Below are 113,364 nucleotides of genomic sequence, written 5' to 3'. Positions count from 1 at the left end.
CACCGTGCCGCCGAGACCGAACGGATTGCCGATCGCCATTACCCAGTCGCCGACACGCATCTTGTTGGAATCGCCAAACTTCACAGCCGTCAGCTTGTGCCCTTTCGGATCGACCTTCAGCACCGCGACGTCGGTCTTGGTGTCGGTGCCGACCAGCGTCGCCTTGAGCGTCACCCCATCGGAGAAATTCACCTCGATGTCGTCGGCATCGGCAATGACGTGGTTGTTGGTCACCACTATGCCCTGCTCGGCGTCGACCACGAAGCCGGAGCCCAGCGACTGCACCTTTTGCCCGCCGCCGCCCTTGTCGCCGCCACGGTTCTTGAAGAAATCGTCGAAGAAGTCCTGGAAGGGCGAGCCTTCCGGCAGCTGTGGCATCGGCACTGCGCCCGGCCCCTCAGTGCCTTTAACAGTCTGCGACGTCGAGATGTTGACCACGGCGCCAAGCAGGCCGGCGGCGAGATCGGCAACCGAGGGCGGCCCATCGGCTGCCATCGTCGGCGCCACGAACGAGGGAACGGCAACAGCGCCGACCAGAAGCGCAGCAGCCCCGGCGATGAACGTCCGCCTCGCTGCACGCAGAAGGGTGGTGGATGTCATCGAAAGGCCTCCGGGTGTTCTGAAAAAACCGCTTCGGCAAAAATGCCGGTCCGCGTCATGTTGGCAAGAAATAAGGCACGTTTGCGGCTATGGCTACGGCCAGAGGATAAATCCTCCGTTACGCCGGCGCCCCTGCACCGGCCCTACTGGCCGGTGCCTGGCTGTGCCGCCGGTGCGGCGGGAGCGGCAGGCGGTGGTGCCGCCGGTGCCGCAGGCGTTTCCTTGCTGTCCGGGTCGCGGAAAAAGCGGAAGAACTCGGAATTCGGCGACAGCACCATTGTCGTTCCGGTGCTGTTCAGCGCAGTGCCATAGGCATTCATCGACCGATAGAAATCGAAGAAGGCCGGATCGCGCTGATAGGCCCCGGCAAACGTGGCGCTGCGCTGGGCTTCACCTTCACCACGCAGGATTTCAGACTCTTTTTGCGCTTCGGCGACGATTTCCACCACTTCGCGGTCGGCGCGAGCCCTGATCCGCTGCGCTGCTTCGTTGCCGCGCGCTCTCAGCCGCTCGGCTTCGGCGAGACGTTCGGCCTTCATGCGGTCGAAGGTCTGCTGCGAAACTTCGGCCGTGAGATCGGTGCGGCGGATGCGGACATCCTCGATCTGCAGGCCAAGCGAGGTGGCATCCGGCCTCAGCTGATCGCGCACCTCGCGCATCATCACGGCGCGCTCTTCCGAGAGCGCCGCCTCGAAGTCTCGCAGGCCATAGACGCGGCGCAAGGCGGCGTCGAGACGCGTCCTCAGCCGGGCCTCGGCCAGTTCGATCTGGCCGGAGACCGCGGCGCGGAACACACGCGGGTCCGAGATACGATAGGCGATAAAGGCATCGACCTCATAGAACTTGCCGCCTGAAACCTGGACGCGGATGTTGTCGAGGTCGAAGCGCAGCACCCTGTTTTCGATCAGCTGCACGGTGTCGGCATCGAAGAAAGAGAATGGCGCCTTGAAATAGATGCCCGGCTGGTTCTTGACGTCGACGATTTCGCCGAACCTGAGCACCAGCGCCTGCTGGCGCGCATTGACGACGAAGACCGACGAATAGAGCAGGAACAGGATGACCGCGGCGATGACCGCAATGACGGGAAGACGGTTGGCCATCACTGGTTTCCTCCGGTGGCCGGTGCCGGCGCCTTCTGCTGCAATGCCGGCAGCGGCAGGTAGGGAACCACCCCTTGCCCGTTGCCCTGCTCGACGATGACCTTGCTCGAATCCTTCAGCACCCTCTCCATCGTCTCCAGGTAGAGCCGCTTGCGCGTCACTTCCGGCGCCTTTGCATATTCGTCATAGACGGAGATGAAGCGCTGCGCCTCGCCTTCGGCCTCCTGCACGACCCGGTTCTTGTAGGCGGCCGCGTCTTCGCGGATCTGTGCGGCCGCACCGCGCGCCTGGCCGAGCTTCTGATTGGAATACTGATTGGCCTGCTCGACGAACTTGTCCTCGTCCTGTTCGGCCCGCTGCACCTCGTCGAACGCGTCTGCCACCTCGCGCGGCGGCGCGGCGTCCTCGATCGAAATTGCGTTGACGTTGAGGCCGGCCTTGTAGCCGTCCAGCGTCGTCTGGATGATCTCACGCACCGATGCCGCAATGCCTTGCCGGTCGTCGCGGAAAATGTCCTGCGCCGGGCGCCGGCCGACCGCTTCGCGCATCGCGCTTTCGGCGACCTGCTGCAGCATGCCGTCCGGGTCGGACACGTCGAACAGATAGGCCTTAGGGTCGGAGACCTGATAGGCCACAGAGAACTGCACATTGACGATGTTCTGGTCGCCGGAAAGCATCAGGCCATTGCCGCTGGAACTGCCGCCGCCGATGCTGACAAGCTGCTCGGCGATGTTGGCGGTCTCGACCGTTTCGATGGGCCACCAATGGAAATGCAGGCCAGGTTGTGAGAGCTCCGCCTTCGGCTTGCCGAACCTGAGCTCGACGGCCACTTCGTCGGGCTGCACGGTGTAGACCGCCTTGAACGCCCATAGCACCACCAGCGCCGCGGCAATCAGCCCGAACACGGCAGGGCTCGCGCCACCGCCGCCCGGCAGCGCGCGCCGCAACCTGTCCTGCCCGCGCCGGATGATGTCCTCGAGATCGGGAGGCGAGCCCTGCGGGCCGCTGGGTCCCTTGGGTCCCTGACCCCAAGGCCCCTGATTGTTGCCGCCGCCCCACGGGCCGCCGCCGCCGCTCTTGTCGTTCCAGGGCATGAATGTCCTTTCGCTTGGAATTCCCTCAAGCGCCGGCTCACCGGCGCAAAATCCAATATTATTCTTCTATAGGGATGCGACGGCACGCTTTCAACGCGATCGGCTGCCGCCACTGTCCGCCTTTTGGGTCCATTTAAACCTGTCGCGACCCTTTGTCGTCTTCAATGCACGTCGCGGCGCCGCTCGTAAACCGAATAGCGTGTCGCATGGCTGTCCTTTTCGCCAGCCGCCACGTCTTGCGAGCGGACGATCCGCCACAGCGCCGGATCGATCCGCGGAAAATGGGCATCGCCGTCGACCGCGGCCAGAACATGGGTCACGTGCAGCCGATCGGCCAACGGCAGCGCCTGAGCGTAGATCTCCCCGCCGCCAATGACGCAGATCTCGTCGGCGCCGGCCATGCAGCGCCCGCGCACCGTCGCCAGCGCGATCGCGTCCTCGATCGAGTGCGCGACTTCGACGCCCTCGGCGCGCCACGCCCTGTCTCGTGTCACCACGATGTTGAGCCTGCCCGGCAATGGCCGGCCGATGCCTTCATAGGTCTTGCGACCCATGATGATGGGCTTGCCCATCGTATCGGCCTTGAACCGCTTGAGATCGGTGGAAAGCCGCCACGGCAACCCACCCTCGCGCCCGATCACGCCGTTCTCGGCGATGGCGACATAAATCGCGAGATCCATCAGCCGCCGTTCCCGCCATCGGATGGCTCCAGCAGCAATATGTTGATGTCGTGCTCGGGGTAGAAGTTCTGCGCCTTCATCTCGAACGTCGTCGGTCCAATCTTCCTGACGTTTTCGCCGCAAAACGAGACCAGGTTCCTCGGATCGCCCTTGTCGACGGTCAGCTTGAATGTACCGATGTTTCCCGAGGCCCAGTTGCCGCCCGTGGTCAGGATATAGGCGATGCGGTTCTCGAAATATTTGGGATAGCCGTCGGGATCGTCCTTGGCTGCCTTGCGCACGGCATTCTCGAAGGCATCGTCCATGCAGTAGCGTGTCTTGTAGGCGGCATACTGGCCCTGAAACTGGCCGTCATAGAAGAAGCTGACCGAGGAGGTGCCGCCGACGCTCGGCTTGTAGCGATGCGAGACATGGACCGCCCTGTTGGCCGGAAAGGTCGAGCGCCACCAATAGGTCGAGCGCAATTGCCAGAACGGCGTATAGACGGTCTTCATGCCCGAACCGTCGTCGGCAGTGTCCTCGATGATGATGCCGCGATTGACCCAGTCGTCGGTGACCGCTTGCGGCAGCTTTGCCAGCGCTGCCTTGGCCGCATCGCCGAACGGATAGAACGGCACGCCCTGCGCCTTCAGGTCAGCGCGGATGTCGATGCCGAGCGCGAACACCTTCTGCTCGAGCTGCGGCTTTGCCGGCACCCCGTCGATCGTCACTTCGAAGCCGAGGAAATTGTCGCTCTGCGCCTCCGGAATTGCCGGTATTTCTTCGGGGTCGCCTTCGATGTCGGGCATCGGAAAGGCGACGATCGCATTGACATCCTTGTCGGTGTTGTTGCGGAAGACGTAGTCGACCGTCACCTTTTCCGGCGAGATGTAGAGATCCTCGCTTTCCATCGCCACCGCATCGCTGCGCGAAAGGATCAGCCCACCAGTGCCGAGCTCGGCGACCGAATCATTGGCGAGCGCAGGCGTAGCCGAGAGCGCCAAGGCTGCGGTCAGGACGTAACGGAACATGGAAACTCCCCCGGCGAGAATGCCAACATGACTCTAGCTGTTCAATGTGGCGTTTCAAAGCCTTTCGGCAAATGCGCCGGCGCCTGCCGGCATGTCGTGTCGGTCTAGACACACCGGTCCCGATCGGGCAGGAGTTCGCCCATGCGCAAGCTTCTCGTCATCGGCATCGGCGCCGGCAATCCGGAGCACATGACGGTTCAGGCCATCAACGGCCTCAATCGGGCCGACGTGCTGTTCATTCCCGACAAGGGCGCCAAGAAGAGCGATCTCGCCGAATTGCGCCGCCAGATCTGCGACCGCTTCGTCATCAATCCGAACTCGCGCCGTGTCGAATTCGAGGTGCCGGTGCGCTCCGAACCGGCGCCTTCCTACCGCTCGACCGTCGACGACTGGCACGAGGCGATCGCCGTGATCTACGAAGGCCTGATCCGCGACGAACTCCCCGAAGATGGCTGCGGCGCCTTCCTGATCTGGGGCGATCCGTCGCTCTACGACAGCGCGCTGCGCATCCTGGATCGCGTGCGCCTCAGAGGCAATATCGCGTTCGCGCTGGAGGTCATTCCTGGCATCACCGCCATCCAGGCACTCGCCGCCAGCCACAAAATGGCATTGAACCGAATCGGCGACGCCATTTTGATCACCACCGGCCGCCGGCTCACCGAGGAAGGTCTGCCCGAAAACGCCGGCAGCACCATCGTCATGCTGGACGGCAGATGCGCCCTCAACACGCTGGACGACAAGGACGTCACCGTCCACTGGGGCGCCTATCTCGGCACTCCCGACGAGATCGTCATCTCGGGCCGGATTGGCGACGTCGGCGACAAGATCGTGAGCACCCGTGAGGAGGCCCGCCGGAAAAAAGGCTGGATCATGGACACCTATCTGCTGCGCAAGCCGGGCGAGCCGGAGGAGTAGCAGGGATCGAGCGCGGCATGAATTCCGCCGAGTTCACGCTGCGTCGATCTCGGCCTGCAGCGCCTCCATATGCGCCGCCGCTGCTGAAGACGCAGCCCGCTCGATGGCGCGGAAGCGGCTGACCACAGCAAGCCCGACCGACGTCAACTGGGCGCCACCGCCTTTTTTGCCGCCCGTCTGTGCCGCAACCAGCGGCTTACCGAACACCCGGTTCATGTCTTCGACCAGATCCCATGCGTGCTTGTAGGACATCTCCATGCCGCGTGCCGCGGCCGAAATCGAGCCGAAGGCGGCGATCTGTTCCAGAAGCTCGATCTTACCCGGCCCGATGCGGCCATCCGGATCGAGATTTATCCGCAAACTCAGCGACGGCATTTGCTCCTCCGCGGTCACGCTATTCTACAAGTTCTGCAGCGATACCGCTATTCCCAAACGATATAGCGAATCATCGGCCGTTCACCCATCCGCCTCGGCCAGCATGCCGGCGCCGGTGTTCGCCCGGTCGAAGCTCACCGTCTTGACCACAGCGAAGACCTGTCGACCAAGCCGAAGCCCCAGCGTCTGCCGCGACTGTTCGGTGATGCGGGCAAGCACGGTTGCGCCATTGCAGTCGAGGCCAATCTCGACCGTAGGCCCTTCGCCCGGCTCTATCGCCACGATCGTGCCCGGCAGTATGTTGAGCGCGCTGAGGCCAACCGGCTGCTCGGTGGCGATCATCACGTCGCGGGCTCGGATGCGGACGCGCACCGGCGCACCGACTGGCGTTGCCAGAAGCGGCACCCGGATCTCGCCCGCCAATGAGCCTAGCACCGTCATGCCAAAGGCTTCGTCGTGGCGCAGAACCGCGGTATCCAGCACGGCACCGCCCTCGCCGCGCTCTTCGGCCGGCAATAGATCCAGACGCTTCATGATCGCTCCGGTCGGACCGGAAGCGGCGACCTTGCCCTGCATCAGCACCACGACGTCGCTCGCCAGCCGCGCCACTTCGGCGATCGAGTGGCTGACATAGACGATCGGAATTTTTGTCTCGTCGCGTAGCCGCTCGATATAAGGCAAGATCTCCGCCTTGCGCGCCTCGTCGAGCGAGGCCAGCGGCTCGTCCATCAGCAGCAATTTCGGACTGGCAAGCAGCGCCCGGCCGATTGCCACGCGCTGCTTCTCGCCACCGGAGAGTTTTGCCGGCCGCCGGTCGAGCAGATGTCCGATGCCGAGCAGTTCGACCACGCCATCGATATCGGCGTAGCGCTCGGCAGCCGGCGTGAACCAACGGCCATAGCGCAGATTGCTCGCCACGCTCATATGCGGAAACAGCCGCGCATCCTGGAACACCATGCCGATCCGCCGTTTGTGTTTCGGCACGAACACGCCGGCGTCGCTATCGACCAGCACGCGACCCTCGGCCGCGACACGGCCTTTGTCGGGGCGGATCAGCCCGGCAATCAAATTGATGAGCGTCGTCTTTCCGGAACCGGAAGGCCCGAACAGCGCAGTCAGCCGCCCGGCGCTCTCGAAGCGGGCATTGACGGCGAAATCGCCAAGCCGGTGGCTGATGTCGACCTGAACCGTCATTCGATGTCCATCCGCCGGCCGACACGCCGCGCCAGCACTTCCGAGGCCACGAGTGCCGCCATCGATATGACGATCGAGATCAGTGTCAGCCTGAGCGCGCCGGCGTCGCCGCCGGGAACCTGCGTGAAAGTGTAGATCGCCGACGGCAGCGTCTGCGTCTCGTTCGGGATGTTGGAGACGAAGGTGATCGTCGCGCCGAATTCGCCCATCGCCTTGGCGAAGGAGAGAATCGCACCGGCGATCAGGCCGGGCAGGATAAGCGGCAGGGTGATCGTGCCGAATACCCATAGCGGATTAGCGCCGAGCGTGCCGGCGGCCGCCTCGATTTTGCGGTCGACGGCCTCGATCGACAGCCGGATCGCCCTCACCATCAGCGGAAAACCCATCACGCCGCAGGCGAGCGCGGCGCCCGTCCAGCGAAAGGAAAAAACGATGCCGAAATGCTCGGCCAGGAAAGCCCCGGCCGGACCGCTCTTGCCGAAAGTCAAAAGCAGCAAATAGCCGGTCACCACCGGCGGCAGGATCAGCGGCAGATGCACCAGACCATTGAGCAGCGTCTTGCCCCAGAACTGGCCGCGGGCGAGCACAAGGGCGATTGCTACGCCCGGCGGCAGGCTGGCGATCATCGCCACGGTCGCCACCTTGATCGACAGCCGGACCGCGTTCCATTCGTCGGGAGTAAGATCCAGCAGCCAGTTCATGCGTCAGCGCGTTGCCCTAATTGCTCGGCGCGAGCACGGTAAAACCTTGCGCCTTAAAGAGTTCGCCAGCCTTGGCGGATTGCAGGCATTTTAGGAATGCCGGGGCATCCTTGCCCTTCGAATCCGCAAGCTGGGCGACTGGATAGATGATCGGCGGATGGGTACCCGCGGGGAACGTGCCGACCACCTTCACGCCAGGCTCCGCATGCGCATCCGTGGCGTAGACGATGCCGAGTGCTGCCTCGCCGGTCGACACCAGTTTTAGAGCGGCGCGGACATTCTCGGCCTGCGCCACCTTGCCTTTGACGGAAGACCAGACACCGAGCGATTCGAGGGCTGCCTTGCCGTATTTGCCGGCAGGCACCGCCTTGACATCGCCCATGGCAAGTTTGCCGTCACCGACGAGCCCGGCAAGAGCGAACCCCTTTTCAATCCTGGTCTCGACCTTGGAATCCCGCGGCGCGACCAGCACAATCTGGTTACCGAGCAGTTTCACTTCGGTTTCGGGCTTGGTCAGCTTCCTGTCGGAAAGATATTTCATCCAGTCGAGATCGGCCGAGATGAACACGTCTGCCGGCGCGCCGCTTTCGATCTGCCTGGCCAGCGCCGAGCTCGCCGCGTAGGAAATGGTTGCCACCTCGCCGACGTCGGCCTCGCAGGCCTTGTTGACGGCGTCGAGCCCTTCCTTGAGGCTCGCCGCGGCAAACACGACCACCTTGTCATCGGCATAGGCCGCCGGCACCACGACCATCAGCATGGCGGCGAGACCGACTTTGGCAATCGTCGTCGAACCCTTGCGCGTCAGCATGAAACTCTCCTCGTCCCGGATCGCCCGAAGCCGTCTATCGATATATCCATGTGAACATAACAAGGAAAGGTTCTTTACCGGCCGCGGTCTTCTGGGCTGAGGTTTTCCTGGCCTGCGATAATCTTCGTCGGATACAGCGGTATCGAGGCCGAAGGAAATATTGCATAAAACAGCGACCAGGGATTGCGTCAGGTCGACGTCGGCGAGCAAGTCGAATGCTGACAACGCCCAAGGGCGTAGCCGCAGTAGGCAATTTCGATATGGACGGTCAGCTATAGTGCTAGACCGCGATCGGCGCCTTGATCGTCGCGTCGGCGAAATAGTTGTCGAGCCGGAAATCCTCGAAGCGGAAAGCAAAGAGATCCTTCACCTCGGGGTTTATCCATAGCGTCGGCAACGCCTTGGGCGTGCGCCGCAATTGCTCGCGCGCCTGCTCGAAATGGTTCGAGTAAAGATGCGCATCGCCGAGCGTGTGGATGAAATCGCCGGGTTTCAATCCGGTCACCTGCGCCACCATCAGCGTCAGCAACGCATAGGAAGCGATGTTGAACGGCACACCGAGAAAAATATCGCCCGAACGCTGGTAGAGCTGGCAGGAAAGCTTGCCTTCCGAAACATAGAACTGGAACAGGCAGTGGCAGGGCGGCAACGCCATGGCCTCCACCTCGGCCGGGTTCCACGCCGAAACGATCAGCCGCCGCGAATTAGGATTTTTGCGTATCTCCTTCAGAAGATTCGCAATCTGGTCGATGGCGCCGCCATGGCCGTCCGGCCACGACCGCCACTGTTTGCCATAGACCGGGCCAAGATCGCCGTTCTCGTCGGCCCACTCATCCCAGATCGAGACGCCGTGATCGTTGAGATATTTGATGTTGGTGTCGCCGGCCAGGAACCACAAAAGCTCGTGGATAATCGACTTCAGGTGCAGCTTCTTGGTGGTGGTGACCGGAAAGCCGCGGGCCAGGTCGAAGCGCATCTGGTAGCCGAATACCGAGCGCGTTCCGGTGCCGGTACGGTCGCCGCGATCAGCGCCGTTTTCCAGCACATGCTTCAGAAGATCGAGATACTGGCGCATCGGCTCCGGTCCGATTCGGGTTGTCAGCCATCATAGCCGAATGACCGTCGGCCGAACACAGCAAAGCGAGACGATTCCAGCAGAAGCCTCACCAGCATCAGCGGCGAGGTTGCTCAGAGCGAGCCGAGCATGCCCAGATCCCTGGCGACAAGGTAATAGAACGTCACCCGGCTCTTGCTGTTGTCGGCCGCCATCGCCTTGCAGGCCTTTTCGATAGCCGCATCTGCCTTGGCGCCGTCGGTGACGCCGAGCTTGCCGGCGACCCAGCTGTTCCTGACGCGCTTCAGTTCCTCCGGGTCGGTGCAGGACACCAGCGAGGAATCGCGGTTCCTGAGCGCGATGCCCAGATGTTTGACGATCTTGGCGACCGCGTCGGCATCCGCCGCCGCATCATATTTCTTTACGTCTGCAAGATAATCGGCCATCGAATTTCCCCTCGTCGGCGCCACGGGATCCGGTTGATGAGGATTGTGGCGCGCTGCCGCAAGTATGCGCTAGGTCTCCTCACCGCCACAAAGCTTCGGTTGAGACCGGCTGCAAGTCAACCCTTCATGATCCACTTTGGCACCGACGAAAGTGGCATTCCGGCCTTTCATTTTCCACCGCCAGTCCCTATATTCGCTTCGTCGGCTCGACCGACTATGGCGATAAACAGGCGATGAAATAAGCCGTTCGGACCCGGGGGCGGTACCCGGCGCCTCCACCAAAAACCGCTGCTCAGGAGCGGCTTTTGCTGGGGGCGAAATAGGATCGACGAAGGTGTAAAGATCGTACTTTTGCCCGGCATTGTACCACCGTTATCGGGCTAAACTTATAGTTGCCAACGACAACTATGCGGAAGCACGTCTCGCCGCGTAAGCGGTGCGATAGCTTCAATTCAAGCCCTAGTGGTTCGCACTTCTAGGCGGGGTTCGGAGGTACCTGGCAACAGAAACCTCCATTTCTCCCTTTTTTGATATGCGCAGCTGCAGGTTGGCCGGCGGCTTTTTTATGCGCCTTGACAGACCCAAGGCGCCGCGGCGTTTATACCAATCCCTGGCTGACCGCATCGATCGCACCGGCGAATGTTTCATCAACGTCTCAGGCTGAGGCGTCTCAGGCTGAGGCGAAAGCCCAAGGGCTTGCCATTATCGGAATCTCCGATGGCAGCATTCGTATCTTCCCGTTTCCCTTCTCTCATGCCTTTGCGGGACAAGGCCTCAGGTTCTCGCCGCGTGTGGTCATGCCCGGCGAGCTACCTGATGGAGACAAGATGAACCAGGAAACCACACCAAAACACGAACGCATCCTGATCGTTGGCGGCAGTTCCGGCATGGGGCTTTCGCTGGCCGAACAGCGGCTTGCCGCCGGCGCTGAGGTTACGATCGTCGGCCGCTCCCAGGACCGGTTGTCGGCCGCACGGCAGCGCTTGCCTCACCCGGAAAGGCTGAGGACGATCGCAGCCGACGTCACAAGCGAGGACGAGGTCCGACGCCTGTTCCAGGATGTCGGTACGCTCGACCACATCGTCTCGACCGCCGCCGACGTCACCGGCGTCTATGTATTGCTTCCCGAGATGGACATCTCGTTGGCGCGGAAAGTGATGGATTCCAAGGTCGTCGGACCGCTTCTTCTTGCCAAACATGGCGCGCCTCGTCTGACGCCCAGGGGATCGATCACGCTGACCTCGGGCATCGCAGCCTATCGTCCGGCGGCGAAAGGTTCGGTGGTGGCAGCCGTTAATGGGGCCCTTGGCTCACTCGCCTACGCGCTTGCCGTCGAACTGGCGCCGATCCGCGTCAACGTCGTCTCGCCGGGCTGGGTCGACACGCCGATTTGGGATGCCGTCGCCGGCAGCGGAAAGACGGCTGCGCTGGACGGCATGGCAAAGCGCCTGCTCGTCGGCCGGATCGGGCAGGCAGCCGACATTGCCCACGCCATCACGTCCCTGATGCATAACGGCTTCATCACCGCAACGGTGCTTCATGTCGATGGTGGCCAGCGGCTGGTCTAGCAATGGCCAAATTTCGCGAACCATTGCGAGGAACAGCCGCAACACCGGCGCTTGAATGCGCCGGTGGCGCCATACCATGGTGACCGGCGTCACCGGGCTGCTTCCGACCCAAGGCAACACGACGATATTGGCATCGGCCGCGGAAGCCACGAGACGAGGAACCAGCGCGCATCCAAGGCCGGCTGCAACAAGGCCCCGTATCGCACCCATGCTGGCGAACTCGCCGACGAGTTTTGGACGGTCAGGCAATGTTGCCGCAAACGTTTCGTCGAACATCCGCCTATAGACGCAACCGGGCTGGGTGACGAGGAAGGCTTCGTCAGCCAGGTCGTCGGACCTTATGGCAGTATATCCGGCCAACCGGTGATTTGCCGGCATTATGACGACGAGCTCTTCCTCGGCTATCTGCTCGCTTCGCAGCTCCGGCGCCGCCGCCGGGACGGCTCCGAAATGGAACGATACGTTCAGCGCCCCGCTTGTCACGCCGGCACGCAACCCACTGCTATCGTTCGCCCTGAGGTCCAGTTCCACATCGGGATGGCGCCGATGGAATTCCCCCAGCAAAGCCGGCAAGCGTGTCGAGCAAAGCGTCTCCAGGCCGCCGACCGTCAGGCGACCGGCAACCGTACCGCTCGCGTCGGCGACAGCGGAACGGGCTTCGTCCGCAAGGTCGAGGAGATCGTTTGCGTAGTCCAGCAGGCGCTGTCCTGCCGCCGTCAGCTTCAAGCCACGCCGTGACCTGTCGAACAGCGACGTGCCCAGATCGGCTTCCAGCGCCTGGATCTGTTCGGTCACGCTCGATTGGGCAAGATGAACCCGCTCGGAGGCGCGCGTGATGTTCAAGGTGGTGGCGACCGCCACGAAGGTCTTGAGATGTCTAAGCTGCATGTCTTGAACCCGTCGTATAGGCATAGGCTGCTTTGAACCGGGACCGCAAACGTGAAAAGGCCGGGAACATCGCCCGGCCTTTTTGTCTCGATAGGTGAAGCTTACTCCGCCGGCGCTTCCGCAACGTCCCGGCTGCGGCCGAGCGTTATCTTGGCCAGTGTGAAGGAGATCGCCGCGCACAGCGTGATGCCCGCCACCATCGGCAGCGGCGTGCCGTCGAAAAACACGCCGGCGACGCCCATGGCGACAGCGCCGATGGCGAAGTGCAGCGTGCCCATCAGCGCCGAAGCGGTGCCGGCGATCTCGCCATGCTCTTCCATGGCCAGCACCGACGTTGTCGGGATGACCAGGCCGAGAAAGCCGTAGCCGATGAACAGCAGCGCCGCCATTACGTCGAGCCGGTCGACACCCGATGCCATCACCGCAAACAGCACCACCATCGTCGTCGCATAGCCCGTCACCGCGACGCGCACCACGCGCTGCAGCCCAAACCGCTCCGATAGCAACCCGGTCAGCTGCGACATGCCGATGAAGGCAACCGCATTGATCGAGAAGAACACGCTGTAAACCGAAGGCGACAGGCCATAATGGTCGATCAGGATGAAGGACGAGCTCGACAGATAGACGAAGAAGCTCGCAATGCCGAAGCCGGCGATGGCTGTCAGGCCAAGGAAGTTGCGGTCGCCCATCAGGAAGCGGTAGCCGGAAAGTGCCGTCCCGAAGGACGAACCGGCGCGCTCTTCCACCGGCCGCGTCTCCTTGAGAGAGGTCGCCAGCAGGATGGTGGCGAGCACGGCCGCGCCCGTCACCGTCCAGAACACGGCGCGCCAGCCGAAATTCTCGATGATCTGGCTACCGGTCAGCGGCGCCAGGATCGGCGACACCGAAAACACCAGCATCAGCAGCGACATCAACTTGGCGGCCTCGGTGCCGGTATGCAGGTCGCGCACGATCGCGCGCGGCACGGCCATGCCGGCGCTGGCGCCGAGCCCTTGCAGGAAACGGAAGGCGATCAGCCATTCGATCGAGGGAGCCAGCGCCGAGCCGACGCCGCCGACCATGAACAGCGCCAGGCCGCCGTAGAGCGGCAGCTTGCGGCCGACCATGTCGGAGATCGGTCCGACGACGATCTGGCCGAAGCCCATGGAAAGAAAGAAGATCAGCAGGCTCATCTGCACCGCGGCAGTGCCGGCATGCAGATCCTCGCCTATTGACGGCAGGGCCGGAAGATACATGTCGATGGCAAACGGGCCGATCGCGGACAATAGGCCGAGCACGACCGCAATGCGGAGGAATTTGGCGTTCATGATAGCAGGCTCTTTCGAATTCTGGTTGCCGCCGAGGACCGGCGCGTAACCCTAGGACGTTCCATCCCGTGGAGTTCCGACTCTTCTGCGGAACGAAACTCCCTTCGTGCAGTCCACAAATTTAGACAGGCTTGTCTAATTCGTCAACCACCTCTATATAGTTTTGCATGAAGGCCAACGTTTCTCCTGACATTTTCCAGCCACGGGGCCATGAGGCCAAGCGGATGTCGATTGTCGACGCCGCCACCTCGGTCTTCTGCCGCGAAAGCTTCGCCGGTGCCAATATCGACATGATTGCCGCCGAGGCCGGCGTCTCCCGCCAGACCATCTACAACCATCACGGCGACAAGGAAAAACTCTTCGTTGCCATCGTCCGCGACCTCACCGAACGTTGCAACGCCGGCATCTTTGCCACGATTTCCACTTTTCCCGATCAGCCGAAGGATCTCGAGGCCGACCTCATCGCCTTTGCTGTGCGGATGACCCACAACTGCATTTGCAACCGCGACGGCAAATTCCTGCGCAAGCTGATCCAGACCGAGGGCGGGCGCTATCCCGAGTTGTTCGCCGAATGGCGCGAAGAAGGACCGGGCAGGACATGGCCGGCGATCGCCGCCCGCTTCGCCCGCCTCGCTCATGCCGGCTTCCTTGATATCGACGATCCCGACGTCGCAGCGCGCCAGTTCATGGCGCTTGCCAATGCCGAGTTGCAGACGACGTTCATGCTCGGCGGCACACCGACCGAGGACGAGGTGGTGCAGTCGGCGACAAATGGCGTGCGCACCTTCCTGCGCGCCTTCGGCAAGCGGCAGCCTGTGGCTGGTAAACACGGCGCGCTCGCCAGCGCTTGACGATCAAAGCCGTTTGACGATCAAATCGTCGCCGATGGGCTTCGCTTCCGCACGCAGGCGATCTATATCCGGTTTACGCCGCGCTCAAGCTTGATTACAGCTATCAGGACGATTCAACGGAACCCGACAGCCACATGGCCGACGACCACATCCGCTACGACATTCTGGCCCAGGAGGCGTTGCGCGGCGTCATGCGCAAAGTCCTGGCCGAGGTCGCGCGCACCGGTCTCCCGGGCAACCATCACTTCTTCATCACCTTTCTCACCGGCGCGCCGGGTGTGCGCGTATCGTCGCGGCTGCGCGAGCGCTATCCCGAACAGATGACCATCGTCATCCAGTTCCAGTATTGGGACCTGAAGGTGAGCGACACCGGCTTCGAAGTCGGGTTGTCGTTTTCCGACGTGCCGGAGAAACTGGAAATCCCGTTCTCGGCAGTGCGCGGCTTTTACGATCCATCCGTCAACTTCGAGCTCGAATTCGACGTCAAGACCGATACCCCGGCGGAACAGGAGACAAAGGCCAAGCCTGCTCCCGAGCCGCTGGCCATCGTCGCCGAGAAAAAGCCTGAGACGAAGAAGAAAAACGCTGAGGTGGAAAAGAAGCCTGCCGCGGCCGACGCCGGTGCCAAGGGCGCCGACGTGGTGTCGCTCGACGCCTTCCGCAAGAAATGAGCCGACGGGCGGCGTGACATGGCCGAGATCGTCAATCTCCGTCAGGCACGCAAGCAGAAGGCGCGAACCGAGAAGGAGCGCCTGGCCGAGCAGAACCGGGCGCTGCATGGCCGTTCCAAAACCAGCCGGGATCGCGACCGCCTGATCGCCGGCAAGGCCGATAAATTCGTCGCCGGCCATCGCCGCGAAAAATCGGGCGATTCGGACAAATCCGATGCTTGAAGGTGAATAGGATCGTTGCGTGAGCCCGGTCGAAAAGCGCTCGGTCACGATTCGCGGCCACCGCACCAGCTATTCGCTCGAAAAGCCTTTTTACGACGACCTGATCGCTATTGCGGCCGTGCGAAAACTGACGCTCGCCGCGCTTGTCGCCGAAATCGACGAGAGCCGCCCGCGCGATGCGAACCTCTCCTCGGCGCTCAGGCTCTATGTGCTGGATTGGGCCAAGCGCGGCAAGTTTTAGCCTTCAGGCAACGCTATCCTGTTTCCTGCGCCGGATACGGAAGCCCAGCAAAGCCGAGCGGTCGCGTTCTTCGGCCTGTTTCTTCGATCTGACGCGCATCAGGTCCTTCCAGCCGACATAGCCCACCAGCCGGGCATTTTCTCGTGTGACGACCGGCAAATGGGACACGTTCGCCATCAGCAGCTTGTCGGAGAGACCCTCGAGATACTCATCCGGATAGGCCAGCGTGACCTTGCTGCCGGCCAGCAGTTCGCCAAGCGTCGTCGTGCGGTGCTTGCCGGTGCGTCTCCAGCGCAGGATCGCCGGCGGGTCGATGACGCCAAGCACGTGGCGCTCTTCATCGACGACCGGAAAGCTCGGATGTCGTGTCTCCGGGGCCGTCAGGAACGCTGCCGCGCCGTGCAGCGTCATTGTCGCCGGCACACTCTCGACGTCGCTGGTCATCACCTCGCGCACCCTGGTCAGGGCGAACGGATCGACACGGTATTCGCGAACCATGTGATGCCCTCGCCGTGCGATTTTTTCGGTGAGGATCGAACGCTTCATCAACAGCACGGTCACCGCGTGCGCAGTGGCAGTTGCCGCGATCAGCGGCACCAGGACATGGGTGTTGCCGGTCAGTTCGACCGCAAAGAAGGTGGCGGTCAGCGGCGCACGCATGGTGCCGCCCATCGTCGCCGCCATCGCCAGCAGCGCCCAGAAGCCCGGATCGGCGGCCGGTAGGAAGCCGGCGAGGACCGCGCCCATCGCCCCGCCCATGATCAGCAGCGGCGCCAGCACACCTCCCGACGTTCCCGAGCCGAGTGCGACCGACCAGATGATCGCCTTCACCACCAACAGGGTGAGCGCAGCGGTCGCTATGGTGCGGCCATCCAGCATGTCGGCGATATTGTCATAGCCGACGCCGAGCGCCTGCGGCTCGATCAGCCCGCCAATGCCGACCACCAGGCCGCCGAGCATCGGCCACCACATCCAGTGGATGGGCAGCTTCTGGAAACCGTCCTCGCAGGCATAGACCATCTGGGTCAGCAACCCCGATAGCAGCCCGGCTGCCATGCCGACCAGCACCCAGCCGGCAAGGGCTGGAAATGAAACCTCCATGCCGCCCTGAAACGGGAAGATCGGCCCCGGCAGGTGCAGCATGGTGCGCTCGACCTCGGCAATAACCGCGGCGACCGCTACGGGAATGAAGCTGCGCGGCGTCCATTCGAAGAGCAGCAATTCCACCGCAAGCATGATGGCAGCGATCGGTGTTCCGAACACGGTGGTCATGCCGGCCGCCGCACCCGCCACCAGCAGCGTCTTGCGTTCATTGTCGCTGACCGGCAGCATCTGCGCGATTAGCGAGCCGATGGCGCCGCCGGTCATGATGATAGGCCCTTCCGCGCCGAATGGCCCACCGGTGCCGATCGAGACTGCCGACGACAACGGCTTCAGGATTGCCACCTTGGCGTCGAGCCGCGAGCGTCCGAGCAGGATCGCCTCGATGGCTTCGGGAATGCCATGGCCGCGAATCTTGTCGCTTCCGAAGCGAGCCATCACACCGATGATCAATGCCCCGATGACCGGAACAAATACCGAGGCATAGCCAAACGGCGTATCCTGCAGTTTCAGGTCGGCGAGCGTGAACTGGCCAAAATAGGCGATGTTCGTGGCAAGCCGGATCAGCTTCAAAAGGGCAATGCCGGCAAACAGCCCCACCGTCGCCACCACCACCGCTATGCCGGCAATGAGCAGCACCCGGGCATCGGTGGTAAAATCCCGCAGATGGCCCGGGTTGGCGTGATCGGACTTCATTTGCAAACCTTGCTTTCTGACGGCGTGCCGACTTGCGGATGGGTCGCCGGCCGTGCCACCGATGATGGCGGGCACGAGCCATGTTGGTGCGTTCTGTATCGTAACACGATATAAATGTTCAAGGCCCGTTTGCGGCTTTGTCGGAAAGGATTCGATGGCAGACACTTCGAAGCCACAAAAGCGCGGCGCAACGATCGGGCCGGCCGATTACCAGAGGCTGTCCGAATTTCGTTACCTGATCCGCCGCTTTCTCGAATTCAGCCAAATCCAGGCGCAGGAAGCCGGCCTGACACCACGCCAGCATCAGGCCCTGCTTGCGATCAAAGGGTTTCCCGGCGGAGGGCCGGTGACCATTGGCGACCTCGCGGAGCGCCTGCGCATCCGCCATCACAGCGCAGTGGAATTGGTCAACCGTCTTTGCGAAGCCGGGCTCGTCGCGAGGGAGCACGACGAGGAGGACCACCGCCGCGTGCTGCTGCGGCTGACCGAGCGCGCCGACGACAGTCTCGCCGATCTGTCAGCCGCTCATCTCGACGAACTCGGGCGGATCGAGCCGATGCTGAAGCGCTTGCTTGCTGGACCCGATATATAAAGGATACGCCGTCACCCGCCATTCAGCGATTTTAGCAGATCGTCGATCGACGAGGGATCGAACTTGAGCTTTGGCGGGGGCTGCACTGGCGGTGGCACGTTATTTGTGGCCGGTGGCGCCCGTTCCGCTCGCTCCGCCGCGGCCTTGCGTTCGGCGTCGAGCCTTGCCTTCTCTTCCGAGGCGATCCGCAACGCCTCTTCCGCCCTTTGGCGTTGCTGTTCTTCGGCCTGCGCGGCTTCCTCGGCAGCCTGTTGCGCCGCCTTGGCTTTGGCTTCAGCATCCGCTTTGGCCTTTGCAGCCGCCTCGGCTTTCGCCCTCGCCTCGGCTTCGGCCTTCGCTGCTGCATCCGCCTTCGCCTTGGCTTCGGCCTGCGCCCTGGCCTCCGCTTCGGCTTGGGCCTGCGCCTCGGCTTCGGCCTTTGCCCTGGCGTCCGCTTCAGCCTTCGCCTTGGCTTCAGCCTGCGCCCTCGCCTCCGCTTCGGCTTGGGCCTGAGCCTCGGCTTCGGCCTTTGCCCTGGCGTCGGCCTCAGCCTTCAGCCGCGCCGCTTCCTCCTCCTGCTTGCGCCGTTCCGCCGCCGCTCTTTCACGCTCGGTTTGCAAGGCAGCGTAGTAGCGCACCTCACGCCGCAGCCTTTGTTTCTCGAGCAGTGCGGCTTGCATGGCTTCGACTCGCTGCTGCTCCTTTTCCAGCGCACGCTGGGTCAGGAACTGGGCCAGCGGCTCGCTGTCGAACTGCCGTTTGGTGGCGCCGAACGGACCGTCGACGCTGAAATTCAAAATCGGTTCGGAGCCGACCAGCGCCTCATCGCCGGGTCGATAGGCGATCTCGCCCTTGGCATCGACGGTGCTGGTGTTCAGATCGGCGGTGATGTCGGCGGACAGCGTCGCGCCCGGGCTTTCCAATTTGACCGGCGGTGCTCTCAGCGTGCCGCCGGCGATGGTGAAGGCAATATCGGTGTCCTGCGCCGGAAAACTGCCCGCCGCGGCGATCTGCGGCACAAAACCGGCAGTCTTCGATGCGTCGATATCGCGCCCGATCGGGTCGGCCTTGGCAATAAGTGCGCCAAAGGCATCGGGATTAAAGCCGGCAATAGTCATACCCTTCAGCGTCGCCGTGCCGGAACCGGACAGCGCCGCGACCATCGCGTCGACCGATTTGCCGCTGGTCGAAAGCGCCGTCGAGAAATCGCCGCTTCCGCTGATGCCGGCCTCCGGCAGCACAGCTGTCAAATCGGAGCCGGCGAGTTTCATCTGACCGGAGAAAAGCCCGGTGCCGTCATTGTTCTTGAGCTCGAACAGGCCACTCAACTCGCCCCCGAGGAATTTTGCCTTGAGGTCGGAAACACGGATGCCCTCCTGGTCGAGCTGCAGCGAAAGCGCAGCGTCATAGGCGGTGGCAAGCGGGCCGGCGGCAAGCGACGCCGCCGTCAGATCGAGATCGGCGGTAAATGGCAGACTGGATTTCTGGCTGAACGGTGCCGTCGGCCAGGTCCTGTCATTGACAAGGAAAGCCTGGTCGCCGAACAGCATCACCGCCATCGGATCGAGGTCCAGTTCGTCCAGCGACAGCGCGCCGGCAAGATGCGGCAGCCCCTCTTTGATGTCGATATTTACGTCACCGGAAACCGCCGCTTCGTTGACGGCGCCGCTGAGTCCGCTCAGCACCAGGAGACCATTGCCGTAGTCGGCATCGGCAGCAAGCGACGTCGACATGCCGGTCTCCATGCCGGGCAGGCCGACGCCGGTCGTCATCAGCCATGGCGAGATGTCGGCCGTTTCAAGGCTGACCTTGCCCTTGGCGGCCGCGCCCTGAGGCGTGTCGGCAATTGTCCCGTCGAAACCAGCTTTGAAGTCATTGCCGGCCAGGCTGAATCGTGTCGCCAGGCCGCCGCCAAGCGTGCCTTTGGCCGAGACGTCGGTGGTCGCCTCGCCGAGCATGCCGAGCGGCAGTGCCGGCAGACCGTAAAGCGCCAGAAGCGCGGTGGCGTCGGCGTTCCTTGCGTTGAAGGTCAGCGTCACCGGCGCTTCGAGAGGCCGGTCGAGCGCCCCTTTGCCGGACAACGACGCCGAAAAGGCCGAGCCACCGGCCTTGCCCTGTGCGCTCATGGCCAGTCCGGTCGTACCATCGCCATTGTCTGCGGCACTCGTGACCGCGTCGATACGCGCATCCTGGAACAGCTCGGGATAGGCAGCAGCGCGCTCCGCCAGCCACTTCAGCACCGCATTGTCTGGATAATGCTGGACGGCGACGTCGATCAGCGGCTTGAGGTCGACGGCGACCACCGAGGCGTCGAGCTTGCCGGTCGGGCTCGCCGGGAAATCCTTGATCCGGCCGGTGGCGCTGATCGAGGCGCCGGCAAGTCCGCCGACCGACAGGCGGTCGATCTCAAGCAGCCCCTCACGCAATCTAAGTGAAGTATCGACGCTATCGGCGGTCAAGCCGCCGGCGCTGACCGGCCCGGCCTTGATTTGGAAATCGAGGTCGCGATCGGAAAAGCGGTTGGCGCCCTTGTCGCTGACGAAGATCGAGGCGAAGGCAGCGAGCCCATCGACGTCGAGTTCGCCACCTTCGAGTTGCATCAGCACCGATGGACGGGTTTCGTCGGGCTGGTTGGAATCGATGCGGCCGGAGAACTTCGCCTTGCCGAGGATGAGTTCGAGATCGCTGAAGGCCTGGTGTTTTTCGCTCAAATCCACCTTGGCCTTGAAGCCGGCGGCCGGCAAACGGCGGATCGCCTCGTCGACGTCCTTCGACAGCCAGGCGGCAAAGCCGGAGGGCTGCGCCACCGCCAGAAGCAGCGATCCGGTGAAACCGAAATGGTCCTCGACGCTGACCATGCCATTGGCTTCCAGCTTGGCGCGACCGGGCAGCGTGGCGGCCAGCGATTTTACCGCCCAGCCGCCTTCGGCCGGCTCGGCGGACAGATGCACGTCGCGAACCGTGGTGTCGCCTGCGACCACCGCCGGCAGTTTCACCTCGACCGTGCCCGGTATGGTCGGCTTCGGCAGATCGAGCAGCGCCTCCTCGAGCGCCGCCACCCGTTCGGACAGCGTCAATCCGGCCCCGGCCGCCGCCCCGACGGCCTCGTCGAACTGCACCTGCGCGCCATTGGCCTCGATAGAGAAATGCGGCTTCAGCCCAAGGTCGACCGCAGCCTTGCCGTCGGCGGTGTAGGGATTGTCGAGCGGCCCGGTCTCGAAGCGGAATTCGTCGACGCCGAGCTTCTGGTGGTCGAGCGAAAACTTGCCGTTCAGCCTGAAGCCCGGGTCCGGTTTGCCGGCGCTGACCTTCAGCGCCTCGCCGCCGGTGCCGCGCGGCCGCGCCGCGGTTCGGTCTGCGCCCGATATCTTGAACTGGCCCGAATAGACGGCGGCGCCCTCAACGAGGCCCACATTGCCGTCGGTCTCGATGACCAGCGGATAGGCATCCGGATCGGCCTTGAGCCTGAGCCGCATTTGCCCGTCCGGTTCGGCCTTGCCGGTGGAAGCGGCGATCGTGGTCCGCAACCCGTCCAGCAACAGTGAGCCGTCCAGCCTCCAGGGGCCGGCCAGCGACTTGGCCGAGATCGTTGAGTTGATCTCGGAAATAAGATGGCTGCGCCCGCCGGCGGCGTGGCTGAGCGCGATCTGTCCTTCCGTCACCGTCAGCTTCTCGATGGAAATCTGACCGGGATCGAAGGGCGAGGATGGCCGTATAGTCCAGTCGACCGTGCCGTCGGCGGCGATGTCGATCGTCGCCTTCGGCCGCACCAGCCGCATGTCGAAGATTAGCACTTCACCGCGCAGGAATGGCGCGAGTTCTGCATCCATCGAAAAGGTTTCGACGGTCATCGCCGGCTGGCCGTTGGGGCCACCGGCAACGGCGACATTCGAGAACGTCACCGAGGGGAACGGCAGCAGCCTCGCCGTCGCATCGCCTTGCACGGTCACCTTGCGACCGAGGACGGCACTGGCCTCGCGCTCGAAATCGGCACGGTAACCCGTCCAGTCGACAAAGTACGGCACCACCAGCGCCGCACACAGCACCAGCACAAGAAGCCCACCGAAGATCACGAACAGGCGTGCGAGCATCAGCTCCTGGATAGTTTTGGTTGAAAGTCAGTGGCACTCTACCCGCATCAGCGTGTCGATAAAGAGGCAAATGGGGGCACGGCAGCGGCCTGAAGGTCAGTCCTTTCCAGGCAATATCTTGCCGGGGTTCATTATATTCAGCGGGTCGAGCGCCTTCTTGATCGTGCGCATGATGTCGACGCCATGGCCAAGCTCGTGCCGCAGGAAGCCGATCTTGCCTTGCCCTATGCCATGCTCGCCGGTGCAGGTGCCGTCCATGGCGATGGCGCGCATGTTGAGCCGCGCCACGAATTTTTCCGCCAGCGCGATCTCCTTCGGATCGTTCACGTCCATCAGCACCAGCACATGGAAATTGCCGTCGCCGGCATGGCCGACGATCGGCGCGATCAGGCCCATCTCGGCGATATCCACCTCGGTCTCGGTGACACATTCGGCAAAGCGCGAGATCGGCACGCAGACATCGGTCGACAGGCCCTTGGCACCCGGCCGCAGCGTCAGCGACGACCAGTAGGCATCGTGCCTGGCCTTCCACAATTTCGTCCGCTCTTCGGCGACGCTGGTCCACAGGAACGGACCGCCGCCATTTTCCTCGGCGATCACGCCGAAGGTTTCGGCCTGCTCGGCGACGCCGGCATCGCTGCCGTGGAACTCGACGAACAGGCACGGGCTCTCCGGATAATCAAGCTTCGAATAGGTCTTCATCGCCCGCATCTGCAGCGCGTTGACCAATTCGATGCGCGCCACCGGAATGCCCATCTGGATGGTCGCGATCACCGCATTGCACGCCGCCTCGACACTGGCGAACGGGCAGACGCCGCCCGAAATCGCCTGCGGAATGCCCTGCAGCTTCAACGTCAGCTGGGTGATGATGCCGAGCGTGCCTTCCGAGCCGATCAGCAGCCGTGTCAGATCGTAGCCGGCCGAGCTTTTCTTGGCGCGCTTGCCGGTCGTCACTGCTTCACCGTCGGCCATCACCGCGGTCAGCGACAGGACGTTTTCGCGCATCGTGCCGTAGCGCACGGCGTTGGTGCCCGAGGCCCGCGTCGCCGCCATGCCGCCGAGCGAGGCGTTGGCGCCCGGATCGATCGGAAAGAACAGGCCGGTGTCGCGCAGGTGCCGGTTGAGGTCCTCGCGCGTCACGCCGGGCTCGACGGTGCAATCGAGGTCCTGGGGATTGACTGCAATGATGCGGCTCATGCGTGACGTATCGAGCGAGATGCCGCCGCCCGGCGCGTTGGTGTGACCTTCCAGCGAAGAGCCGACGCCGAAGGCGATCACCGGCACGCGATGCGCCGCGCATGCGCGCACGATCTCCTGCACCTCCTGCGTGGTCTCGGCAAAGGCGACGCCGTCCGGCGCCTGCGTCGGAATATAGGTCGTGGTGTGCGCGTGCTGGGCGCGGATCGCCTGGCCGGTCTGGAATCGCTCGCCGAGCCGCTGCTTGAGGATGCCGAGCACGGCGGCAATGCCTTCTTCGTTGCGCTCGACCGGATTGAGGTCGCTTAGAGCCATCGATTCCTCCGCGAATGGACCAGCGTCCACCCTTGTTCTGCTTCTACGGATGCGTAGTCTCACCAAGCACGCTCTGTCCAGTCCACGCTCACCCCGGCATGACGAGAAGGAAGTTTCCGATGCCCATCCCCGCCCCTTTCGTCTCTCGCGCCATGGACATCGAGGAGGCCTGGATCGACTACAACGGCCATCTCAACATGGCCTATTACAACGTGCTGTTCGATCGTTGCTCCGACGAAGCATTCGAGATGATGGGGATGGGGCCGGATTATGTGAAAGAACGACGGCTGACCATCTACACCGCGGAAGTGCATGTCTGCTACGTCCAGGAGTTGCATCTCGACCACAAGGTCACGGTCTCGTTCCAACTCCTCGACCATGACGAGAAGCGGCTGAGGGCCTATCAGGAAATCCGGCATCGCGACGGCTGGCTTGCCGCCACATCCGAAACGCTGTCGCTGCATGTCGACATGGCTGGCCCGAAGGTAGCGCCCTTCCCCGCCGACGTCCTGGCCAGGGTGGAAGCGATGCGCGCCGCCCATGCCGCCCTGCCGATGCCGGAGCGCGCCGGCCGCTCGATCGGTATTCGTCGTAAGCCGGCTTGAACCAAGAGAGCGCTTGAACCACCGGCCAACCGCCGTTAACCTTACCGAGGTTTTAACGTGAACAAGCCGAATTGAGACGTTGAACGACTCAGCGCGGCGTTGGAAAACCATCCGCATCGAATTGCGATACGGGCGGCGGAGCAGCAGCGGTTCGGGGAACGTGCATGAAAACCGATATCAAGGTCGAAGCGGACAGGCTGGCGGCTGACCCACGCATCACCGACTATGATTTCTGGCGCTCGCTGAAGAACCTCAACAACGAGATCTTCCACATCGCCAACAACAACGAGCCGATCCCCTTCGCCATGATCCGCTGGCGCGCCATCCTGAAGCAGGCGCGGATGAAACGCGGCCACGCCTGAACGGTGCGGGAAGAAACAGACCGGTCGTCCGGTTTGCATTTCTGATGATGTGCTGACGAACGATCCCAAGCGTCAAGGCTGGCGCTTCACGCCCCCAGCGGCGATCGCGGCACCACCGGCGACGACTGGATGATCGCCGTGTTGGTCATCGCAAATGGGATGATGCGGTCGATCACCCGTTCGAGCTCGGCCACCGAGCCGACATGCGCCAAAGCGATGAAACAGTCCTCGCCGGTCACCCTGTCGCATTGGGCGATTTCCGGCAGCTCGCGGATGATCTCGGCCACGACGGCCAATTGGCCCGGCACCGGCCTGATGCGCAGCCATGCCGACAGCTTCATGCCGAGCGCGGCCGGATTGATACGCACCGTATAGGCCTCGATCACACCGCTTTCCTGCAGCCGCTTGATGCGCTCGGCAACGCTCGGCGCCGACAGGCCGACCGACCGCGCCAGTTCGGCGGTGCTGGTGCGCGCGTCCTTTTCCAGCAGGCGCAGGATTTTCAGGTCCGCCGGATCCAGATCGCTATTTTCATTTCGAAGGCGTTTCAGCGGAATACTCCTTGATTTCGGAAAGCAAATAGCCGCAATGACCGGCCATCATCCATATCAATGGCAAAAATCGCCTGCGATACTGATCCCATGCAAGATCGGACGCAAGCCCCAGCAGCAAGTCCGGCACTCGCCGGCCCCGCCTTTACCTTGGCAAACGCGGTCCCGCCGCATCTCTGGTTCGGCGTCAGCGCCGTGTTCCACTATCTCGGACCGGCCTTCGCGGTGCTGCTGTTCCCGCATGTCGGCGTGCTCGGCATGGCTTGGCTGCGCATCGCCACCGCGGCACTCGTCTTTGCCCCGTTGACCCGGCCATGGGCGGTCTTCGCCCGCGCCGATCGCTCGACGCGGTTGTTGCTTCTGGCCTTCGGCGTCTGCCTTGGGGTGATGAATTGCTCGTTTTACCTGGCGCTCGACCGGCTGCCGATCTCGCTGGTGGCGGCGATCGAATTCGTCGGCACCATCGCCGTTGCGCTTGTTGGCCTCAGAAGCCCGCGCAATCTCGCCGCCCTCGCGATCGCTGTCGCCGGCACCCTGTTGCTGATAGACGTCAAATGGTCGAGCGATCCCGTCGGCCTGTTCTGGGCCTTCCTCAACGGCATGCTGTTCGTTGGCTACATCGTGCTCGGCCACCGCGTCGCGCGCGGCGGCGCCGGCGATGGCATCGTCGGGCTGGGTGCCGCCATGGCGGTCGCCCTTCTCGTCGTTCTGCCGATCGGTTTCGCCGATGCTCTGCCGGCTTTCTCGGCGCCGCCGCTGCTGCTTGCGGCGGTCGGCGTCGGCATCTGCTCGTCGGTCATTCCCTATATATGCGACCAGCTTGCCATGTCGCGGCTGCCGCGCTCCAGCTTCGCGCTGATGCTGTCTTTGCTGCCGGTCACCGCGACGTTGATCGGCGTCATCGTGCTGCGGCAGGTGCCGAGCCTCACCGACTGCGTTGGCATCGCGCTGGTGGTGGCCGGCGTCGCCCTTCACAAACCGGCGCCGGCGCCCACCTGATCAGTTCAGCTTCTCCTTGAGGAAAGCGATCGTCCGGCCCCAGGCGAGGTCAGCCGCCTTCTTGTCGTAGCGGGCCGCCGACGTATCGTTGTTGAAGGCATGGTTGGCGCCTTCATAGACATAGACCGAGTATTCGACATGAGCCGCGTCGAGTGACTTCTTGAAGGCATCGATGCCGGCATTGGTGCGGGTGTCGAGGCCGGCATAATGCAGCATGAGCGCGGCCTTGATCTTCGGCACGTCCTCGGCCTTTGGCTGCATGCCGTAATAGGCGACGGCGGCGGCGAGGTCCGGCGCGTTGACGGCCAGCATGTTCACCGTGCCGCCGCCCCAGCAGAAGCCGACGGCGCCGACCTTGCCGTTGCCGTCCTTGTAGCCTTTGAGGTAGGCGACCGTTGCGACGGCATTGGCGGCGACCTGTGCTGGATCGAGCTGGGAAAACAGGTCACGTGCCCTGTTTTCATCGTCCGGCGTGCCGCCGAGCGGTGTCATGAAGTCCGGCGCGAGCGCCACGAACCCTTCCAGCGCAACGCGCCGCGCCACGTCGCGAATATGCGGGTTGAGACCCCTGTTCTCATGCACCACGATGACGGTACCAAGCTTGCCGGTCTGGTCCGCCGGCCTGACCAGATAGCCCTTCATCTCGCCGCCGCTGCCGGGATAGCTGATGTCCTCGCCTTTCACACGCGGATCGTCTTCCGCCACGATTGCCGCCTGGGCCGAGTTCGCCGCCAGCAGCGGCGCGATCGCGGCAGCTGCCGCACCCGATCCGGCAAGTCTGGTCAATTGCTCCATGAAGCGCCGCCGGTCGAGCGTCAGATGCGTGTATTCGTCATAGGCATCGATCATCGCCTGGGTAATGACAGGCTTGGCGGCAGTGGGTCCGGCAGGTGTTGTCATGGCGCGCTCCTCGTGGGCCCCCGCGGCAACATAGAGCCGAAGCTTGCCTGGTCCAGTCACGGCGGAGTGAGGCTGCCAAAAGTCCCTGCACGACGACCGTGATGCCCGGCGCCGCACTGTCGTTAAATTTTGGTCCTTTGTGGCAATGCTAAATGCACGCGCCACGATGTAAAAAGAAGTTACCGGGCTATGCCTCATTCGGGCCATCTGGCGAACTAGAATGGCCATTTGGCGGGAAAAGAATGCCTGATTGACGACGAAGGAATATGCCATGACCTTTCCCTCCCCGCTTCTGGCAAGTGGGTTCGCCCTCGCCGCTGTGGCTTTGCTGGCGCTGCGGTTCACTGCCTTCACCGCATTCAAACGATCGTTGATCCAAATCCGCGCCAACCGGCACCCGCCCGCAAACACCAAAGCGTGAGGAAAGGTCATGGACGTTCAGGACATCATCAACACCGTCTCCCAGAAATCCGGTCTCAACCAGGCTTTGACGGAAAAGATCGCCGGCACGATTTTCTCGGTGCTCGAACACGAGGCGGAAGGCACGACTCTGTCCAGCTTCTTCGCCAAGATCCCGGGAGCCGACGCCCTGGCCAAGCAATATGATGTCATGGCTCCCGGCGCGGCTTCCGGTGGTGGCCTCCTGTCCTCGCTGGAGGGCGCGCTCGGCGGCGCTCTCGGCGAAAAGACCGGCGCGCTGATCAACGGCGTCGCCATACTCAAGGCATCAGGCCTTACGCTGGCACAGATCAGCCAGGCCGGCACGATGCTGGTCCAGCAGGCCGAGGCAGCCGCCGGCCCGCAGCTGACCAGTGAGGTACTTGCATCGGTACCCGACCTGAAAGGGCATCTCGGGCTCTGAAGGAACTTCTCTATTTCGGCAGCGTATAGGCCATCACATAGTCGCCCGGCTTGGTACCGACCGAGCCGTGGCCGCCGGCAACGATGACGACCAACTGGCGCCCGTCGGCTACCGTGTAGGTCATCGGTGTCGACTGCCCGCCCGCCGGCAGCCGCGCCTGCCAGAGCTGTTTGCCGGTCGTCAGGTCATAGGCGCGCACATAGTCGTCGACCGCCGCACCGAGGAAGGCGACGCCGCCGGCAGTGATCATCGGCCCGCCAATGCCGGGCACGCCGACCTTGAATGGCAGCGGCAATGGCGTCATGTCGTAGACGGTGCCGTTGCGATGCTTGTAGACGATCTTTCCGGTCCGAAGGTCGGCACCCGCCACATAGCCCCAGGGCGGCGCCTGGCAGGGAATGCCGAGCGGCGACAGGAACGGCTTCAATATTACTGCGTAAGGTGCACCGTCATTGCGGTTCAGGCCCTGTTCGCTGCCCTTGGTGTCGCCGGGCGGCGGCACGTCGGCGCGCGGCACCAGCTTGGAGATGAACGCCAGGTATGTCGGCATGCCGAACATCACCTGCCGGACCGGATCGACTGCCACGCCGCCCCAGTTGAAGGTGCCGAAATTGCCGGGGTAGATCAGCGAGCCCTGCAGCGACGGCGGCGTGTAGCGGCCCTCATAGCGCAACTTCCGGAGCTCGATCCGGCAGGCCAGCTGGTCGAACATGGTGATGCCCCACATATCCGCGCCGGTCAGCGGTTTCGGACTGAAGCTGAGATCCGAGACCGGCTGCGTCGGCGAGGTATGGTCGCCTTCGATCGCGCCGCCCGGCGCCGGCACTTCCTTGACCGGAACGATCGGCTCGCCGCTGCGCCGGTCGAGCACATAGAGGTCGCCCTGCTTGGTCGGCCCGACCAGCGCCGGCACCACGCCACTTTCCGTGGTGATGTCGACCAGCGTCGGCTGCGCCGGCACGTCCATGTCCCAGAGATCGTGGTGCACGGTCTGCCGCACCCAGCGCAATTGTCCGCTGTTGAGATCGAGCGCGGTGATCGACGAGGAGAATTTCTCGTCATTGGCGCTGCGCCCGGCGCCGAGCTGGTCCGGCGTCTTGTTGCCGAGCGGCACATAAAGCAGGCCGAGCTTTTCGTCGGCGCTTGCCGTCGACCACATGTTGGGCGAGTTGTTGGTGTAGGTCTGGCCCGGCGGCAGCGGCGTCGTCTGGTCCGGATTGCCGGAATCCCAATTCCACAACAGCGCGCCGGTGTCGGCATCGTAGGCACGGATGACCCCGGACGGCTCCTGCGTCGAATAATTGTCGTTGACCGCGCCGCCGACGATGATCTTGTTGGCGACGATCAGCGGCGCCGAGGTCGAATAATAATAGCCCGGCTTCGGATATGGCATGTTGGCGAGCAGGTTCAGCGTGCCGCCTTCGGCAAATGTAGGACAGACCTGGCCATTCGCCGCGTCGAGCGCGATCAGCCGGGCGTCGGATGTAGGCAGGTAGATGCGCGTGGCGCAGGGCTGGCCGGCAGCGATCTTGGCGTCGGCATAATAGGACACGCCGCGGCAGGTCTGGTGCTGGCGGTCCTTGTTGAGCTTGACCTGCGGATCGAAGCGCCACTTCTCCTTACCGCTCGCGGCGTCGATGGCGATGGCGAAATTATGCGGCGTGCAGATGTAGAGCGTGTCGGCGATTTTCAGCGGCGTCACCTGATAGGTCGTCTCGCCGATGTCGTCGGGCCCTTTCACGTCGCCGGTGCGATAGGTCCAGGCCGGCTGCAGATTGGCGACGTTTTCGGGGGTGATCTGGTCGAGCGGCGAATAGCGCTGGCCATAGGGCGTACGGCCGTAATAGTGCCATTCGCCGGGCGGCACGTTGCCGCCGAGATCGGCCGTCGGCGTCACCTTGTCGGTGTTGAGTTCACCCGTAATATCCTTTGGATCGACCGTCATCGAATAACCGGCGACGGCAAGCGATGCCAGCACGGCGAGGATAAGTGGTGCGCGTCCGTCGGGACCGGTAAGCCCGCGCCGCGCCCATGGCGTCAACAGCCATAGCGCGACAAGCACGATGATGCCGCCGCGCGGACCGAGTTCCCACCAGTCGAAGCCGATCTCCCAGACCGCCCAGGCGAGCGTGCCGAGCACGATCGCCGCGTAGAGCCACAGCGCCGTGGTTCTGCGCCTGTAGAGCAGCCAGGCCGCGACAAGGAAAGCTAGACCGACGATGACGTAGTACCAGCTGCCGCCCAGCGTCACGAGCCAGATGCCGCCGCCGCCAACCGCCAGGCCGATGAGGAAAAGGATCAGGGAGGTAATGACCACAGCCAAGACGGTGCTCCTTCGACTGGTGCGCTCCGCGACACGTCCATGGGCAACCCCGCATTGCGTTCCTGCCCCCACGCAACTTTCTCCGGCCCGCTTCCCCTGTCAAGCAAGCTCGGCGTTTTACGGTGCCGACCCTCAGCAAGCCCGGCGTTTTGGTTAGCGGACCCATTCAGATTGTGAGTCTACCGACTGGACAGAGAACAAAACGGAGACACTTCTGGCCTTTCGCTGCCGAATCACTACATTCGGGGAGAGATGTCCGGCTTTTCGGAAGACATGCCCTTTTTTGACGAACCGAACGCGCGGCCCGTGGCCCCGTCGGGCATTGCCGCGCGCGCCATGGCTGCCCGCAGCAACCAGAACAACGCGCCCGATTATCTCAACGGCCTCAACCCCGAGCAGCGGCTGGCGGTGGAAACCACCGAAGGCCCGGTGCTGGTGCTGGCCGGCGCCGGCACCGGCAAGACGCGGGTGCTCACCACCCGCATCGCCCACATCCTTGCCACCGGCAAAGCCTTCCCTTCGCAGATCCTCGCCGTCACCTTCACCAACAAGGCGGCGCGCGAGATGAAGCAGCGCATCGGCCTGTTGATCGGCGAAGGCAATGTCGAGGGCATGCCGTGGCTCGGCACCTTCCATTCGATCGGCGTCAAACTGCTGCGCCGGCACGCCGAGCTGGCCGGGCTCAAATCCGACTTCACCATTCTCGACACCGACGACGTGGTGCGCCTGATCAAGCAGCTGATCCAGGCCGAAGGGCTGGACGACAAGCGCTGGCCGGCCAAGCAGTTCGCCCAGATGATCGACGGCTGGAAGAACAAGGGCCTCGGTCCCGCCGACATCCCCGAGGGCGATGCCCGTGCCTTCGCCAACGGCAAGGGCCGGGAGCTCTACAAGGCCTATCAGGAGCGGCTGAAAACGCTGAACGCTTGCGACTTCGGCGATCTCCTGTGCCATCCGATCCGCATCTTCCGCGCCAATCCGGACGTGCTGAAGGAATACCACAAGCGCTTCCGCTACATCCTCGTCGACGAATATCAGGACACCAACACCGCCCAGTACATGTGGCTGCGGCTCTTGGCGCAGCGGCCGCAATCCTCCCCCCTTGAGGGGGAGGTGCCCGCGAAGCGGGCGGAGGGGGTTGCCGCAGAAGGCACCGCTAGAGCGTCGAGCACTGCCGCCGGTAGGTCGAGCACTGCCGCACGGACCCCACCCGACCGGGCTTCGCCCGGCCACCCTCCCCTCAAGGGGGAGGGAAGCCCGCGCCTGTCCACCGTAAATATCTGCTGCGTCGGCGACGACGACCAGTCGATCTATGGCTGGCGCGGCGCCGAGGTCGACAATATCCTGCGCTTCGACAAGGATTTTCCTGGCGCCACCATCATCAGGCTGGAGCGCAACTACCGCTCGACCGCGCACATCCTCGGCACCGCCTCCCACCTCATCGCCCACAATGAGGGCCGTTTCGGCAAGACGCTGTTCACCGAAAAGATCGCCGAGGACGACGAGAAGGTGCATGTCCACGCCGCCTGGGATTCCGAGGAGGAGGCCCGCGCCGTCGGCGAGACGATCGAGGCCTACCAGCGCCAGAAGCACAATTTGAACGATATGGCGATTCTCGTCCGCGCCTCCTTCCAGATGCGCGAATTCGAGGACCGCTTCGTCACGCTCGGCCTCAACTACCGCGTCATCGGCGGCCCGCGCTTTTATGAGCGGCTCGAGATACGCGATGCGCTGGCCTTCTTCCGCGTCGTCGCGCAAGGCGCCGACGACCTCGCTTTCGAGCGCATCGTCAACGTGCCGAAACGCGGCTTGGGCGAGGCCACCATCCGCCAGATCCACGACACCGCACGGGCGCTGCGCATCCCGATGCTGGAGGCGGCGGCAAAACTTGCCGAGAGCGACGAGCTGAAGCCGAAGCCGCGCGCGGCACTGCGCGAGGTGTCGGCCAATTTCGAGCGCTGGCAGAAGGCGCTGGAAACCACGCCGCACACCGAGCTCGCCGAGACCATACTGGAGGAGAGCGGCTACACCGACATGTGGAAGAACGACCGCTCGGTTGAAGCGCCCGGTCGGCTCGAGAACTTAAAAGAACTGATCCGCTCCATGGAGGAGTATGAATCGCTGCGCTCTTTCCTCGAACATGTCGCGCTGGTGATGGACGCCGAGCAGAACGCCGAGCTCGACGCCGTCAACATCATGACGCTGCATTCGGCCAAGGGCCTCGAATTCGAAACCGTCTTCCTGCCCGGCTGGGAAGAAGGCCTGTTCCCGCACCAACGTTCCCTCGACGAGGGCGGCCGCTCAGGGCTGGAGGAGGAACGCCGCCTCGCCTATGTCGGCCTGACCCGCGCCAAGAAGAACCTGCACATCTGGTTCGTCTCCAACCGCCGCATCCACGGCCTCTGGCAATCGACCATCCCGTCGCGCTTCCTTGACGAGCTGCCGGAAGCCCATGTCGAAGTTTCCGAGAGCGGCAACTCCTATGGCGGCTACGGCAATGCCTATGGTGGCGGCTCGTTCGCCTCCGGTCGTGGCGGCCAAGGTGCAGGCAGGCAGAACCCTTATGGGGCATCGCGCTTCGACAACATCGGCGGCAATAACGGCGCCGAAAAATCCGGCGCTTTCTCCAGCACCTATGCGACGCCGGGCTGGCAGCGCGCTCAAGCCAACCGCACCGAAGCCACCGACCGCAATTGGGGCACGCGCTCCGGCCATCAAGTCGAGCGCATCGGCTATGGCGAAACCGACTCCGGCTACGGCGCCGGCCGCACCTCGGTCAAGGGCCGCACCATCGACGGCGAGCTGGTCGCCAAATCCGTCGCCGACACGCCGTCCCCCTTCAGCGTCGGCGACCGCGTCTTCCACCAGAAATTCGGCAACGGCAACATCTCGGCCATCGAAGGCAACAAGCTGACCATCGACTTCGACAAAGCCGGCCAGAAACGCGTACTGGACGGATTTGTCACGGGAGTGTGAGGCCGCCGGTCACCGATACCGCGCCTGGTTCCACTTATGGCCGAGCAGCGACAGGATGATGATCAGCCCGTTGAAGAACTGGACGTAGAAGCCGCTCAGTCCAGCCGCGACGACGCCGGTCTGGATGAAAGAGACCGTGACCGCGCCGATCGCGCCGCCGACGACCGTGCCGATGCCACCCCAGGTCGGCGTGCCGCCGACGAACACCGATGCCAGCACCGGCAGCAGGTATCCGTCCCCCGCCGTCGGCCACCAGGTGAAGTTGATCATCACCGAAAACGTGCCGGCGATCGCAGCGCCGATGCCGACGAAGACGAACACTTTTACGCGCACGCGCTTGACGTCGATACCCATCTGCTGGGCGCTGTCTGGATTGTCGCCGACCACCTTGACCTGCGCGCCGAAGCGGTGGCGGTTGTAGAGCAGCGCCGACAGCACGACGAAGCCGACGGCCCAGAAGATCTGCACCGGAATGCCATAAAGCTGGCTGGAGAAGATCTTGTAGGCCCAGCTGTCGGCAAGGCCGGTCAGTGCCGTCGACCTGCCCTCGTTGATGATCTGGATCAGGCCGCGCAGCAGGAAATTCATGCCGAGCGTGGCGATCAGCGACGACAACCCGCCATAGACGACCAGGGAGCCGACCAGGAAGCCGAGCAGCATGCCGGTGACCATTGCGGCGGCGATGCCGAGGAACGGGTCGTAGCCGGCCTGCACGACCAGCGCAAACACCCAGGAGGCAAAGCCCATTGTCGCCGGAAACGACAGGTCGATCTCACCACAGGTGACGACGAAGACCAGCGGCACAACTACGAACAGCGCCACCGGCAGCGTGGTCAGCACGGAACTGTAGAGATACCAGGTGGTGAACACGATCGGGTTGGCGATCATGAACACCGCCATCATGACGATGAACACGGCAAGCGTGCCGAGCGAGGCGCGGTTGTCGAGGATGAACCCGCGCAGCCAGTTGTCGGACGGGTGTCTCCACTCTTTCCCGGCGGTTTCGCCATGCGTGCCGCCGAGGGGGCTCTGCAGATCGGGTTCCATGGTCTTGCTCATCGTGCCGCCCTCCCCGCATCGCCCGCGTCGTGCAACCCCGGCAATCCGCTGGGGTGGGCGACGTCTTCCATGAAATTGATCAGGTCTTCGGCCGATTTGACCTCGCTGCGGTCGGCGGTGAGCGCGACCTTGCCGCGATCCAGCACCACGAAGCGATCGGCGATATCGAAGACGTGGTGGATATTGTGGCCGATGAACAGGATCGAGCGCCCGCTCGCCCGCACCTGGCGCACGAAGTGGAAGACCTTGGCGGTCTCGGTCAGCGATAGCGCGGTCGTCGGTTCGTCGAGGACTATCAGCTCCGCCTTCTTATAGATGGCCCGCGCGATCGCCACGCCCTGGCGTTCGCCGCCCGAGAGCTGGCCGACGATCGACTGTGGCGTGAACACTTTCGAGGTGAAGCCGATCTCGCGCATCAGCCGGCTCGCCTCCGCGATCTCCTTGTTGACCTTCAGCCAGCCAAGCCAGCCGGTGAGTTCGCGGCCCATGAAGATGTTGCGCACGATTGTCTGCTGCACGGCGAGCGCCCGGTCCTGGAACACCGTCTCGATGCCGGCGTCGCGCGAGCGCGCAGGGCTCCATCCGGTCACCGGTTTGCCGCGGACGAGAATCTCGCCGCTGGTCGGTTTGACCACGCCGGACAGGATCTTGATCAGCGTCGACTTGCCGGCGCCGTTGTCGCCGATCAGGCCGACCACCTCGCCGCGATCGACGCTGAGATTGACCCCACCCAGCGCATAGACCTGGCCGTAGGACTTGCTGATGTCGCGCAGTTCGATGATGCGTTCGGCCATGGCGATCCTCGCTTGATTGTCGCGTGCCGGCCTTTTCGCCGGCGGTCCCGCCGGCCGGGCTCGATCCCGGCCGACGGCTTGGGAGGTTAGCGCAGCGCCTGCTTGGCGAGCTCGGCGACGATCTCGTAATTCTGCGGCGTGACGAAGCCGGCGCCGGTGTCGACATTCATCGGCGCAAGGCCGAGCACCACCTGCTGGCAGAGGCTGAGGATCGGCAGATAGCCTTGCAGGAACGGCTGCTGGTCGGCCGTCAGTTGCACCCAGCCGCCCTTGAAGCCCTCGACGATCTGCGGGCTGGTGTCGAAGCCGAAGTTGAAGATATCGCCGGGCTTCCTGCCCGCCGCCTGCATGTAAGTCGGGACGTTGCCCAGCATCTGTCCGCCGGGATAGCCAACCGCCTTGACATCGGGATTGTTGAGCAGTGCCGCGGTGATCACCGGAATGGCCAGATTGGGGTCGGAAGCCCATTCGCCGCTTGGCGGCGAGGAGAGCTGTATGACCTCGACGCCCGCTTCCTTGAGGGCAGCGACCGTGCCGCGCTCGCGCGCCCCGCGGCTCTCGTTCTCGAACGGGCCGATCATGATCGTCTTGTCGCCGGCCTTGAGCCCGGCCAGCTTGACCGCCTCGGCGCCGAGCGCGCGGCCCTGCTGCTCCTGCTGGGCGCCGACATAGCCGCCGCCGAACGCCGCCGTGACCTTCGGCACCGGCACGTTCTGGTACATCATCTTGATGCCGTCCTTGTGCGCCTGTTCGGCCAGCGGCATGATCGAAGCGTCGCCCGGGTGGCCCATCATGGCGATGCCGCCGGGCTTGACCGCGACAGCCTCGCGCAATTGCTGCACCATCTTCTCGACATCCCACTGGGAAAAGATGTAGTCGACCTTCGGTCCGAGATCGGCTGCCGCCTGCTTGGCGCCATTGTAGACGATGGTCCCGAAGGCATCGCCCTCGGCGCCCCCGACGAAGAAGCGGATATGGACATCCTTGCACCACTGGGCATCGAGCGCCTGCGCCGGCAAGGTCGAGAGTGCGGCGGCGAGCGCCATCGCGGCCGCCGCGACGGTCGAGCGCAGAACTGTCCTTCTCATCGTAATGCTCATGCACTTATCCTCCCTTTGTTCCCTCGCTAGCCGAGGGGTTTTGACGATCGCTTCGGCATTGCGCCGCAATCTTTCGCTGGCCGGCACCTCCCGCCGGCTTGTCCTGTTTTTATGCATGTCGTTATCGCAAAACCGCTGGGCACTTTTGCGCGACATGCATTAGCCTCACACCGGGTTCGGCAGGTAGCTCGCGCCTCCCCGGCATTGTTGGAGATAATCCAGTGCCCGCGCCTGGCCGGTGATCTCAAGATCGCCGCGGTAGACCGGGTCGTGCCAGCCCTCGATGTCGATGGCGCCCTTGTAGCCGGCCAGCCGCAGCTCGCTGATCACCCGCGTCCAGTCGCTATCGCCGAAGCCAGGGGTGCGCATCTGCACGAACGGCAGGCGACCGAACACGCCATGTTCGCGGATCACGTCCCAGCGCACCGTCGCGTCCTTGCCGTGGACGTGGAAGATACGCGGCGCCCATTTGCGGATCTGCGGGATCGGATCGATCAGATAGACCAGCTGGTGGCAGGGCTCCCACTCCAGGCCGAGATTGTCGTCCGGCAATTCGTTGAACATCAGCTCCCAGGCGTCCGGATTGTGGGCGATGTTCCAGTCGCCGCTGGCCCAGTTGCCGTCCATGGCGCAGTTCTCGAAGGCGATGCGCACGCCCTTGTCGGCGGCCCGCTTTGCCAGCTTCCCCCAGACCTCGCGGAAGCGCGGCAGGCTGTCGGGCAGCGGCTTGCCGCGGATGCGGCCGGTAAAGCCGCTGACCACATTGGTGTCGAACAGATGCGCGTTGTCGATGATCGTTTCCCACGCCTGGAGCACGCCGCGATCGACTTCACCGCTCTCCAGCGGGTTGCCGAACACCCCGATTGACGAGACGACGACATCGGCATCGCCGATCGCCTCGCGGATCTCGCCTGCCAGCCGTGGAATGTCCTTGCCGCCCAGCGTCTGCCAGAAGAACGGCTGGATGCTCTCGAAGCCGAGCGGCAGAATCTGCCTGACATAGGCGGCCGGGTCGTCCAGATTGGCCCGCACCATTGTGCCGATCCTGATGTCGAGCAGCGGGTTTGGCATCATGATCCTTTCTGTGCAGCGATGGCGACCCGGCGCCCGGTTTCGGCGCTCTCGATCGCAGCGAAAACCATGGCCAGGCTTTTGATGTTGTCGGCGCCGCGCGTCTCCGGCGCGGTGCCGGTCTCGACGGCGCGGACGAAATCCTGGATGATGCCGAGATGGCCGCCGACGCGATCTGCCGGGTCGAGCGGCGGCACGGCTATCGATTCGGTGCGGTCGAACAGGCCTTCACGGACCGGCCGCACGACTTCCGCCTTCAACCCGTCCGCGCCGTCCCAGACAATGCTGCCGCGCTCGGCGACGATCCGCCATGTACTGTCCCAGCTGGTACGGAAGCCGGCCGCGCACCAGCTGCCGGCATAGGTGAACAGCTTGCCGCCGCCGAGGTCGAAGCTTGCGGTTGCCGACGACCCTTGCCGATACCAGGAATTGGCCGGCTCCCACTCCTGGCAATAGACGCCGGCCGGTTCGCCGGCCACCATGTAGCGGGCCGCATCGAATGTGTGGATCGCCATGTCGAGCAGCAGCACATGGCGCATCTCTTCGCGAAAACCGCCGAAATGCGGCGCAACGAAGAAATCGGCGTGGATGCTGGTCGCAGCACCAATAACGCCGGAATCGAGAAAGCGCCGGATGCGCCTGACGTTGGCGACATAGCGGCGGTTCTGCACGACGGCATGGATGCGGCCGGCGCTGCGGGCCGCCTCGACAATGGCACGCGCATTGTCCGGGCTGTCGGCCAGCGGCTTTTCGGTCAAGAGATGGCAATGGTGGGCAAAGGCGGAAAGCGCGACCTCGCGGCGGGCGGCGGGAACCACGACGTCGAATACCGCGTCGGGCCTGGTCTGGTCGAGCAGGGCGTCGAGCTCGGTTCCGATGACGGCGCCGGAAAGCTCGTATTCGCGCGCCCTTGCCCGCGCCCTTTCGGCGTCGAGATCAACCAGGCCGACAATGGCGAGCCCGTCGATCTGCTTGGCCGCATCGAGCCAGGCCTTGCTCATCGCGCCGCAGCCGACCAGGACGACATTGATCATCCAGCACTCCTCCCTCTCGGCCCCTCCAGACCGATCGTCACGGCGTTCACGGCAGGGCCGCAAACGTTGTTCCGTAAACGTTTACGAGAACACACCCGATGGCGTAGAATGTCAATTGGCCGATAGCGAAAAACGTGATGCCGGCTTGGCCTGAAGAGCGGCCGGTGCTAGCCAAGCAAGGGGAGAACTGTCCTTTGGCGTCCAGTATTCACGACCTTGCGCGTCACCTGAATATTTCCATCGGCACGGTGTCGCGCGCGCTCAACGGCCGCGCCGACGTCAATGCCGACACACGCCAGCGCGTGCTCGATGCGGCCAAGAAGCTGAATTATTCGCCGAACCAGTCCGGCCGCAGCCTGCGGCGCGGCGCTACCCATTCGATCGCCTTCATGCTGCAGCCGCATCCGGGCGACCAGGAATATGGCGAGCCGTTCTTCATTCCGTTCCTGACCGGGTTGCAGGCCAAGCTCGCCGAAAGCGGCCTCGACCTGATCGTAGTGATGGGCGCGCCGGGCGACTATCAGCAGGAGCGCCTGCGCCGTGTCGTCGAGACGCGGCGGGCCGATGCGGTGGTGCTGGCCTGGACGCGGCGCGAGGACGAGCGCATCGACTATCTGACCCAGGCCGGTTTCCCGTTCGCAACGCTCGGCCGCAGCCGCTCCGGCGGCGATTCCTATCCCTCGCTCGACCTCGATTTCGAAAAAGCCGGGGCTGACGCGGTCGATCGTCTCGTCGCGCGCGGTCACCGCCGCATCGCCGCCATCCGCCCGTCGCTCGACCTCAATTTCGGCTATCTGTTCCTCGCCGGCTATCGCAAGGCGTTGCGGCGGCACGGCATCGAGTTCGACCCCGAACTGATCGCCGACGGCTTCATCAACGAGGCCGGCGGCTACGCCGTGACGCCGAAGGTCATGCGCTCCAAGGACCCGCCGACGGCCATCATCTTCAACAACGACGCGATGGCGCTTGGCGGCTGCAAGGCTTTGGCCGAGGCGGGCATCAGGCCCGGCCACGACGTCGCGGTGATCGTCATCGTCGACACGCCGCTTTGCCGCTATTTTTCGCCGGCGCTGACCGGCTTCCGACCGGCGCTGGAGCCGATGGGCGAGCGGTTGGCCGAAATGCTGCTGGCATCGATTCCGGCTTACGCCGGCGCCGAAGGCGCACGCATCATCCGTGAAGTCTGGCCGCTGGAACTGATCGCGCGCGACAGCGATTGAATCGCGGCACTTCCCTTCTCCCCTTGGGGAGAAGGTGGCCGAGCCCACGGGTCTTGCCTTCGGCAAGCCAGAGGACAGGCTCAGCTCGGTCGGATGAGGGTGCTCCAGCTCGGCACCGAGGCACTCCGTCCAGCACCCCTCTTCCGTCTCGGCGCTGCGCGCCGATCCACCTGCTCCCACAAGGGACGAAGGAACAAGCGCCCTCTGTCACGCAAGTATCATGTTCGCGTCCTAGACCTTTTTCGGAAAGCGCTGGCGGCATGTCGATGCGACGCCCGCTTCGGCTGTTTTGTCACAAAGAGGATTTCCATGAAAAACCTGCACCGAAACGCGTCCCTCGCGGTCGCGCTGGCGATGTTCACCGCCTTGACTCCGGCCTTGGCTGAAAACGCAGCGACCGTCGGCGGCGTCAGCTTCGTCAACAAGGGCCTGGTCGGTGTCGGTCGCATCCCGGCCAGCCAAAGGGACAAGTTCGGCGAGACGTTTGGCTCCGGCTCGGGCATGGCGATCGACGCTGCCGGCTGGACGCATGGCGCCGATGGCTATAAGGGCTCGCTGTGGCTGCTGCCGGATCGTGGCTACAATGTCGTCGGCACCACCGATTACCGTCCGCGCATCAACACGATTGCCATCGAATTCGCCCAGATCGCACCGGGTGCGGCACCAGCCGCCGGCCAGGAACAGTCGGGCCTCAAGGCAACCCTTGCCGACACCATGCTTTTGACCGACGACAAGGGCGCCGACGCAACCGGCCTCGATCCGCTCAACGGCGTGCGCGCCGCGACCGACGACATGCCGATCCTGCCCGAAGCCAACGGCAAGCTCGCGCTCGATAACGAGGCGATCGTGCGGCTGCCCGACGGCACCATGTTCATCTCGGACGAATATGGTCCGAACATCTACCACTTCTCCGCCGATGGGCGTCTGATGTCGGCAACGCAGTCGCCGGCGGCGCTTGTCCCGATGCGTCATGGAACGCCGAACTTCGCGTCCAACAATCCGGGACCGGGCGCGGCAGACCCAGATCCGACGGATCCCGAAACCGGCCGTCAGAACAACCAGGGCCTCGAAGGCATGGCACTGACGCCGGACGGGAAGTTCCTGATCGCTGTGCTGCAATCGGCCCCCAGACAGGATGGCGGCGATTCCGCTTCGACGCGCCAGAACACGCGCGCGCTGGTCTACGATGCCTCGGATCCGGCCCAACTCAAGCTTGCGCATGAATATGTTGTGCCGCTGCCGGTGTTCACCGATGCCAAGGGCAAGACCAAGATTGCCGCGCAGAGCGAAATCGTGGCTCTGTCGGACAAGACCTTCCTGATGCTGGCGCGCGACAGCGGCAACGGCCAGGGGGTGAAGGGCGACACCTCGCTCTATCGCGAGATCAGCGTCGTCGATGTGTCGGCGGCAACCGACATCGCCGGCACCGAGTTCGACAAGGACAAGCCGGTTGCGCCCAAAGGTGAGCTCGATCCCTCGGTGACGCCGGCCAAGCTGACGCCGTTCATCGACATCAACGACAAGACCGAGCTCGGCCACTTCGGGCTGCACAATGGCGCGCCCAATGACCGCAACAACCTTTCGGAGAAGTGGGAGGCGATGTCGGTGGTGAGCGTCCTCGATCCAACACGGCCCGACGACTATTTCCTGTTCGTCGCCAACGACAATGACTTTCTCACCCAGGACGGCTTCCAGGTCGGCGCGGCCTACAAGGCCGAAGATGGCGCCGATGTCGACACGATGTTCCTGGTCTATCAGGTCACGCTTCCAGGCCTAGCCGGGAAGTAGCGACACCCCCAGGCAGGCGGACGCGCCGAACGCGTCCGCCTGCCTGGCACGATCGAACGGTCGGGCCCTTCAGTTGCGGCTCGCCGGCACAAGGATTGTGTTCTAGTGGGTTTGCAAAACCTAAGACTGATGATCCGTCGAAGGCACTTACCTCAACATCTCCGCGTCCTTTGGCACGCCCGCATCGATCGGCTCGGCCGTCCTGTCCGACACGGCGGCGATCTTCCCGGCGGCCGACAGGTTCGGGCGCACGAAGACCGGCGCGACGCCGTCGACGCGGCTGTAGAGGTCGATAATGTCCTGATTCATGAAGCGCACACAGCCGGAGGAAGCGTTCTTCCCGATGGAATCCCACTCCGGCGTGCCGTGCAGCCGGTACATCGTGTCCTTGCCGTCGCGGAAGAGATATAGCGCGCGTGCGCCCAGCGGGCTGTGCGGGCCGGGCGGCATGCCGTCCTTGTATTTCGCAAGTTCCGGCCGGCGCTGGATCATCTCCGGCGGCGGCGTCCAGACCGGCCACTTCTTCCTCGCCTGAACCACGGCGCTGCCGGTCCGAAACCGGCCTTGCCGAGGCTGACGCCATAGCGAATTGCCTTGCCGCCGTCGCGCACCAGATAGAGGAAGTGCTCGGAGGTATCGACGACGATCGTGCCGGGTTTTTCTCCGGTCGGATCGGACACGATTTGGCGCACGAATTTCGGATCGACCTTGGCTACCGGGATTGCCGGCAGTTGATAGCCCTCGTCGACGCGCGCCGCATACATACTTGCGGCATCGCCGAAAGCCGGATCGCTTGGCGCCGCGGTCACTGGCGGCGCCGCTACGTCCGTCGTGGTGCACGCCGAAAGAGCCACGGAGGCCGCGCCCAAAGCGGATGCACCAAGAAACGCACGCCGGTTCAGGCGCTCAAAAAACAGCGGAATATCGGACATGAACCCCCGGCTTGCCCATGAGATCTAGGAAAGATGCGGCCCCACGCGTGCAGGATCAATATACGATTCCGGAAGCTTTGAGAACATGATTGGATCAAGGCACGCCAGGCGGAATTCGCAACGCTGCGTCGACCTGTCTCGTTAAATCGGCAATCATTGCGGACCGGACTCAAGATAGCCTTCGCCGAGTTGCCTGCCATGGACGACAAGATGCCCGCACGCCGGCGGACCAGCGACCTCACCAGTGGACCTATCCCGCGTACATTGCTGCTGTTCGCCCTGCCGGTGCTCGGCTCCAATGTTCTGCAGTCGCTCAACGGCTCAATCAATGCCGTCTGGGTCGGTCGTTTCCTCGGCGAAGCGGCGCTGACCGCCACGTCCAATGCCAACCTCGTGCTGTTTCTCATCCTCGGCACCGTCTTCGGCATCGGCATGGCGGCGACCATCCTGGTCGCGCAATCCGTCGGCGCTCGTGACCTGCCCGAAGCCCGGCGCATCGTCGGCACCAGCGCCACCTTCTTCTTCCTCGTCTCGGTGGTGTTCGCGGTCTGCGGCTGGACCTGGGTCGATGCGATCCTCGATGCACTCGGCACGCCAGCCGATGCGTTGCCGCTGGCGCGCTCCTATCTGCGCATCATCTTCCTCGCCGTGCCGATGATGAACCTGCTCTCCTTCGTCATGACGGTGCTGCGCGGCGCCGGCGACTCGCGCACGCCCTTCCTTTTTATGGCGCTGGCCGTCGTGCTCGACGTCATTTTGAACCCGTTGCTCATCCTCGGCATCGGCCCGTTCCCCGAACTCGGCATCGCCGGCTCGGCCGCCTCGACGCTGATCGGCCAGACGGTAAGCGTGGTTGCCATCCTGATCGTGCTTTATGCGCGCAAGCACCCGCTGCGGCTGGCCGGCGCCAATCTCGCTCTGCTGCGGCCGGACCCGGCGCTGCTGCGCATTGTCGTCTTCAAGGGCGTGCCGATGGGCCTGCAGATGATCGTCGTTTCGGCCGCGGCGCTGACGGTGATGGGCATGGTCAACTCGTACGGCTCGCAGGTCGCGGCTGCCTACGGCATAGCCGCACAGCTCTGGACCTATATCCAGATGCCGGCGCTCGCCATCGGCGCCGCGGTCTCGTCCATGGCGGCGCAAAATGTCGGCGCCGGGCGCTGGGACCGGATTGGCCGCATCGCCACCTCCGGCGTCGGCTTCAACCTTGTGCTCACCGGCATGCTCGTCGCGCTGCTGTTCGTATTCGATCGCGCGGTGCTCAGCCTCTTCCTTGGCAGCGACAGTGCAGCAATCGACATCGCCACTCACATCAACAAGATCGCGTCGTGGTCCTTCATCCTGTTCGGCATCACCATCGTGCTCTTCGCCACCGTGCGTGCCACCGGCGCGGTGATGCCCCCGCTGATCATCCTGGTGATCTCGGTGCTGCTGGTGCGCACCAGCTTCGCCTATTTCTTCCGAAGCGTGATCGGCGAGGAAGCTCTGTGGTGGAGCTTTCCGGCTGGCTCTATAACCTCGCTCGTGCTGGCCGCGGCCTATTATCGCTTCGGCCGCTGGCGCAGCCTGCACATGATCGAGAGCCGGCCGGCTGCCGGCGAACCGCCGGATACCGGCCTCGGCGTACCGCGCCAGCGCGCGCACCTTTCGCCCGAGACACCGAACGGCTGAAAGGTCGGCTCAGCGCGCGTATTTCGCGCCAAACCCGAGGGCGACCAGGGAAAAGACGACAATCATGCCGGCAAAGGCCAGGCTTGCCACGGTCGCGCTTGTCATGGTCGACAGAACGCCGATGCCGATGACCGGCAGCGCGTTGCCGCAAAAACAGCAGATGAAGAATGCCGAGACCACTTCGGCGCGCCGGTCCGCCGGCGCGATCTCGTTCACCACTTGCAAGCCGCCGCGATAGCCGAGCGCTGCCGCCACGCCGCACAAGGCGGTCCCGGCAATCATTATGGCCATCGAGGCGAAGACCTGCGCCGCAACAATCAGCGCGACGGTTGGGATCATCAGCGCAAGCGCCGCGAACATCGCGGCTCGGCTCGAAAGACGTGCCGTCACTACAATGGTGGCGGCCGTCACGATTGCCAATTCAAAGAACAGAGCGCCGGCTTCGGCATGGTTGGTTACCTGCAGCTGCTGCGCCAAAATGCTCGGTGCGAGTGCTGCATAAAAGCCGACCAGCGCCATTGCGCCAAAGCCGGTCACCGCCGGCGCAACGAAACTTGCGCGGATGTCATCGGGCACGGAAAGCCGCGGCCGCATCGAAACGTCAGCCAGTTTCCCCGGCCGCGAAACGGTTTCCCGCGTGCGCCAGACCAGCAGGGTTACAGTCGCGAGCATCGCCAGGTAGACGACGAATGTCAGCCTGAGCGGCCAAGGCGCGTATTCGGCGAGCAACCCGGCCCCCAGCGCACCGAGGCCGAGGCCGAGAAAATTGGTGCTGGTGGCAATCGTCGCCGCCTGTGACTTGTCGTCGGTCGGGAGCAATTCGGCGAGCCAGGCGGTGCCGGTGCCCGCGCCGACGCCGATTCCCAGTCCGCTCAGAATTCGGGCGATGTCGAGCCATGCGACATTTTCGGCGAACAGGAAAACCACCGCGCTGACCACGGCCACCGCCATCCCGGCCAATGCCATTGGACGACGCCCGATGACATCGGACACACGCCCCAACATCAGCAGCGCCGCCAGATTGCCGATGACATAGACGGCGTAGACCAGCGTCAAAGTGATCTGTGAGAAGCCGAAGACCTGCTTGTAGATGATGTAAAGCGGCGTCAGCGCCGTGCTGCCGGCGAAAAGAGCCGCGATCATAGCGGCCACGGCCGCTGCAGCGCGGCCGCCGAGTTCGTAATCGCGCGTCATGACTTGAGCGTGAGCGGTCATTTTTTCGACCTTTTGCTGTTCGGGATCTGACATCCTAACGCCTTTTTCGCGTCAGCCGTTCCCCCTCCCCGGCTTGCTCCTGACAAGTTTGGCAGCTTTGCCGATGGCGCTGAGCGAGATCCTCTTTTAACTTCGGCGGATTGTCAGGGGAGATTCATGGGCAAGGGACGAGTCGAGGCATTCACCGATGGCGTGGTCGCTATCATCATCACCATCATGGTGCTGGAATTGAAGGTGCCGCATGGCGAGGATTTTTCCGCGCTGGCACCACTCTGGCCGATATTCCTCAGCTATGTGTTGTCCTTCATCAATGTCGGCATCTACTGGAATAATTTGCACAACATGTTCCATACCGTGCAGCGGGTCGACGGCCGCGTGCTGTGGGCGAACCTCAACCTGCTGTTCTGGCTATCGCTGATGCCGGCGACGACAGCCTTCATGGGTGAGAACCATTTCGCGCCGGTGCCGGTTGCTGTCTATGGCGTCGACCTGGCGCTCTGCGCCATCGGCTTCAACATCCTCACCATGGCCCTGCATCGACTGCACGGCAACGAGACTCTCTTCGCCAGGGCGTTGGGCAATGACCTCAAGGGAAAGATCTCGCTGGTCCTCTATCTTTCCGCCATCGCGCTGACCTTCGTCAATCACTGGATCGGTGTCTCGATCTATGTCCTGGTGGCGATGATCTGGTTCGTGCCGGACAGACGCTTCGAGCGGCTGATCGAGAAATAGGCCCCGTCTAGCCTCGCATTGCTTTCAGCTTTTCCGCTACCGAAGCGGCAAGGTCGGCGTAGCGCTCCTCCAGCCGCTCGGCCGCCTTGATCACTGAAAAATCATGGCCGAATTTTTCCAGCGCCATGCGCAGCTTTTCGACGAATTCGGCCTGTTTTTCGAGCGCCGAAAACAGCGTCATAACTTGCGCTTCGCTGATGTCGGGATTGGCAAGCATTTGCGGCACTTCGCGGCTCATCTGGTCGCCGGTGGCGGTCTGTTCTTTCAGGATCTCGATCCAGTCGGTCAATCGTCAGTCTCCTTTTTCGATATCAGCATGCGCAGCGCCCGCCGATGCGGTCAACCCGAAGATGCCGGGACCGGCTTGCGCGAGCCTTTTTCCGCGCTAAGTTCGCCGCGGCCAGAACAGGAGAAAATCATGACCACCGACGCCGAGATCCAGACCGCCCTGCCTGCACTTGCCTCCGGCAATGTCGCCGTCATTACCGGCGCGGCCAGCGGCATCGGCCTTGCCGCCGCCAAACGGCTGGCGGCGATGGGCATGAAGATCGTGCTGGCCGATATCGGCGGCGAACGCCTTGATGAGGCTGCCCGCGCCGTCGCTGCTATTGGCGGGCAGAGCGCCGTACTTGCCGTCGCCACCGATGTCTCGAAGGCCGAAGACCTCGACCGGCTGGCCGAACGGACATCCGGCACTTTCGGCGACGTGTCGCTGCTGATGAACAATGCCGGCGTCGGCAATAACCCCGGCAAGCCCTGGGAGAACCGTGACGCCTGGAAGCGGCTGCTGGACATCAATTTCTGGGGTGTCGTCCATGGCGTAGAGGCGTTCGCGCCACGCATGCTGGCGGCGGGAAAGCCCGGCCTGATCGTCAACACCGGCTCCAAGCAAGGTATCACCACGCCGCCCGGCAACCTCGCCTACAACGTCTCCAAGGCTGGCGTGAAGACCTATACCGAGGGCCTTGCACACGCGCTGCGCAATGAGCCCGGCGCAAACGTCGCGGCGCATCTGCTCATTCCGGGGTTCACTTTTACCGGCCTGACCGAAGGCGCCACCGAAAAGCCGGCCGGCGCCTGGACCGGCGAGCAGGTCATCGACTTCATGCTGGCCTCGCTGCTGCGTGGCGACTTCTACATCCTGTGTCCCGATAACGAGGCGACCCGGTCGATGGACGAAAAACGCATGGCGTGGGCGATTGGCGACATCATCGAGAATCGTCCTGCTCTGTCGCGCTGGCACCCGGACTACAAGGAAGCCTTTGCAGCATTCATGGAATGATCCCGCGACCGTTCGGGCAGGAACCCGGACAACAAGCTCGCTCACGCCGCCGCGTGCTTCTTCGCGTTGCGCTTTTTAGCCACCGCCTTGGATGCGGCCATGTCGGCGATCTGTTCGTCGTGCCGCTTCGCCGCGCGTTCACATTTGGCGCGGATTTCCTCGAGCTCGGATTCGGTCAGGTGCTCGATGCCGATAAAGGTATTTTTGGCTTTGCTGACGCGGATCAGCTCGTCAAGCTTGGCCTGGATCGCCGCGCTGTCGCGGTTCTGGGTGTTCTGGATGAGAAACACCATCAGGAAGGTGACGATCGTGGTGCCGGTATTGATGACGAGTTGCCAGGTATCGGAAAAGCCGAAGACCGGACCGCTTACCGCCCAGACCACAATGATCAGGAAACAGACGGCAAACGTCGGCGGCAGACCGGCAAGATGGGCGATATAGTTGGCGATCCTGGTGAACAGCTTTTCGATCATGGCAGGGAGAAACAATCGGCAACTGCTTCGAGTTCCCTGCGAGGAGGAATTCACTGTCAAACCGTGCACGCGCCGCGCTCGCAACGATCAGGTAGCGTCGTTTTCCCAGCGGTCGAGGAAAGCCTCGATGGGCAAGGCCTGCATGTCGGGGACTGCCCTGGCCAGTTTCTCGACCGGCCAGTCCCACCAGCCAAGACGTTCGATCCGGGCCGCAGTTCCCGCGCTGAAGCGCTGCCGCAATGGCCTGGCCGGAACGCCGGCGACGATTGCATAGGCCGGCACGTCTCGCGTCACAACCGCATTGGCACCGACGATCGCGCCGTTGCCGATCACCATGCCAGGCATGATCACGGCGCCATGGCCAATCCAGACATCATGGCCGATGCTGACGGGTCTCGCCCGCCGCCGGTCGCGGAATGCCTGATCGACACCCAGCCAGCGGAAGTACTCGTTGGGCCGATAGCTGACTTTGTGCTGCGTCAGCCGCTCGACCGGATGCTCCAGCGCATTGATGCGGCTGTTGGCGGCAATCGAGCAGAATTTGCCGATCGTCGTATAGATCGCCTCGGCATGCCGCTCGAAGTAGGAAAAGTCGCCGACCATCACCTCGCGCAGGATGACCCGCTCGCCGATCGATGCGTAGCGTCCAAGCTTGCAGGCCTTCAGTTCCGCCGTCGGATGGATGCGCGGCTCGGGATCTTTCAGGACAAGGTGTTCGGGACGGTCCATGCGGGCGCTTTACGCCCGCGCGCATAGTCTCGCAAGCCGAGTGCAGCGCCGCGCATCCGTTTGGACGCGCCAAGGACCCCGGAGCACCTTCAGTCTCTATTTCGGCTTGCCGCTGGTCCACACCACATTCTGGCCGTAGAGCGGCACGGTGGTGACCGACATTTTTGCCGAGCCATCCTGCACCTGGCGCGAATGCGAGAGGTAGATCAGCGTCTCGTTGGCCTTGTCGTAGATGCGGTTCACCACCTGCTTTTTCCAGATCAGGCTGATGCCTTGCTTGAACACCTCCTCGCCGGCCTCGCTCATGTCGATGTCCCCAATGGTGATCGGCCCGGTCTGGCGGCAGGAGATCGAGGAATCGGACGGGTCCTCGAACCAGTTGCCTTTCTGCAGGCGGTCGATCATGCCACGGTCGAAATAGGAGACGTGGCAGGTTACCCCCTCGACCTTCGGATCCTTGATCGCCTCGACGATGATGTCGTTGCCGAGCCAATCGACGCCGACCTTGCCGACTTCCTCGGCGGCGGCGGCGCCAGCGCCAATGACAAGGCATGCGGCCAACGCGCCGCCAATCAGTTTTCGCAAAGAGGCCTCCTGCGGTTCGAATTTTGCCGACCTCAGGTGGGACGAACGGCCGCGCTTTGCAAGCAGATCTCCTCCCACAGCATTGCCGGTTGCGGCAACGCGACATCTTTGCGTCGGCGCGACCGAACCGCTAAGAGTGTTCGCCAAGCCAGGGCTTCATGGCGCCAATCCGGCGCCCGATGGAAATGACGACGGACTTCACTGATGATGCGTTCAATTCTGGTCGGTATTCTCGTCCTGATGGCCGCTGGCATCGGCTGGCTAACGTTCGACTGGTACCGCGGACATTATGGCGGCGAGCCGTTCGGCGCGCCGTTCACGCTGGTCGACCAGAAGGGCGCACCGGTCACCGAAGCCGCCTTTCGTGGCCACCCCAGTGTCGTCTTTTTTGGCTTCACGCATTGCCCGGAAGTCTGCCCGACCACGCTTTTCGAGTTGGCCGGCTGGCTGAAGACGATGGGCGACGACGGCAAGAACCTGCATGCATATTTCGTTACGGTCGACCCGGAGCGCGATACGCCCGAAATCATGAACACCTATGTCAGCAATTTCTCCGATCGCATCCTCGGCATCACCGGCGATCCCGATAAGGTCCACGCCATGGCCAAGTCCTTCGGCATCTACTGGAAGAAAGTCGACACGAACGACGGCGACTACACGATGGACCACACCGCTTCGGTGCTGCTGCTCAACGGCAAGGGCGATTTCGCCGGCACCATTGCCTATGGCGAAAGCCCGGACGCCGCCATCGCCAAGCTCAAGCGGCTGGCGGCGGAAGGTTGACGTATCCGGGAATGACGCAGACGCGTTTGTATTTCACCGCGGGCAAGATCGAGGCTGATCGCATCTTCGCGGCGCTCGGTGCGGCGTTCGACGAAGAGGGCCTGCCGGTTGCGGTGCTCGAGGTCGACGAGGACCGCGATATCCACGAAGTATCGCTCTATGCCGACGACGACGTCGATGCGGTCGAGGCGCGGCTTAGGGACATCCTGGCCGGACTGTCGCTGTCGAAACCGATAGAGCGAGAAGCGCTGCCCGACATCGACTGGGTGGCGCGCTCGCTGGAGGGATTGAAGCCGGTACGGGCCGGGCGCTTCTTCGTCCACGGCGCGCATGACCGCAGGAAGCGCCACAGCGGCGAACTCGCCATCGAGATCGAGGCCGGCCTTGCCTTCGGCACCGGCCATCACGGCACCACCGCCGGCTGCCTCGAAATGCTGGAGCAGGTCATACAGCGCGAGCATCCGCGCAACGCGCTCGACCTTGGCACTGGCAGCGCGGTGCTCGCCATCGCGGTGGCCAAGCTCGCGCATGTTCCGGTGCTGGCAACGGACATCGACCCGGTCGCCGTCAAGGTGGCCGCTGCCAATGCGCGGCTGAACCACGTCAAGGGGCTCATTGAAGCGGTAGCGGCGCCCGGTTTTCATCATCCGATCTTTGCCGCGCGTGCGCCCTTCGACCTGATTGTCGCCAACATATTGGCGCGGCCGCTGATGCGTCTGGCGCCGCAAATGGCTGGGCGTATCGCGCTCGGTGGCTCGATTGTTTTGTCGGGCATCCTCGAGCGCCAGCGCGATGCGGTAATCGCGGCCTATGTCGGCCAGAAATTCCGGCACGTCCGCACCTTGCACCGCGAGGGCTGGGTGACGATTCACCTCAAGCGCTGAGGCGCGACGCTTTCAACGCAAGCCGGAACCTGCTCGGACCTAGCGCGAGTTCGCCGCTTTCTTCAGCTGTTCGCGATCGTAGCCGTGAGCTTTCAGCGTTTCGTCATCAAAGCCAAGCAGAACGCCGCTCACATACCGGCTCGCTTCGCGCTGGCGAGCTTCGATCAGCGCTTTCACAGCGTTTCTGAAAAATCCACGTCTGGCTGAAATCGAGGACATGACGGTCTCCTTTGCAGGGCAACAGGACTTTTCCTCCACGTTAAGAAGGTAAGCTCTGCTGACGCTTTTTGAAATCGCCGATTCTGCATGGCCTCCATGCACAAAAAGACACTGTGGCGACCAGGGATGATCGTTCCGAAAATCGATTCCGATTTTCGAAGTCATGCGCTACGGTCGCGCCAGCATTCGAGGAGAGCCGACATGTTCCAGACCTTCGATTCCGCCGGCGATCCGGCCGTTGGCAAGCCGCGCGTGGCAATGCTGCGCCAATGGTTGGCGACGAACGGGCTGGATGGCTTCATCGTGCCCCGCGCCGACGAGCACCAGGGCGAATATGTCGCCGACCGCTCGGCACGGCTGAAATGGCTGACCGGTTTCAGCGGCTCGGCCGGTGTCGCCATTGTGCTTGCCGAGCGCGCCGTCATGTTTGTCGACGGGCGCTACACGCTGCAGGTACGCCAAGAGGTCGATCTCGACATCTTTTCGATCGAGAGCCTTGTCGACAACCCGCCGGCCAACTGGATCAAGGACAATCTCGGCAAGGGCGTGCGATTGGGCTTCGATCCGTGGCTGCATACGATCAGCGACGTCAAGGCGCTGAAAGCCTCGGCCGAGAAATCCGGCGCGATACTGGTGCCGCTCGAAGAGAATCCGATCGACGCGATCTGGCAGGACCAGCCCGGGCCGCCACTGGCGCCGGTCGAGATCCACCCGATCGGCTTTGCCGGCGAACTGGCTAAGGACAAGCTGGTGCGGCTGGCAGCGGCCATCGAGAAGGACGGCGCCACCCATGCCGTGCTGACCGATCCCTCCTCCATTGCCTGGGCGTTCGACATCCGTGGCGGCGACGTACCGCACACACCGCTGGCGCTCGGCTTTGCCGTGCTGGCCGCCGACGGCTCGCATCTGCTTTTCATGGACCAGCGCAAGTTTTCGCGCACCGTTGCGGCCTACCTGACGCAGCTCGCCGAATTGCACGAACCAGGTGAATTCGAATCGGCAATCGTCACCCGGGCCAAGGGCGGCGCAAAAATCGCGCTGGACCCGGTTCTCGCGGCGGACAAGCTCAGAATGCTGGTCGAGGATAATGGCGGCACCGTCATTGCCACGGCCGATCCGGCCCGCATTCCACGCGCAACAAAGAACAAAGCTGAGATCGCCGGCGCCCGCGCCGCACATCGCCGCGACGGCGCCGCGGTCGCCAAGCTGCTGTGCTGGCTCGACCGCCAGAAGCCCGGCACGCTCGACGAAATCGCCGTTGTCACCAGGCTTGAGGAGACGCGCCGTCAGACCGGCGAAGAAACGCAGATGCCGCTGCGCGACGTATCGTTCGACACCATCTCCGGCGCCGGCCCTAACGGCGCCATCATGCACTACCGCGTCTCCCGCGCCACCAATCGCAAGCTGGGGGATGGCGAGCTGTTCCTGCTCGATTCCGGCGGGCAGTACCAGGACGGCACCACCGACATCACCCGCACCGTGCCGATCGGCGCGCCGACCGAAGAGATGCGCGAACGCTTCACGCTGGTGCTGAAAGGCATGATCGGCATCTCCATGCTGCGCTTTCCCCAGGGCACGCGCGGCTCCGAAATCGATGCGGTGGCGCGCCTGGCGCTATGGAGACACGGCTGCGATTTCGCCCATGGTACCGGGCACGGTGTCGGGTCCTATCTTGCCGTGCATGAGGGCCCGCAACGTATCGCCAAGACCGGCACCGAAAAGCTGCTAGCCGGCATGATCCTCTCCAACGAGCCCGGCTATTACAAGGAAGGTTCCTTCGGCATCCGCATCGAGAACTTGATTCTGGTGACACCGGCCGAGGCAATCGAGGGCGGCGACATCGCCATGCACGGCTTCGAGACACTGACGCTGGCGCCGATCGACAAGCGGCTGGTCCGATCGGACCTTTTAACCCGCGACGAGTTGCATTGGCTTGACGAATACCATGCGCGCGTACTGGCCGAGATTGGACCGATGCTCGACGGCGAAACGCTGGCCTGGCTGGAAAAAGCAACCGCCCCTCTGCCGCACGACTTCAAGCAATAGCCGCGGCCGCAACGCCGAGTGACAGACTTTGCTCCGCAAGCAGTCCCTGCAAAGCCGTGACGTTGGGAGAATCGGCTCCCTTGCGCCAAAACAACACCGTGACGGCGTTGTCTTCGTCAGCGGGCAGTTCGTGCAGCTTTAGCCAGTGGCTCTCTGGGAAACCCGAAAGCACACTTTTCGGCATCAGCGCTATGCCCATGCCAGCCACCACGCAACCAAGGATGGCATGGTATGAACCAAGCTCGATGGTTTTCTCGGCCATGAACCCTCTTCGCGCATACCATTGTTCCAGCCGCCGGCGGTGCGGGCAGCCGTGCTCGAAGGCTATCATTGTTTTGGGCATGTCCAGGCGGTCGTCGATCGAAACGCGCGATGCCGCCGAGACAATGACCAGCTGCTCGTGAAATGCGGGCAGCTTTTCGAACGGAGCGTCGGCGATCGGCTCGGCGGCGAACGCTGCATCGAGGTCGCCGGCAAGCATGGCCGTCGCGAGAACCTGCGGATTGCCGGTGCGCAACTGGATTTCCACGTCGGGATGACGTGCGTGATATTCGGCGAGCAGACTTGGAAGCCGTGCCGCGGCGGTGCTCTCCATGGCACCTAGGCGAAGCGTGCCGCGCGGGCGTGGATCAAGCATCGCCGTTCGCGCCTCCTCTGCAAGCGCCAGTAACCGATCCGCATACCCGACCAATTTGTGACCGGCGGGCGATACGTGCAGGCGCTTGCCCTCCCGGATAAACAGCTGCACGCCGAGATCCTCTTCGAGCTGCCGGATGCGTGTGGTCACGTTCGATTGCACGCGAAACAGTTTTTCCGCCGCCCTGGTGATTCCGCCCTCGCGCACCACCGTGCGGAAGATGCGCAGATCGGCCAAGTCCATACATCTCTCCTGGAGAACATAACGATCTTAATTATTCATTTTAGCTGATTATGCCTTTCCCGTAAATCGCCGGTGTAGCTGCCGATGAACACGGCAAACCTGGGGAGATGGAAATGTCGCGTGAGCCCTTCGGCATCCAGCCGACCGATCTAAGCGCATTGACGCCGAAGCAGCGCGAAGCGCTCTATAGCGACGCCGTCCGTCGCGCCCACCAGAAGAGATCGGAGGCGATCCGGCTGAGCCTGTCGCGGGTCAGCGCCGCAATAGTCGCTGCGGTAAAGCGCATGTGTGCTCTCGCCGCCAAGGCAAAAGTCGATCAGCCGACGACCTGCCGCGCGAGGATCAGCACGGCAGCACCCGCCAGGAACATCGCCATAAGGCCGCCGCGCAGCGAGACCAGGCCGGCGACGACCAAGGCCCCCCATTCCGCCGGTCCGGCGCTCAGCGCTGCCGGCGCCACCAGCGTGGTCAGCACCGCCGCCGGCACGGCGTTCAGCCCGGCCTCAACACGCGGATGGATATGGTCGAAGCGTGAGATCACCAGATGACCGCCAATGCGTGTCAAATAGGTCGCGATCGAAGCGGCGACGATGATCCACAACGTCGTGCTCATGGCCGTACCTCCACGCCGCTGTGGCGGGGCGGCAGGATGACGGCGAGCAGCACGCCGGCCAGCGCGCCGATGGAGACATGCCAGGGCGAGCCGACCGTCTTGTAGGCAATGATGGAGGCGGCAGCGCTTGCGACGACCACCGGCAGCCACAGCGGCCGCTTGCGGAAGCTCATGACCAGGCCGAGAAAATAGATCGGCAGCAGGAAGTCGATGCCCAGCGCGTGGGTGTCGGGAATAAGTTTGCCGAACACCGCCCCGAGCGCGCTTTCGATGACCCAGAACACATAGACCGGCAGCCCGAGCCCCATATACCAGGCAAAGCCGACGGTCTCGCCGGCCTCCGCCTTGCGCTCGGCCACCGCGAACTGCGGATCGGTCAGCACGAAGTAGCCTATCGCCTGCTGCACCAGCGGCCAATGCGCGATTCGCCGGCCTATACCGGCCGAATAGAGCACATGGCGAAAATTCACGGCGAAGATCGACAGCACGATCAGCCACGGCGCGACATGCTGGCCGAACAGCTCGATGCCGACCATCTGGCTGGCGCCGCCGAACACCGTTGCGCTCATCAAGAACGCCTCGAGCACGGAGAACCCGTTGTCGACGGCGAGCGCCCCGAACAGCAACGCAAACGGCGCCGACGCCACCACGACGGGCATGCTCAGCCGCACGCCGTCCCAGAAATCGCCTCTCGCACCGTTTTCGGAGATTGCTTCCGCCAACATCGACCGCTCCTTGGGAAGGGCCGTATGTAGAGAGGGCGGTCCGGCTTGTCACACCAATTCGCTTGAGGCAAGCGATCAGCGGAAATGATAGCTGAAGCATCGCGGCAAGCTCGCTTCCGTGCTTAGCGCTGCGAAGCCTTGCCTTCGATCGCCCTGCCCCAGTCGAGCAGCGGTTTTGCCCGCATGACGAAGTCGACGAGTTCGTCGACCAATCCAGCTCCGTAGATATCCGCCGGCTCGATTGCGTGCCGGACGGCGAAATGACGGTTGCGGATGGCGGCCACGAGATCGGGCTCGATAACGTGCTCGAAGCCGCGCGGCGTGCGCTTCATACAGCCGTCCGGGTCGAGCTCGAGACCATTCTTCTTCAGCGCCGCGACGAGCGTGCGGAACTCAGCGGGCCGCTTTGCGATGGCGTTGCGCAGCGCCAGCAATAGCTCCGGTCCGGGCTGCCACCAGGCAACAGCGGCAAAGCAGCGCTCGAGCCCGATGTGAATGTAAAACACGCCCTGTTCCATCTTGGTGCCGTCGGGCGAAAGGATCGCCGACAGATGCCGGTTGTAAGGCCGTTTGTCCTTGGCGAAACGCACGTCGCGATTAATCCGGAACAGCGACTTCTTGCGGTCGCCGCGCAGGCCGAGCCCCAATGCCGTGAAGCGCTCGGAGAGCGCCTCGACCAGATCGCCGAAGGGATCGCGCAGGTCCCGCTCGAAAAGATCGCGGTTTTCCAAAAACCACTCCCGGCTCTGATGAAAATCCAGTGCCTTGAGGAAGGGAATGGCCTTGTCACCAAAACCATTGAATTCAGCCGGCATCACGCGCCCTTGCCGATCCGCTCAAGCCAGGCATCCTCATCGATGACTTCGATACCGTGTTCGGCAGCCAGCTTGAGCTTGGAGCCAGCACCGGGCCCGGCGACGACGAGGTCGGTCTTCGCGGAAACTGACCCAGCGACCTTCGCGCCGAGACGTTCAGCCATCGCCTTGGCCTCGGGGCGCGTCATCTTTTCGAGCGTGCCTGTAAACACGATCGTCTTGCCGGCGACCGCACTATCGGCTGAGACGTTCACGATGTACGGCTTCGGGTGGACCTGTGTGAGCAGCGCTTCAAGCACGGCGTCGTTGCGTTCATTGCCGAAGAAATCGCGAAGAGCGCCTATCACCGTATCGCCGATGCCGTTGATCGAAGGAAAAACGGTGTGTGGATCGGCTGCCGCTGCTGTCTCCTTGCCAATGCGGATCAACTCCTCGATCGTCGAGAAGGTTCGGGCGAGCACAGCGGCCGTCGTTTCGCCGATATGACGGATGCCCAGCGCAAAGATGAAGCGATCAAGTTCCGGTTCGCGGCGAGCGTCGATGGCAGCGAAGAGCTTGTCGAGACCTTCATAGTTGCGTTCCTCGACACCGCGTACATTCTTCCGCGTTTTGCCCGATGCGGCCTCACGCTGTCTGGCCTGCTCCTCCCGCCGCTCCGCCAATGCCTTGATGACGGCGGGACGGCGATCCCGGAGAGTGAAGATATCGGCTGCTGTCTTGACCAACCCGGCATTGAAGAACAGGTCAATGTTTTCAGCGCCCAGGCCTTCGATATCCATGGCGCCGCGTGACACGAAGTGACGCAATCCTTCCACGGCCTGGGCGGGGCAGATCAGCTCGCCGGTGCAACGTCGGCGGGAATCTTCCTTGCCGGTCTTCTCGTTGATCTCGCGCGTTGCCGGCGAGCCGCAGATCGGACATTTGTGCGGGAATTCGTAGGGCACGGCATCTGGCGGACGCTTGTCGACCACAACGCTGACGATCTGCGGAATGACGTCCCCCGCCCGCTGGATGACCACCGTGTCGCCGATACGTACGTCGTTGCCGTCGCGGATCGGCTGGCCGTTGCTGTCCAGACCCTTGATGTAGTCTTCGTTGTGAAGCGTAACGTTTTCGACCACGACGCCGCCGACCGTGACGGGCGCAAGCCGGGCAACGGGCGCCAGCGTACCGGTACGGCCGACCTGAATGTCGATCCTGCGCACGGTCGTCATCGCCTGTTCGGCCGGAAATTTGTGAGCGATGGCCCAGCGTGGTTCGCCGGTGACGAAGCCCCATCTGCGCTGCAGCTCCAATTGATCGACCTTGTAGACCACGCCGTCGATGTCGTAGCCAAGCGATGAGCGCTGGGCCTCGATGAGGTGATAATGCGCGATCAGTTCGTCGACCGACTTTGCCCGGACCATCAGCGGACTGACCTTGAACCCCCACTCCGCGAATTTTTGCACGGAATCGTATTGGGTCGGAGCTGGATCCTTCGAAGTATAGCCCCAGGCGTAGGCAAAGAATTTGAGGTTGCGGCTGGCGGTAACGGACGGGTCCTTCTGACGGAGCGACCCGGCCGCCGTATTTCGCGGATTGACGTAATCCTGGCCGCCGATCGCCGCCGAGCGTTGCTTCAGCGCCTCGAATTCCGCGTAGGTCATATAGACCTCACCGCGTATTTCGATGACCTCGGGCCAGCCCGATCCCTTCAAGGTCTTGGGAATGTCGGCGATGGTCTTGAGATTGGCGGTGATGTCCTCGCCGACGACGCCGTCGCCGCGCGTTGCCCCCTGCACGAACACACCGCCTTCATACCGCAGGGAAGCCGATAGCCCGTCGATCTTCGGCTCAGCCGTGAAGGCGATGTCCAGATCCTTGTCGCGGTCAAAGAATCGCCGGCCCCGTTCTATGAAGTCCGCGACGTCCTGGTCGGTATAGGCCTTGGCCAGGCTGAGCATCGGCACCGCGTGGCGCACCTTGGCAAAACCTTCCGCCGGCGGCGCGCCGACCCTGCGCGAGGGCGAATCCTCGCGTACAAGATGCGGGAACCGCTGTTCGATGGCGAGGTTGCGCCGGGTCAGCGCGTCATATTCCGCATCCGTGATTATCGGCGCGTCCTCGCCATGGTAGCGCCGGTCGTGCTCGGCGATCTCCTGCGCCAACCGCTTCAACTCGCTTGCCGCCTCGCTGTCGCTGAGCGAATCGACTGGTTTTTCGTCCATGCACTGCTCCCTCCACGGTGGCGCGACACAATAGAACAGGATTCTCTCATCAGGGAGAGACCAGACGCCGAAAATCATTCCTGAACAGCAGGATGGCGCCATCCCCTGACTCAGGTCGCGAGCGCCGGAAACGAACTCGTCTGGAGCAATTCCAGGAAAACTGTGAAACGGTTTTCCGTCCGGAATTGCGCAAAACAAAGAGGTAGAGCGGTTCGGCGTTTCCGTGAAGGATGAACCGCTCTAGGCTGCCGCGGTGTTCTCCCGCAGCAGCCGCTCGGCCGCCGCGCGCGCCTCGTCTGTAATGGTGGCGCCGGCGAGCATGCGTGCGATCTCTTCCTGCCGTGCCGCCCGGTCCATCTCGGCGATGCCGGTCGAGACGCGGTCGGCACCGCCTGATTTGGAGATCAGGAAATGCGTCGCCGCGCGCGCCGCCACTTGCGGTGCATGCGTGACCGAAAGCACCTGCACGCGTTTTGCCAGCCGCGCCAGCCGCTGGCCGATGGCGTCGGCAACCGCGCCGCCGACGCCGGTGTCAATCTCATCAAAGACCAAAGTCGGCGCCGACCCGCGATCGGCCAGCGCGACTTTCAACGCCAGCAGGAAGCGCGAAAGCTCGCCGCCGGAAGCGACCTTCATCATTGGGCCGGGCCTGGTGCCGGGATTGGTGCGCACCCAGAACTCGACCTGGTCGATGCCTTCTTCCATCCGGCTCTCGGCATCGCTTGCGATCTCGACGATGAACTCGGCCCGTTCGAGCTTCAGCGCCGGCAGTTCGGCCATTACCGCCTTGGTCAGCCCGACGGCCGCCGCATGGCGAAGCGACGACAGCTGGGCCGCCGTAATGTCGTAGGCCTGGCGCGCCGCTGCAGCCTGTTTCTCCAGCGCATGCAGGCGCTCCTCGCCGGCGTCGAGATCGGCAAGGTCGGCAGCCATGCTGTCACGCAATTGCGCCAGGTCATCCACGGCGACGCTGTGCTTGCGCGAGGCGGCACGCAGCGAAAACAGCCGCTCCTCAGCCTTCTCCAGCCGCTGCGGATCATATTCGGTCGCGCGAAGTGCTGCTTCGACGCCCGACTGCGCCGCGTCGAGCGACAGCATCGCTTCGTCGAGCGATTTGACGACGTCCTCGAGCAGCCCCGGCGCTTCGGTCGCCTTTCGCTGCAGCCGCCTGAGCAGGCTGGCCAGTTGCGGCAAGGGCGAGGACGGGCCCGAGAGCACATCCTGCGCATCGTGGATTTCCGAGGCGATCTTTTCGGCACGCATCATCGAGGCGCGCAGTTCGGCCAGTTCGGTCTCTTCGCCCGGTTGCGGATCGAGCCTGGTCAATTCGGCGACCGCAGCACGCAGATAATCGGCCTCACGGGCAGCTGCCTCGACTTTGGCCCGGTGCCGTGAAAATTCCTGCTCGCAGGTACGCCAATGCCGCCACGCCTCGCCGGTTGCCCGAGCAGCGCCGAGATGGCCGCCGAAACTGTCGAGCAACTCGCGATGGGCGCCGGGATCGACCAAAGCGCGCTCGTCATGCTGGCCGTGGATCTCGACCAGCGCACGGCCGATGTCGCGCATCAGCGTCACGCTGGACGGCTGGTCATTGACGAACACGCGCGTGCGGCCGTCAGCCGTCTGGACGCGGCGCAGGATGATGTCGCCGTCGTCCTCGATGGCATTCTCGGCAAGCAGCATGCGAGCCGCGTGGTTGCGCGGTACGTCGAACACGGCGATGATCTGGCCTTGTGCCGCGCCATGCCGCACCAGCGAAGCGTCGCCGCGGGCGCCAAGCGCCAGCGACAAAGCGTCGAGCAGGATAGATTTTCCGGCGCCGGTTTCGCCGGTAAGGACCGAAAGGCCGGACGAGAAGTCGATGTCCAGCTTTTCGATCAGAACGATATCGCGGATCGACAGTCTGGAGAGCATGGTGACGCGCCGCTCAGGCGCCGGTGATCAGCTTCCCGGCCTTGGAGATCCACGATCCGGCATTCTCGCGCGGCTCGAGCCCACCACTCTGCAGGAGCTTGTAGGAGTCCTTGTACCACTGGCTGTCGGGATAGTTGGTGCCGAGCACGGCCGCAGCGGTCTGTGCTTCCGACGTCAGCCCCATCGCATAGTAGCTCTCGGTAAGACGCGCCAGCGCTTCCTCGACATGGCGTGTGTTGGAATAGTTCTCCACGACGTTGCGGAACCGTTTGACGGCCGCGATGTATTCGCGGCGCTCGAGATAGTAGCGGCCGATCTGCATCTCCTTGCCTGCGAGCTGATCGTTGGCGAAGCGGATCTTCTCCTTGGCATCATCGACATATTCGGAAGTCGGCCAGCGCGTCACCAGGTCCTGCATCGTCTGCGCGGTAAGACGCGCTTCCTTCTGGTCCTGGGTGACGTCCTTGATCTGGCGGTAGTAGCTCAGCCCGATAATATATTGGGCATAGGCTGCATCGTCGGTCGACGGGTAGAGGGTCAGGTAGCGCTTGGCCGAACCGATCGCCTCATCGTAATTGCCCTGACGGTAGTCGGCAAAGGCACCCATCACCATCGATTTGCGGGCGAATTCGGAATATGGATGCTGGCGGTCGACGGCATCGAACTTGCGGCTTGCCTCCTGCAGTCGCCCGGCATTCAGATTGGCGAGACCCTGATTGTAGAGCACGTCGGCCGGCTCGGTCTGATCGACATAGGTCGACAGGTCGACGTCCTTCTCGGACGACATGCAGGCCGACAGAAACAGCGATGGAACGACCACCGAAAGCGCCAGGAAAACAGCCCGCCGCAGCGCCTTCGATTGACCAACTCGCTTGAAAAACATGTTTGGATTCCGCCCTTTCGGCGTCATTTCAGTCGACGGCAGCAGCCATAAACCATAATTGCCTTGCCCGGCAACGCTATCCCCGGCCAATCGCACATTTTTGTGGCGGTTTGGCGCCACCTGGAAAGCCGTGTAATTTGGCCGGCCAGTGATGCATCCATGCAACACAGCTTGACCGCAACGTGGGCCGTAAGACCTTAAGAATCAGATCATCCAGGGCGCATAGAGGGGTGCGTTGACGGCGCTCATCTCCGCGGTACGCCCGCGCTCGCGGCGCGTCGTCTCGACGATCTCGAAAGCCGAACGGTCCGACAATAGACGGCGCAGCGCAGCGGCGTTCAGCCTGTGGCCACCACGATAGGAGCGGAAGCAGCCGATGAACCGGGCGCCGGCGAGCGCCAGATCGCCCATCGCATCCATGGTCTTGTGGCGCGCGAACTCGTTCGGATAGCGCAGGCCTCCGATGTTGATCACGCGGTTGTCGTCGCCGATCACCAGGGAGTTTTCCAACGAGGAGCCGAGCGCATAGCCGGCCGCCCACAGCCGCTCGACGTCCTTCATGAAACCGAAAGTGCGGGCCCGCGCGACGTCACGCCGGAAAATGTCGGCGTTCATGTCGGATGCAAAAAGCTGGCGCCCGATCGCCGGGCTTTCGAAATCGATCTCGATCTCGAAGCGCGTGCCGTCATAGGGCCGGAACTCCGCCCAGCAGGCGCCGTTCTCGATACGAACCGGCTTGACCACCCTGATGTAGCGACGCTTGACCGGCAGCGTTTCGATGCCTGCCTGGTCAATGGCCTCGACGAACATCACTGCGCTGCCGTCGAGGATAGGCACCTCATGGCCATCGATTTCGATGACGAGATTGTCGATCCCAAGCCCGAAAAGCGTCGCCATCAGGTGCTCGACGGTGGCGATGTGCTCGCCTTGCGGATCGCCGAGCATGGTGCAGAGGTCGGTGGCACCGACCTCGGAAACGAGCGCGCGAAATTCGTGGCTTCCGTTTGCATTCGAAAGCTGGAAGACGACACCCGTATCGGCGTCTGCCGGCAGGAAATGGACAGTGACCGGATTGCCACTGTGAACGCCGATGCCGGTCAGCGTCGCACGCGATTTAAGTGTCGTCTGATAGTCGTGCAAAACAATCCCCATAGCCCGTACTGCCTAGGTCCGCTTCATCTGCCCTGAGGGCGCGGCTCTTAATTGATCGGCAGGCAGGGCCACTTCCCCGAGACTCCCAGCAAACCGACTTTGGTCGGTGGCGAAGATAATGGTCCCGCGGGGAGACTCCAAATCACGGTTTCTTACTCGTTGTAACCGCGGCCCAGCGCGGGATTGCCGCATAAGTCTTTGTTTTAAAAGTATTTTTAATATTAACAGGCGAACAGTTTCCTGCTCGCCTGTTAACAACTGTTACGAACCGTTAACAGATCAATTGGCCTGTCGGCGCAGGAAGGCGGGAATCTCCAACTGATCGTCTTCCTGGACAGCCCGGCTCTGCGGCGTCAGGCGGCCCTGCTCATCCAGCTGGCCGCGACGCGGTGCGTAAAGCTGCGGATCCTGGCTGGCTAGGCGGCGCACTTCCGCCGGCGCCTGGCGCAGTTTCGGTTCGCGAGGCTGCGCCGGCTGCAGTCTTGCAGGTTCCTCTTCGCGGCGGGTCAAGCCGTTGGTCAGGCGCTTGAGCAAGCCCATCGGGCCGCTGTTCTCGTGGTCGGCCGGGCGGGCCTTGGCTTCCACTTCGGCCTTCACCTGCGGCGGGAAATCCTCGACCCGCGGCATGCGCTGGGGTGCCGCGGCAACCGGCTGCGGCATTTCACGATGCGGAGCGGGCTGCATCGCTTGCTGAACCGCCGGCTGCATCATTGGCTGCGGCTGAGCGGGAGGCGCCTGGAAGATCTTGCTCTGCGGACGGAAGTCTTCCGCATGGGCGACCGGTGCCGGGCGGGCCTGCGCCATCGCTGCCGCATTCGCCTCGGCGAGCTGAATGGCCTCGGCGACCGGATCGGCAGCACGTGGTTCATAGATCGGTTGCTGGACAGGCGCCGGGCGCATTTCCGTGACCTGGGCCGCCGGGCGGCTGACCGGCTTCGGCGGAGCCGCGCGGATGGCGATCGGCGCGGCAGCGATTTCGGCCGCCGATTTGTCGATGCCGGTGGCGACCACCGACACGCGGATAACGCCTTCGAGTTCCTCGTCGAAGGTGGCACCCAGAATGATGTTGGCGTCCTGGTCGACCTCTTCGCGAATGCGGGTTGCGGCCTCATCGACTTCGAACAGGGTCAGGTCGCGGCCGCCGGTGATCGAGATCAGCAGGCCCTTGGCGCCCTTCATCGAGGTCTCGTCGAGCAGCGGGTTGGCGATGGCGGCTTCAGCCGCGGCCATTGCGCGGCCCTCGCCCGAAGCCTCGCCGGTTCCCATCATCGCCTTGCCCATTTCGCGCATGACCGAGCGGACGTCGGCGAAGTCGAGATTGATCAGGCCTTCCTTGACCATCAGGTCGGTAATGCAGGCAACGCCCGAATAGAGCACCTGGTCGGCCATGGCGAAGGCATCGGCGAAGGTGGTCTTGTCATTGGCCAGCCGGAACAGGTTCTGGTTGGGAATGACGATCAGGGTGTCGACGCATTTCTGTAGTTCCTCGATACCCATGTCGGCCGTCTTCATGCGGCGCTGGCCTTCGAAGTGGAACGGCTTGGTGACGACGCCGACGGTAAGGATACCCTTTTCGCGGGCAGCGCGGGCAACGACGGGAGCCGCCCCGGTGCCGGTGCCGCCGCCCATGCCGGCAGTGACGAAGCACATATGCGTGTTGGAGAGATGATCGATGATCTCATCGATGCACTCTTCCGCCGCCGCGCGCCCGACTTCAGGCTGCGATCCGGCGCCGAGACCCTCGGTGACATGCGCGCCGAGCTGGATCAGCCGCTCGGCCTTCGACATCGTCAGTGCCTGTGCGTCGGTGTTGGCCACCACGAATTCGACGCCGCGCAAGCCGGCGGTGATCATGTTGTTGACGGCATTGCCGCCGCCGCCGCCGACACCGAACACGGTGATGCGCGGCTTGAGCTCGGTGATGTCCGGCTTCTGCAGATTGATGGTCATTGTCTTCGTCCTTTGCCTTTCCCGCCGCTTCGCCGCCGCGGCCGCCTATGGGGCTGTCCCCGTCAAATTAAAAACTGTCTCTCAACCACTGACTCATTCGATGCAGTTTTCCGCCTGTTCCGGTCATCCGAAGACCGGAAATTCCCTTCGCCGGGCGGCTCTCGAAGCTCGCCATCTGCGGGTAGATCAGAAGCCCGACGGGCGTCGAAAAAGCCGGCCCCTTGGCCGCCTCGGGCAGGCCTGCCACGCCAAGCGGGCGTCCGATGCGCACATTGCGGCCGAGAATGCGGCGTGCTGCTTCGGGCAGGCCGGCAAGCTGGCTGGCGCCGCCGGTCAGCACCACACGCTTGCCGACGGCATTGCCGTAGCCGGACTTGTTCAGGCGGTCGCGCAGCAATTCCAGCGTCTCGTCGATGCGGGCGCGGATGATGCGTGTCATCACCGAGCGCGGGATCTGCAACGGCACCTCGCCGTCCTCGCCGATCGGATGGATGGAAACCAGGTCGCGGTCGTCGGCACTGCCAGGCAGCGCCGAGCCATGCATCACTTTCAGCCTTTCGGCGGCATCGAGCGAGGTCGACAGGCCCTTGGCCATATCCAGCGTGACGTGGTTGCCGCCGATCGCGATGGCGTCGCCGTGGACGAACTTGCCTTCCGAAAATACCGAGATCGTCGTCGTGCCGCCGCCCATGTCGATGCAGGCCGCGCCCATTTCGAGCTCGTCGTCGACCAGCGCGGCAAGCCCGCTGGCATAAGGCGTCGCCACCATGCGCTCGACCGACAGATGCGAGCGGTTGATGCAGAGCTCAAGATTGCGCAAAGGCGCCGCGTCGCCCGTCAGCACGTGCATGTCGACGCCAAGCTGGTCGCCAACCATGCCGCGCGGATCGCGCACACCGCGCTCGGCATCCAGAGAAAAGGCTACGGGAAGCGAATGGATCACCTCGCGCTCGGCCCGCAGAGCCTGCTTGGCGCCGGCGGCAAGCACGCGCTTGATGTCGGCCTCGTCGGCCTCATGGCCGCCGAGATTGATGGTGGCCGAAAAAGCCTCGCTCTTCAACCGGCCGGCAGTCATGTTGACGATCAGCGAATCGACCGTCAGTCCCGCCATGCGTTCGGCGGCGTCGACGGCAAGACGGATGGCGTGCTCGGCGCGGTCGAGATCGATGACGACGCCCGATTTCACGCCTTGCGATTTCTGGTGGCCGATGCCGATCACCTGGACGCGATGCGAGCGTCCGCGCAGCAGCTTGCCATCCTCGCGCGGCTTGAGCTTGGCCACCACGCAGCAGACCTTGCTGGAGCCGACATCCAGCACCGTCAAGATGCCGGACCGGCGCGCCGAAGCATCGCTATTGCCGCCAAGCCAGCTCATATTTTCGTCTCCGGCTTGCGCTTCAGCATCTTGGGCTTTTCGTTGAGCGCGGCCTCGCGCTGTGTCGCCGCCTCCGGCGTCAGCTGGACGACCAGACGATCGGAAAGGCGCATGTCGACGGCAGCGATGTCGCGCGTCAAAAGCCCGTTCTCGTGGTCCATCCTGACCAGGTCGGCAATCGCCTGATCCTCGCCGTCTTCGGGAAGTTTGATCGTGATGCCGTTTTCAAGCTTGAGATCCCAGCGCCGTTCGCCGATGCGGATATAGCCCTTGATCCGCGCGGCGAGCTCCGGATAATTCTTGATCTTCGCTAGGAAATCCGGCGCTTTGGCCGGTGCGCCGGTGCCGATGATCAGCGGCAGCAATATCTGCTTGCCGCCGGAGAACGGCGCAATGACGGCGCCGGATTTCTCGATGACCGAAAGCGCGCTGCCTTGCTGCCACAGCGCGAACGGCTCGCGCTCCTCGACGCGCACTTCCAGCGTATGCGGGTAGACCTTGCGCACTGCCGCGGCTTCGACCCAGGGTAGCGTGGTGATGCGTTCGCGCGCGGTTTCGGCGTCGAAGCCGATCAGCGAGGTCCAGCCGTCGAGTTCCAGCCTGTCGAGAATATCGATCTCGGATGTTTCGCGGTTGCCGACGACCTTGACCTGATCGACGGCAAAGCCGGTTCGGGCGGTGACACTCTGGACGATGGCGTCGGCATGTCCGCCGAGATAGGCGCCATAGGCACTGCTCGAAATAAGCAACGCCGCCGACAGCATGGCAGCGCAATAGGGCGGCGCTTCGAAGTCGCCCTCGCCGAGGCGCGCCAGCACGCGCACCGGCCGGCGGAGCAGGCGCGGCAGCACGAAATGGTCGAACGACAACGGCATGCCGAACAGCGCCGGCCCGGCCGCGCCCTTCCCCCTGCCCTGTCCCCACTTCAACGCAGACACGAAGCGTCCTCCACCATCCAACTCAACAAATCGCCGAACGAGTGTCCCGCTTGCGCGGCGATTTCCGGCACCAAAGACGTCGGCGTCATGCCCGGCTGGGTGTTGACCTCGAGCCAGACAATTTCGCCGTTTTCGGAGTGACGATCGTCATAACGGAAGTCCGATCGGGAAACGCCCCGACAGCCGATAGCTTGATGAGCCTTGAGTGCCAGTGTCTGTATTTTTTGGTAAATATTCGGTGAAAGTTTTGCCGGGCATTCGTGTTTTGATCCTCCCGCGACGTATTTTGAATCATAGTCGTAGAAGGAATGGCCGGTCGGGATGATCTCGCAGACACCGAGCGCCACATCGCCCATCACCGCGCAGGTCAATTCCCGCCCGTGCACATAACGCTCGACCATGACCGTATCGCCGTATCTCCACTCGGACGAGCCGATGATCTGCGGCGGATGCGACTGGCCTTCATGCACGATGACGACACCGAAGCTCGACCCTTCGTTGACCGGCTTGACCACATAGGGCGGCTTCATCGGGTGCTTGTTCTGGATGGCGAAGCGATTGGCCACCTTCGATTCCGCCACCGGAATGCCGGCCGCCTTGGCGACCTTCTTGGCCTGTTCCTTGTTCATCGCGAGCGCCGAGGCAAGCACGCCCGAATGCGTGTACGGAATGGCGAGGTACTCGAGGATGCCCTGGATGGTGCCGTCCTCGCCGAAAGGGCCGTGCAGTGCGTTGAAGACGACGTCAGGCTTGAGCGCGCTGAGCACCGAGCCGATGTCGCGCGAGACGTCGACGCGGGTGACCTGGTAGCCCTCTCCCTCGAGCGCATCGGCGCAGGCTTTGCCCGACGACAGGGACACGGGCCGCTCGGACGAGAATCCTCCCAGAAGGACGGCCACGTGCTTGCTTGTCATTCCCCGTCATTTCCTCTCGCAGCAGGCCTGCACTATCGTGCATGACCCGAAAAGCATCGCGCACACTCATACGCGCCGAGCAACTTCGCTCCGTGTTTCCGCAACATTGAGTCCGAGTCTCCCGGCAGGTTGCCCCCCAGACGGAAACGCGAGCAACGCGTCGAAACGACTCAAATCAGGAAACGCTTCAGGGCAGAGAATCAGAGAGTTGATTCGCTGGCAAGTGCTTACGATTCCGATGGATTCACTTTCCGCAAAAACGGCAGCAAAATGTGAATTCATGAGTCCGAAAAGCAACGGCGGTCGACTTGCCTAAAGCAACTGCCCGAGAAATTCCTGGACCGCATGGCCCGGCCGAAAATTACCGATGCGCTTGATCTCCCACTGCAGCCGGATGCCCGATTTTTCGAGCACGCGCGCACGCACCGTCTCACCGAGATATTCAAGCTCGTAGCCGGTGGCGGTTCCGGTGTTGATCATGAAGTTGCAATGCATCGGCGACATCTGCGCCCCGCCGACCATCAGGCCGCGGCAGCCGGCCTTGTCGATTTCCTTCCAGGCCGAGGTGCCCTCGGGATTCTTGAAGGTCGAGCCCCCGGTTTTTTCGCGGATCGGCTGCACGGTCTCGCGATGGTTCTGGACAGCATCCATCGCGGCCTTGATCGCCGCCTTGTCCTCGGGAACGCCTTCGAGCAGCGCCGATGTGAAGATCAGCCCCGACGGCGCCGCTGAATGGCGATAGGCATAGCCCATGTCGGCATTGCTCAGCGTATGAACATTGCCCTTGCGGTCGAGTGCCCGCACCTCGACCACACGCTCGCGTGTCTCGACGCCATTGGCGCCGGCGTTCATCCTCAGCGCTCCGCCAATGGCGCCGGGAATGCCGTGGTAGAAGTGAAAGCCACCAATGCCGGCCTCGTAGGCAACGGCCGCAAGACGCTTGTCGGGCGTTGCGGCGCCCGCCTTGATCATGGTCGGCGCAATTACTTCGGTCTCGCCAAAGCCTTTGGCCGAAAGCCGGATGACGAAGCCCGCAATGCCGCCGTCACGGACAAGCAGGTTCGAGCCGACGCCGACGATGGTCAGTGGTATTTCCTCGGGCACCGCCTTCAGGAACGCGGCAAGATCGTCCTCGTCGGCCGGCTGGAACAATGCGTCCGCGAGCCCGCCGGCTCGAAACCAGGTGATCTTGTCCATCTCGGCATTGGGCGTGATGCGGCCGCGCAGTCCGGCAAGCCGGTCGCCAAGCTTCTCGATCAACGCCTGGCCGCGCATCATGAGATGGTCCCGCCGAGTTCCTTGGGCAGCGCATAGGCCCATTGAGTGATGTTGCCGGCGCCGAGGAAAACGACGAAATCGCCCGGCTTCGCCACCTCGCGAACGATCGGCCCGATCGCCGCCGGACCTTCGATGTAGCGTGCGTCGCGATGGCCGCCGGAGCGGATGCGCGACACCAGTGCGTCGGACGTAACGCCGTCGATCGGTTCCTCGCCGGCCGCATAGACGGGCGCCACCATTACCGTATCGGCGTCGTTGAAGCAGACGGAAAACTCGTCAAACAGATCGCGCAGCCGGGTGAAGCGGTGCGGTTGGGTAACGGCGATGATGCGGCCCTTGGTGGCGCTGCGCGCAGCCTTCAGTACCGCCGTGATCTCGACCGGATGATGACCGTAATCGTCGAACACATCGACACCGTTCCACGAACCGGTATGGGTGAAGCGCCGCTTGACGCCGGCGAAGGACGACAGGCCCTTCTTAATTGCCTCAGCCGGAAGGCCGAGCTCATGCGCGACGGCAATCGCCGCCGTCGCATTGGAGACATTGTGACGTCCGGGCATGGGTAGCCGCAGACCTGATATCGTTATCTGGCCGTGCGTCTTGCGATCGCGGATCACCACGTCGAATTCCGAGGTCGGGCCGTCCATGCGGTGATTGGTGAAGCGCACGTCGGCCTGCGCATTTTCGCCATAGGTGATGACGCGCCGGTCCTCGATGCGGGCGACCAGCGCCTGCACCTCGGGATGGTCGGTGCACATCACGCCGAAGCCGTAGAACGGCACATTCTCGACGAACTGACGAAACGCCTCGCGCACTTTGTCGAAGGAGCCGTAATGATCGAGATGCTCGGGGTCGATATTGGTGACGACGGCAATCTCGGCCGGCAGCCTGAGGAAGGTGCCGTCGCTCTCGTCGGCCTCGACCACCATCCATTCGCCGTCGCCCATGCGGGCATTGGTGCCATAGGCATTGATGATGCCGCCATTGATCACCGTCGGGTCGAGCCCGCCGGCTTCGAGTAGCGTCGCCACCATCGAAGTCGTCGTCGTCTTGCCATGCGTGCCGCCGATCGCGACCGCTTGGCGGAACCGCATCAACTCGGCTAGCATTTCGGCGCGCCGCACGATCGGCAGCAACTTCTCTCTCGCCGCCTTCAGTTCCGGATTGGATTTCTTGATTGCGGTGGAGACGACGACCACCTCGGCCTCGCCGAGGTTTTCGGCCTGGTGGCCGACGAAGCATTCGATGCCCTTGTCGCGCAGCCGCTGCACATTGGCGCTGTCGGCCTGGTCGGACCCTTGCACCTTGTAGCCGAGATTGTGCAGCACCTCGGCGATGCCGCTCATGCCGATGCCGCCAATGCCGATGAAATGCACGAGGCCGATCGTCTGTGGCATCTTCATTCGTGCGTCTCCTTCCTGAATTCCGAAACGGATTTCCTGGACGCAATAGCCTCTGTCAGATCGGCGAGCAACCGCGCGGCATCCGGTTTTCCGGATGATTTCGCCGCCGCGGCCATTGTCGCCGCCCTGCCCGGATCATCCATCAAGGCCCCGATCAACGCAGCAATGTGCTCGGGCGAAAGCGTGGATTGCGGATGCACCTCGGCGCCGCCCGCTGCCGCAAGGGCCGCCGCATTCGCCGCCTGGTCGTGGTCGAGCGCGTGCGGATAGGGCACCAGCAGCGCCGGCCGGCCGATCACCGCGATTTCCGATACGGTCGATGCGCCGGAGCGCGACATCACCAGATGCGCCGCCGCCAGCCGCTTTGCCATGTCGGTGAAGAACGGCGACACCTCGGCCCCAATGCCAAGTGCGGCATAGGCGGCTTTCACCCGCGTCACATCGTCGGCGCGCGCCTGCTGTGTGATCGCCAGCCGCCTGCGCTGTGCGTCGGAAAGCCGGGCGATTGCCGCCGGCACCGCGTCGGAAAAGAACTGCGCGCCTTGGCTGCCGCCAAACACCAGCAATCGGAACGGCTCTTCGCCGGCCGATGCGGCATAAGGTGTCTTCGCCGCCTCCAGCACTTGCGGTCTGACCGGATTGCCGGTGGTCACCGTCTTGGCGCCTGCGGCACTGCTGTCTTCAGGCAGGAACCCACCGGCAATGGCGTCGACGCGGCCGGCAAGCGCGCGGTTGGCGCGGCCCATCACCGCATTCTGCTCGTGGATCAGCGTCGGCACCTTGCGCCGGGTCGCCGCGTAAAGCGGCGGCAGTGTCGGATAACCGCCGAAGCCGACCACGATGGCGGGCTTGATGCTGGCGATGACGGCCGATGCCTGCCGCACGCCGCGCCAGATTTTCCAAAACGCGGCGAGCACGGCAAAAGGATTTTTCGACCCCATCGTCGCCGACTGGATCGGATGGATGGCGGCTGCCGGGAACTGTCCGGTAAAGCGCTCGGCGCGCTCGTCCGTCGCCAGATGCACCGTCCAGCCGCGCCTGGTCAGTTCGTGCGCCAACGCCTCGGCCGGGAACAGGTGTCCGCCCGTGCCGCCTGCCGCCAGCAGGATGACCCCCTTCGCCATCTCACTCCGCCGGCATCGCACGCGGCGACGGCATGAAGCCCAGCTGCTTGCGCTTTTCCGGGCGCTTGCGCGTCAGCGCCAGCACCATGCCCATCGAGATGGCGATCGCGATCTGCGAAGAGCCGCCGTAGGAGATGAACGGCAGTGTCATGCCCTTGGCCGGCATCAGCTGCAGATTGACGGCCATGTTGATGACCGACTGCAGGCCGAAGACCGTGACCAGGCCGCCAACCGCATAGCGGGTGAAATCGTCCTGCTCCTTGAGCGCCGTGTTGAGACCGCGCAGCACGATGAAGCCGAAGATGGACATGATGAAGAAACACATGATCAACCCGAATTCCTCGCCGGCGACGGAGAAGACGAAGTCGGCGTGGCTGTCGGGGATGACCCGCTTGACGGTACCCTCGCCCGGCCCGACGCCGAACCAGCCGCCATTGATCAGCGCCTCGCGGCCCATGTCGACCTGGAACGTGTCGCCCTCGCCGGTCATGAAGCGGTCGATGCGGCCGGCAACGTGCGGGAACACCGCATAGGCGGCGAACACGCCGCCGACGCCGGCAGCACCCAGCGCGACGATCCACAGCCACGGCAACCCGGCCATGAAGAACATCACCCCCCAGGTGCCGAGCACCAGCATGGTCTGCCCCAGGTCAGGCTGCGCCACCAGCAGCGAGATAACCAGTGCAAGCAGCAACATGGCGAACAGATTGCCGGGAATGTCGGGCTGCCGCTTGTGCTCGGCGAACAGCCAGGCGCAGATGATGACGAAGGCCGGTTTCAGGAACTCGGATGGCTGGATCGACAGACCGGCAAGCGACACCCAGCGCCGCGCGCCCTTCACCTCGACGCCGATGTAGAGCACTGCCACCATCAGAAACAGCATGATGCACAGCATGACCAGCGCCATGCGCCGGATCTGCCTGGATTCAAGGAACGAGACAGCCAGCATCACCCCAAGTGCCGGAATGGTGAAGATAATCTGGCGCGTCGCGAAGTGGAAACTGTCGAGCCCGATGCGCTCGGCCACCGCCGGGCTTGCGGCGAAGGACAAAACGATGCCGAGCCCCATCAGCGACAGGAACGCCGCCAGGAACCAGCGATCGATCGTCCACCACCAGGTCGCAACCGGGCTTTTGTCGAGACGGCTTTGCATTATCGTGTCCCTCCGATGGGCATCACGCCATCAATGGCGGTTACGGCCTGCCTGAACGCCTCGCCGCGCACTTCGAAATTCTTGAACTGGTCGAAACTGGCGCAGGCCGGCGACAGCAGCACCACCGCCTCGCCGCTACTATCCCTGGCCGCATCACGGGCGGCGTGTTCGACTGCCGCGGCCAACGTGCCTGAGATCTCGTAAGGCACCGCCTCGCCCAGCGTCGCCGAAAAGGCCGGTGCAGCTTCGCCGATCAGATAGGCCTTGGCGATGCGCGGGAAGAAGCCGCGCAACTGCTCGATGCCGCCCTCCTTCGGCAGGCCGCCGGCAATCCAATGGATACGCGCAAAGCTCGACAGCGCCGGTGCAGCGGCATCGGCATTGGTCGCCTTGGAATCGTTGACGAACAGCACATGCCCTTTGCGGCCGACCTGCTCCATGCGGTGCGCCAGCCCGGGGAAACTCTCCAGTCCGGATTGGATCTCGCCGAGTTCGAGCCCGACCTTGAGGCAGGCGGCGGCGGCGGCCAGTGCATTCTGCGCATTGTGCTGGCCGCGCAAGGAGCCGATGCCTTCGAGGAAGGCGACCCGGCTGTAGCGGCCGTGCACGGCTTCCATTAAATTCGTGCCGTCGGCGAAATAACCGTCGGTCAGGGGCAGGCGCTTGGAAATCCGAATGACCTGCCGGCCTGCCCGCTCCAGCCGGTCGGCGATCTGGGCGCACCAGGAATCGTCGACGCCGATGATTGCCGTCTCGCTGCCGGCCACCAGCCGCTCCTTGATCGAGGCGTAGTGTTGCATCGTGCCATGGCGGTCGAGATGGTCCGGCGTCAGATTGAGCAGGACGCCGGCCGTCGGATTGATCGAGGGGGCAAGGTCGATCTGGTAGGAAGAGCACTCAACCACATAGTGCCGCTCGGGCTGCGGCGGATCGAGCGTCATCACCGCACGGCCGATATTGCCGCCCATCTGCGTGTCGCGCCCGGCCGACTTGAGTATGTGCGCCGTCAATGCCGTGGTCGTCGACTTGCCGTTGGTGCCGGTGATCGCAATGAAAGGTGCTTCCGGCGCCCGCGCCGTCCGCTCGCGGCAGAAAAGCTCGATATCGCCTATGATCTCGACGCCGGAGCCCCGCGCGAGCTCGACAGTCCAGTGCGGCTTCGGGTGCGTCAGCGGCACGCCGGGCGACAGCACGAAGGCGGAAAACCTCGCCCAGTCCGCGCCGCGCAGGTCCGCGGTTGCAATACCGACCGCGCCAGCCTTGGCGACGCTGTCGGGATTGTCGTCCCAGGCCAGCACATCTGCGCCGCCTTCGATCAGCGCGCGCGCCGTGGCGATCCCCGAGCCGCCGAGCCCGAAGAGCGAAACGCGCTTGCCTGAAAAGGATGCGGCGGGGATCAAGCGGCCTCCTATCTGAGCTTCAGGGTCGACAGGCCGACCAGCGCCAGGATGACGGCGATGATCCAGAAGCGGATCACCACCTGGCTTTCGGTCCAGCCGAGCTTTTCGAAATGATGGTGGATCGGCGCCATCAGGAAGACGCGCTTGCCGGTCATCTTGAAATAGCCGACCTGGATGATGACCGAGAATATCTCGACAACGAACAGGCCTCCGACGATGACCAGCACGATCTCGTGCTTGGTCGCCACCGCGACCGTGCCGATCAGCCCGCCCAGCGCCAGCGAGCCGGTATCGCCCATGAAGATGGCCGCCGGCGGCGCATTGAACCACAGGAAGCCGAGCCCGGCGCCGATCACCGCTCCAAGGACCACCGCCAGTTCGCCGGTACCGGGCACGAAATGGATCTGAAGATATTCGGCGAATACCGCGTTGCCGGAGAGATAGGCGATGACGCCGAAGGACGCCGCCGCGATCATGATCGGCACAATCGCCAGTCCGTCGAGGCCGTCGGTCAGGTTCACCGCATTGCCGGCGCCGACGATGACGAAGCACGAGAACGGGATGAAGAACCAGCCGAGATTGACGAGAAACTCCTTGGCGAAAGGGAATGTCAACGATGACGAGAACGGCGCCTGGCCGTTATGCATGATCACCCAGGCGGCGATGCCTGCGATGGCAAATTCGAGCCCCAGCCGCGCTTTGCCGGAAAAGCCGAGATGCGATTGCTTCGTCACCTTGAGGTAATCGTCGTAAAAGCCGATCGAGCCGAACCCCAGCGTCACCAGCATCACCACCCAGACGTAGATGCTCGACAGGTTCGCCCACAGCAGTGACGAACCGATGATGCCGGACAGGATCATCAGCCCGCCCATGGTCGGCGTTCCCGCCTTTTTGAAATGCGTCTGTGGCCCATCGGCGCGGATCGGCTGTCCCTTGCCTTGCCGCAGCCTCAGCGAATTGATGATGGTCGGTCCGAAGATGAACACGATCAGCGCCGCTGTGATCAGCGCCCCGCCGGTGCGGAAAGTTATGTAGCGGAAGACGTTGAAGACCGAGATCTTGTCCGCAAATTCGACGAGCAGTGTTAACATGCGCTTGCGTCCCCCGGACCGATCCTAGGTCTGTCTGCTGGTTGTGGCTTCCGCCGGAAACTTGCCGAGCAATGCCTCGACCAGCTTTGAGAAGCCTATGCCTTTCGACGATTTGATCATAACCACGTCGCCCGGCCTCAACTCCGACAGAAGCACCGGTTTCAGATCTTCCGCGCCGGCGCGGTACTCCGTCCTGATCTCGCCGGGCAAAACGTCGGCCAGCGCCCGCATTTCCGGGCCGCCGAGAAAAACCGTGCGCGTGTCGGTGCCGACGATCAGGTCGGCAAGGGCGGCATGCAATTTCGCCGAATGGCCGCCGAGCTCGAGCATATCGCCGAGCACGGCAATGCGCCTGCCCTCACCCGACACCGGCGTCGTGTTGAGCAGCGCCATTGCAGCGCTCATCGACGCCGGATTGGCGTTGTAGCTCTCGTCGATCAGCGTGATCGGCCCTTTGGGGTGGCGCAACATATAGCGTTTGCCGCGTCCGCGTTCGGGCGAAAGATCGGCCAGCGCCTGCGCAACCCTGGTGACGTCGGCTCCGACCAGATGCGCTGCACCCAGCACCGCCAGCACATTCTGCACCATATGGCGGCCCGGCGCGCCGATCCTGGCGACGATCTCATGCCCGCCAATCTTGGCGGTTATCACGGAATGATCGGCATCGAGTTCGCATTTGATCAGTTTGAAGGTCGCCCGGGCATTCTCGCCGAATCCGTAAACATGCTCGACGCCGGCCTCTTTCGCCATCTTCTCCAGCAGCTTCCAGCGCGCATCGTCGCGGTTGAGAAGGGCGGCACCGCCGGGTTCCAGTCCCTCGAAAACCTCTGCCTTGGCCTTGGCGATCTCGTCCAGGTTGCGGAAGAAGCCGAGGTGAGCGGCCGCGATCAGCGTAATGATGGCGACATGCGGCCGGACCATCTTGACCAGAGGCCGGATCTCGTCCGGATGGTTCATGCCGATCTCGAAGACGGCAAAATCGCAATCCTGCGGCATGCGCGCCAGCGTCAGCGGCACACCCCAGTGATTGTTAAACGACTGGGCCGATGCATGCACGGTACCGACCGCGGAGAGAGCGTGGCGCAGGGCTTCCTTGGTGGTGGTCTTGCCCGCCGATCCGGTCACGGCAATCACCCTCGCCTTTGAGCGTGCGCGCGCCGCAACGCCGAGCTTTTCCAGCGCGACGAGCACATCCTCCACGACGATCATCGGTGCCGTCAGCCGCCCCAGCGACGGCAGCTTGCCCTCGGCGACGACCAGCACGCCGGCGCCCGCCTTGATGGCGGCGGTGACGAAATCATGGCCGTCCATGGCCTCGCCCTTGACGGCGAAGAAGGCGTCTCCCGGCTGCAGGCTGCGGCTGTCGATGGAAATGCCGGCGATGCCTTCAGGCATCGGACCGAGCGGCCGGCCATCCATGGCGGCAACCAGCGCCTCGGAGGTCCACAGATAGCTCACGCCGCTTGCTCCCTGAGCGCCGAGCGAACTTCCTCGTGATCGGAAAAATGCAGCGTCTCGGCACCGATGGTCTGGCCTTCCTCATGGCCCTTGCCGGCCACGATCAGCGTATCGCCGGCGTGAAGCATCCCGACTGCCTGGTGGATGGCCTTGCGCCGGTCGCCGATCTCGATCGCCCCCGGTGCAGCCGCCAGGATCGCGGCGCGGATCGTCTCGGGGACTTCCGAGCGGGGATTGTCGTCGGTGACGATGACGACATCGGCCAGCCTCGTGGCGATCTCGCCCATGATCGGCCGCTTGCCCCGGTCGCGGTCGCCGCCGCAACCGAATACGACGATGACGCGGCCGGTGGTAAAGGGGCGCACCGAAGCCAGCACGTTTTCCAGTGCATCCGGCTTATGAGCATAGTCGACATAGACGGGCGCCCCGTTGGCGGCCGTCCCGACAAGGTCGAGCCGTCCCGGCGCGCCCTTCAATTTCTCCAGCGCCATCAAGGCTTTGGCAACAGATGTTCCAGTCGAAATGGCGAGGCCGGCCGACACCAGCGCATTTGCAATCTGGAAGTCGCCAGCCAGCGGCAAGTCGACTTCATGGAGAACGCCGTCCGCTTCAACCTCGGCGCGCTGGCGGTGGCGCTCGTGCTCGACCCGCTTCAGCCGCAGGAAATCGCCGTGGCGTCCGACCGTCAGCACGTTCAGTCCCGCTGCATGCGCCGCTTTGATCGTCGGCTCCGACCACGGGTCGTCGGCAAAGATGACGGCCGGCGCGCCCTTCGGCAGCAGCGCGTCGAACAGACGCAATTTGGCGCGATGATAGTCCTCGACCGTCGGATGATAGTCCATATGGTCGCGGCCGAGATTGGTGAAGCCGCCGGCCGTAAGCTTGACGCCGTCGAGCCGGCACTGGTCGAGGCCATGGCTGGACGCTTCCATTGAGGCGTGGGTGACGCCGGCCTCCGCCAGTTCCTTGAGCAGCCTGTGCAATGCCACCGGATCCGGCGTGGTCAGCGAGCCATATTCGTTGCGGCCCGGCGCCACCACGCCGGTCGTGCCGATCGAGGCGGCGGCGAAACCCGCCTGCTCCCATATCTGCCGGGTGAATGCGGCGACCGAGGTCTTGCCGCTGGTTCCGGTCACCGCGACCATGGTTTGCGGTTGCTTGCCGAAATAACGGGCCGCACTCTGCGCCAGCGCAAGGCGCGGATCGTCTACGACAAGAACCGGCACTGGCAGCCCGGCGACCGCACTGCCCTTGCCGACCACGATCGCTGTAGCGCCGCGGCTTGCGGCGTCGGCTGCATAGGCTGCACCATCCGCCTTGGAGCCGGTGAGCGCGAAAAAGACGACGCCCTCTGTTACCTGGCGGGAATCCGACGAAATCCCTGTAACCTCCATGTCGAAGGGAGCTGTCCCATCGACAGGCAGGATACCGGCTAGATTTTTCAGCTTCATCGAACCCCGTTCATCGCAACAAAATAGCGCGCAGTTGCCGGCGCGCCCGAAGAATCACTGATAGGAAACCAGCGTTGCACCATTTTCATGGCTGAAATCTGGCTTCACGCCAAGCATGGAAGCCGCACGTCGGATGATGTTTGCAGCCATGATGCCCGCGTTCGAGGCGGCCGTAGCACCCATGCCGGGCTTTTCCGGCTTCGGTTCGTCGGCGATCGTAAGCACTATGTATTGCGGATCGTCCATCGGGAAAGCTGCAACGAAGGCGTTGAAATTCTTTTCCTTCGAGTAGCGGCCGTTGACGACCTTCTCCGCCGTTCCCGTCTTGCCGCCCACCCGGTATCCTGGCACCCGTGCATTGCGACCGGATCCCTTTTCGGCATTGAGTGCATAGAGATAGCGCATGCCCTCGACCGTCTTGTCGCTGACCACTTTCTTGGCCACCGCCATCGCCTGCTCCTGCGTGCGAGGCAGGAAGGTTGGGTCCATCAGATAGCCGCCATTCATCAGCGCGGCGCAGCCGACCGCTGTCTGTAGCGGAGTCGTCGACACGCCGTGGCCGAAGGCGATGGTGATCGAATTGACCTGCTTCCAGACCTTGGGCTCGGTCGGCCGAGCGACTTCCGGCAGTTCGGTCTGCATCTTCTCGAGGATTCCCAGGCGATGCAGGAATTCGCGGTGTCCGTCGATGCCAACCGCTTCGGCTTCCTTGGCAGAACCGATATTGGACGAGTAGATGAACACTTCCGGAACTGACAGTATCCGGCCCTTGGCATGGAAATCATGGATGGTTTGATGGCCGATCCTGATCGGGCGCGACGCGTCGAAGCGGCTTTGCAGCGTTATTTTGCCGGAATCGAGCGCCATGGCGGTGGTGAAGCTCTTGAAGGTCGACCCCATTTCGTAGAGGCCTGCGGACATTCGGTTGAGCCGGTCCTTGTCCTGCGCATTATAGGGGTTGTTCGGATCGAAATCCGGAACGGAGGCCATCGCCAGCACCTCGCCGGTCTTGACGTTGAGCACGACGGCGCCCGCCGCGATCGCGTGGTACTTTTCCATGCCGGTGGCGACCTCGTCGCGCACGATATGCTGGACGCGCAGGTCGATCGAGAGCTGCACCGGTTTCAAGTCCTTGGCCACCGCCAGGCCCGACGCCTGAAGGTCGCTCAAGCCTTGTTCGTCTATGTATTTCTCCATGCCGGAGATGCCCTGATTGTCGATGTTGGTGAGGCCGACAATGTAGGACGAGGTTTCGCCGGCCGGATAGAACCGGCGCTTTTCGGTGCGGAAGCCGAAGCCGGGGATGCCGAGCTGCATGATGTCGGCCTGCTGCTTCGGCGTCAGTTGCCGCTGCAGCCAGACGAAGCCGGCGCCGCTCTTCAGCTTGTTGTATGTCTGCTCGTAGTCGATCTCGGGAAGCACCGTCGACAGTTTTTCGATCGCCTCGTCGGCATCGACGATGCGGCGCGGCTCAGCAAACAGCGACGCCGTCTTGATGTCGGTCGCCAGCACTTCGCCGTTACGGTCGACGATGTCGGGTCGCGATGCCGTCACCCGGCTCTGCGGGCCGCCCGACAGGTCGGGATTCTGGAAACCCAGATAGACCAACCGCCCGGCAATGGTAGAATAGATGCCGAAGAACACCGCCATCGTCATGACGATGCGGGTCCTGCCCTTGCCACCGGTCGCCTTGCGGGCTCCTTCGACGACGATCGATCCGCCCGCACCGGGCTTCGAACCGCGCTTCAGCAGCCTCCCAACCTTTGGAAATCTGGCGGCGATTGGAAATCCGCTGATCATTGGATGATGCCTCCGGTCACCACGGGATCCTTGCCGCCGACATCGGCCATGCCGCCCAGCCGCTGCGATGAAAGGTCCTCGATGTTGACGGGCTTCGCCGGCAGATCGTCCAGCCCGACGATCTGCCGCGCATTGACCGGCTCGAGTCCGAGTTGCGATTTGTAGATTTCGGTGAGCTTTTGCAGTCGCGACGGCTGGGTAAGCAGGCTCCAGTCCGCCTTGAGCAGGTCGATCGTGTCCTCTTCATAACGGATCTGCGCCTGGATCTTGTGCACTGCCGCCAGTTGCTCCTCGGCCTCGCGCTTGGTCTTGTAGGTCAGGGCAGCCGCCGAGACCATGACGGCGATCAGGACTATGTCGCTGGTACGAAACACGTGCTCACCTCTCTCCCGGACGATCGGCGCCGGGAAGCTTTGGGCCAGGCAGTTTTGGCAGGCCGAAAATCGAAAAATCGCCGGCACGCGCCGGCGCCTCTGTACGGATCGCAGCGCGCAGCCTTGCCGAGCGCGCCCGCGGATTTGCCGATATCTCGGCATCGCCAGGCGTCACGCCGCCGCCGTTCTTGGTGAAGGTGGCGGTGCGCGCCTGGACCTCGGGCAGATGCCGCGATCCGGTCGCTGAATCGGCTCTGTCGGCGATGAAGCGCTTGACAATGCGGTCCTCCAGGGAATGGAAGGTCACCACGGCAAGCCGCCCGCCCGGTTTCAGCACGCGCTCGGCGGCAAACAGTGCCTTGGCCAGTTCGCCGAGCTCGTCATTGACGAAGATGCGCAGCGCCTGGAAAACGCGGGTGGCCGGATGGATCTTGTCTTTCGGCACGCGACCGATATGCGTCTCGATGGCATCGGCAAGGTCGAGCGTGCGCTCGAAGGGGCGTTTTTCGCGACGGCTCTCGATCATGCGGGCGATGCGCCCGGCATGGCGTTCCTCGCCAAGAAAACCGAAGATGCGGGCAAGATCGCCCACCTTGAAGGTGTTGACGACGTCGGCGGCGCTCAGGCCCGCCTGCGCCATGCGCATGTCGAGCGGTCCATCGGCCCGGAACGAAAAGCCGCGCTCCGGCTGGTCGATCTGCATGGAGGAGATGCCGATGTCGAGCACGACGCCATCGGCACTTTCAACCTGCTCATCGAGCGTCGAGAACGGTGCCTGGACAAGCCTGAGCTTGCCGCCGGACTGCTGTTCAAGGGCCCGCCCCGCCGCAATCGCATCCGGATCGCGGTCGATGGCGACGACCGAGGCTCCGCTTGCTAGGATGGCCTTGGTGTAGCCGCCGGCACCGAACGTGCCGTCGACGATCACCTCGCCTTTCGTCGGGGCCAGCGCCTCCAGAACTTCGGCAAGGAGGACCGGAATGTGGCGGGCTGGTCCGCCAGCGGCATGAACTTCATCGCCGTCGCCGGCCATCATTCCGGCCGCTCCCCGGGCTTCGTCCCCTGCCGAAGCTGCAAAAGCCGGGCGCGTGCTTCCGTCCCATAGGCGCTGAGCCGTCCGGGCTCCCAGATTTGAAAGAAATTGCCGCGGCCAACGAAGGCCACTTCCGCTGAAATGCCGGTATGCTCGCGAATGAAATCGCTCATCGTGATACGGCCGTCCTGGTCGAGCTTCAGAAACGTTCCATCGCCATGGCAGAAGAACGACATGTCGTCCGCCGTCTGCAGGAACGGGTCCTCCTGGGCGATGCGCTGCTCGTAGCGATCGAGCAGGTCGAGCCCACCGACATCCATCGCCGGGCGATCCAGGCAGCGTAGCGCATAAAGTTCCGAATAGCCGCGTTTCTGCACAACGGCACGGAAATGCGCCGGCACGGACACCCGTCCCTTCGCATCGATCCTGTTCACCGCGTTCGACAGAAACCGGTCCATTGCGCGTTACGGCCGCTTGCGCCGCCGCACCCCTCTGCATCTTCCTGTCCGCGCCGCCCCAGCCCGGTCGGCGTCCAAAACCCACTTCGTTATGACGGGCGAACGCAGGCAAACGCGCAGCCGCCGCGGCTGCCCGATTGGCGTACGCTTCACCCTGACACGGAACGAAGGCTTGAGTATCGGAATGGGATATCATGGGGTGCTATGGGCGTCAACGGGAACAGTCTTCAAAACGCGCCTGCCATAACTGGGGAGAGCAGCTTTGACGGCACTCCCGTCTTTATCCTCTATTAAGCCTAACGAAGCGTTTAGAGCCGTGTGGCCCAACCGGAGCCGACTTGCCGCGGATCGCTGCCGCGCATAGCCTCGGCATCTCCTTTTCCGGTCAGTAACGAGGTTGAAATCATGTCCGAAACAGCCAAGTCACGCGCCGCAGCACTTCCCCATCTGCGCCGCGGCGGGTTGGCCAAGGGCGACCCGATCCCCTTACCCCTAACCATGGCCGCCATCTTTCATGCGCCGGGCGACGCCACCGGCTTCGATCAATATGGCCGCTTCAGCAATCCGACCTGGGATGCGGTCGAGCACATGCTGGCGCATTTGGAGGACGCCCCATGCGTCGCCTTTCCCTCGGGAATGGCTGCCATCTCGGCGGTATTTTTCGGCCTGCTCAAAGCCGGCGACCGTATCCTGCTGCCGTCCGACGGTTATCATACGACGCGAGCGCTGGCAGACCGTTTCCTGAAAGCCTTCGGCGTTGCCTACGATGTCCGGCCAACGTCGAGCTTTCTCGACGGCGGCTTCGACGGCTATCGGCTTGCCTTCGTCGAAACACCCGCCAACCCAGGACTGGACATATGCGACATCGCAGCCGTCGCCGAAGCCGTGCATAGAGCGGGTGCGGTGCTTGTGGTCGACAACACGACGATGACACCTTTCGGCCAGCGCCCGCTCGATCTTGGCGCCGATATCGTCATTGCTGCCGACACCAAGGCGCCAAACGGCCATTCCGATGTGCTGTTCGGCCATGTCGCCAGCCGCGACGCGGACATTATCTCGAGGGTGACCGACTGGCGCGAGACGTCGGGCGCCATCCCCGGGCCCTTCGAGGCATGGCTGGTGCATCGCGGCCTCGAAACGCTGGACGTGCGCTTCGACCGCATGTGCACTTCCGCCGAAATGATAGCGCGACGGCTGAAAAACCATCGCGCGATCAGCGGCTTGCGCTTTCCGGGACTGGAGAGCGACCCATCGCACAATCTTGCCCGCGCCCAGATGGAGCGCTTCGGCTTTCTCATCTCGTTCGTGCTCGCCTCGGAGAACAAGGCCGAGGATTTCATCAACAATTGCGCCTTGATGCAGGCCGCGACATCGTTCGGCGGCGTGCACACGTCGGCCGAACGGCGATCAAAAAGGGGAGATGCCGTTCCGCCCGGCTTCGTTCGCCTGTCGGTCGGCTGCGAGCCGGTGGAAGAGCTTTGGCAGGCGATCGAGGCGTCGCTGGACGCAATCGGTGGCTGAGCCGGCGTCGATCTTGCGCCGGCCGTGGAGGACGCGAACGATTTCGGTCGCCTCTTCGACGACACGATACAGGAGGTATTCGCCGACGATCAGGTGACGGATGCCGGGCGCGATGTCTTCGCGCGCGCAGCTGAGAAGGGATAAGTGGCCACTTGCTGCCAGCGGGCTTCGATCCGATCGAGCAATCGATCGGCCGCAGCCTCGCTGTCTTGCGCGACATGGGTAGAAAACTGCCAGCTGGCCTGTAAGCCGGGTTCTGTATGGCCCTCGCCCCTTGCGGGGCGAGAACGCGGCGGCCATTCATCTTGGGCGCATGTTGCCATGCGCCTCACGCAACCTACCCGGACGGTGAGCCGGAAACAGCCCCCGAGGGTTTCCCCTCGCACCGTCCCTATTCGGTCTTGCTCCCGGTGGGGTTTACCGTGCCGCTCCTGTTGCCAGTCGCGCGGTGGGCTCTTACCCCACCCTTTCACCCTTGCCACGATTGGATCGTGGCGGTTTGCTTTCTGTGGCACTTTCCCTGGGGTCGCCCCCGCCGGCCATTAACCGGCACCGTGTCTCCATGGAGCCCGGACTTTCCTCACCCGCAGCCTTTCGGCTTCGCGGCTGCGGCCGCCCGGCCAGCTGGCAAGGCGTATAAAGGGGTTCGGGCCCGAAAACGCAAACGAAAAAACAAGTTATCCCTTGTCAGGCGGGCGCTCCAAGCGCTGCCAGCTGCACCTTGACCTTGCCGCAATAGGCTGCGGACACCGGGTTCATCCGTGTGGCGGCGTGGCCGGCATTGTATTTCAGGATCGTGCCGCAGGTCGTGCCGCCGCCGAGATCCCGCGCCATGGCAAGGTACTTCATGCCGTATTTGATGTTGGTATCGGGATCGTAGAGACCCTGAACCGAACCGCTATAGCCCATCATTCTTGCCGTCGCCGGCTTGATCTGCATCAGGCCGATCTCGCCGGCGCTGCCGACCTGGTTCGGCTGGTAGTTGCTTTCGATCTTGATGACAGCATTGGCGAGCGACACCGGCACGCCATAGCTGGCGGCATAACGCGCAATGATCGCCGAATACTGTCCGCTGCCGCCGACAACCGCCGCCTGGGGCGCTGGCCTGCTCTTCGGAGCGACTGACGCCGTTGCCATGCGGTCGATGCGTTTGCGGTTACGCTTCACATGCTGTTTGGCGATTGTCTTTCTCGCAGCGGTTGGCCTTTTCGCGGAGACTGGCTTTTTCGTCCTTACCGGGGCCGCTTTTTCCACTTTCGCGATGGCGGTCTTCTCTACTTTTGCACCACCCTTCGGCATGGCGGTTTTGCCGGCTGCGGCACTGAAGCCCTGATCGGCCCGCTGACTCAGCGGTGCGCTGTTTGCCGCACTGAAGGCAAAAGTCATTACGCCGGCAGCAATGGCTGCCGTTAAAACGGTCAATTTCTGCATGTGATCCTGTTCTGTTTGATCCGCACAAAGAACTTCGCGCAGATACCCTCAATCAACATCGGAACATCTGGGGGGATAGACGTCCGACAATCTGTACGGATCGCCTTTGACAATGGAATTGGCGCCAAACAAGGCGACGCAAGTCACTTTGAGTAACAGATTGTAACTTTTAATCTGGCAAAAGGTTATTTGAGAGAGGCTATCCTTACGGAAGCGAGCAGCCTTTCCAGCGTGCGGATCGTCGATCCGTCAGCCACGCCGTCGACCAGGCGCTGCCGGAAATGCCGTTGAAATGCCTCGACCACGATTTCGGTCTGCCGGTCGAAAGCGCCGGTGATCTCGACGCCATAACCATAAAGCGCCAGCATCGACTGCAGTGCCTCAATATCGGCGCCGGTATCGCCTGGCCTCAGCACGGCGCCGCGCCGGATCGGTGCTGCCGGCACAACATGGCCGATGCCGGCGGCAAACAAGGTCTTCCATGGAAATTTCTCGCCCGGATCGACCTTGCGCCCGGGTGCCACGTCGGAATGGGCGAGCACCCGCTGGGCCGGAATGGAATGGCGCTCGACGATGCCGGCACACAGGCCGATCACCGCGTCGATCTGCGGTTTTGGAAAGTTGCGATAGCCGAGCGTATGCCCCGGATTGACGATCTCGATGCCGATCGAGCAGGAGTTGATGTCGCTCTGTCCGAACCACGAGCTCTTGCCGGCATGCCAGGCGCGGTCGCTTTCCCTCACCATCTGAACAATGCGGCCGTCCTCATGGACCAGATAGTGCGACGACACCTCGCTGGCCGGATCGCACAGCCATGCCTCGGCAGCGGCCCCGGTTGCCATGCCGGTGTAGTGCAGCACGATCATATCGGGTCCGGGCATCCCGCGTCTTGGTCCGAAATTCGGCGATACCCTGACCTCGGCGCTCGGCTCGTCGGGCGGAAAGCCGCTCATGCGTGCCGCAGGCCTCGCTCGATCATTTCATAGGCCGCGTTGATCGCCGCCAGCCTGGTCGTCGCGATCTTGATGAATTCCTGCGGCAGGCCGCGTGCGATCAGCCGGTCCGGATGATTGTCGGAAACCAGCTTGCGGTAGCGCCTGCGGACCTCCTCGAACGGCTTCCCACGCTCGATGCCGAGCACGACATAGGGGTCGGCGGCACCCAGATTGACATGCCGCGCCAGGATGCTCTGGTAATGCGCCTCATCGATGCGGAAGATCTCGGCGATCCGGTGCAGGAATTGGCCCTCGCGCTCATGCACCAGCCCGTCGGCCTTGGCGATGTGGAACAGCCCGTCGAGTATATCCTCCAGCATCAGGCAGTTGGTATGGCCCGAACCGCAAAGCTGCGCCATCCGCTCGGCATAGGTTTCGAAACCGGCAATGTCGCGTTTGGCCAAATCGTAGAGCCGCGCCACATTGCGCCTCTGTTCCTTCGGCACCTCGAATATTTCCTGGAAGGCGCGCACCTCGTCTTGCGTGACGATGCCGTCGGCCTTGGCCATCTTGGCCGAAAGCGCGATCATCGCCACCGAGAAGGCGACACGCCGGCGCAAATCGGCATCGCCGGAGAAAACCGTACGCACGGCTTCGACCACTTCGGCGACGCCTGACGACGCTGAAGATGAAACGCGTGTGACGAAGTCGCCGAGGCGGTCCCAAATCGACATGGGGGCTTCATAGGACCAACCACCCATCGCTATCAAGCCAAGACAGTGCCGCAGGGCTGGCCCAATCGATTTGGCGGAATGCCTGAGACGGCTAGCGCTAGTGCTTGCCCATGGAAATCGGCAGACGGAAACCGCTGCACGCAAACCCGCGTCGTCGCACTCGGCCACAATGCGCGGGTATCGTAAGCAGCAGAAAGGCCGGCGTGTGAGGCCGGCCTTTCTTGGTTGTCACGTTGACTACTGCGCCGGGGCAGCCGGCGCAGGTGCCGGAGCCGGAGCCGGCTCGGCAGGCTTGTTGGCGTCAGGAGCAGCCGGCTTCATCGTCTGGTCGGATGCCGGCGGGTTGGTGCTCTGCGTCGTGGTGTTATCGGTGCCGCTGTCGCTGCAGGCCGCAACGCCAAGCAAGGCAAGCGCCGAGACCGACGCAAGAATGAGTTTCTTCATGATTATCTCTCCTCTAATCACGCCACCGTTGCCGGCGACGATCGAGGGCACAATGCATCAGCGCATGATGAGTTTCGTAACGTTGCGTTTCCGCGTGTAACATCAAGCGCTTGGCAGTACAAAGCGTTGAGCACTAACAGGATGCCTAAATGAAAATGCCCGGAGGCGCTGCCATGACCGCAAAATGGGATTTCTGGATCGACCGCGGCGGTACCTTCACCGACGTCATCGGCCGGGACCCGCAAGGCGGGCTGCATCCAAGGAAACTCCTTTCGGAAAATCCCGAAGCCTATGCCGATGCAGCCATCCAGGGCATTCGCGAACTGCTCGGCGTCCAGCCCGGCGCCCCGATCCCCTCCGCGCTGATCGGCGATGTCAAGATGGGCACCACGGTCGCCACCAATGCGCTTCTCGAGCGCAAAGGCGACCGCGTGCTGCTGCTCATCACCAAAGGCTTCCGCGATGCGCTGAGGATCGCCTATCAGGCCAGGCCCGATATCTTTGCCAAGCAGATCATCCTTCCCGAACAGCTCTATGAGCGTGTCGTCGAAATCGACGAACGGGTTCGCGCCGACGGCAGTATCGAGCGCCTGCTCGACATTGCTTCCGTACGCCCGGCTATTGAGCAAGCCAAGGCGGACGGCATCGATGCGGTCGCGATCGTCTTCATGCATGCCTGGAAACACCCCGAGCACGAAAAGGCCGTCGCCAAAGTCTGTCGAAAGCTCGGATTCTCCCAGGTCTCGGTCAGCCACGAGGTCTCGCCGCTGATCAAGCTGGTCGGCCGCGGCGACACCACGGTGGTCGACGCCTACCTGTCGCCCATTCTGTCAAGATATGTGCAGAAGGTGGCGAAGGAGCTCGGCGTCCTCTCCCCCCTCGAGGGGGAGATGGCCGCGCAGCGGCCAGAGGGGGTCATCTCAGAAGGCACCGCCAGAACGTTGAGCACTGCCGCAACGACCCCACCCGGCGGCTTCGCCGCCACCCTCCCCTCGGGGGGAGGGAAAGCCCTCGCCTCATGTTCATGATGTCGTCGGGCGGCCTCACCGCCGCCGACATGTTCCAAGGCAAGGACGCGCTGTTATCCGGCCCGGCCGGCGGCGTCGTCGGCATGGTCGAGACGGCAAAACTCGCCGGTTTCGGCAAGGTCATCGGCTTCGACATGGGCGGCACCTCCACCGATGTCGCCCACTATGATGGCGACTACGAGCGCGCCTTCGACACCGAGGTCGCCGGCGTGCGCATCCGTGCGCCGATGATGCGCATCCACACCGTCGCCGCCGGCGGCGGCTCGATCCTGCATTACGAGGCCGGCCGCTTTCGCGCCGGGCCGGATTCGGCCGGCGCCAACCCCGGCCCGGCCGCCTATAGGCGCGGGGGCCCGTTGGCCGTCACTGACGCCAATGTCATGCTGGGCAAGCTGCAGCCCGAGTTCTTCCCGGCTATTTTTGGACCAGGGCAGGACGAACCGCTCGACGTGCAGACGGTTCGCGAAAAATTCACCGCGCTTGCCGCCGAGATCGGCGACGGCCGCTCGCCGGAAGCCGTCGCGGAGGGGTTCGTCACCGTCGCCGTCGAAAACATGGCCAACGCCATCAAGAAGATTTCCGTGCAGCGCGGCTACGACGTCACCGAATACCTCCTGAACTGTTTCGGCGGCGCCGGCGGCCAGCACGCTTGCCTGGTTGCCGATGCGCTGGGCATGGAGGCGGTGCTGATCCATCCGTTCTCCGGCCTGCTATCGGCATACGGCATCGGCCTGTCCTCTGTATTTGCGTCACGCCAGCAGGCGCTGCTGAAGCCGCTGGTGGAGGACTCCGGGGCGGCGATCGATGAACTCATCGCAACGCTGCGCAAAGCCGTCATCGACGAACTCGCCGCACAAGGCATCGCCGAAGACGCGGTCGCCTCGAAGCCGGTGCTGCAGGTCCGCTATGACGGCACCGATACCGCGCTGCCTGTGAACTTTGGTCACGGCTCGATCGCGCAAGCCAAGACGGACTTCGAATCGGCGCACAAGGCGCAGTTCGGCTTTGTCTACGACGACAAGCCGATGATCGTCGAATCGATCGGCGTCGAAGGTACCGATACCGGCGGCACCGGCCGCGATGAAAGCGATTCAGTTGTTGCAGATATGGCCGCAAGTCCTTCCGGGAACCGGAAAATCTTTGTCGACGGCGTCTGGCGCGACGCTGGCATCTTCCCTCGCGAAACGCTGAAGCCTGGTAACAAGATCGCCGGCCCTGCTTTGATCATCGAGCCGAACCAGACCATTGTCGTCGAGCCGGGCTGGCAGGCCGAGATCACCGCCAAGGACCACGTATTGATGCGGCGCGTCGAGAAGAAGCGCCGGCACGCCGCACTCGGCACCGAAGCCGATCCAGTGATGCTGGAGGTCTTCAACAACCTGTTCATGTCGATCGCCGAACAGATGGGCGTAACGCTGCAAAACACTGCCTATTCCGTCAACATCAAGGAGCGGCTTGATTTCTCCTGCGCCGTCTTCGACCGGAACGGCGCGCTGGTCGCCAATGCACCGCACATGCCGGTGCATCTCGGTTCCATGGATCGCTCGGTGGAGACCATCATCCGGCTCAATGCCGGCGACATTCACCCCGGCGACGTCTTTGCGCTGAACGCGCCTTACAATGGCGGCACGCATCTGCCTGATATCACCGTGGTGACGCCTGTTTTTTCCCTCCCGCTTGAGGGGAGGATGGCCGCGGAGCGGCCCGGTGGGGTCATCTCAGGAGGCACCACAAGAGTGTCGAGCACTGCCGCGGCGACCTCCTCCGCCGCCTTCGGCGGCACCTCCCCCTCAAAGGGGGAGGAACCCCTCATCCTCTTCTACGTCGCCTCGCGTGGCCACCACGCCGACATCGGGGGCACCGCGCCCGGGTCGATGACGCCGCTTGCCACCACCGTCGACGAGGAAGGCGTGCTGTTTGACAATTTCCGCATCGTCGATCGCGGCCGGTTCCGCGAGAAGGACCTGGAGACGCTGCTCACCGACCACCCCTACCCGGCGCGCAATCCGCACCAGAACATCGCCGACCTCAAGGCGCAGATCGCCGCGAACGAAAAGGGCGTCGCCGAGCTGCGCAAGATGGTCGCGCATTTCGGCCTCGATGTGGTCGAAGCCTACATGGGCCATGTTCAGGACAATGCCGCCGAAAGCGTGCGCCGCGTGCTGGAGCGGCTGCCCGACAGTTCCGAATACGAATATCCGACCGACACCGGGCAAAAGATCACAGTGAAGATCACTATCGACCGGCGGAAGCGCGAAGCCACCGTCGACTTCACCGGCACGTCGCCGGTCATGAAGAACAATTTCAATGCGCCAGAGCCGGTCGCCCGAGCCGCGGTGCTTTATGCCTTCCGCGTCATGGTCGAAGACAACATCCCGATGAATGCCGGATGTCTGCGGCCGATCAACATCATCATTCCCGACGGCTCGATGCTTAGGCCCACCTATCCCGCGGCAGTCGTGGCCGGTAATGTCGAGACCTCGCAACATGTCACCAACGCGCTGTTCGGCGCCATGAAGGCGATGGCCAATGCGCAAGGCACGATGAACAATCTCACCTTCGGCAACAAGCAGTACCAGTATTACGAGACGATCTGCTCGGGCTCGCCGGCCGGCCGGATGAACGACGGCCGCGGCTTTGCCGGCACCTCCGGCGTCCACACCCATATGACCAATTCGCGCCTGACCGATCCGGAAGTGCTGGAACTGCGTTTCCCGGTATTGCTCGAGGATTTCCATATCCGCGAAGGCTCCGGCGGCAAAGGCAAATGGAATGCCGGCGACGGCACCAAGCGCATCATCCGCTTCCTCGAAAAGATGGAATGCGCGATCCTGTCCTCGCATCGCAGCCACCCGCCGCGGGGGCTGGACGGCGGCGGTGATGGCGAGACCGGTTCGACCAAGGTCCGCCGCAAGACCGGCGCGATCGAGACGCTGAAAGCCTGCGATCAAACAGTGCTCGACGCCGGCGAGGCAGTCATTGTGACGACACCCACCGCAGGCGGATTTGGCGAGGCCTGAACTCGCTTCAACAGGTTGTCACCGGCCTGTCATCCACCTGCGTTACCCGCTTGCGGCAAAGCAAACGGGGAATCGCGTTGCCATGACGGACATTTCTGGGGAACTGGTTTTTCGCCGCGGCAAGGAGGTCGGCAAGGCCGTCTACCAGAACCGCCCGCTGTCGAAAGCTGGCATCTCCGAGCGCTTGTTCGCCTTCCTGTTCTCCGGCCTTGTCTACCCGCAGATCTGGGAAGACCCCGAAATCGACATGGACGCGATGCAACTCGGCAAGGGCCACCGCATCGTCACCATTGCCTCCGGCGGCTGTAACATCCTCTCCTATCTCACCCGGTCGCCAGAAAGGATCGATGCCGTCGACCTCAACGCCGCGCATATTGCGCTGAACCGCATGAAGCTCGCAGCGGTGCGTCACCTGCCGTCGCAGGGCGACCTGTTCCGTTTCTTCGGTGCGGCTGGGACCGGGCACAATTCGCAGGCCTATGATCGCTTCATCGCACCGCATCTCGACCCCGTCAGCCGCCATTATTGGGAGCGCCGCAACTGGCGCGGTCGTCGCCGCATCGCTGTCTTCGACCGCAATTTCTACCAGACCGGCCTGCTTGGCCTGTTCATCGCCATGGGCCACCGCACCGCAAAATTCTTCGGCGTCGACCCGGCCGGCATCATGGACGCCAAGAGCATCGCCGATCAGCGCCGCTTCTTCGACGAAGAGCTGGCGCCGGTCTTCGAAAAACCGCTGCTGAAATGGGCGACCTCGCGAAAAGCCTCGCTGTTCGGCCTCGGCATTCCGCCGGCCCAGTACGATTCGCTGATCACCTCGGGTGACGGCACCATGGCCAGCGTGCTGAAGGCACGACTGGAAAAGCTCGCCTGCGATTTTCCGCTGAAGACCAATTATTTCGCCTGGCAGGCTTTCGCCCGCCGCTACCCTAATCCGGGCGAAGCCGCCCTGCCCACCTACCTCGAAAAGCGCAACTACAAGACGATCCGCAACAATGTCGATCGCGTTGCCATCCACCACGCCAATCTGATCGAGTTCCTTGCCGGCAAGGATGCCGGCTCGGTCGACCGCTTCGTGCTGCTCGATGCACAGGACTGGATGACCGACGGCCAGCTCAACGGGTTGTGGGCCGAGATCACCCGAACCGCCTCGACAGGCGCCCGCGTCATCTTCCGCACCGCAGCGGAACCCAGCCTGCTGCCCGGCCGCGTCTCGAATTCGCTGCTCGACCAGTGGCGCTACGAGAACGACGCCTCGCGCGAGTTTTCGGCCTGCGATCGCTCGGCCATCTATGGCGGCTTCCATCTCTATGTGAAGCGGTCCGCATGAGCACGACCGAATTGCCGGCCAGCCATGCCGAACTGATGGACGGTGTCTACCGCTGGCAGCGTCATATCTACGACCTGACCCGCAAATATTATCTGCTTGGCCGCGACCGGCTTATCGCCGGACTGGATGTGCCGGCCGGCAGCACGGTGCTCGAGCTTGGCTGCGGCACCGGCCGCAACATTGTCCTCGCTGCCCGCCGCTATCCCGGCGCGCGCTTCTTCGGCCTCGATATTTCGGCCGAGATGCTGGAGACGGCCACCGCCGCCCTCGCGCGCGAAGGCCTCTCCGGCCGCGTCACCCTGGCGCGCGGCGACGCCACTGATTTCGACGCAAAGGCGCTGTTCGGCGTCAAAAGTTTCGACCGCGTCTTTGTCTCGTATTCGCTGTCGATGATCCCCGGCTGGGAGAAGACGGTGTCTGCGGCACTTGCTGCCCTGTCACCGGGCGGCTCGCTGCACGTCGTCGATTTTGGCCAGCAGGAAGCCTTGCCCAGCTGGTTCCGCACGCTGTTGCGCGGCTGGCTGAAAAAATTCCACGTCGAGCCGCGTGAATCGTTGCACGCGGTTCTGGATTCGGAATCTGCAAGAACCGGCGCAAGCTTCCGTTTCCAAACGCTTTGTCGCGGCTATGCGTGGCTCGCCGTGATCGGCCCAGTTCGATAGCCAGGACGTGTTGAGATTCAGGTCAGGCCGAGTCGAAAACGGGGGGTTCCGAGAACCGAGCGGAGCGTCCTTTAGGGTACGTGAGCACCGGCCTACGCCGGCCGTAGCCTTAACTGCCACGACCGCTCATGAGTGCTTTGGCCCGGCGAAGGCCGGAGCGCAGGAAACCGCCGTTTGCAGGCCGGCATCACCTTAGTATCGATACAGCCTAATGCAGCGCCTTGATCAGCGCCGCCACCATCGCCTGGGGCCGGTAGCCGAGCCTGGCCGGCGTCAGGCCGAGCCGCACCACAACCAGCTGCTCCGAGGGGACGATGGCGACCGTTTGCCCGTCATGCCCCTCCATCCAATAGGTGTCCTTGGGCAGGCCGGCGGCAAGGCCGGCACCCGGGTTTTCTTCGTCGCCCGGTCCTTCGATCCATAATTGCCCCTTGCCGTAGACCTTCGAGGCAGTTGCCGGTTCCCGCATCCAGTCGACGAAGCCAGCGGGCAGTATCTCTTTGCCGTTCCAGACGCCGCCCTGCAGCAGGAACTGGCCGAAGCGCGCCCAATCGCGTGCCGTGGCATAGAGATAGGACGAGCCGACGAAGGTGCCGTGCTCGTCGGCTTCAAGCACCGCGCTGTGCATGCCGAGCGGATCGAACAGCGCGGTCCTCGGCCAGGCCAGCGCCTTGTCCTTGTCGCCGATCGCATCCTGCCATAATCGGGACAGCATCACCGCCGTGCCGCTCGAATAGGAAAACACCTTGCCGACCTCGCCGGTCAGCGCCTTGGATCCGGCAAAGCCCGCCATGTCCGGTTCGAGATAGAGCATGCGCGTCACATCGGCGACGTCGCCATAATCCTCGTTGAATTCCAGCCCGCTCGACATCGCCATCATGTCGGCGAGGCTGATCACGGCGCGGCCATCTCCCTTCCAGGGACCGAACAGGCCCTGGTTGGTCATCGCCAGCTTGCCGTCCTTCACCAGCGTGCCGACGATCGCCGCATTCACCGTCTTGGTCATCGACCAGCCCAATAGTGGCGTCTTTTCGGAAAAGCCGTCGCCATAGCGCTCAGCGACGATGCGGCCGCTCTTGACCACCACCACCGCCCGCATGCCGGCGCCGGTCATTGCTGGATCGTCGAGGACCTTCACGACCTCGGAATCCTGCGAGGCACCGACATCGTCGCCTTCCGGCCACATCGCATCGGGCAGCGGCGCCGGCGTCGGTGGAGCGCCGGCGATAGCCTTGGCGGCGGCAATATCCCCATCGGGAACCGAGGCGCAGCCGAGCCCCTCGCGAGCGACCGCGACACTTTTGCCGAGCGCGCCGAACAGGCCCGCCGAAACCGTTCCCTTCTCCTTGTCCACCGACACTCTCATCAGCTTCAGCAGCGGATGACCCGGCGCCTGCACATCGACGGCGAGCACGTCGTTGGCGTCGCGCTCGGCGATGAAGACGTTCGAGCAGACGATCTTGGCCGCATAGCCGGAACCGACGCGGATCAGTTCCGGCGGCGCGAAATACAGCCAGCCGGCGAGTATCGCGGCGGCCAGCACAGCCAGGCCGAGCAGCCATTTGACGAACTTCAAAAGGATCTGCATTTTGAGTTCCCCCGGCGCGCTCGATCTATGTCATCGATTTGCCGCCATTGTTTCGGCAAAATCGCGGCTCTTGTCGAGCGCCGTCAACCGAATATCAACCATGATCGGCGATCACAGGTGCATGTCGCCCAAAAGCGCGCAGCGGTTTTGGGACCACGACATGCACAGACAAAAGAGCCAAGCGCGTCGAAGCGACGCGCTTGGACAGACCGGGCGATCCTGTGGGGTGACCGTCCGGCGGGGCTTGAATGCATGCGTCCCAAAACTGCGCAACGGTTTGGGAAATGCATGAAACGAAGATCCAGGCGCGTCGCGTAAGTCGGTTTCAGACACGCTGCGCCCGGTCGAGGGGCCACCCGCGGAAAGACCCATCAGCGGCCGGCTGAAACCGGCTCGGGAAGTAGCGATGCGCCGTTTCGCGGTCCTCATCACGCTGATGCTGCTTGGTGCCTGCTCGACGGTCGAGGATCTGACGCCATCGTCGTCCAGTGCCGCGACGGTTGTGGTACGCGCGCCGCGTTTTGCCGATTCCGACCCGCATGAATGGGACAGCGGCGCACCGTGGAGCTATGCCGTCCACGGCACCGACGTCTCCAAATACCAGACCTCGATCGACTGGCCGGCGGCCAGGGCCAGCGGCATCTCTTTCGCTTTCATCAAGGCAACCGAAGGCGGAGACCGGTTCGATGAAGCTTTCAACGAGCATTGGAGCCGCACCAAGGCCTCGGGCATCCCCCGCGCCGCCTATCACTTCTTCTACTTTTGCACGCCGGCCGCGACCCAGGCGCGCTGGTTCATCCAGAACGTGCCCAAAGACAGCTCGGCGATGCCGCCAGTTCTCGACATGGAATGGAACCCGAAATCGCCGACGTGCAAGCTGCGGCCCGATCCCGCCACGGTACGCAGCGAGATGAGCACGTTCCTCGAAATCGTCGAAAAACACTACGGCAAGAAGCCGATCATCTACACGTCGGTCGACTTCTTCGAAGATAATGGTTTGTCGGGTTTCCGCAGCTACCCCTATTGGCTGCGCTCCGTCGCCGGGCATCCGCGCCAGAAATACGGCAGCCATCCCTTCACCTTCTGGCAGTATACCGGAACGGGCGTCGTGCCGGGCATGGCCGGAAACGCCGACATCAACGTCTTCAACGGCTCCGAAGCCGCGTGGAAGAAGTGGTTGCGGCAGAACACCCGTTGACACCGGGCCTGCCGCCTGCTTTTCGACACAGCCAATAACGAATGCCTGCAACCGCTGGTAATCTTTTCGGAAGGATGGCGATGCGATTGCGCTTTGGACTTCTCGCGGCGCTGCTCCTGAGCGCCGTGCCGGCCGCGGCACAGCAATGCGGCGGCGATTTCGAGGCATGGAAGCAGGGCGTGGCGGTGGAGGCCAGGGCGGCCGGCGTCGGCGCTGCCGGTCTTGACGCGCTGGAAAACGCCACCCTCGATGAGAAGGCGTTGGCACGCGACCGCGCCCAGGGCGTCTTCACCCAGACCTTCATCGAATTCTCGAACCGCATGATCTCGTCCCATCGGCTGAAGCAAGGTGCGGCCAATCTGCAAAAATATGCCGAGGTCTTTGCCCGCGCGGATCGCGAATACGGCGTCCAGGCGCCGGTCATTGCCGCCTTCTGGGCCCTGGAAACCGATTTTGGCGCCGTGCAAGGCGATTTTCACACACTGAACGCGCTGGTGAGCCTCTCGTATGACTGCCGCCGCCCGCAGTTGTTCCGGCCGCAGATCGTGCCGCTGCTGATCTTGATCGATCGCGGCGTGGTGCCGGCCGACGTGACCGGTGCCTGGGCCGGCGAGATCGGCCAGACGCAGATGTTGCCTTCCGACTATCTCGGCCACGGCGTCGACGGCGACGGCGATGGCCGGGTCGACCTGCGCGGCAGCGCGCCGGACGTGATCATGAGCACGGCCAGCAAGATCCAGTCGCGCGGCTGGAAGCGCGACCAGCCCTGGATCGAGGAAGTCCGTGTGCCCGACAACTTGCCGTGGGAGCAGACGGGACGCACCAACAAGCTGCCGTTGACGCAATGGAGCCAGTGGGGCGTTACCAGGCCCGACGGCACGCCGCTTCTCGACAACGGCCTGAAGGCCGGCCTGGCGCTGCCCATGGGTCGCAAGGGGCCAGCCTTCCTGACCTACGACAATTTCGACGTCTATCTCGAGTGGAACCAGTCCTTTACCTATGCCCTGACAGCGGCAAATCTTGCCGCCCGGCTGGGGGGCGCTCCGCGATTCGATCCGCGCAACCCCGACCCGGGCCTCGACGGCGACCAGATGAAGGCGCTACAGACCAAGCTCGAGGCCAGAGGCTATGACGTCGGCACCGTCGACGGCATCCTCGGCACCAACACCCGCGAAGCGATCCGCAAGGAGCAGATGCGGCTGGGCTTGCCGGTCGACGGCTGGCCGACGCCGGAACTGCTGGCCAGGCTGTGAGGGTGGTGAATGGTAAAAGAATAGTACCGGAGCCGCACTTGAGCACCAGTTCACTATTCACTATTCACTATTCATTGCCTCGCCAGCAGGAAATCGATAAACGCTCGTAGCGGCGCGGGAACCTGGCGGGAACTCGCGTGATATAGATAAAAACCCGGAAATCTCGGCGACCAGGCTTCGAGAAAGCGGATGAGCTTTCCCGCTTCGATCCACGGCCGGACCTGGTATTCCAGCATGTACGCCACGCCGACCCCATCCAGAACCGCACCGATCATCAGGTCCGTATCGTTTACCGTCAGGCCGCCGCTGACGGCCACTTCCAGGGCACGTTGGCCCTGGGCGAACTCCCAGCGGTAGAGATTGCCGCCGCTCGGCCACTGGAAATTGATGCACTGGTGCTGATGCAGGTCCGCGGGATGGCGGGGTATCGGGCGATGCTCCAGATAGCTCGGCGCCGCCACTGCGGCCATCTCGAGTTCCTCGCTGAGCTTCACCGCCACCATGTCCTTGTGCAGCCGCTCACCCAGTCTGATTCCGGCATCGAAGCGGCCCTCGACGATGTCGGTGAGCATGTCGTCGACGATGATGGTGAGGGCGATATCGGGATAGGCGCGGCGGAAGTCGCCGAGGATCGGCGCGATGAAACGCGTGGCGGCAATGCGCGGAACATTGATGCGCAGCGAGCCTGCCGGCCGGCCGCGTGATGCATGCGCATCGGCGACGGCCCCTTCCAGTTCGCTGAACGCCGGCGCGATGCGGGCAAACAGCTTCTCGCCCTCAGCGGTCGGCGACATGCTGCGCGTGGTGCGGTTGAGCAGGCGGACACCGAGACGCTCTTCCAGCCCGCGTATCGTCTGGCTGAGTGCTGGAGGCGAAATCCTGAGCTTGGCCGCGGCGCGGACAAAGCTGCCCTCTTCGATGATTGTTGCAAATGCCGTGAGTTCGGAAAACTCGGTTCCGCGCATTATGTACCCCAGGCTTAACAAGTCAGTTAGATAATAGGCTATTCTCTGAGCAATAGCATGCCCCTAGCTATCGCTGGAACGCCGCTCGATCGGGGCGGCCGTATCCAGACGGAAGGAACAGCCATGCATCGTCCACTCGAAGGCAAAACCGCACTTGTGACCGGCAGTTCGCGCGGCATCGGACGCGCCATCGCGGAGGGGCTCGCAACCAAGGGTGCTGCCGTGGTCGTCAACTATGTCGGCAACGAGAAAGCCGCCAGGGAAGTCGTTGCCGCCATTGAAGGGAATGGCGGAAAAGCCGTCGCCATCCAGGCGGACGTCTCCAGCATCCCCGACATTCGCAGGCTGTTCGACGAAACCGAAATGCAGATGGGGCCGATTGACATCGTCGTCGCCAATGTTGGCGTCGCCGTCATAAAGCCGCTCGTCGAGGCTACCGAAGCGGACTTCGACCATGTGTTCGGCACCAATGCCAAAGGCACCTTCTTCACGCTTCAGGAGGCCGCGCGCCGCGTTCGCGACGGTGGCCGCATCATTGCCGTCTCCACCGGTGGAACCAAGATGTTTTTCACGCAGACGGCGCTCTATCTCGGCAGCAAGGGAGCCGTCGAGCAGTTCGTCCGCGTCCTCTCGCGCGAACTCGGCCCGCGCGCCGTTACCGTGAATGCGCTGTCGCCAGGCTTCACCGACACCGACCTGCTTCCGGAGCGGGACCGGGCCGTGGCCGCAGGCATGTCGCCCTTCGACCGGATCGGAGCACCGCGCGACGTCGCCGATGTCGCGGTTTTCCTGGCTTCGGACGAAGCTCGCTGGCTGACCGGCGAGAACATCCAGGCCGGCGGCGGAGTAGCCTGACTACCGGGGGGTGAAGGGTGAAGGGTGAAGGGTGAAGGGGGACGATTCACCGAAGCGGACGGAACGCAAGAACTGCTTCCATTCACCATTAACTAATCCGCCATCGTCTCCAGGCTGGCAAACCCCTGCGGTGCATCGCCTTCGTCGAATGGCGTCGCCACCTCGACGAAAGTATCGGGATAGAAGCCGTTGAACCGTGTCCGGAGCGACAGCGAATAGGCGCCGATATGGCCGATCTCGATCCAGTCACCGGTATCGACGGTTTCGGGCAGCCAGAACGGCCGCGACAGTATATCGACGGAATCGCAGGTCGCGCCACAGACCTTGAACGGCACGATGGTCTTGTCCTCGCCATTGCGCGAGCGGATCGCCGGATCGGGGATGAAGCGTGCCGGCAGCGTGATCTTGCCGGTCCATGAATCCGACAGCGACGCCCAGATGCCGTCATTGATGTAGAGCCTTTTGCCCTTGCGCAGCAGCACGCGCACGATCAGCGACAGGCAGCGCGCCACGATCACCCGGCCGGGCTCGGCCACCAGCTGCATCTGGTCGAATTGGTACTCCTGGAGGTCGCCCGACAGCCGCGACATGATCTGGCCGAGCGACGGCATTTCCGGCTTGCGGCTGTTCGGATCATGACCGTATTCGGCGGGAAAGCCGCCGCCGACATCGAGCCCGGCAATGTCGAAGCCGACGCGGTTGCGCACCCAGTCGGCGGAGGCCAGCGCCCGCTCGTAGGTGTCGGGATCCTCGATCTGGCTGCCGACGTGAAAGCACAGCCCGACCTTGTAGCCGGTTCGGTTCAGCCGTTCGGCCAGTTCGACCGCATTGGCCGGTCCGGCGCCGAACTTCTTCGACAGTTCGTAGGCCGCCGAGCCTTTCGTCTGGATGCGCACGAACACGGTGATGGCGCCCGGATCGATGTCGAGAGCCCGCACCACCCTGGTCAGCTTGGTGATCTCGTCCTCATGGTCGAGCGAAATGACGCGAATGGCGTATTTTTCCAGCGCCAGCCTGATGTCCGACTGCGCCTTCACCGGGTGCATGTAGAGCATCTCGGCGTCCGGCGAGACGGCGCGCACGGCGGCGAATTCGCCGGGCGAGGCCACATCAAAGGCGCTGACGCCGGCCTCGACCAGCGCGTTGAGCACGATCTGCTCGCCATTGGTCTTGACCGCATAGGCGGTCTTGCCGGGAAACATGCCCATGAACTGTTTGGCGTCCGCCTTCAGCACCTGCGGGCGGAAGCAATAGATCGGATCGTCCGGGCGAAGCGCCAGCGCTGCCTCGCGGGCATTTTCGAATCGCTGCATGGACGAATCCCTTGACTGAGGCTGCGCACAATTAATCCAAGCTAGCGGCTAATGAAAACAATTCTATGTCTCGCCGCCCTGGCTTCGCGGCGCTACGCCGTTCTGTGCGCCGGTTATGAGCGAGCTAGGCCATCACTCAGGTTTCGGGTGGCCCTTGCCGCCGGACCGGTAGAGCGTGAACAGATGCCTGAAGAGAGCAAGGCATCTCGTCTGGGAGGACGACCAATGGCGATAGCTGCCACCACCACGATGCGCGGGCCGATGGTGCTCAAGGACTGGGCCCAGCTTCTGCTGCTCGGCGCCATCTGGGGCGGTTCGTTCTTCTTTGCCCGCATTGCGGTGTCGGAACTCCCTCCGCTGGTGCTGGTGCTGTTTCGCGTCGCCATCGCGGCGACCGCGTTGCAGCTCTACCTTGCGGTTCGCGGTCCGTCGTTTCGCCTCGCCTTGCCGCATGCCGGACTGTTTTTCCTGCTGGCGCTCGCCAACAATGTCATCCCTTTCTCGCTGATCTTTGCCGGCCAGACCGAGCTCGGCGCCGGTGTCGCCTCGGTGCTTAATTCGACCACGCCGTTCTGGACGCTGATCCTCGCCAACGCCCTGACCAGCGACGAAAAACTGTCGTGGAACAAGCTTGCCGGCATCGCCCTCGGTATCGCGGGGACGGCGGTGATGATCGGTCCTGGCCTTGTCGCCGGGCTCGGCGGGCCGGTCTGGGCGAAATTCGCGCTCATCGGTGCCTCGGTCTCCTATGCGGTTGCGCTGATGATCGCCCGCCGCTTCAAGGGTGTGCCGTCACCGGTCATTGCCGCCGGACAATTGACCTGCTCGACCATCATCATGATCCCGGTCGTTCTGTTCACCTATGACGCTGCCACTCTGTTTTCGGCCTCGCCGCCGGTATGGGCGGCGGTGCTGGCGCTGGCGCTGCTGTCGACCGCCTTCGCCTACATCCTCTATTTCAACCTCGTCGCCTCGGCCGGCGCCACCAACGCCTCGCTGGTCACGCTCATCGTGCCGGCCAGTGCCATCCTGCTCGGCTTGCTGTTCCTGGGCGAGCGGCTCGAACTGTTCGAATTGGCGGGCATGGCGCTGATTGCGCTCGGCCTCGTCACCATCGACGGTCGCTTGTTCGGGCGGCGTTAGAGCATGTTCCCCAACTCTCAGCTCGAAATCGATTCCGATTTCCGCCGCGGTAGCGCTGCCATTCTCGTTGCTGCCCCGGCTTCGCCACAAATTATTCACAGGTCCAACGCCGGCTTTTGACCAAGAGTTTCAATACCTAACGGCAAACGGCAGGTCGCAAATTCCACAATCTCGTCGCATTGCAGCAAAGTTTCTGCTTGCCTGTGGCACAAATGACCCTAGACTCTCGCCATAGCTCTTAAGAGGAGGCTATGACATGGGACTGACGAGGCCGATCAACGCATTGATGATTTGTGCTGCGTTTGCATTCATCGGCGCCCTCATTATGGGCGTCCTTCCATAAGGCCGCTGAGCGGGGGAAGACCAGCACCGAATATTACAAACCATTGAAAAGGCCGGGCATTTTGCCCGGCCTTTTGCATTCCCCCGATCTTTGACATTTCAAAAAGGAGCTTGCCTCCTTACGCCGCGGCGGATCCCGCCGCCTCGACTTCGTGCGACCTGATGCCGATCATGTGGCAGATGGCGAAGACCAGATCGGCCCGGTTCATCGTGTAGAAGTGGAAATCGCCGACGCCGCGCTCGACAAGGTCCAGCACCTGCTCGGCGGCCACGGCAGATGCCACCAGCGCATGCGTTTGCGGATCGTTCTGCAGCCCATCGAAACGCTCGGCCAGCCATGCCGGCACCAAGGCGCCGCACCGCGCCGAGAAGTTGGCGACCTGGGTGAAATTGTGCACCGGCAATATGCCCGGCACGATCGGTATGTAGATGCCGGCCCGCCGTGCCCGCTCGACATAGCGCTCATAGAGATCGTTGTCGAAGAAGAACTGGGTGATCGCCCGCGTCGCCCCGTTGTCGGCCTTGCGCTTCAGCATGTCGAAATCGGTGGCGAAATCCGGACTCTCCGGATGTTTTTCCGGATAGGCCGAGACCGATATGTCGAAATCGCCGGCGCCCTTCAGCGCATCGACCAGTTCGGCGCCATTGGCATAGCCTTCCGGATGCGGCCGGTAAGCCGCGCCGACGCCCTCGGCCGGATCGCCGCGCAGGGCGACGAAACGCTTGACCCCCATATCGGCGAACTCCCGGATCACCGCATCGACCTCGTGGCGCGCCGCGTCGACACAGGTCATGTGCGCCGCCGGCGTCAGCGACGTTTCGTTGAGGATGCGCTTGACGGTGCGGGCCGTGCGCTCGCGGGTCGAACCACCGGCGCCATAGGTGACCGAGACGAATTTCGGCTTGAGCGGCTCCAGCCGGGTGACCGTGTCCCACAGCCTTGCTTCCATCTCGTCGTTTTTCGGCGGAAAGAACTCGAACGACACCCTGACCTTGTCGCCGATGTCGGGACGGCGGGAGAAGCGGAACTGGTTCATCAGGCGGTTTCCCCTATCGGATACGCATTGGCCGGTTGTCTGTCGTTGGAAGGCTCGGCAATCAGCATGCGCCGATCGCGGCCGAGCCAGAGTTTGACGGTGAGCTTGGCCTCGTTGCCACCGCGCGGTTCGAATTCCTGGCTGTCCTCAAGATCGAGGCCGGCCTCGGAAAACCAGTCGGCGATTTGCCGGTCGGAAAAGCCGAGGCGCATATGCGCGTGCTCCTCGCGCAAGAACTCCAGCGTGTGCGGCGCGAAATCGACGATCACCAGCCGGCCGGCCGGGCGCAACAGACGCGCCGCCTCTCGGATGGCGCGGGCAGGATCGTCGAGATAGTGCAGCACCTGATGGATGGTAACGAGATCGAAGGCGTCGCGTTCGACCGGCGGCGCGAAAATGTCGCCCTGCCGCACCTGCGCATTCGAAACGCCGGCCTTGTCGAGATTGGCGCGCGCCACGGTCAGCATTTCGCGCGACATGTCGATGCCGATACCGCGCCGATAGAGCGGCGAAAAGATCTCGAGCAGTCGTCCGGTGCCGGTGCCGAGATCGAGCATCGAGTGGAACGGCCGCTTGCCGACGAGCTTGATGAGAGCTGCTTCGACGGCGCGGTCCGGCACATGCAGCGAGCGGATATGGTCCCAGCTTGCGGCGTTGACCGAGAAATATTCGGCAGCCCGGTCCTGCCGTTTGCGCTTGACCGCGGCCAGCCGTTCGAGATCACGCTCGACCTGCGGATCGGCGCCGCGGATGCCGGAGACCAGCCTGAGCACAAAATCGCGCGAGGTGTCGGAATCCGAAAGCCGGAAGAAAGCCCACGAGCCCTCCTGGTAGCGGCCGATCAGCCCTGCCTCCAGCAGCAATTTCAAATGCCGCGAGACGCGCGGCTGCGACTGGCCGAGGATTTCGGTGAGATCTGAAACGGTCAGATCGCCGCGCGACAGCAGCGCCAATATACGCAGCCGGCTGGATTCGGCAGCCGCCTTCAATGTATCTACCATCGTGTCGAGAGCGACATGCATGCGAGCATTCTCTTTGAAAAGATATAAACATATGTTTATGTCGGTTTTGATAGGCTTGCAAGCGCTATGTCGCTTCCGGACAAGAAAATGACGCATGCGCAGCGGATCGCGCAAAGCCGGATGCATCGAGGCGAGGCCCATGTTCGAAACGCGCAGCGGCGAAAAGCTCCTGGAAACCGACCCGGCAACGATGCCGCCGGATGGCCATGTCGTCTTCATCGGCCGCATCGCTTCGCCTTGGATCACGCGGGAGACTTGCCCCAAAAACATGAAGGCCGCGCGGGAGACGGGACAGCCGGCGCACTTGGTCATCGACCCGCTTTATCGTGAGGGCCTGCTTGGGCTGGAACGCGCCAGCCACGTGATCGTCCTGTCCTGGCTGCACCATGCGCCGCGGCAACTGATTATCCAGAAACCCCGCCATGCCATGGAGCCGAAAGGCGTCTTTTCGCTGCGCTCCCCTGCCCGGCCGAACCCAATTGGGCTGCATGTCGCCAGGCTGGTTGCCGTCGATATCGATACCGGCCGCATCGATCTCGATGCCATCGACGTGCTCGACGGCACGCCGGTCATCGACATCAAGCCCTACTTCGCCTCGACCGATGCCTTCGCCGCGGCGACCATGGCCGGGCGGGACCAGTTGTCCAGATCGGACGGGCAGTGAGCGCCCCGACCGGCCGCCGCCGCGCCATCGCCAAGGCACTGACAGCGCTCGTGCCGCTGGCGCCCTATGCCGACATGGAAAAGATCCGTGCCGATGCCGGCGCCGTGCACATGAAGACCTTGCCACCGAGCATTGCGGTGTGGCTGGCGACGATAGCGCATATTCGCCATGCCCATACCGACTACGAAAAGCTGCTGGCCGAAGGCTATGACCGCGATTCCGCGCGCTTCTTCGTCATCGAGCAAACCAACATCGTGCTCACCCGCTGGCGTGCCACCCGTCTGCTCGATGATGAGGACGAGGAATAGAGCGATGGCAGACACACGCGTCGAGTTCTACGGCGCCCCCCTCTGTCCTGCCGGACATCTCCCCCTCAAGGAGGGAGATTGGCCGTCATCGTCGCTTTCGCCAATTTTCGAAGGGATGCAGGAAAAGTGCGATCCCCGAAGCTGCCAATCTCCCCACTTGAGGGGGAGATGTCCGGCAGGACAGAGGGGGGGCGCTGTCCCGCCGACGTGAGGCCGGCAACATCGGAACTTCAAAGCCAGAAACAAAAAACCGCCTCGGGGGCGGGTCGTCGGCGCCAATTAGCACCATACCGAACCTAGTAGCATAGCTGCCGGCACAAAGCAAGAACAAAATACGCAGCGCGCGGCTTTGACTGGCTTTGCCGCCTTGCCTGGCAAACAATCAGTCCCGGTAAATCCACTGCTCCGGCACGCGCACCGAAATCTCCTCGCCGGCAGTGATCGTGCCGGACTTCTCGACCCAGGCGACGAGCCCGCGCAACCGCTTCGCCGCTTTCGGGAACAGCAGCGCGCCGGCTTCGACGTCGGCCATCCCGGCATGCTCGGCGACCGACCTGCCCGCGATCCGGCAAGGCCCGTTCTGCGCGTCGACCTTGACGGTTGCGCCGCCTTTGAAGAACAGCAGCGTGCCGGACGGCAGCATCGAGAGGTGCGGCAGGCCTTCGATCAGGAGGTTGGCGCCGATCCATTCCGGCTTGATCGCGGCGATGCCCATCCGTTCGGCGACGATTGCCAGTTCGTCCGCTGCCACGATCGACAATTGCCGTTCGTTGCGCATCTCGGTGCCGCGCGGATACCAGGGTTCCCGCCCGCCGGAGCGCCGCGTCGTGCCGGCGTGGAAATCGCCGTCGATGCCGTCGAAGCCGAGTTGCAACTTATCCATTGCCCGTGTCTCGAAATGATCGAACGGTGCGAGGTAAAGCTCTGCCACCCTGGCGGCGAGTTTTCGCGCGGGCACGATCTCGACCGGAGTTTCGGCTTCGGGAAAAAGATCCAGCATGGGTTCGTGCCTCACGTGATACGCGCAATTAGCCGCGGTCAGCTTATCAGGTCCAGTCGAAAGCGCTGATGCTCCGATCAAGCGGACTGATGCGATTTGCCAGGCGCGCTCCGATGCCGGTGCCGTCCGCGCCGAAATAGTCAGAGCATGCGCAACAGCGCGCCGCCGATCGAGTAGCCGGCGCCGAACGCGCAGAGCAGGCCGTAGTCGCCGGCCTTCATGTCGGCATGGTTCTCCGACAGGGCGATGATGGCGCCGGCGGCGGCGGTGTTGCCGAGGCGCTCCAGCACCATCGGCGCGCGGTCATGGTCGACCTCATGACCGAAGGATAATTTCAGGATCATGGCGTTCATCCGCGCATTGGCCTGATGCAGCCAGAAGCGCCGGATCGCTTGCGGCGTCAGCCCGTGCTCGGCCAGGAACTCGACGATGAATTTGTGGCCGGCAACGGTGACTTCCTTGAACACCTTGTTGCCGATCTGCTTGATCAGATTGCCTTCCAGATCGATCATGTACGGATCGTCCTGGGTGGCGCGGGTATAATAACCGAGATTGGTGCGGATGCTGTTCGACATCTGCGTCCAGGTACGCGTATCCAGCACCTCGAATCGGCCCGGCCGCTTCTCGCCCTGGGCGAGCCCTTCGAGGACCATCGACACGGAAGCGTCGCCAAAGATGAAATGCGTCTGCCGGTCGCGAAAATTGAGATGGCCGGTGATGATCTCCGGCGTTGACACCAGCACGCGTTTGTGCGCCCCTGCCCGCACCAGGTTGACGGCGATGTGCAACGCGGCCGCCGCCGACGAGCAGCCAAGCCCCATGTCGAAACCGGCGCCTTTCGTGCCCAGTGCCTGCTGCATTTCGATGGCAATCGCCGGATAGGGCCGCTGATGGTGCGAGGCCGAGCAGATCACCAGGTCGATATCCCCTGGCTTCAGCCCGGCATGATCGAGCGCCTTGCTGGCCGAGGCGATGCCGAACTCGGCCTCCAGCGACAGCGCATCGTCGGGCCGCGCCGGGAAGCGCGGCGCCATACGGGTCGGGTCGAGGATGCCCTCCCGTTCGATGACATGGCGGGTCTGGACGCCCGAGGCATGGACGATGAAGGCACTGTCCGATTTCTGCAGCAGCGGCTCGCCGGACACCTCGCGGCGGACGTTCTCCATGTCCACCCAGCTGTTGAAGCTGGCGACGAGTTCCTCATTGGTGATCGAAGCCTCGGGGATTTCAACGCCGATGCCGCTGATGATGACGCGATGCATTTTCAGTTCGTCCCGTGCGCAGGCGTTGCGGCTCATGTCGGCGCCGCAAAAAGCTCGGCGCAACCTCTTTTGCACCTAGCCAGTTTATGCCGGCTTAAATCAAGTCCCTGGAAACGGTCTAAAAGTTCCTAAGCAGCGCGCCCCGCCACGATGAAGAGACGAGGAAAGCGCAGCAACACCTTGCCGCTTGCCGTTTTCGGATAGGCTTCGTTGATCCTGGCCGTGTAGCGCTTCAGGAAAAGCTGCCGCTCGTTTTCGTCGAGAGGATCGAGGAACGGCTTCAGCCCCGTCGACTTCACCCACTCGACGATCGCCTCGGCGTCGGCCAGCGGATGGTTGTAAATCGTGTGCCAGATATCGAGCCGGTCCGAGAACGGCGACAGAAGATCGTAATAGAACGAGACGGGCGGCAGCGGCGCGCGAGCCGCGCGCTCGAGCTTTTCGGAGAACGGCATCTCGGCCGCCGTCTCGCGCATCAGCCGGTGCGAGGGCTCAGCCATGTTGTCCGGCATCTGCACGGCAAGCGCGCCGCCGGGCGCCAAAAATCCCATCAGCCGCTGGAAGACTGCCGGATGCTCCGGCAGCCACTGGAACACCGCATTGGCAAAGATCACGTCGACGGGTTCGGTCGGCTGCCACGCCGCCGCATCCGCCAGCGCAAAGCTGACGCCGGGCAGACGCACTTTGGCCTTCTCGATCATGTCGGGCGAGGTATCGAAGCCGCTGATTTGCGCCTGCGGCCAGCGCGCGACCAGCAATTCGGTCGAATTGCCCGGTCCGCAGCCAATGTCGACCACCCGGCGCGGTTCTGGCACCGGCACCTGCGCAACGAGATCGCGCGCCGGCCGCGTGCGCTCATCCTCGAATTTCAGGTAGAGGGCGGCGGACCAGTCTTTTCCTGTTTTGAAAGTTAACTTTCCGCCCCGTGAATCTTTCTGTGCCGTCATAACGACTCGCCGCCATGCGTTGATTGACGTTCACGCATATTGCGTAGACCCTTTGACCATGAAAATGGGATTCCAAGAGACTCAAGCAGCATACGACAGCGGTTCGCAAAGCGCGAGAATCTGGACGGAGCGGTGGGCGTCAGAATGGCTATACTGCCCCAACTGCGGGAATTCGCGCCTGACGCAGTTTCCGGCAAATCTCCCTGTTGCCGATTTTTACTGCGATAAGTGCGATGATCAATACGAACTAAAAAGCGCAAAGAAACCGTTCGGCAGAAAACTCGCCAATGGTGCGTATAGCAGAAAAATCGAGCGGCTGAATTCGTCAACGAATCCCAACTTTTTTCTACTCAAATACGATTTTAACCAGCGACTGGTGGAGTCCGTCTGCGTTATCCCAAAACATTTTTTCACGCCAGCAATCGTAGAACGCAGGACGCCGCTCTCCCAAGCAGCACGCCGCGCCGGCTGGATTGGTTCGAATATCCTTCTTAGCCGGGTCCCTGAAGCGGGAAGAATCCACCTTGTCAGAAACGGTGTGATCACCTCGAAAGAAGAAGTTTTGGCAGCTTGGAAGCGAACTGTGTTCCTACGCGATGCGCCCCACGACACCAGGGGATGGCTCGTTGAGGTCATGCGATGTATCGAGTCGATCGGCACAGACGAATTTGACATCGACCAGGCCTACGCATTTGAGCCACAGTTGGCTCTCCTTTACCCGAACAACCAGAATATTAGACCTAAAATCCGTCAACAACTTCAGTTTCTTCGCGACAAGGGATATCTTAGGTTCCTGTCCCGTGGTCGATATCAGGTAGCGCGATAACGCAGGTGATCTACGTCAGATCGTTTTTAGTCAGGTCTAAGAATGGCTTGGTATCTCAACAACTACAGATGTTATAAATGTCACAGGTATTGGGCTACTGATTGGTCCTGCGCCTGTGACGACGAGTGTCCATATTGCCAAGCGCGCAATGCGACAGCCATCGATAGCGTCGATCTGACCAACATTGTGGTTCAAGAGAACGACGCGTTTATAGTCCTTAACTCGCCACCGACGGCAGAACACCACCCCGACTACCGGGAAGTTGCGCGGTTCTCTTCAGCCAAACTCGCCGAGGACTTCATAGAGACACTCGACAGAGAATTCTAAACGAGGCGCACGGACTACCTGGTCAGCCGCTTATACGTCATGCGGTGCGGGTTGACGGCTTCCGGCCCGAGCCGGCGGATCTTGTCCTGCTCGTAATCCTCGAAATTGCCTTCGAACCATTCGACATGGCTGTCGCCCTCGAAGGCGAGGATGTGCGTCGCCAGACGATCGAGGAACATGCGATCGTGAGAGATGATAACGGCGCAGCCGGCGAAGTTTTCTAGCGCGTCTTCGAGTGCGGCCAGCGTTTCGGTATCGAGATCGTTGGTCGGTTCGTCGAGCAGCAGCACATTGCCGCCGGTCTTCAGCATCTTGGCCAGATGCACGCGGTTGCGCTGGCCGCCGGACAGGTTGCCGACCTTCTGCTGCTGATCGCCGCCGCGAAAGTTGAACGACGCACAATAGGCGCGGGTGTTGGCCTCGAACTTGCCGAGCTTGACCACTTCGGCGCCGCCCGAGATCTCTTCCCATACGGTCTTGGCCGGGTCGAGTGCGTCGCGGCTCTGGTCGACATAACCGAGCTTGACCGTCTCGCCGACGCGAATGGTGCCGGCGTCCGGCTTTTCCTGGCCGGTGATCATGCGGAACAGCGTCGTCTTGCCGGCGCCGTTCGGGCCGATGACGCCGACGATGCCGCCCGGCGGCAGCTTGAATTCGAGGTCGTCGATCAAAAGCGTGTCGCCAAAGCCCTTCGACAGGCCCTCGACCTCGATCACCACGTTGCCGAGCCGCTCGCCATGCGGAATGACGATCTGCGTGTCGCTCGGACGCCGCTTGTCGGCTGCATCCAGCAGATCCTGGAAGGCCTGGATACGGGCCTTCGACTTGGTCTGCCGGGCTTTCGGACTGGACTGGATCCACTCGCGCTCGCGGCCGATCGCCCGCTGGCGGGCATCGTCCTCGCGGCCTTCCTGCTTGAGCCGCTTGGCCTTGGCTTCGAGGTATTTGGTGTAGTTGCCTTCGTATGGGATACCGCGGCCGCGATCGAGCTCGAGGATCCAGCCGGTGACATTGTCGAGGAAGTAGCGGTCGTGGGTGATGATCATCACCGCGCCGGGATAGGCGCGCAGATGCTTTTCCAGCCACGCCGTCGTCTCGGCGTCGAGATGGTTGGTCGGCTCGTCGAGCAGCAGCAAATCGGGCTGTCGCAGCAGCAACTGGCAGAGCGCGACACGGCGGCGCTCGCCGCCCGACAGCTTGGTGACATCGGCCTCCTTGGGCGGACAGCCGAGCGCTTCCATCGCCATCTCGACCTGCTGTTCGAGATCCCAGAGGTTGAGCCGGTCCATCTCGTCCTGCAGCTTGGCCGACTCGTCCGCCGTCTCGTCGGAATAGTTCATCATCAATTCGTTGTAGCGCTCGATGATGGCGGTCTTGGCGGCGACGCCTTCCATGACGTTTTCGAACACGTTCTTGTTCGGATCGAGCGCCGGCTCCTGCGCCAGGTAACCGACGGTAGCACCCTCGGCCAGCCAGGCCTCGCCGCTCCACTCCTTGTCGATGCCGGCCATGATCTTGAGGATCGTCGACTTGCCGGCGCCGTTGGGGCCGAGGATGCCGATCTTGGCGTCCGGGTAGAAGGACAGATGGATGTTCTCGAGCACCTTCTTGGTGCCGTAGGCCTTGTTGAGGCCGGCCATGTGATAGATGAACTGGCGTGCCACGCGCGCTTTCCCTGAAAAGTCGACTGATGTCGGATTGGATGGAAGTTGGGGGCTATGTAAGCGATGCGGCCCCGAACGGCAAACAGTTTTGGCCCTAAAGCAATTCCAGGAAAAATGTGAAACGGTTTTCCGTCCGGAATTGCGTCAAAACAAAAAAGATGGAGCGGTTCAGCGGTTCCGTGAAACGATGACCCGCTCCAGGCGGATTTGGTCGCAGCCGCAAACGCTTAGCCGCTTCATTTCGTGCCGGCGCCCAGGCGAAAGCTCCGGTTAATCATTCCGCGTCAAACAATGTTGGATGGGAAATCGCTGGCCGCCGCGATTTCGGGGAGAGAGATCGGGCCGTGTTGAACAGTTTCCTGCTTTTTGCCGAAGCGGTTCTCTATTTCGGCATCATGGTCACGCTTTTCCGGTTCAGGGGCCGCATCGGCCTCGGCGTCTTTGTTTGCGCCCTTGGCGTCATGCATTTCCTGGAAACCTATCTCGCCAGCGTCTTCTACGTCGCGCTGCCGTTCGGCATGGTATCGCCGGGCTCGGCTGTGCTGTTTTCCGGCAAGCTGGTCATGCTTCTGTTGCTCTACATCAAGGAGGACGCGGCGACCGTCCGCCAGCCGATCTACGGCCTGCTGCTCGGCAATGGCCTGATGATCGGGCTCGTGCTGATCCTGCGCCTGCACGACATCGCACCGCTGCCCGACGGCAAGCTTCCCGACATCGGCTTCATCGACGAGATGGGCTGGCTGATGGTGTGGGGCACGACGCTGCTGTTCGTCGACGCCATCCTGATCATCCTGCTCTATGAAAAGCTCGGCAAATATCTGCGCAAGGCGCTTTTCACCCGCATCCTGGTCTCCGTTGCGTGCGTGCTCACCTTCGACCAGGCAGGTTTTTTCACGGCGCTGCATTTCGTCACCGGTGCGCCGGTCGCCGTGTTTTTCGGCGGCTGGTTCGCCAAGATGGCAGCGGCCTTGGTCTACAGCACCATGCTGGTCGCCTATATCAGGTGGTTCGAGGCGCGGCAGGTGCCGGCGCCGCGCGGGCTTTCCGACATTTTCGACACGCTGACCTATCGCGAGCGCTATGAGGCGCTGGTCGAGCATGTCGGTCGCGACGGCCTCACCGGCCTGCTCCACAGGGGGCGCTTCGACAGCGACGGCGAGGCCGCCGTGGCCACCAGCCTGCGGACCGCCAGGCCGCTCAGCCTGCTGATCATCGATGTCGACCACTTCAAATCGATCAACGACCGCTTCGGCCACGCCGAGGGCGACAGGGTGCTGAAAGCCCTGGCAATTTTGCTTGGCGAACTTGTCGGGACCGACGATCAATTGTTCAGGATCGGCGGCGAGGAATTCGCCATCCTCGGCTGGCGTCCGCAGCCGCTCGCCAGACTGCTGGGCGAGACCGTCAGGCAAGCGGTCAAGACGTCCGCGAGCACCAGCCGGTTCGACATTACCGTCAGCGCCGGCATCTCGACGGTCAGCGAGACGACCCGTTGCCTTGCCGATCTCTTCGCGCTGGCCGACCAGCGTCTCTACAAGGCCAAATCCACGGGACGCGATCGCGTTGTCGGCGAACCGGGCGGCAACGAAGCAGACGGGCGCAACACATGGACCAGGCCGGAGCGCAGCGCCGGCGCGTAACGCTACCCTGGCCTGCGATTGGCTCAATCAGGGTTGTTTGCGCCGCTGCCATGCGCCGATCGCAACCGAAACCGCCATCAGCGCGATCGCCAGCCATTTCAACGCGGTAATAATCGGGCCGGCTTCGATGTCGTAGGCAATGAACAGAAGAATGCCCGGTACCAGCAGGCCGCAGAGCACGAGCGTGATCCGGTTGATCTGCCATGACACTTTTGCCGCAAGCGCCTGATCGCCGGGCACGGCGACAAGTGCGGCCCGCATTGCCTTCGGCGCCACCAGCGCGGTCGAAAGACGCAGCGAGATAGGCAGGCCGATGCCGATGATCAGCAAGGCGCATGCCGCCAGGAGCAGCGAAAACTTGAGCGCATTGGTTTCGGCCGGTAGCGGGAACAGCAGCGCCGCCAGCGGCAGGAAGATACAGAATATCCCGAACGCGGCGATGGCGATGAAGATCGCCGCGTTGACCAGCGTGAACAATTGGTACGTGCCGCCGTCGACGGGTTTGGCGAGCGTGGCCATGCGCGCCCACTCCACTTCGGTGTAGGAAAAGCCCGGCCACTCCATATGGCCGTCGCGGGTCGCCGTCATGCCCTTGGCCCAGAACGCCAACCGCGCCAGCGCGCCGCTCGTCACGCCACTCATCGCCACCCCCTGCGAATGATACCCCCCGGGATCATACCATCCCCGGTGCAAAGCGACAGTCGCGTACGGCCTGTTTACTGGAACCCGACGGCATCGACCGCGCCCTTCGGGCAGCCGGCCTTGGCTGTAGGCGCCGAGGCAAGCAGCAGGGCACCGAGCGAAGCGTTGGAAGCGATCGGGCCGGTCAGGCCGAGCGTCAGCTCGCCGATCAGCCGCCTGCCGTTCGAGGGATCGACCACGCAGGAAACGCGGACCCGGTCGCCCGCGCCTTTGCCGAAGGTAACGTCGAAGGTGCTGCGGATCTGATCGGATGTCAGTTGCTTGCCGATGTTCTTGATGAAGAGATCGCGCACCGGCGAAGCGTTCACCGCGCGCATCAGGTTCAAGGCGTCGGAGAAATACTCCTGCTGGCTCTTGCCGTAGCAGGTGCCGTGCTTGATCCACTCGTGCCTTTCGAGTGCGGACGCGGTGCCGGGCATCACCTGGTCGAGTTCCGATCGCGTTTTCGGGTCGAGGGTGACCGGCGGCAAATCCCGCCAGTGTGCCGGATCGTCGTTCGCCTTGTCGCTTGCCGCGACCTGGCAATAGAAATTTCCGTTCGGCTGCGGCCACAATCCATGCAAGGTGAAGTGGGTCGCATCGAAACCGGCGGCGGTCTGCGCCCGGCATTCGGTCTTGCTGGATTTGGTCTCGCAGAAAGCCGGCTGCCAGCTCAGCGCGAAGACATATTCCGGCTTTCCGGACGCCGATGGCTTGTTCGGCTCGGCAGGCGCCGGTGCAGCCGGCATCGTCGACGCGCTGTCGCCCGAAACATGACCGCAGCTGATCTTGACCCAGCGGCGCTCCGGATCGGCGCCCGGCACGCGAATGAGATAGTGCGTGGGCGCGTCCTTGTTGCCGGCCAGCAGATCATAACTCTGACCAGCCGCGGTCGAGACATTGCCGGGATTCTTGGCGCTCTTGATCGCCTGCGTTGCCGGACA

General features: G+C 63.2%; 101 protein-coding genes, 2 other RNA genes and 3 pseudogenes (2 of these 106 running past the window's edge). 35 read left to right on the top strand and 71 right to left on the bottom strand.

Features of this window, described 5'->3' with window-relative positions:
- The 5 genes from NKH80_RS12095 to NKH80_RS12075 all read right to left on the bottom strand — a co-directional run.
- Positions 1-600: the 5' portion of a DegQ family serine endoprotease gene (locus NKH80_RS12095; RefSeq protein ID WP_352991704.1), read on the bottom strand. Its footprint begins 918 nt before the window's first position; the window shows 600 of its 1,518 coding nt (coding positions 1-600); the start codon lies at positions 598-600; its stop codon lies off the left edge, out of view.
- A gap of 143 nt (positions 601-743) precedes the next feature.
- Complete coding sequence (gene hflC / locus NKH80_RS12090) at positions 744-1,700, bottom strand: protease modulator HflC (protein ID WP_352505642.1); 957 nt, start codon at positions 1,698-1,700, stop codon at positions 744-746.
- Positions 1,700-2,794 carry an FtsH protease activity modulator HflK gene (gene hflK, locus NKH80_RS12085; protein WP_023676693.1) on the bottom strand — a complete coding sequence of 365 codons (1,095 nt, stop codon included), beginning with the start codon at positions 2,792-2,794 and terminating at the stop codon, positions 1,700-1,702. The genes hflC and hflK overlap by 1 nt, the downstream gene beginning before the upstream one ends.
- 161 nt (positions 2,795-2,955) lie before the next feature.
- Positions 2,956-3,474 (bottom strand): dihydrofolate reductase, encoded by a 519-nt coding sequence (locus NKH80_RS12080; RefSeq protein ID WP_352991702.1) that lies wholly within the window; start codon positions 3,472-3,474, stop codon positions 2,956-2,958.
- Complete coding sequence (locus tag NKH80_RS12075) at positions 3,474-4,484, bottom strand: DUF4424 domain-containing protein (protein WP_352991700.1); 1,011 nt, start codon at positions 4,482-4,484, stop codon at positions 3,474-3,476. Before NKH80_RS12075 ends, NKH80_RS12080 begins: the two co-directional genes overlap by 1 nt.
- 141 nt (positions 4,485-4,625) lie before the next feature.
- On the opposite strand from NKH80_RS12075, the gene cobF reads away from it, so the two are divergent.
- Complete coding sequence (gene cobF / locus NKH80_RS12070; protein ID WP_352991699.1) at positions 4,626-5,399, top strand: precorrin-6A synthase (deacetylating); 774 nt, start codon at positions 4,626-4,628, stop codon at positions 5,397-5,399.
- A 33-nt stretch (positions 5,400-5,432) separates the two neighbouring features.
- Here cobF and NKH80_RS12065 read toward each other — a convergent pair whose 3' ends face one another.
- The 6 genes from NKH80_RS12065 to NKH80_RS12040 all read right to left on the bottom strand — a co-directional run bounded on the left by NKH80_RS12065 (position 5,433) and on the right by NKH80_RS12040 (position 9,977).
- Entirely contained in the window at positions 5,433-5,774 is a 342-nt protein-coding gene (locus NKH80_RS12065) for a winged helix-turn-helix domain-containing protein (protein ID WP_023676697.1), read from the bottom strand.
- Between the two features lie 81 nt (positions 5,775-5,855).
- On the bottom strand, positions 5,856-6,968 hold the full coding sequence (gene modC, locus NKH80_RS12060) for a molybdenum ABC transporter ATP-binding protein (RefSeq protein WP_352991697.1): 1,113 nt from the start codon (positions 6,966-6,968) through the stop codon (positions 5,856-5,858).
- On the bottom strand, positions 6,965-7,669 hold the full coding sequence (modB, locus tag NKH80_RS12055; RefSeq protein WP_352739947.1) for a molybdate ABC transporter permease subunit: 705 nt from the start codon (positions 7,667-7,669) through the stop codon (positions 6,965-6,967). The genes modC and modB overlap by 4 nt, the downstream gene beginning before the upstream one ends.
- A 16-nt stretch (positions 7,670-7,685) precedes the next feature.
- Entirely contained in the window at positions 7,686-8,477 is a 792-nt protein-coding gene (modA, locus tag NKH80_RS12050) for a molybdate ABC transporter substrate-binding protein (RefSeq protein ID WP_502899800.1), read from the bottom strand.
- 280 nt (positions 8,478-8,757) lie between these two features.
- Positions 8,758-9,552: a thymidylate synthase gene (locus NKH80_RS12045; protein ID WP_352739949.1), complete on the bottom strand. Its 795-nt coding sequence runs from the start codon at positions 9,550-9,552 to the stop codon at positions 8,758-8,760.
- A 113-nt stretch (positions 9,553-9,665) separates the two neighbouring features.
- Positions 9,666-9,977, bottom strand: a complete 312-nt coding sequence (locus tag NKH80_RS12040) for a DUF2853 family protein (RefSeq protein WP_254818940.1) — start codon at positions 9,975-9,977, stop codon at positions 9,666-9,668.
- A 161-nt stretch (positions 9,978-10,138) separates the two neighbouring features.
- Between NKH80_RS12040 and ssrA the strand changes: the two genes are divergently transcribed.
- Positions 10,139-10,494: a transfer-messenger RNA gene (gene ssrA, locus NKH80_RS12035) on the top strand.
- A 310-nt stretch (positions 10,495-10,804) separates the two neighbouring features.
- Positions 10,805-11,545: an SDR family oxidoreductase gene (locus tag NKH80_RS12030; RefSeq protein WP_352703547.1), complete on the top strand. Its 741-nt coding sequence runs from the start codon at positions 10,805-10,807 to the stop codon at positions 11,543-11,545.
- A 72-nt stretch (positions 11,546-11,617) separates the two neighbouring features.
- Here the strand turns inward: NKH80_RS12030 and NKH80_RS12025 are convergent.
- Positions 11,618-12,433: pseudogene (locus NKH80_RS12025) on the bottom strand (LysR family transcriptional regulator); the annotation flags it as partial.
- A 101-nt stretch (positions 12,434-12,534) separates the two neighbouring features.
- Complete coding sequence (locus NKH80_RS12020; RefSeq protein ID WP_023676705.1) at positions 12,535-13,740, bottom strand: multidrug effflux MFS transporter; 1,206 nt, start codon at positions 13,738-13,740, stop codon at positions 12,535-12,537.
- Between the two features lie 167 nt (positions 13,741-13,907).
- Between NKH80_RS12020 and NKH80_RS12015 the strand changes: the two genes are divergently transcribed.
- The 4 genes from NKH80_RS12015 to NKH80_RS12000 all read left to right on the top strand — a co-directional run bounded on the left by NKH80_RS12015 (position 13,908) and on the right by NKH80_RS12000 (position 15,725).
- Positions 13,908-14,591 carry a TetR/AcrR family transcriptional regulator gene (locus tag NKH80_RS12015; protein WP_352991694.1) on the top strand — a complete coding sequence of 228 codons (684 nt, stop codon included), beginning with the start codon at positions 13,908-13,910 and terminating at the stop codon, positions 14,589-14,591.
- Positions 14,592-14,725: 134 nt separating this feature from the next.
- Entirely contained in the window at positions 14,726-15,262 is a 537-nt protein-coding gene (locus NKH80_RS12010) for an SspB family protein (protein WP_254818944.1), read from the top strand.
- Positions 15,263-15,280: 18 nt separating this feature from the next.
- Positions 15,281-15,484 (top strand): DUF4169 family protein, encoded by a 204-nt coding sequence (locus tag NKH80_RS12005; protein ID WP_352505635.1) that lies wholly within the window; start codon positions 15,281-15,283, stop codon positions 15,482-15,484.
- Positions 15,485-15,503: 19 nt separating this feature from the next.
- Positions 15,504-15,725 (top strand): ribbon-helix-helix domain-containing protein, encoded by a 222-nt coding sequence (locus NKH80_RS12000; RefSeq protein WP_254818946.1) that lies wholly within the window; start codon positions 15,504-15,506, stop codon positions 15,723-15,725.
- 3 nt (positions 15,726-15,728) lie between these two features.
- On the opposite strand, the gene NKH80_RS11995 is transcribed toward NKH80_RS12000, so the two are convergent.
- Positions 15,729-17,522, bottom strand: coding sequence for a chloride channel protein (locus NKH80_RS11995; protein ID WP_352703543.1), 1,794 nt, complete (start codon positions 17,520-17,522; stop codon positions 15,729-15,731).
- Between the two features lie 154 nt (positions 17,523-17,676).
- Between NKH80_RS11995 and NKH80_RS11990 the strand changes: the two genes are divergently transcribed.
- The gene (locus NKH80_RS11990; RefSeq protein WP_352687624.1) at positions 17,677-18,114 is read left to right on the top strand and encodes a MarR family winged helix-turn-helix transcriptional regulator; all 438 of its coding nucleotides are present in this window, start codon (positions 17,677-17,679) and stop codon (positions 18,112-18,114) included.
- Positions 18,115-18,125: 11 nt separating this feature from the next.
- Here NKH80_RS11990 and NKH80_RS11985 read toward each other — a convergent pair whose 3' ends face one another.
- Positions 18,126-22,184 carry an AsmA family protein gene (locus tag NKH80_RS11985; RefSeq protein WP_352991691.1) on the bottom strand — a complete coding sequence of 1,353 codons (4,059 nt, stop codon included), beginning with the start codon at positions 22,182-22,184 and terminating at the stop codon, positions 18,126-18,128.
- 96 nt (positions 22,185-22,280) lie between these two features.
- Positions 22,281-23,696 carry an FAD-binding oxidoreductase gene (locus NKH80_RS11980; protein WP_352505631.1) on the bottom strand — a complete coding sequence of 472 codons (1,416 nt, stop codon included), beginning with the start codon at positions 23,694-23,696 and terminating at the stop codon, positions 22,281-22,283.
- Positions 23,697-23,815: 119 nt separating this feature from the next.
- Between NKH80_RS11980 and NKH80_RS11975 the strand changes: the two genes are divergently transcribed.
- Both NKH80_RS11975 and NKH80_RS11970 read left to right on the top strand, forming a co-directional pair.
- The gene (locus tag NKH80_RS11975) at positions 23,816-24,301 is read left to right on the top strand and encodes a thioesterase family protein (RefSeq protein WP_352505630.1); all 486 of its coding nucleotides are present in this window, start codon (positions 23,816-23,818) and stop codon (positions 24,299-24,301) included.
- A 164-nt stretch (positions 24,302-24,465) separates the two neighbouring features.
- Complete coding sequence (locus NKH80_RS11970) at positions 24,466-24,663, top strand: hypothetical protein (protein ID WP_023676715.1); 198 nt, start codon at positions 24,466-24,468, stop codon at positions 24,661-24,663.
- Between the two features lie 86 nt (positions 24,664-24,749).
- On the opposite strand, the gene NKH80_RS11965 is transcribed toward NKH80_RS11970, so the two are convergent.
- On the bottom strand, positions 24,750-25,214 hold the full coding sequence (locus tag NKH80_RS11965) for an Lrp/AsnC family transcriptional regulator (RefSeq protein WP_352505671.1): 465 nt from the start codon (positions 25,212-25,214) through the stop codon (positions 24,750-24,752).
- A 90-nt stretch (positions 25,215-25,304) separates the two neighbouring features.
- On the opposite strand from NKH80_RS11965, the gene NKH80_RS11960 reads away from it, so the two are divergent.
- Entirely contained in the window at positions 25,305-26,213 is a 909-nt protein-coding gene (locus NKH80_RS11960; protein ID WP_352739959.1) for an EamA family transporter, read from the top strand.
- On the opposite strand, the gene NKH80_RS11955 is transcribed toward NKH80_RS11960, so the two are convergent.
- Positions 26,214-27,113 (bottom strand): dienelactone hydrolase family protein, encoded by a 900-nt coding sequence (locus NKH80_RS11955; RefSeq protein WP_352505628.1) that lies wholly within the window; start codon positions 27,111-27,113, stop codon positions 26,214-26,216.
- 271 nt (positions 27,114-27,384) lie between these two features.
- Here NKH80_RS11955 and NKH80_RS11950 point away from each other — a divergent pair, with 271 nt between their 5' ends.
- On the top strand, positions 27,385-27,534 hold the full coding sequence (locus NKH80_RS11950) for a hypothetical protein (protein WP_352991688.1): 150 nt from the start codon (positions 27,385-27,387) through the stop codon (positions 27,532-27,534).
- A 9-nt stretch (positions 27,535-27,543) separates the two neighbouring features.
- Positions 27,544-27,975, top strand: coding sequence for a hypothetical protein (locus tag NKH80_RS11945; protein WP_023721154.1), 432 nt, complete (start codon positions 27,544-27,546; stop codon positions 27,973-27,975).
- A gap of 10 nt (positions 27,976-27,985) precedes the next feature.
- Here the strand turns inward: NKH80_RS11945 and NKH80_RS11940 are convergent, their stop codons facing one another.
- A complete protein-coding gene (locus NKH80_RS11940; protein WP_352991686.1) occupies positions 27,986-30,298 on the bottom strand; it encodes a glucose/quinate/shikimate family membrane-bound PQQ-dependent dehydrogenase in 2,313 nt (770 codons plus the stop codon).
- A 252-nt stretch (positions 30,299-30,550) separates the two neighbouring features.
- Between NKH80_RS11940 and NKH80_RS11935 the strand changes: the two genes are divergently transcribed.
- A complete protein-coding gene (locus NKH80_RS11935; protein WP_352991684.1) occupies positions 30,551-33,274 on the top strand; it encodes an ATP-dependent helicase in 2,724 nt (907 codons plus the stop codon).
- Positions 33,275-33,283: 9 nt separating this feature from the next.
- On the opposite strand, the gene NKH80_RS11930 is transcribed toward NKH80_RS11935, so the two are convergent.
- The 5 genes from NKH80_RS11930 to NKH80_RS11910 all read right to left on the bottom strand — a co-directional run bounded on the left by NKH80_RS11930 (position 33,284) and on the right by NKH80_RS11910 (position 38,332).
- A complete protein-coding gene (locus tag NKH80_RS11930) occupies positions 33,284-34,333 on the bottom strand; it encodes an ABC transporter permease (protein WP_352687607.1) in 1,050 nt (349 codons plus the stop codon).
- Positions 34,330-35,127: an ATP-binding cassette domain-containing protein gene (locus NKH80_RS11925; RefSeq protein ID WP_352450092.1), complete on the bottom strand. Its 798-nt coding sequence runs from the start codon at positions 35,125-35,127 to the stop codon at positions 34,330-34,332. The genes NKH80_RS11930 and NKH80_RS11925 overlap by 4 nt, the downstream gene beginning before the upstream one ends.
- Positions 35,128-35,213: 86 nt before the next feature.
- On the bottom strand, positions 35,214-36,227 hold the full coding sequence (locus NKH80_RS11920) for a substrate-binding domain-containing protein (protein WP_352991682.1): 1,014 nt from the start codon (positions 36,225-36,227) through the stop codon (positions 35,214-35,216).
- A gap of 165 nt (positions 36,228-36,392) precedes the next feature.
- On the bottom strand, positions 36,393-37,298 hold the full coding sequence (locus tag NKH80_RS11915; protein WP_502900939.1) for a sugar phosphate isomerase/epimerase family protein: 906 nt from the start codon (positions 37,296-37,298) through the stop codon (positions 36,393-36,395).
- Positions 37,298-38,332 carry a Gfo/Idh/MocA family protein gene (locus NKH80_RS11910; protein WP_352991680.1) on the bottom strand — a complete coding sequence of 345 codons (1,035 nt, stop codon included), beginning with the start codon at positions 38,330-38,332 and terminating at the stop codon, positions 37,298-37,300. Before NKH80_RS11910 ends, NKH80_RS11915 begins: the two co-directional genes overlap by 1 nt.
- 194 nt (positions 38,333-38,526) lie before the next feature.
- Here NKH80_RS11910 and NKH80_RS11905 point away from each other — a divergent pair, with 194 nt between their 5' ends.
- Entirely contained in the window at positions 38,527-39,552 is a 1,026-nt protein-coding gene (locus NKH80_RS11905) for a LacI family DNA-binding transcriptional regulator (RefSeq protein WP_023676728.1), read from the top strand.
- Positions 39,553-39,861: 309 nt separating this feature from the next.
- On the top strand, positions 39,862-41,340 hold the full coding sequence (locus NKH80_RS11900) for an esterase-like activity of phytase family protein (RefSeq protein WP_352505620.1): 1,479 nt from the start codon (positions 39,862-39,864) through the stop codon (positions 41,338-41,340).
- 147 nt (positions 41,341-41,487) lie between these two features.
- On the opposite strand, the pseudogene NKH80_RS11895 reads toward NKH80_RS11900, so the two are convergent.
- Positions 41,488-42,272, bottom strand: a pseudogene (locus NKH80_RS11895) (L,D-transpeptidase).
- 198 nt (positions 42,273-42,470) lie between these two features.
- Between NKH80_RS11895 and NKH80_RS11890 the strand changes: the two are divergent.
- The gene (locus NKH80_RS11890) at positions 42,471-43,943 is read left to right on the top strand and encodes an MATE family efflux transporter (protein ID WP_352991678.1); all 1,473 of its coding nucleotides are present in this window, start codon (positions 42,471-42,473) and stop codon (positions 43,941-43,943) included.
- Positions 43,944-43,952: 9 nt separating this feature from the next.
- Here NKH80_RS11890 and NKH80_RS11885 read toward each other — a convergent pair whose 3' ends face one another.
- Complete coding sequence (locus NKH80_RS11885) at positions 43,953-45,158, bottom strand: MFS transporter (RefSeq protein WP_352991676.1); 1,206 nt, start codon at positions 45,156-45,158, stop codon at positions 43,953-43,955.
- Positions 45,159-45,314: 156 nt separating this feature from the next.
- On the opposite strand from NKH80_RS11885, the gene NKH80_RS11880 reads away from it, so the two are divergent.
- The gene (locus NKH80_RS11880) at positions 45,315-45,890 is read left to right on the top strand and encodes a TMEM175 family protein (RefSeq protein ID WP_023676740.1); all 576 of its coding nucleotides are present in this window, start codon (positions 45,315-45,317) and stop codon (positions 45,888-45,890) included.
- Positions 45,891-45,897: 7 nt separating this feature from the next.
- Here the strand turns inward: NKH80_RS11880 and NKH80_RS11875 are convergent, their stop codons facing one another.
- A complete protein-coding gene (locus NKH80_RS11875; protein ID WP_023676741.1) occupies positions 45,898-46,179 on the bottom strand; it encodes a hypothetical protein in 282 nt (93 codons plus the stop codon).
- A gap of 129 nt (positions 46,180-46,308) precedes the next feature.
- On the opposite strand from NKH80_RS11875, the gene NKH80_RS11870 reads away from it, so the two are divergent.
- Positions 46,309-47,172 (top strand): SDR family NAD(P)-dependent oxidoreductase, encoded by an 864-nt coding sequence (locus NKH80_RS11870; protein ID WP_352991674.1) that lies wholly within the window; start codon positions 46,309-46,311, stop codon positions 47,170-47,172.
- A gap of 41 nt (positions 47,173-47,213) precedes the next feature.
- On the opposite strand, the gene NKH80_RS11865 is transcribed toward NKH80_RS11870, so the two are convergent.
- The 3 genes from NKH80_RS11865 to NKH80_RS11855 all read right to left on the bottom strand — a co-directional run bounded on the left by NKH80_RS11865 (position 47,214) and on the right by NKH80_RS11855 (position 48,959).
- The gene (locus NKH80_RS11865; RefSeq protein WP_352703676.1) at positions 47,214-47,645 is read right to left on the bottom strand and encodes a low affinity iron permease family protein; all 432 of its coding nucleotides are present in this window, start codon (positions 47,643-47,645) and stop codon (positions 47,214-47,216) included.
- An 87-nt stretch (positions 47,646-47,732) separates the two neighbouring features.
- On the bottom strand, positions 47,733-48,374 hold the full coding sequence (locus NKH80_RS11860; RefSeq protein WP_352703514.1) for a DapH/DapD/GlmU-related protein: 642 nt from the start codon (positions 48,372-48,374) through the stop codon (positions 47,733-47,735).
- 96 nt (positions 48,375-48,470) lie between these two features.
- Positions 48,471-48,959 (bottom strand): CreA family protein, encoded by a 489-nt coding sequence (locus tag NKH80_RS11855; protein WP_254818969.1) that lies wholly within the window; start codon positions 48,957-48,959, stop codon positions 48,471-48,473.
- 204 nt (positions 48,960-49,163) lie between these two features.
- Between NKH80_RS11855 and NKH80_RS11850 the strand changes: the two genes are divergently transcribed.
- Both NKH80_RS11850 and NKH80_RS11845 read left to right on the top strand, forming a co-directional pair.
- Positions 49,164-49,742, top strand: coding sequence for an SCO family protein (locus NKH80_RS11850; protein WP_352875944.1), 579 nt, complete (start codon positions 49,164-49,166; stop codon positions 49,740-49,742).
- A gap of 11 nt (positions 49,743-49,753) precedes the next feature.
- Positions 49,754-50,626, top strand: a complete 873-nt coding sequence (locus tag NKH80_RS11845) for a 50S ribosomal protein L11 methyltransferase (RefSeq protein ID WP_352703510.1) — start codon at positions 49,754-49,756, stop codon at positions 50,624-50,626.
- A 39-nt stretch (positions 50,627-50,665) separates the two neighbouring features.
- On the opposite strand, the gene NKH80_RS11840 is transcribed toward NKH80_RS11845, so the two are convergent.
- A complete protein-coding gene (locus tag NKH80_RS11840; RefSeq protein ID WP_254818972.1) occupies positions 50,666-51,010 on the bottom strand; it encodes a hypothetical protein in 345 nt (114 codons plus the stop codon).
- Between the two features lie 36 nt (positions 51,011-51,046).
- Between NKH80_RS11840 and NKH80_RS11835 the strand changes: the two genes are divergently transcribed.
- Positions 51,047-52,891, top strand: coding sequence for an aminopeptidase P family protein (locus NKH80_RS11835; RefSeq protein WP_352991670.1), 1,845 nt, complete (start codon positions 51,047-51,049; stop codon positions 52,889-52,891).
- On the opposite strand, the gene NKH80_RS11830 is transcribed toward NKH80_RS11835, so the two are convergent.
- The 24 genes from NKH80_RS11830 to mraZ all read right to left on the bottom strand — a co-directional run bounded on the left by NKH80_RS11830 (position 52,881) and on the right by mraZ (position 81,280).
- A complete protein-coding gene (locus NKH80_RS11830; protein WP_352991668.1) occupies positions 52,881-53,765 on the bottom strand; it encodes a LysR family transcriptional regulator in 885 nt (294 codons plus the stop codon). The genes NKH80_RS11835 and NKH80_RS11830 overlap by 11 nt on opposite strands.
- Positions 53,766-54,087: 322 nt before the next feature.
- Positions 54,088-54,384: an AzlD family protein gene (locus tag NKH80_RS11825; protein WP_254818975.1), complete on the bottom strand. Its 297-nt coding sequence runs from the start codon at positions 54,382-54,384 to the stop codon at positions 54,088-54,090.
- Positions 54,381-55,109, bottom strand: a complete 729-nt coding sequence (locus NKH80_RS11820) for an AzlC family ABC transporter permease (protein ID WP_352991666.1) — start codon at positions 55,107-55,109, stop codon at positions 54,381-54,383. Before NKH80_RS11820 ends, NKH80_RS11825 begins: the two co-directional genes overlap by 4 nt.
- 122 nt (positions 55,110-55,231) lie before the next feature.
- Entirely contained in the window at positions 55,232-55,924 is a 693-nt protein-coding gene (locus NKH80_RS11815; RefSeq protein WP_352799520.1) for a DUF2461 domain-containing protein, read from the bottom strand.
- Complete coding sequence (gene ligA / locus NKH80_RS11810; RefSeq protein WP_352991664.1) at positions 55,924-58,131, bottom strand: NAD-dependent DNA ligase LigA; 2,208 nt, start codon at positions 58,129-58,131, stop codon at positions 55,924-55,926. The genes NKH80_RS11815 and ligA overlap by 1 nt, the downstream gene beginning before the upstream one ends.
- Before the next feature lie 240 nt (positions 58,132-58,371).
- On the bottom strand, positions 58,372-60,045 hold the full coding sequence (recN, locus tag NKH80_RS11805) for a DNA repair protein RecN (RefSeq protein WP_352991662.1): 1,674 nt from the start codon (positions 60,043-60,045) through the stop codon (positions 58,372-58,374).
- A 13-nt stretch (positions 60,046-60,058) separates the two neighbouring features.
- Positions 60,059-60,928 (bottom strand): outer membrane protein assembly factor BamD, encoded by an 870-nt coding sequence (locus tag NKH80_RS11800; RefSeq protein ID WP_254818981.1) that lies wholly within the window; start codon positions 60,926-60,928, stop codon positions 60,059-60,061.
- Between the two features lie 204 nt (positions 60,929-61,132).
- Positions 61,133-62,080 carry a UDP-3-O-acyl-N-acetylglucosamine deacetylase gene (gene lpxC, locus NKH80_RS11795; RefSeq protein ID WP_352505603.1) on the bottom strand — a complete coding sequence of 316 codons (948 nt, stop codon included), beginning with the start codon at positions 62,078-62,080 and terminating at the stop codon, positions 61,133-61,135.
- Between the two features lie 279 nt (positions 62,081-62,359).
- Positions 62,360-64,030: a cell division protein FtsZ gene (gene ftsZ, locus NKH80_RS11790; protein WP_254818983.1), complete on the bottom strand. Its 1,671-nt coding sequence runs from the start codon at positions 64,028-64,030 to the stop codon at positions 62,360-62,362.
- A gap of 67 nt (positions 64,031-64,097) precedes the next feature.
- Entirely contained in the window at positions 64,098-65,405 is a 1,308-nt protein-coding gene (gene ftsA / locus NKH80_RS11785; RefSeq protein ID WP_254818984.1) for a cell division protein FtsA, read from the bottom strand.
- Positions 65,402-66,343, bottom strand: coding sequence for a cell division protein FtsQ/DivIB (locus tag NKH80_RS11780; protein ID WP_352505602.1), 942 nt, complete (start codon positions 66,341-66,343; stop codon positions 65,402-65,404). Before NKH80_RS11780 ends, ftsA begins: the two co-directional genes overlap by 4 nt.
- A complete protein-coding gene (locus NKH80_RS11775; protein ID WP_254818986.1) occupies positions 66,331-67,257 on the bottom strand; it encodes a D-alanine--D-alanine ligase in 927 nt (308 codons plus the stop codon). Before NKH80_RS11775 ends, NKH80_RS11780 begins: the two co-directional genes overlap by 13 nt.
- Before the next feature lie 312 nt (positions 67,258-67,569).
- On the bottom strand, positions 67,570-68,535 hold the full coding sequence (gene murB, locus NKH80_RS11770; RefSeq protein ID WP_352505601.1) for a UDP-N-acetylmuramate dehydrogenase: 966 nt from the start codon (positions 68,533-68,535) through the stop codon (positions 67,570-67,572).
- Positions 68,532-69,938 carry a UDP-N-acetylmuramate--L-alanine ligase gene (gene murC / locus NKH80_RS11765; protein ID WP_352505600.1) on the bottom strand — a complete coding sequence of 469 codons (1,407 nt, stop codon included), beginning with the start codon at positions 69,936-69,938 and terminating at the stop codon, positions 68,532-68,534. The genes murB and murC overlap by 4 nt, the downstream gene beginning before the upstream one ends.
- The gene (gene murG, locus NKH80_RS11760) at positions 69,935-71,062 is read right to left on the bottom strand and encodes an undecaprenyldiphospho-muramoylpentapeptide beta-N-acetylglucosaminyltransferase (RefSeq protein ID WP_352505599.1); all 1,128 of its coding nucleotides are present in this window, start codon (positions 71,060-71,062) and stop codon (positions 69,935-69,937) included. Before murG ends, murC begins: the two co-directional genes overlap by 4 nt.
- A 1-nt stretch (position 71,063) precedes the next feature.
- Positions 71,064-72,215, bottom strand: a complete 1,152-nt coding sequence (gene ftsW / locus NKH80_RS11755; protein ID WP_023676765.1) for a putative lipid II flippase FtsW — start codon at positions 72,213-72,215, stop codon at positions 71,064-71,066.
- Positions 72,215-73,615 carry a UDP-N-acetylmuramoyl-L-alanine--D-glutamate ligase gene (gene murD, locus NKH80_RS11750; RefSeq protein WP_352505598.1) on the bottom strand — a complete coding sequence of 467 codons (1,401 nt, stop codon included), beginning with the start codon at positions 73,613-73,615 and terminating at the stop codon, positions 72,215-72,217. The genes ftsW and murD overlap by 1 nt, the downstream gene beginning before the upstream one ends.
- 8 nt (positions 73,616-73,623) lie before the next feature.
- Positions 73,624-74,706, bottom strand: coding sequence for a phospho-N-acetylmuramoyl-pentapeptide-transferase (mraY, locus tag NKH80_RS11745; protein ID WP_254818991.1), 1,083 nt, complete (start codon positions 74,704-74,706; stop codon positions 73,624-73,626).
- Between the two features lie 24 nt (positions 74,707-74,730).
- The gene (locus NKH80_RS11740; protein ID WP_352875922.1) at positions 74,731-76,164 is read right to left on the bottom strand and encodes a UDP-N-acetylmuramoylalanyl-D-glutamyl-2,6-diaminopimelate--D-alanyl-D-alanine ligase; all 1,434 of its coding nucleotides are present in this window, start codon (positions 76,162-76,164) and stop codon (positions 74,731-74,733) included.
- The gene (locus tag NKH80_RS11735) at positions 76,161-77,615 is read right to left on the bottom strand and encodes a UDP-N-acetylmuramoyl-L-alanyl-D-glutamate--2,6-diaminopimelate ligase (RefSeq protein WP_352991659.1); all 1,455 of its coding nucleotides are present in this window, start codon (positions 77,613-77,615) and stop codon (positions 76,161-76,163) included. Before NKH80_RS11735 ends, NKH80_RS11740 begins: the two co-directional genes overlap by 4 nt.
- A 54-nt stretch (positions 77,616-77,669) precedes the next feature.
- The gene (locus NKH80_RS11730; protein ID WP_352475376.1) at positions 77,670-79,415 is read right to left on the bottom strand and encodes a peptidoglycan D,D-transpeptidase FtsI family protein; all 1,746 of its coding nucleotides are present in this window, start codon (positions 79,413-79,415) and stop codon (positions 77,670-77,672) included.
- Complete coding sequence (gene ftsL / locus NKH80_RS11725) at positions 79,412-79,789, bottom strand: cell division protein FtsL (RefSeq protein ID WP_254818995.1); 378 nt, start codon at positions 79,787-79,789, stop codon at positions 79,412-79,414. The genes NKH80_RS11730 and ftsL overlap by 4 nt, the downstream gene beginning before the upstream one ends.
- A gap of 4 nt (positions 79,790-79,793) precedes the next feature.
- Positions 79,794-80,825, bottom strand: a complete 1,032-nt coding sequence (rsmH, locus tag NKH80_RS11720) for a 16S rRNA (cytosine(1402)-N(4))-methyltransferase RsmH (RefSeq protein WP_352991657.1) — start codon at positions 80,823-80,825, stop codon at positions 79,794-79,796.
- A complete protein-coding gene (gene mraZ / locus NKH80_RS11715; protein WP_254818997.1) occupies positions 80,822-81,280 on the bottom strand; it encodes a division/cell wall cluster transcriptional repressor MraZ in 459 nt (152 codons plus the stop codon). Before mraZ ends, rsmH begins: the two co-directional genes overlap by 4 nt.
- A gap of 405 nt (positions 81,281-81,685) precedes the next feature.
- On the opposite strand from mraZ, the gene NKH80_RS11710 reads away from it, so the two are divergent.
- Positions 81,686-82,801, top strand: a complete 1,116-nt coding sequence (locus NKH80_RS11710) for a cystathionine gamma-lyase (protein WP_352991655.1) — start codon at positions 81,686-81,688, stop codon at positions 82,799-82,801.
- Positions 82,802-83,030: 229 nt separating this feature from the next.
- Here the strand turns inward: NKH80_RS11710 and rnpB are convergent.
- The 5 genes from rnpB to NKH80_RS11685 all read right to left on the bottom strand — a co-directional run bounded on the left by rnpB (position 83,031) and on the right by NKH80_RS11685 (position 86,345).
- An RNA gene (gene rnpB, locus NKH80_RS11705) (RNase P RNA component class A) lies at positions 83,031-83,429 on the bottom strand.
- 59 nt (positions 83,430-83,488) lie between these two features.
- Positions 83,489-84,232, bottom strand: coding sequence for a lytic transglycosylase domain-containing protein (locus NKH80_RS11700; RefSeq protein WP_352703469.1), 744 nt, complete (start codon positions 84,230-84,232; stop codon positions 83,489-83,491).
- A gap of 185 nt (positions 84,233-84,417) precedes the next feature.
- Complete coding sequence (locus NKH80_RS11695) at positions 84,418-85,185, bottom strand: N-acetylmuramoyl-L-alanine amidase (protein ID WP_352505590.1); 768 nt, start codon at positions 85,183-85,185, stop codon at positions 84,418-84,420.
- Positions 85,182-85,901, bottom strand: coding sequence for a TerB family tellurite resistance protein (locus NKH80_RS11690; RefSeq protein ID WP_352505589.1), 720 nt, complete (start codon positions 85,899-85,901; stop codon positions 85,182-85,184). The genes NKH80_RS11695 and NKH80_RS11690 overlap by 4 nt, the downstream gene beginning before the upstream one ends.
- 237 nt (positions 85,902-86,138) lie before the next feature.
- Positions 86,139-86,345, bottom strand: a complete 207-nt coding sequence (locus tag NKH80_RS11685) for a hypothetical protein (RefSeq protein ID WP_023721215.1) — start codon at positions 86,343-86,345, stop codon at positions 86,139-86,141.
- Positions 86,346-86,518: 173 nt separating this feature from the next.
- On the opposite strand from NKH80_RS11685, the pseudogene NKH80_RS11680 reads away from it, so the two are divergent.
- From NKH80_RS11680 to NKH80_RS11665, 4 genes and pseudogenes are all read left to right on the top strand, one after another.
- Positions 86,519-87,220, top strand: a pseudogene (locus NKH80_RS11680) (hydantoinase/oxoprolinase N-terminal domain-containing protein); the annotation flags it as partial.
- A 143-nt stretch (positions 87,221-87,363) separates the two neighbouring features.
- Positions 87,364-90,393 (top strand): hydantoinase B/oxoprolinase family protein, encoded by a 3,030-nt coding sequence (locus tag NKH80_RS11675; protein ID WP_352991652.1) that lies wholly within the window; start codon positions 87,364-87,366, stop codon positions 90,391-90,393.
- Between the two features lie 82 nt (positions 90,394-90,475).
- Positions 90,476-91,723: a BtaA family protein gene (locus NKH80_RS11670; RefSeq protein ID WP_352505588.1), complete on the top strand. Its 1,248-nt coding sequence runs from the start codon at positions 90,476-90,478 to the stop codon at positions 91,721-91,723.
- Entirely contained in the window at positions 91,720-92,385 is a 666-nt protein-coding gene (locus tag NKH80_RS11665) for a class I SAM-dependent methyltransferase (RefSeq protein WP_352991650.1), read from the top strand. Before NKH80_RS11670 ends, NKH80_RS11665 begins: the two co-directional genes overlap by 4 nt.
- 208 nt (positions 92,386-92,593) lie before the next feature.
- Here NKH80_RS11665 and NKH80_RS11660 read toward each other — a convergent pair whose 3' ends face one another.
- Positions 92,594-93,973 carry a serine hydrolase domain-containing protein gene (locus tag NKH80_RS11660; protein ID WP_352991648.1) on the bottom strand — a complete coding sequence of 460 codons (1,380 nt, stop codon included), beginning with the start codon at positions 93,971-93,973 and terminating at the stop codon, positions 92,594-92,596.
- Between the two features lie 406 nt (positions 93,974-94,379).
- On the opposite strand from NKH80_RS11660, the gene NKH80_RS11655 reads away from it, so the two are divergent.
- Positions 94,380-95,171, top strand: coding sequence for a glycoside hydrolase family 25 protein (locus NKH80_RS11655; RefSeq protein WP_352644738.1), 792 nt, complete (start codon positions 94,380-94,382; stop codon positions 95,169-95,171).
- Between the two features lie 80 nt (positions 95,172-95,251).
- Positions 95,252-96,424, top strand: a complete 1,173-nt coding sequence (locus tag NKH80_RS11650) for a lytic murein transglycosylase (protein WP_352644740.1) — start codon at positions 95,252-95,254, stop codon at positions 96,422-96,424.
- 71 nt (positions 96,425-96,495) lie between these two features.
- Here NKH80_RS11650 and NKH80_RS11645 read toward each other — a convergent pair whose 3' ends face one another.
- Positions 96,496-97,389, bottom strand: coding sequence for a LysR family transcriptional regulator (locus NKH80_RS11645; RefSeq protein ID WP_352644742.1), 894 nt, complete (start codon positions 97,387-97,389; stop codon positions 96,496-96,498).
- A gap of 123 nt (positions 97,390-97,512) precedes the next feature.
- Here NKH80_RS11645 and NKH80_RS11640 point away from each other — a divergent pair, with 123 nt between their 5' ends.
- Positions 97,513-98,244: an SDR family oxidoreductase gene (locus NKH80_RS11640; RefSeq protein ID WP_352505581.1), complete on the top strand. Its 732-nt coding sequence runs from the start codon at positions 97,513-97,515 to the stop codon at positions 98,242-98,244.
- A gap of 92 nt (positions 98,245-98,336) precedes the next feature.
- On the opposite strand, the gene NKH80_RS11635 is transcribed toward NKH80_RS11640, so the two are convergent.
- Entirely contained in the window at positions 98,337-99,557 is a 1,221-nt protein-coding gene (locus tag NKH80_RS11635) for an alanine racemase (RefSeq protein ID WP_254819010.1), read from the bottom strand.
- A 225-nt stretch (positions 99,558-99,782) separates the two neighbouring features.
- On the opposite strand from NKH80_RS11635, the gene NKH80_RS11630 reads away from it, so the two are divergent.
- On the top strand, positions 99,783-100,700 hold the full coding sequence (locus NKH80_RS11630; RefSeq protein ID WP_352505579.1) for a DMT family transporter: 918 nt from the start codon (positions 99,783-99,785) through the stop codon (positions 100,698-100,700).
- Between the two features lie 461 nt (positions 100,701-101,161).
- On the opposite strand, the gene metF is transcribed toward NKH80_RS11630, so the two are convergent.
- On the bottom strand, positions 101,162-102,079 hold the full coding sequence (gene metF, locus NKH80_RS11625; protein WP_254819012.1) for a methylenetetrahydrofolate reductase [NAD(P)H]: 918 nt from the start codon (positions 102,077-102,079) through the stop codon (positions 101,162-101,164).
- Positions 102,079-103,101 (bottom strand): ArsR/SmtB family transcription factor, encoded by a 1,023-nt coding sequence (locus tag NKH80_RS11620; protein ID WP_352991645.1) that lies wholly within the window; start codon positions 103,099-103,101, stop codon positions 102,079-102,081. Before NKH80_RS11620 ends, metF begins: the two co-directional genes overlap by 1 nt.
- A 139-nt stretch (positions 103,102-103,240) precedes the next feature.
- Between NKH80_RS11620 and tsaA the strand changes: the two genes are divergently transcribed.
- Positions 103,241-103,765: a tRNA (N6-threonylcarbamoyladenosine(37)-N6)-methyltransferase TrmO gene (gene tsaA / locus NKH80_RS11615; protein ID WP_352991643.1), complete on the top strand. Its 525-nt coding sequence runs from the start codon at positions 103,241-103,243 to the stop codon at positions 103,763-103,765.
- On the top strand, positions 103,762-104,073 hold the full coding sequence (locus NKH80_RS11610) for a DUF2293 domain-containing protein (RefSeq protein WP_352991641.1): 312 nt from the start codon (positions 103,762-103,764) through the stop codon (positions 104,071-104,073). Before tsaA ends, NKH80_RS11610 begins: the two co-directional genes overlap by 4 nt.
- A gap of 382 nt (positions 104,074-104,455) precedes the next feature.
- Here NKH80_RS11610 and NKH80_RS11605 read toward each other — a convergent pair whose 3' ends face one another.
- The 3 genes from NKH80_RS11605 to tam form a co-directional block, all read right to left on the bottom strand.
- Positions 104,456-105,073, bottom strand: a complete 618-nt coding sequence (locus NKH80_RS11605; RefSeq protein ID WP_352991638.1) for an MOSC domain-containing protein — start codon at positions 105,071-105,073, stop codon at positions 104,456-104,458.
- A 140-nt stretch (positions 105,074-105,213) separates the two neighbouring features.
- The gene (locus tag NKH80_RS11600; protein WP_352991743.1) at positions 105,214-106,335 is read right to left on the bottom strand and encodes a beta-ketoacyl-ACP synthase III; all 1,122 of its coding nucleotides are present in this window, start codon (positions 106,333-106,335) and stop codon (positions 105,214-105,216) included.
- Positions 106,336-106,463: 128 nt separating this feature from the next.
- Positions 106,464-107,282 (bottom strand): trans-aconitate 2-methyltransferase, encoded by an 819-nt coding sequence (gene tam / locus NKH80_RS11595; RefSeq protein WP_352991636.1) that lies wholly within the window; start codon positions 107,280-107,282, stop codon positions 106,464-106,466.
- A gap of 58 nt (positions 107,283-107,340) precedes the next feature.
- Here tam and NKH80_RS11590 point away from each other — a divergent pair, with 58 nt between their 5' ends.
- Entirely contained in the window at positions 107,341-108,108 is a 768-nt protein-coding gene (locus NKH80_RS11590) for a DpnI domain-containing protein (RefSeq protein ID WP_352808118.1), read from the top strand.
- A gap of 341 nt (positions 108,109-108,449) precedes the next feature.
- On the opposite strand, the gene ettA is transcribed toward NKH80_RS11590, so the two are convergent.
- Positions 108,450-110,099 carry an energy-dependent translational throttle protein EttA gene (gene ettA / locus NKH80_RS11585; RefSeq protein ID WP_352991634.1) on the bottom strand — a complete coding sequence of 550 codons (1,650 nt, stop codon included), beginning with the start codon at positions 110,097-110,099 and terminating at the stop codon, positions 108,450-108,452.
- A gap of 344 nt (positions 110,100-110,443) precedes the next feature.
- On the opposite strand from ettA, the gene NKH80_RS11580 reads away from it, so the two are divergent.
- Positions 110,444-111,739, top strand: coding sequence for a GGDEF domain-containing protein (locus NKH80_RS11580; protein WP_352505573.1), 1,296 nt, complete (start codon positions 110,444-110,446; stop codon positions 111,737-111,739).
- Between the two features lie 27 nt (positions 111,740-111,766).
- Here the strand turns inward: NKH80_RS11580 and NKH80_RS11575 are convergent, their stop codons facing one another.
- Both NKH80_RS11575 and NKH80_RS11570 read right to left on the bottom strand, forming a co-directional pair.
- Positions 111,767-112,381: a hypothetical protein gene (locus NKH80_RS11575; protein WP_352505572.1), complete on the bottom strand. Its 615-nt coding sequence runs from the start codon at positions 112,379-112,381 to the stop codon at positions 111,767-111,769.
- A gap of 74 nt (positions 112,382-112,455) precedes the next feature.
- A protein-coding gene (locus tag NKH80_RS11570) for a ribonuclease T2 (RefSeq protein WP_352505571.1) crosses the window boundary here: on the bottom strand, positions 112,456-113,364 show its 3' portion. It continues 105 nt past the right edge of the window; the window shows 909 of its 1,014 coding nt (coding positions 106-1,014); its start codon lies off the right edge, out of view; its stop codon occupies positions 112,456-112,458.

The sequence above is a fragment of the Mesorhizobium sp. M0904 genome, assembly GCF_040319475.1.
GTDB lineage: Bacteria > Pseudomonadota > Alphaproteobacteria > Rhizobiales > Rhizobiaceae > Mesorhizobium.
This window is presented reverse-complemented; position numbering and strand designations above follow the sequence as displayed.

What these genes read in the sequence shown, in the direction of transcription:
- NKH80_RS11735 (WP_352991659.1), bottom strand. Translation starts at nt 77,615, where the DNA reads ATGAAGCTGAAAAATCTAGCCGGTATCCTGCCTGTCGATGGGACAGCT.
- NKH80_RS12040 (WP_254818940.1), bottom strand. Translation starts at nt 9,977, where the DNA reads ATGGCCGATTATCTTGCAGACGTAAAGAAATATGATGCGGCGGCGGAT.
- NKH80_RS11800 (WP_254818981.1), bottom strand. Translation starts at nt 60,928, where the DNA reads ATGTTTTTCAAGCGAGTTGGTCAATCGAAGGCGCTGCGGCGGGCTGTT.
- NKH80_RS11635 (WP_254819010.1), bottom strand. Translation starts at nt 99,557, where the DNA reads ATGCAGCGATTCGAAAATGCCCGCGAGGCAGCGCTGGCGCTTCGCCCG.
- NKH80_RS11575 (WP_352505572.1), bottom strand. Translation starts at nt 112,381, where the DNA reads ATGAGTGGCGTGACGAGCGGCGCGCTGGCGCGGTTGGCGTTCTGGGCC.
- NKH80_RS11935 (WP_352991684.1), top strand. Translation starts at nt 30,551, where the DNA reads ATGTCCGGCTTTTCGGAAGACATGCCCTTTTTTGACGAACCGAACGCG.
- modA (WP_502899800.1), bottom strand. Translation starts at nt 8,477, where the DNA reads ATGCTGACGCGCAAGGGTTCGACGACGATTGCCAAAGTCGGTCTCGCC.
- NKH80_RS11925 (WP_352450092.1), bottom strand. Translation starts at nt 35,127, where the DNA reads ATGGCCGAACGCATCATCGAACTGCGCGACATCAGCAAGTCCTACGGC.
- cobF (WP_352991699.1), top strand. Translation starts at nt 4,626, where the DNA reads ATGCGCAAGCTTCTCGTCATCGGCATCGGCGCCGGCAATCCGGAGCAC.
- NKH80_RS11835 (WP_352991670.1), top strand. Translation starts at nt 51,047, where the DNA reads ATGTTCCAGACCTTCGATTCCGCCGGCGATCCGGCCGTTGGCAAGCCG.
- mraY (WP_254818991.1), bottom strand. Translation starts at nt 74,706, where the DNA reads ATGTTAACACTGCTCGTCGAATTTGCGGACAAGATCTCGGTCTTCAAC.
- NKH80_RS11665 (WP_352991650.1), top strand. Translation starts at nt 91,720, where the DNA reads ATGAGCACGACCGAATTGCCGGCCAGCCATGCCGAACTGATGGACGGT.
- mraZ (WP_254818997.1), bottom strand. Translation starts at nt 81,280, where the DNA reads ATGGACCGGTTTCTGTCGAACGCGGTGAACAGGATCGATGCGAAGGGA.
- NKH80_RS11955 (WP_352505628.1), bottom strand. Translation starts at nt 27,113, where the DNA reads ATGACAACACCTGCCGGACCCACTGCCGCCAAGCCTGTCATTACCCAG.
- NKH80_RS11860 (WP_352703514.1), bottom strand. Translation starts at nt 48,374, where the DNA reads ATGGACCGTCCCGAACACCTTGTCCTGAAAGATCCCGAGCCGCGCATC.
- ftsA (WP_254818984.1), bottom strand. Translation starts at nt 65,405, where the DNA reads ATGAGCTGGCTTGGCGGCAATAGCGATGCTTCGGCGCGCCGGTCCGGC.
- NKH80_RS12020 (WP_023676705.1), bottom strand. Translation starts at nt 13,740, where the DNA reads ATGAACGCCAAATTCCTCCGCATTGCGGTCGTGCTCGGCCTATTGTCC.
- NKH80_RS11880 (WP_023676740.1), top strand. Translation starts at nt 45,315, where the DNA reads ATGGGCAAGGGACGAGTCGAGGCATTCACCGATGGCGTGGTCGCTATC.
- NKH80_RS11690 (WP_352505589.1), bottom strand. Translation starts at nt 85,901, where the DNA reads ATGTCGATTTGGGACCGCCTCGGCGACTTCGTCACACGCGTTTCATCT.
- NKH80_RS11995 (WP_352703543.1), bottom strand. Translation starts at nt 17,522, where the DNA reads ATGAAGTCCGATCACGCCAACCCGGGCCATCTGCGGGATTTTACCACC.
- NKH80_RS12030 (WP_352703547.1), top strand. Translation starts at nt 10,805, where the DNA reads ATGAACCAGGAAACCACACCAAAACACGAACGCATCCTGATCGTTGGC.
- tsaA (WP_352991643.1), top strand. Translation starts at nt 103,241, where the DNA reads ATGTTCGAAACGCGCAGCGGCGAAAAGCTCCTGGAAACCGACCCGGCA.
- NKH80_RS11655 (WP_352644738.1), top strand. Translation starts at nt 94,380, where the DNA reads ATGCGCCGTTTCGCGGTCCTCATCACGCTGATGCTGCTTGGTGCCTGC.
- NKH80_RS11930 (WP_352687607.1), bottom strand. Translation starts at nt 34,333, where the DNA reads ATGAGCAAGACCATGGAACCCGATCTGCAGAGCCCCCTCGGCGGCACG.
- NKH80_RS11960 (WP_352739959.1), top strand. Translation starts at nt 25,305, where the DNA reads ATGCAAGATCGGACGCAAGCCCCAGCAGCAAGTCCGGCACTCGCCGGC.
- NKH80_RS11650 (WP_352644740.1), top strand. Translation starts at nt 95,252, where the DNA reads ATGCGATTGCGCTTTGGACTTCTCGCGGCGCTGCTCCTGAGCGCCGTG.
- NKH80_RS12080 (WP_352991702.1), bottom strand. Translation starts at nt 3,474, where the DNA reads ATGGATCTCGCGATTTATGTCGCCATCGCCGAGAACGGCGTGATCGGG.
- NKH80_RS11630 (WP_352505579.1), top strand. Translation starts at nt 99,783, where the DNA reads ATGGCGATAGCTGCCACCACCACGATGCGCGGGCCGATGGTGCTCAAG.
- NKH80_RS11845 (WP_352703510.1), top strand. Translation starts at nt 49,754, where the DNA reads ATGACGCAGACGCGTTTGTATTTCACCGCGGGCAAGATCGAGGCTGAT.
- NKH80_RS11815 (WP_352799520.1), bottom strand. Translation starts at nt 55,924, where the DNA reads ATGCCGGCTGAATTCAATGGTTTTGGTGACAAGGCCATTCCCTTCCTC.
- murC (WP_352505600.1), bottom strand. Translation starts at nt 69,938, where the DNA reads ATGAAGATGCCACAGACGATCGGCCTCGTGCATTTCATCGGCATTGGC.
- NKH80_RS11640 (WP_352505581.1), top strand. Translation starts at nt 97,513, where the DNA reads ATGCATCGTCCACTCGAAGGCAAAACCGCACTTGTGACCGGCAGTTCG.
- NKH80_RS11590 (WP_352808118.1), top strand. Translation starts at nt 107,341, where the DNA reads ATGAAAATGGGATTCCAAGAGACTCAAGCAGCATACGACAGCGGTTCG.
- NKH80_RS11685 (WP_023721215.1), bottom strand. Translation starts at nt 86,345, where the DNA reads ATGAAGAAACTCATTCTTGCGTCGGTCTCGGCGCTTGCCTTGCTTGGC.
- NKH80_RS11820 (WP_352991666.1), bottom strand. Translation starts at nt 55,109, where the DNA reads ATGTTGGCGGAAGCAATCTCCGAAAACGGTGCGAGAGGCGATTTCTGG.
- NKH80_RS11950 (WP_352991688.1), top strand. Translation starts at nt 27,385, where the DNA reads ATGACCTTTCCCTCCCCGCTTCTGGCAAGTGGGTTCGCCCTCGCCGCT.
- modB (WP_352739947.1), bottom strand. Translation starts at nt 7,669, where the DNA reads ATGAACTGGCTGCTGGATCTTACTCCCGACGAATGGAACGCGGTCCGG.
- NKH80_RS11825 (WP_254818975.1), bottom strand. Translation starts at nt 54,384, where the DNA reads ATGAGCACGACGTTGTGGATCATCGTCGCCGCTTCGATCGCGACCTAT.
- hflK (WP_023676693.1), bottom strand. Translation starts at nt 2,794, where the DNA reads ATGCCCTGGAACGACAAGAGCGGCGGCGGCGGCCCGTGGGGCGGCGGC.
- NKH80_RS11695 (WP_352505590.1), bottom strand. Translation starts at nt 85,185, where the DNA reads ATGAGCGGCTTTCCGCCCGACGAGCCGAGCGCCGAGGTCAGGGTATCG.
- ftsZ (WP_254818983.1), bottom strand. Translation starts at nt 64,030, where the DNA reads ATGACCATCAATCTGCAGAAGCCGGACATCACCGAGCTCAAGCCGCGC.
- NKH80_RS11605 (WP_352991638.1), bottom strand. Translation starts at nt 105,073, where the DNA reads ATGCTGGATCTTTTTCCCGAAGCCGAAACTCCGGTCGAGATCGTGCCC.
- NKH80_RS11910 (WP_352991680.1), bottom strand. Translation starts at nt 38,332, where the DNA reads ATGATCAATGTCGTCCTGGTCGGCTGCGGCGCGATGAGCAAGGCCTGG.
- tam (WP_352991636.1), bottom strand. Translation starts at nt 107,282, where the DNA reads ATGACGGCACAGAAAGATTCACGGGGCGGAAAGTTAACTTTCAAAACA.
- NKH80_RS11900 (WP_352505620.1), top strand. Translation starts at nt 39,862, where the DNA reads ATGAAAAACCTGCACCGAAACGCGTCCCTCGCGGTCGCGCTGGCGATG.
- NKH80_RS11675 (WP_352991652.1), top strand. Translation starts at nt 87,364, where the DNA reads ATGTTCATGATGTCGTCGGGCGGCCTCACCGCCGCCGACATGTTCCAA.
- NKH80_RS12065 (WP_023676697.1), bottom strand. Translation starts at nt 5,774, where the DNA reads ATGCCGTCGCTGAGTTTGCGGATAAATCTCGATCCGGATGGCCGCATC.
- NKH80_RS11775 (WP_254818986.1), bottom strand. Translation starts at nt 67,257, where the DNA reads ATGACAAGCAAGCACGTGGCCGTCCTTCTGGGAGGATTCTCGTCCGAG.
- murG (WP_352505599.1), bottom strand. Translation starts at nt 71,062, where the DNA reads ATGGCGAAGGGGGTCATCCTGCTGGCGGCAGGCGGCACGGGCGGACAC.
- NKH80_RS11600 (WP_352991743.1), bottom strand. Translation starts at nt 106,335, where the DNA reads ATGCATCGCGTCATCATCAGCGGCATCGGCGTTGAAATCCCCGAGGCT.
- NKH80_RS11980 (WP_352505631.1), bottom strand. Translation starts at nt 23,696, where the DNA reads ATGGCTCTAAGCGACCTCAATCCGGTCGAGCGCAACGAAGAAGGCATT.
- metF (WP_254819012.1), bottom strand. Translation starts at nt 102,079, where the DNA reads ATGAACCAGTTCCGCTTCTCCCGCCGTCCCGACATCGGCGACAAGGTC.
- NKH80_RS11700 (WP_352703469.1), bottom strand. Translation starts at nt 84,232, where the DNA reads ATGCAGAAATTGACCGTTTTAACGGCAGCCATTGCTGCCGGCGTAATG.
- NKH80_RS11975 (WP_352505630.1), top strand. Translation starts at nt 23,816, where the DNA reads ATGCCCATCCCCGCCCCTTTCGTCTCTCGCGCCATGGACATCGAGGAG.
- NKH80_RS11850 (WP_352875944.1), top strand. Translation starts at nt 49,164, where the DNA reads ATGATGCGTTCAATTCTGGTCGGTATTCTCGTCCTGATGGCCGCTGGC.
- murB (WP_352505601.1), bottom strand. Translation starts at nt 68,535, where the DNA reads ATGATGCGCGGCCAGGCGTTGATCGAGAAGCTTGGCGACCGGCTTGCC.
- NKH80_RS11890 (WP_352991678.1), top strand. Translation starts at nt 42,471, where the DNA reads ATGGACGACAAGATGCCCGCACGCCGGCGGACCAGCGACCTCACCAGT.
- modC (WP_352991697.1), bottom strand. Translation starts at nt 6,968, where the DNA reads ATGACGGTTCAGGTCGACATCAGCCACCGGCTTGGCGATTTCGCCGTC.
- NKH80_RS11730 (WP_352475376.1), bottom strand. Translation starts at nt 79,415, where the DNA reads ATGATCAGCGGATTTCCAATCGCCGCCAGATTTCCAAAGGTTGGGAGG.
- NKH80_RS11990 (WP_352687624.1), top strand. Translation starts at nt 17,677, where the DNA reads ATGGCAGACACTTCGAAGCCACAAAAGCGCGGCGCAACGATCGGGCCG.
- NKH80_RS12045 (WP_352739949.1), bottom strand. Translation starts at nt 9,552, where the DNA reads ATGCGCCAGTATCTCGATCTTCTGAAGCATGTGCTGGAAAACGGCGCT.
- recN (WP_352991662.1), bottom strand. Translation starts at nt 60,045, where the DNA reads ATGCTCTCCAGACTGTCGATCCGCGATATCGTTCTGATCGAAAAGCTG.
- NKH80_RS11915 (WP_502900939.1), bottom strand. Translation starts at nt 37,298, where the DNA reads ATGCCAAACCCGCTGCTCGACATCAGGATCGGCACAATGGTGCGGGCC.
- NKH80_RS11945 (WP_023721154.1), top strand. Translation starts at nt 27,544, where the DNA reads ATGGACGTTCAGGACATCATCAACACCGTCTCCCAGAAATCCGGTCTC.
- NKH80_RS11710 (WP_352991655.1), top strand. Translation starts at nt 81,686, where the DNA reads ATGTCCGAAACAGCCAAGTCACGCGCCGCAGCACTTCCCCATCTGCGC.
- NKH80_RS11970 (WP_023676715.1), top strand. Translation starts at nt 24,466, where the DNA reads ATGAAAACCGATATCAAGGTCGAAGCGGACAGGCTGGCGGCTGACCCA.
- NKH80_RS11985 (WP_352991691.1), bottom strand. Translation starts at nt 22,184, where the DNA reads ATGCTCGCACGCCTGTTCGTGATCTTCGGTGGGCTTCTTGTGCTGGTG.
- NKH80_RS11870 (WP_352991674.1), top strand. Translation starts at nt 46,309, where the DNA reads ATGACCACCGACGCCGAGATCCAGACCGCCCTGCCTGCACTTGCCTCC.
- NKH80_RS11885 (WP_352991676.1), bottom strand. Translation starts at nt 45,158, where the DNA reads ATGACCGCTCACGCTCAAGTCATGACGCGCGATTACGAACTCGGCGGC.
- ftsW (WP_023676765.1), bottom strand. Translation starts at nt 72,215, where the DNA reads ATGCAAAGCCGTCTCGACAAAAGCCCGGTTGCGACCTGGTGGTGGACG.
- NKH80_RS12015 (WP_352991694.1), top strand. Translation starts at nt 13,908, where the DNA reads ATGAAGGCCAACGTTTCTCCTGACATTTTCCAGCCACGGGGCCATGAG.
- NKH80_RS12005 (WP_352505635.1), top strand. Translation starts at nt 15,281, where the DNA reads ATGGCCGAGATCGTCAATCTCCGTCAGGCACGCAAGCAGAAGGCGCGA.
- NKH80_RS11670 (WP_352505588.1), top strand. Translation starts at nt 90,476, where the DNA reads ATGACGGACATTTCTGGGGAACTGGTTTTTCGCCGCGGCAAGGAGGTC.
- NKH80_RS11865 (WP_352703676.1), bottom strand. Translation starts at nt 47,645, where the DNA reads ATGATCGAAAAGCTGTTCACCAGGATCGCCAACTATATCGCCCATCTT.
- rsmH (WP_352991657.1), bottom strand. Translation starts at nt 80,825, where the DNA reads ATGATGGCCGGCGACGGCGATGAAGTTCATGCCGCTGGCGGACCAGCC.
- NKH80_RS11920 (WP_352991682.1), bottom strand. Translation starts at nt 36,227, where the DNA reads ATGAGCATTACGATGAGAAGGACAGTTCTGCGCTCGACCGTCGCGGCG.
- NKH80_RS12010 (WP_254818944.1), top strand. Translation starts at nt 14,726, where the DNA reads ATGGCCGACGACCACATCCGCTACGACATTCTGGCCCAGGAGGCGTTG.
- NKH80_RS11620 (WP_352991645.1), bottom strand. Translation starts at nt 103,101, where the DNA reads ATGCATGTCGCTCTCGACACGATGGTAGATACATTGAAGGCGGCTGCC.
- ligA (WP_352991664.1), bottom strand. Translation starts at nt 58,131, where the DNA reads ATGGACGAAAAACCAGTCGATTCGCTCAGCGACAGCGAGGCGGCAAGC.
- NKH80_RS12075 (WP_352991700.1), bottom strand. Translation starts at nt 4,484, where the DNA reads ATGTTCCGTTACGTCCTGACCGCAGCCTTGGCGCTCTCGGCTACGCCT.
- lpxC (WP_352505603.1), bottom strand. Translation starts at nt 62,080, where the DNA reads ATGGGGATTGTTTTGCACGACTATCAGACGACACTTAAATCGCGTGCG.
- NKH80_RS11840 (WP_254818972.1), bottom strand. Translation starts at nt 51,010, where the DNA reads ATGACTTCGAAAATCGGAATCGATTTTCGGAACGATCATCCCTGGTCG.
- hflC (WP_352505642.1), bottom strand. Translation starts at nt 1,700, where the DNA reads ATGGCCAACCGTCTTCCCGTCATTGCGGTCATCGCCGCGGTCATCCTG.
- NKH80_RS11660 (WP_352991648.1), bottom strand. Translation starts at nt 93,973, where the DNA reads ATGCAGATCCTTTTGAAGTTCGTCAAATGGCTGCTCGGCCTGGCTGTG.
- NKH80_RS11645 (WP_352644742.1), bottom strand. Translation starts at nt 97,389, where the DNA reads ATGCGCGGAACCGAGTTTTCCGAACTCACGGCATTTGCAACAATCATC.